Here is a 115,343-nt window from a genome sequence, read left to right as displayed (position 1 = left end):
CTGCACGTGTTCGGGGACGTGGTGGTCTTCCTCGACGACACCGAGGCCGCCGCGAGGGCCCGCCGGGATCGTCTGGATGCGCTGGCCGGGTACGAATACACCAGCGACGCCCGGATCTTCGCCGGTACGCCGGTCCAGCTCGCGGATCTGGTGGAGGAGTGGGTGGCGGCGGGGCTGTCGGGGTTCCGGCTGCGGCCCGCCGTCGTCGGGCACGACCTCCCCGCGATCACCCGGAAACTGGTTCCCGAACTCCAGCGCCGGGGTGTCTTCCGGACGGTGTACGAGGCCGACACCCTGCGCGGGCTGCTGGGCCTGCCCCGCCCCGCCAACCGCTACACCACCACAACCACCCCTGCCTTTGCCTCTGTCTCTGCTGGTTCCGCTGCTGCCGGCGCCTGATCGGGAAGGACCGTACGACCATGAGCAAGCCGCTGAAGCAGATCCATCTGGCCGCGCACTTCCCCGGTGTCAACAACACCACCGTGTGGAGCGACCCGCAGGCCGGCAGCCACATCGAGTTCAGCTCCTTCGCCCACTTCGCCCGCACCGCCGAACGCGCCAGGTTCGACTTCCTCTTCCTCGCCGAGGGCCTGAGGTTGCGTGAACAGGGCGGGAAAATCTATGACCTGGACGTCGTGGGGCGCCCCGACACCTTCACCGTCCTGGCCGCGCTCGCCGCCGTCACCGAGCACCTGGGCCTGACCGGCACCATCAACTCGACCTTCAACGAGCCCTACGAGGTGGCCCGCCAGTTCGCCAGCCTCGACCACCTCTCCGCCGGCCGCGCCGCCTGGAACGTCGTCACCTCCTGGGACGCCTTCACCGGCGAGAACTTCCGCCGCGGCGGCTTCCTCCCCCAGCAGGAGCGCTACTCACGGGCCAGGGAGTTCCTCCAGACCGCGGGCGAACTCTTCGACTCCTGGCAGGGTGACGAGATCCTCGCCGACCAGCCGGGCGGCACCTTCCTGCGCGACGCCAAGGCGGGCGCGTTCGTCCACTCCGGGCAGCACTTCGACATCGAGGGCCAGTTCAACGTGCCCCGCTCCCCACAGGGCCGCCCCGTGATCTTCCAGGCCGGCGACTCCGACGAGGGCCGCGAGTTCGCCGCCTCCACCGCGGATGCCATCTTCAGCCGTCATGCCACCCTCACCGAGGGCCAGGCCTTCTACACCGACGTCAAGAACCGCCTCGCCAAGTACGGCCGCCACCCCGACCAGCTGAAGATCCTGCCCGCCGCGAGCTTCGTCCTGGGCGACACCGACGCCGACGCGGAGGAACTGGCCCACGAGGTACGCCGCCAGCAGGTCAGCGGCGCCACCGCGATCAAACACCTGGAGTTCGTCTGGAACCGGGACCTGTCCGCCTACGACCCCGACGGGCCGCTGCCCGACATCGACCCCGACCCCGGCGAGCACACCATCGCCCGCGGCCGGGCCCAGGTACGGATGTACCGCGACCCGCTGGCCACCGCCCGTGAATGGCGTGAACGCGCCGCCGCCAACAAGTGGTCCATCCGGGACCTCGTCATCGAGACCGGCAACCGGCAGAACTTCGTCGGATCCGCGGCCACCGTCGCCGCCGCCATCAACGACCTCGTCCAGGCAGACGCCGCCGACGGCTTCATCCTGGTCCCCCACATCACCCCCGGCGGCCTCGACACCTTCGCCGACACCGTCGTCCCCCTCCTCCAGGAACGCGGCGTCTACCGCACCGAATACGAAGGCACCACATTCCGCGACCACCTCCGCCTCACCCACCCCGACAAGGCGGCGGGGGAGCGCGCGGCGTCCTGAAGTCGACGTACATGGCGTGGTCGAGGACGTCACCCTCCCCCATGAAGGTGACGTCCTCGACCGCTCCCCCGAGTGCCCGACGGGTGGTCTGATTCGTTCGCGGCGGCCGTCATGCGCTGGTCTCTGCCCCCAGCTTCACCAGCACATGACGGCCGTTTCCCCCGATCCCCATGTGGAGTAAAGGCGTACGCGGACGAAGTAGCGGCGGCCCTTGACGAGCCGGACCCTGACATGGGCGTTGTACGGGGAGCCGCCGTCGTCCTCGGCGGAGAGGTAACGGGGCTCGCCGTCGATCTCCTCGAAGACCGCGACAACCGTGTCGCTCTCCCCGAAGGTCCCCACGGTGTAGTCGCGGGTCTCCGGCGGCGCGATGCCGAAGTCGGCCTGCTCGCCCGCGCCGAGGTGCAGGGGCGCGGACCTGAAAGGCGCGAGTCCGGCCGGTGCGCACGTGCCCGTCGGCGGATACCAGCGGAGCACGAACTCCTTGTCGGCCGGGGAGAGAGTCCCCAAGGGCTTCACCCCGGACCGGAACTGCTCCGGTTCGAGGACCAGCCCCGCCGAGAACGGATACTCCATGATCGACAGCGGGTCCCAGACAGAGCCGTTGACCTCGTCCGGGTCGAGCTTGCGGAGAATGTTGAAGTACGTCTTGTCGCGGCCCCAGAAGTTGGGCGGTCCGGCCAGGTCGTCGTACACGGCCTCGTCGTCCCAGTGGATGCCGGCGAACGGGTTCTGATGCTCGTGGAGCATGCCCAGGGCGTGCCCGATCTCGTGCAGGGCCGTCGCGCGCTCCCCGGGCGCGGTCAGATCCCAGCCGAAGTTCATCGTGCGCCGCCCCAGACCCACCGAGAGTGCGTCCCGCCCGACCGTGGAGTACGAACCGTCACCGGTCTGGAACCCGATGCGCAGTTCGGCCTCCGATCGGTCGCGCACCTCGACGAACGACAGCCCGATCCCCAGGTCGAGCCACTCCCGGAAACAGTCGCGGACAACCTCGCGCTGTGCCTCGGCGCCGACCCATGACTCCCACCGGGTTTCCCCCGTCCCCGGCAGTGGGATGACCGAGCCGTCGCTGTCCCGGTCGAAGAAGTAGTAGTGGAGCACGGTGCCGTTCACCCACATCAGGCGCCCCGACAGGAGCGCACTGAGCCGCTCGGCCGGCAACCCCGGTGCGTAGGTGGGGGCCGGTTGCTGCGGGAGCGAGCAGAACCGTGCGTTCATGAGGAACAGACTGCGACTCACGGGCGCTCGGGCGCCTGAGTCGAGGCCTACTCAAGTCGGCCTGTATCAAAGGTGAGTAGGCCGACTCCTGTTCACGTGACGACTTTCGTACAGGACGCCAAGACCCTGGAACTGCCCTGGCCGTTCACCGGCCGGGACGACGAACTGGACCTGATCCGCCGGTCGTTGACGGCCGAACGGCACGGCGTCGTGGTGACCGGCCCGTCCGGGCGAGGCAAGACCCGTCTCGTCACGGAGGCCGTCCGGGGTGCCGAATGCGTGAAGGTGATCGGCACGCCCGAGGCGCGGGACATCCCCTTCGCCGCGTTCGCCCATCTCCTCCCGGAGCAGGCGTCCTTGCACCACGCGCTCCAACTCCTCTCCGGTGTACGAACGTTGCTGGTCGACGACGCCCATCTGCTGGACGACTCCTCGGCCGCCCTGGTCCACCAGCTCGCGGTGCACGGACGCACCCGGCTGCTCGTGGTGGCGACGGACGGGGTTCCGGCGCCCGGCGCGGTGTCCCGGCTGTGGACCGGCGAGGTGCTGCCGCGTCTCGTCCTGGAGCCGCTGCCCCGCGAGGAAACCGCCCAGCTGGTCGCGGCCGGCGCCGGCGGCCCGGTCGAGCCGCTCACCGCCCGCCGCCTGCACCACCTCTGCCAGGGCGACCTGCGGCTGCTGCGCGACCTGGTCGGCGCGCTGCGCGAACGCGGCGAACTCACTATGGAAGCAGACGAGTTGATGTGGCGGGGCCCGGTTCCTGTGACGGCTGCGGTCCGCGAACGGGCCGGTCAGGACCTGAACCGCGACTGCGCCGAGGAACGGGACGCCCTGGAACGCCTGGCGTTCAGCGAACCGCTCCCGCTGGACCTCGCCGACCTGGACCTGGACGCACTCGAACGCCTCGAAGCCGAGGGCCTGATCCGTGTCGACGCGCCGTCCGAGGTCCGCCTCGCCCACCCCCTGCACGGCCCCGTCCTGCGGGCGGGCGCCGGCCGACTCCGGGCCGGGCGGCTGTCCCGCACCCCGGCCGAGTGCGCGTCGGCCCTGGACGCCGAGCGCGCCGAACTGGCCCACCGTATCGAGCGCACCGACGTCCAGGGACCGGCGGGCCCCGTCGGCGACTGGCTGGCGGCCGAGAGCACGGTCCCGCACCCTGCCGTACCGGCCGACTACGCGACCGTACGGGCCCGTTTCGCCCGACTGCGCGGAGAGCTGCGCGAGGCCCTGTCCTGGGCCAGGGAAGGCCTGCGCGGCACCCCGGACGACCCGTCCTGCCGTACGGAACTGGCACTGGCGGCAACCCAGTTGAGCGAGGTCGCAGCCGCGTCCCCGGGGCGGACGACCCCGTGGCTGCGGGCAGCGCACGGCGACATCGCCGGGGCGCTGGAGTCGGTCACGGACCCCGGGGGCGAGGAGGGGGAGGCGTACGTCCTGTACGACGCCGTACGTCTCGGGGCCCCGCACCTGGTCGCGGACCGGCTCGCCCGACTGCCCGGCGAGGGCGCCGCACCCCTGGCCCGGCACGCCGACGCGCTCGCCCGCCAGGACGGCCCCGCACTGGACCGTGCCGCCGAACTCCTGGAGAGGCGCGGCCTGTTGCTCTTCGCCGCCGAGGCGCACGCCCAGGCCGTCCCGGTGCACCGCGACCCGCGCGCCGCCCGCAGGTCCCGTTCCCGGGCGATGACCCTCGCCCGGCGCTGCCAGGGTGCCCGTACCCCGGCGCTGTCCGGTCTGGTCCTCGGTGAACTCACCGTGCGCCAGCGCCAGATCGTCACCCTGGCGGCGGCCGGCCTGAGCAACCGCCAGATCGCGGACCGGCTCACCCTGTCCATCCGTACGGTCGGGAACCACCTGTACAGCGCCTACACGCGGCTCGGCGCGAGCGACCGGGGCGCCCTGCGGTGGCTGCTCCTGGAGGAGGCACCGACCACGCGGTCGGCGTGACCGGCGGGGGCGTCTCGGTGGACTCCGCCGATCGCGAACGCCCAGGACGCCCAGGACGCCCAGGACGCCCAGAACAGGCAGAACGCCCGCGCCCCGTCCTCCGGTGTGCCGAGCCCCCCGGAATGGCCGCGCGGGGTCTCGGCCGGGGAGAGTCCGCGCGGCCCGCGTGACCGCTGTCGCGGGGCGGGCTCAGGCGGCGCCGAACGCCGAGAAGGCCCACCCGGTCGCCTGGTGGGTCGCGTCCCCCGGCAGGGCGGCGCGGGCGTCGCGCAGGGCCTCGGCGAGGGACAGGCCGACGCTGAGGCCCTTGTGCAGGGCCAGCATCAGCGGCACCACCGCCGCGTCGTTGACCGGCGCGCTGCTCGCCACGACGCCCGCCGTGCCCAGCGGGAGCAACGCCGTGACCAGACCGAGGAGTTCGTCCGCGCCGACGTTCGCGAGGCGGCCGGTGTCGCAGCTGGACAGGATGATCCGGTACGGGCTGCGGTCGAGGCGTTCGAAGTCGTGCACGATCAGCGGGCCGTCGGCCATCCGCAGCGACGAGAACAGCGGACTGTCCGCCCGGAAGGTGCCGTGGGCCGCGATATGGGCCAGCGCGGCCCCGTCCAGCGCGTCCAGCACCGCAGGTACCCGCGCGCCCTCGTGTTCCAGGACCGTCGGTCTGCCGTACCGGTCGGCCAGGTCGGGCACCTCGGCCCCGCCGCTCGCCAGCCCCGGCCCCCGGACGAGGACGTGCCGCCCGCCCGGCGGGGGACCGGTCTCCTGGGCCCGTAGCCAACTGCTCGCCGACGGCGACACACTGAGCACCCGCTCCCGGAGGGAGGGAAGCAGGGCCCAGGGGACCCTGTGCAGCCTCCCCGGCGGCACCACGACCACCGGGCCGGGGCCCAGATGCGGCACGGCCGCGCCCAGCAGCAGCTCCTCCAGCCGGCGGCCCGAGGCCTCCAGCACCGGCAGCCTGCCCTCGGCACCCGGGTGCGCCAGTCGGCGCAGCCCGGCCTGTACGTGCTCTGCCTCCGCCACCGCGTCGGCGAGCAGCCCCGCCTCGAAGCGGCGCACCCGTCCCTCGCCGCACAACAGCACCTGCACCCGGCCGTCGACGACGGCGATCTCGATCAACCGCACACCGTCACCCAGGCGTTCGAGCAGCTGACCGGGGTCGAAGGGGCGTCCGCTGCCGGGCGACTCGCCGCGGATGTGGAGGGTGCGGGAGCGCACCTCCCGTTCCAGGCGCCGCTGTTCGCGCTCCAGCGCCGGTACCGGGCGGCCCTCGGTCCGGGCCTCCTCCGCGCGGGCGGCGATCTCCCGGAAAGCGGTGAGGCTCTGCCCGAGCGCCGGGTCGTCGGGCGGCCGGACGGGCGGCGCCGACAGGACCGTGGCCCGCAACCGCTCGCTCCACACCAGCAGCCGCCGCGGCCCACCGGACCCCAGGGTCGCCCGCTGTGCCAGGGCGGCCAGTTCGGCTCCCTGCGCCGTGGCCCGGGCCCGCAGCTCCGGGGCGCCGAGCGTCATCCGGTGGTCGTCCAGGACGGCGAGCCCGCGTCGGCAGGCCTCCAGCACACCCCGCCCCGACCCGGCCGCCTCAGCGCGCAGCGCCTGCGCGGCCCAGCCCGTCATCCGTGCCAGCGGCGGACCGACGCGCCGGCTGCGGGCGGCGACCTTCAGATGCTTCTCCGCGTCCTCCCGCCAGCCCAGCGCCAGCGCGATCCGGCCCGCGAGCAACGACGCCTCGGGCGCGGACGGCGAACCGAACGCGGCGAGCCGGTCGGCCAGCGCCGCCGCGTCCGCGACGAGCCGGCCCGACGTCCGCCCGGTCGCGACCCGCGCATCGAGCAGCACCAGCCGGGCGTGCGCCTCCCACCAACTGCGCCGCTGCCCGGAGAACAGGCGTACGGCCACGGCCGCGCGGGCGATCGCGGTGTGCGGATCGTCCGCGAGCCGGGCGGCCTTCGCCGCCGTCAGCAGCAGCTCCGCCTTGCGGGTGCTCTGCCCGCCGATGCCGTCGAGCACGCCGAGGGCCGTGTCCGCCTCGTTGACCGCCTCACGGGCGAGCCCGGCGGCCATCAGCACCTCGCAGCGGCGGATGTAGAACATGAAGATCGGCGTGCCCAGCCGGGCGTACCGCTCGGCCGCCTCGTCGAACAGGCGCAGCGCCGCCGGGATGTCGCCCGCCCGGTACGCGGCCAGCGCCCGGCTCTCGACGACGTCGGCCTTGTCGTGCTCCTGGCCGGTGGTGTCCCACAGTTCCTCGGCGGCCGTGAAGTCGGCGTCGGCCCGCTCGGGGCGCCCGAGTGCCAGATGCACGGTCGCCCGCAGGGTCAGCGCCCGCGCCGTCCAGATGGTGTCGTCCGCCTGCCGCAGCACGGGAATGGCCCGCCGTACGTCGTCCAGCGCCTCGCGATGATGCCCCAGCACCCACCACGCGTACGCCCGCCGGTACAGCACGCGCGCGCGTGTATGGCCCGAACCCCGGTCGACGCCCTGCTCGAACGCCTCCAGGCCCTGCCGGGTGCGGCCCGCGTGGACCAGCGCGACGCCGAGCGTGCCGAGGACGTCCGCCTCGCGCTCCGCCGACCCGGCGTCCGCCGCGAGATCGCGGGCACGCCGCAGATGACGCAGGGCGACGCGCATGTCGCCGAAGTCCCGCTGCCACATACCGATCACCTGATGGGCGACCGAGGCGTGCAACGGCGTCGGATCACTGCCGAGGACGTTCTCCGCGCGCGCGAGCGCGTCCTTCGGGCGGGCGAACACCATCGGAAGTAGTTCGAGAACCGTGTCGCTTCCCGCTGTCACCCAACGGATGGTAGTGCTCCGCGCCCCGCGTCACACAGGTTTGGCCATGGAGAACTCGCTGTCCATCTCTGACCGACCCCTGCATCGACGAACGTGCCGAGACCCCTGTATCACGCGGCCGAACGGAGGCTCTCAATAACGGCAACAAGGGTTCGGTTCGAGGGGGAGGACATTCCATGGCACCTCAGCGTTTCCAGGAGCAGTTCGACCAGATCCAGCGCTCCATGCCCGACGTCGAGCTGGCGATGGGCCCGGACGACGCGGCCGAGTTCATCTACGAGAAGGGCGTGGTCCTGGCCCGCGACGGCGAGGAGGCGCGGATCGTCGAGGACGCTGTCCGCGCCCACTTCACCGCGTCCGCCGGCCTGACCGCGGACGACGTGCGCCGCGCGAGCCCGGAGACCAACCGGTCGGGCATCACCCGGATCAGGGTCGGCGACCCGGCCCGGGGCGACCGGCGCGGCGACCACGCGGTGGCGGGCGCGCTGCGCGCGCTCAGGCAGACGGAGGGCAACGCGGGACGCCGCCTGGTCAGCCGCAACCACGTGGTGCACATCGCCCCCGTCAACGCCTGCCCCGGCGACGAGCCCGTGCCCGTCCCGTACACCGCGGGGCCCAACCCGGCACTGGCGGAGAGCGGTTACGACGCGGACAGCGCCGTCGGTGTCCTCGTCGTCGACACCGGCCTCATGCACGACTACGCGTCCTACCCGGCGATGGCCCACGTCCAGGGCGACCCCCAGATCGAGGAGTGCGACGCGAGCGGAGTGCTCCAGCAGTACGCCGGGCACGGCACGTTCATCTCGGGGCTCGTCGCGGCCGTCGCCCCCAACACGGACATCGTCTCCCGCAACACCCTCAACGACGCGGGCGCGATCCTGGAGTCCGAGTTCGGCGACAAGCTCTTCGAGGCCGTCGAGCGCGACGGCTGGCCGGCCATCATCAGCCTCTCCGCCGGCACGTCGAACGGCAGCACGGAAGGCCTGCTCGGCCTCGCCGCGTTCATGGAGGCCCTGCGTGAGCAGCCGCGCACCCTGCTGGTCGCCGCCGCGGGCAACAACGCCAGCGCGACCCCCTTCTGGCCCGCCGCCTACGCCGACAAGCCCGAGTACGCCCAGTCGGTGATCTCCGTCGGCGCCCTGCGCAGCGACGGCGAGTTCGGCGCCTGCTTCAGCAACCACGGCGCGTGGGTGAAGGTCTACGCCCCCGGCGAGCGTCTCACCGGTCCGCTCACCGGCTTCCAGACACCGGTGCCGTACATCTACCAGCACAGCACGTACGACACCTGCCGCCACCACTTCACCTACGCCTGCACCTGCCAGAACCCCCAGCACCTCGGCGTGCTCTCGGGGGACCAGGAGACCACCTCGGGCACCCCGGACCAGGTGGAGTTCCAGGGGTTCGCCCAGTGGAGCGGCACCTCGTTCGCCACCCCGCTGGTCGCCGCGATGATCGCCGCCCACATGACCGCCCACAAGGAGGCCGACCCGCGTGCCGCCCGGCAGCAGCTCCTCGCGGCGAACACCGAGTTCGCGGAGGTCCGGGGCGCGGTCGTACCCGCACTGATCCCGCCCACGTGGAGCGCGGTGCCGGTCATGAGCATCCCGCCCGCCATATGAGGTCAACCGGCCTCCGTACAAGGACAAAACGAGTGAGGACCATGCGCAGGACGAGTGGAGCACCCCCTTCCACGGCGTACGATGACTGGCCGTACACGAGGGGTGGGGACGTGGACCGAGCAGCGGTCGGCGCGTTGGTCCAGTCCGCCGTCGACGGCGACGCGGCGGGCTGGAAGGCGCTGGTGGAGGGGCTGAGCCCACTGGTGTGGTCGGTGGCGCGCGCCCACCGGCTGTCCGACGCGGACGCGCACGAGGTGTATTCGACCGTCTGGTTCCGCTTCGCCCAGCATCTGGGCCGTATCCGTGAACCGGAGAAGGCCGGTTCGTGGCTCGCCAGCACCGCACGGCACGAGTGCCTCAAGGTCATCAAGAGCAGCCACCGGATGACACCGACGGACGACACCCAGCTGCTCGACCGGATCAGCGACGACCGTACGCCCGAGCAGCGCGTGATCGAGTCCGAGGAGGCCTCGGCCGAGGCGGAGCGCATCCGGCAGTTATGGCAGGAGTTCGAGGAACTCGGCGCCCGCTGCCGGCAGTTGCTGCGCATCCTGATGTCCGCGCCGCCACCGAGTTACCAGGAGATCTCCGCCGGCCTGGGAATCGCGGTCGGCAGCATCGGCCCGCTGCGCCAGCGCTGCCTGCGCCGGCTGCGGGTCCGGCTCGCCGCCCGGGGGGTGCTGTGAACAGCGCGCACGGCAACGACGGTTCACCCCACGACTCCGACGACATGGACGGCACCGACGGTATGGACGCGTTCGACCACGCCGATGACGAACTCGACGGTGAATTGGACGACCTGGGGGAGTTCGAGGGCGACGACCCGCTGGACGACGACCTCCTGGAAGAGACGCTGCGCCATGCCGCCGCCATCATGGATCCGGTCCCGGCGCAGCTCCAGCAGACCGCCGTGGAGGCCTACGCCCTGTACTCGCTCGACACCCGGCTGGCCGAGCTGACCTTCGACTCGCTCGTCCACGGCATCCCTGTCAGGGGCGCTGTGGAGGCACCCCGCATGCTGACCTTCCACACGGACGAACTGACGGTCGACGTCGAGGTGTCCGCGCACGGTCTGATGGGGCAGGTGTTACCGCCGCAGGAGGCCAGGATCGAAGTGCTGAGCGGTCCGCAGCTCGCCTCGCCGCCCACCCTCAGCGCCGACGACATGGGCCGCTTCGCCGGCGACCTGCACGTCACCGGCCCCTTCGCGCTCCGGCTGCGGACGGACGCGGAGGTCTTCATGACGGAGTGGCTGCGCGTCTGACGCGACACGCGGCTCCCAGGGGGCGGACCCGCTGCGGGTCCGCCCCCGAACCGTGTCGTCAGTTCACCGCCACCAGCGGGTGGTGACAGGCGACCGCCCGCCCGGACGGCGTGCCGACCAGCCGGGGCCGCTCCACCGCGCACACCTCCCGTGCGTACGGACACCGCGTGTGGAAGGTGCAACCGGCCGGTTTGGCCACCGGGTTGGGCACGTCCCCGGTGAGGACGATCCGCTCCCGGCGCGGCGCGTCCGGGGCGCCGGTCCCGTCGTCGATCTCCGGGACCGCCGACATCAGCGCCTCCGTGTAGGGGTGCGCGGGAGCCCCGTACAGCGTCTCCGTGTCGGCGAGTTCGACGATCTCGCCGAGATACATGACCGCGATCCGGTCCGAGACATGACGGACCACGCCCAGGTCGTGCGCGATGAAGACGTACGTCAGCCCGAACTCGTCCTGGAGGTCGGCGAACAGGTTCAGTACCTGCGCCTGGATCGACACGTCGAGCGCGGACACCGGTTCGTCGGCGACGATCAGCTTCGGGGACGTCGCCAACGCCCGCGCGATACCGATGCGTTGACGCTGGCCGCCGGAGAACTCGTGCGGGTACCGGTCCAGATGGGCCGCCGCCAGCCCCACCACGTCGAACAGCTCGGCCACCCGGCGCCGGACGGCGGCGGCATCCCCGTACCGGTGGATGAGCAGCGGCTCGGCGACGATGTCCCCGGCGCGGCGGCGCGGGTTCAGGGAGGCCTGCGGATCCTGGAAGACGAGCTGCATCCCCGGCCGTACGGGACGCAGCCGGCGTGCGGACAGTGTGGTGATGTCCTGCCCGTCGAACTCGACCCGCCCGCCGGTGATGTCGGTGAGCCGGACCAGACAGCGGCCGAGCGTCGACTTGCCGCAGCCGGACTCGCCGACGATGCCGAGGGTTTCACCCGCGCGCACCTCCAGCGAGACCCCGTCCACGGCCCGCAGCACCTTGCGGCGCCGGGTGAGGGAGTCGCCGCGCAGGCGGTAGTGCTTGGTGACGTCGGTGGCGCGCAGCAGCACGTCGGCGTCGCCGGGTCCGGTCTGGAGGTCCGCTGTCACGGCGCCGCCTTTCTGTCCAGTGTCGAGTGCGCCGTACGGGCCGACGCGCGCTCGTCGCCCGGCAGCCAGCAGGCGTCGAGGTGTCCCGACTCGCCGCTCAGTACCGGGCGTTCGTCGCACCGGTCGTGCCGCGCCGGGCAGCGCGGCGCGAACGCGCACCCCTCCGGCACGCTGTCCGGCGACACGGGCATGCCCGCGATGGTGGGCAGCCGCCGCAGCCGTGGCCCGCCGACCCGGGGCACCGAGTCGAGCAGCCCCCAGGTGTACGGATGCCGGGGACCGTGGAACACGGCCCGGCGCGGCCCCTCCTCGGCCGCCCGCCCCCCGTACATGACCAGGACCCGGTCGGCGATCTCGGACACCACACCCATGTCGTGCGTGATGAGGACGACCGCCGAGCCGCGCCCGTTCAACTCCCGCATCAGGTCGAGGATCTGGGCCTGGATCGTCACATCGAGCGCGGTGGTCGGCTCGTCGGCGATCAGCAGCGCCGGACCGCAGGCGAGGGCCATCGCGATGACCGCCCGCTGCCGCATCCCGCCCGAGAACTCGTGCGGGTAGGCGTCGACGCGCGAGGCGGCGTCCGGGATGCCCACGTCCGACAGCAGCCCGACGGCCCGCGCGTGCGCCTCCTTCCTGGACACCTTCTCGTGCGTCCGGATCTGCTCGGCGATCTGCCGGCCGACCGTGTAGACCGGGGTCAGCGCGGTCATCGGATCCTGGAAGACCATGGCGATCTCCCGGCCGCGCACCGACCGCATCTCCTTGTCGGGGAGAGTCAGCAGGTCTCGCCCCCGGAAGCGGACTTCGCCCGTGACGGTGACGTTCGGGCTGGTCAGCAGCCGCAGTACGGCCAGCATCGAGACGCTCTTGCCGGAGCCCGACTCGCCGACCACGCCCAGGATCTCGCCGGGGGCGACCGAGAAGGACAGCCCGTCGACGGCCGTGACCGTGCCGGTGCGGGTGCGGAAGGAGATCCGCAGATCCCGTACAGCGAGGAGAGGTTCAGGCATGGCGGGCCCTCGGATCGAGTCGCGCGTACAGGATGTCGACCAGCGCGTTGGCGAGAACCACGAAGAACGCCGCGTACATGACCGTCCCCATGATCACGGGCAGGTCCAGGTTCTGCAGCGCGTCGAAGGTGAGCTTGCCGACGCCGGGCAGGCCGAAGACGACCTCGGTGAGCAGGGCGGCACCGCCCACCAGCGCGCCGAAGTCCAGGCCGAACAGCGACACGATCGGGATGAGCGAGCAGCGCAGCGCGTGCCGGATCAGGATCCGCCGCTCGGACAGCCCCTTGGCCCGCGCGGTGCGTACGTAGTCCTCGCCGAGCGCGCTGACGACCTCGCCGCGCAGCAGCCGGGCGTAGATGCCGGCGTACAGCAGCGCCAGGGTCAGCCACGGGAAGAGCAGGTGCAGCGCCCACTGGCCGGGGTCCTTGCCCAACTCGACGTACCCGGGCGGCGGCACCCAGGAGAACAGCGAGTCGTGCAGGCGTTTCTGGGTGAGGAGGTTGACGACCTCGCCGAGCCAGTAGGCGGGCAGCGAGACGCCGACGACTCCCACCAGCATGATCACCGGGTCCGCGGCCGTACCGCGCAGAGCGGCAGCGGCCGTACCCATGACGATGCCGACCGTCATCCAGATGACCGCCGCCCCGATCACCAGCGACAGCGTCACCGGCATGGCCTGCACGATCTGCGGGATGACCTTCGAGCCGCGGTTGACGAACGACTCCAGGTCCCGGTCGATCAGCAGGTGCCGCATCATCAGCAGATAGCGGACGGGCAGCGGCCGGTCGAGGCCGAACGAGTGCCGTACCTGGGCGAGGGTGGCCGGGTCGGCGTTGCGGCCCGCGATACGGGCGGCGGGGTCGACTCCCGGGGTGGCGAAGAAGATCAGGAACACCAGCACACTGATCGCGAACATCACCAGCAGCGCGGAGAGGAAGCGACGGAGCGCGAAGTAGAGCATCGGATCACACCCCTCCGCGCAGGCGGGCGTTCGGGTCGAGGGCGTCCCGCACCCCGTCGCCGAGGACGTTGAGGGCGGCTGTCGTCAGCGCGATGAGCAGTCCGGGCGCGATGGTCACGGTCGGACGCGTGTACAGCAGTCCGAGGCCGTCCTCGATGATCGTGCCCCAACTGGCGTCGGGCGGCTGGACGCCGACCGACAGGAAGGACAGCGCCGACTCCGTGAGCATCGCCAGCGCGGTCATCAGCGGCAGGAACACGATCGCCGTGGGCAGCACGTTGGGCAGCACCTCCCGGCGCATCACCCGCAGCGCGGGCGCGCCCGACCCGATGGACGCCTGGATGAACTCCTTGTTCCGCAGCACCAGCACCTGCCCGCGCATCGGCCGGGCCACGTACGGGACGTAGATCGCCGCGATGATCACGACCGGCAGCCACAGGCTCCCGGCCTCGACGGTGACCGGTCCGAGGCTGAGCCCGTCGGTGAGCAGGACGACGGACAGACAGATGGCCAGCAGATACACCGGGAAGGCCCAGATGACGTCCAGGACACGGGAGATGACCGCGTCGACCACCCCGCCCGCGTACCCGGCCAGGACTCCGACGGCCGTACCGAGGACACAGCACAGCAGCGCCGCCGTGGCCCCGATGAGCAGGCTGGTACGGCCGCCGTACAGCAGCCGCGCCATGACGTCCCGCCCCTGGTTGTCGGAGCCGAGGAAGTAGTGGCCGAAGTCCCAGGTGGGGCCGATGGGCGTGACACCGAGGCCGAGCCCGGTACTGCTGGGGGTCAGTACGGGCACGGTCTTCCCGTCCACGACCGTCGTCCCGGAGACATGGGACTGGAACGGGTCGGTGTGCGCGATGTGGTCGGCGTACAGCGGGGCCAGCAGGGTCACCGTGACGACGGCGAGCAGGACGAGGGCCGCGGCCACCGCCGACCTGTTGCGCAGCAGGTCGGCGGCGGCGGTCCGCCAGGGGCCCGGCGAGCGTCGCCGGGCCTCGGCGGTGGCCAACTGGGCGACTGCGCCGCTCACTTGACCCACAACTGTCCGACGAGCATGTAGAACTGCTTGCTGAACCGGTAGTTGCCGACCCGCTTCGACGTGAAGTCGATGATCTTCGGGTTGATCACCGGGACCACCGGGGACTGCGTCATGATGTCCTGGTCGATGGTCGCCCACTGCTGGTCGGCGGCCTTCTGGTCGGTCTGCCCGGTCTTCAGCGCGGTCTGCATCCGGGCGTCGATGCCCTTGTCGCAGAACCCGGAGATGTTGATGCTGGAGTCGCTGCCCGGGTGGAACGAGGCGCAGGACAGCAGCACGTTGAGGAAGTCGGAGGCGGCCGGATAGTCCTGGTACCAGGACGTCAGCGCCAACTGCACCTTGTTCTTGGTGTTCTGGATGTACGTGAACTGGATGTTCCCGGACAGCGGCTTGAGCGTCGCCCTGTAGCCGAGCTGGGTCAGCAGACTCTGCAGGTACTGCCCGATCGACTTGTTGACCTCGTCGTCCTGCACGACGATGCCGACCTCCTGGCCGGCCGTCCCCGACTGCTTGACCAGCGCCTTCGCCTTGGCGAGGTCGGGCGCCGACCAGGTCTTCCCGCCGCCCTTGGTGTACTGGCACTTGTCGACGTGCCCGGGGAAGCCCGGCGGCAGGATCGTGCACGCGGGAGAGGCGAGGTTCTTGCCGCCGTACAGCCCGACCACCGCGTTCCGGTCGATCGCCCAGTTGATGGCCTGGCGCGCCAACTTGTTGTTGAACGGGGCCGAGTTGACGTTCAGGGTGGCGTACCAGAAGGCGGTCAGCGGATTGACGTGCGCCTGCGAGGCGTACTGCGTGCCGATCTCGTTGAGCCGGTCGGCGGGCGGCGGGTCGTACATCCAGTCCGCCTGCCCGTTCTGCACGGCGGTCACCTCGGACTCCACGGTCTGCCCGAAGGTGTAGTCGACGTTGTCGGCGTAGGCCTGGGGCTGCGCCTCGCGCGACCACTCCTTGAAGTACGGGTTGCGCACCAGCTTCAGCGCCCGGTTCGGGTCGTACGAGGCCGCCATGTACGGGCCGGTCGTCGGGAGCGGCTTGGTCCCCGCGTCCTTCGTCGGCGAGTCCTTCGGCACGATGCTGGCGTGCGGAACGGCCAGCTTGTACGGGAACTCCGGGTCCGGCGCCGTCAGGTTGACGGTGACCGTGCCGGCCGCCGCGTCACCGACGACGCCCTTGGCGAGCGTGCAGGACGCCGGCGTCTTGAGACAGGCGTCCGCGCCGACGATCCCGTTGTAGAAGGTGCCCGCGGTCGGGCTGGACACCTTGAAGATCCGCTGGAAGGACGCCACCACGTCGTCGGTGGTCACCGCCTTGCCGGTGGAGAACCTGATGCCCTTGCGGAGCGTGAAGGTGTACGTCTTCCCGCCGTTGCCGACCACCGGCATGGCCGCCGCGAGATCCGGGACGACGGTGAACGACTCCTGCCCGCCGGTCTTCTTGAACGCCAGCAGACCGTCGTACATCGACTGGTACAACTGCCAGTACTGGAGCGTGTAGTTGACCTGCGGATCGAAGGTTCCGGCGGCGGCGTGGGCGACCAGCTTCAGCGTGCCGCCCTTGTGCGCGGGCTGGAACGCTGCCGACTGGGAGCCGCCGGTGGCGGTGGAGGTCGGGTCGGACGAGCCGCCGTCGTCGGAGGACGAACAGGCGGTCGCGGTGAGGGCGAGGGCGGCGGTCACGGCGGCGAGGGCGGTACGTCTGGTGATCCGGGTCATCGGGGAACTCCCTTCGGTGGAGCGGGTGTTGAAGGTGTCGGATGTGGTGTGGGACGAGGGGGCCGGGCCGGGGACTCAGTCGGTGGAGTCGAGGAAGTCGCCGACGATCCGGAGATAGAGCTCCTCCTCCTCGACGTGCGGCATATGGCTGGAGTGCTCGAACATGTGCCAGCGCACATCGGGGATGAGCTCGGCGAAGGGCCGGAGCGTGTCGGGCGTCGCCTCGTCGTGGCGGCCGGAGACCAGCAGGGTCGGTACGTCGATCAGGTGCAGCCGGTCGACGACCGACCACTCCTTCATGGTCCCGACGACATGGAACTCGTTCGGCCCGTTCATCGTGTGGTAGACGGTCGGGTCGGCCGCGATGTTGTCCCAGGTGGCCTGGACCTCGGCGGGCACCGGGACCGTACGGCACACATGGCGCTCGTAGAAGACCTGCTCGGCGGCGTGGTAGTCGGGGTGGTCGGTGGTCCCGGCCGCCTCGTGGGCGAGCAGGGTCTCGCGCACCTCGGGCGGCAGCGCGGAACGGAGTTCGGCGGCGCCCGCCAGCCAGAGCTCCATGGAGGCGGGGGAGTTGGCGATGACCAGACCGCGCAGTCCGGCCGGGCGGCGCACGGCGTGCTCGGCGGCGAGCATCCCGCCCCACGACTGGCCGAGCAGATGGTAGGCGTCGGCCAGGCCCAACTTCCCGAGCAGGTTGTCGAGTTCGTCGAGGAAGAGCTGGACGGTCCAGAAGTCGGCGCCCTCGTCGGGCAGATGGGTGGACCGTCCGATGCCGAGCTGGTCGTAGTGCACCACCGGGCGGCCCTGCTGGGCGATGCCGGCGATGCGGAGCGTGTAGTCGTGACCGGCGCCGGGGCCGCCGTGCAGGACCACCAGTGGTGTCCTGCCGGGTTCGCCGGTGATGCGGTACCAGGTGGACCAGCCGTTGAAGTCGATGGTCCCGGTGTGGTTCGGTTCGGGAATCGCCACTGCAGAGCCTCCGGGGGCAGGCAGAATCAAGCCAGTCAGCGTCTGAAAAGGATTGGTGTCCGGGGATGGCTGACATACTGTTTGGGTAAATGCTCAGTCCACAAGACCTTTTAGGACCTTTTAGCGGTGGCCCGGCAGAAGTAACTGCGCGTTTACGCGCCCGGAACCCGCGACCGACCGGGGAGGACCGCTGACCGTCGCATCGCAGTCACCAGAACTGCCTGACCCGCCGGAACGATCAGGCGCCGGGGACGAGTTCTCGCGGGTGCTCGACCGCGCCCTGTCCGGCGGCGGCGCCCCCACGCCCGAACTGCGCCCGGTGCGCGTGGCCTCGGCGGTCGACGAGGTCTCCGACCGGCTGCTCACCGCCATCGCCGTCGGCGACTTCCTGCCGGGGGAGCGGCTGCCGGTCGAGCGCGAGCTGATCACGCTGCTGGGGGTGAGCCGTCCCACGGTGCGTGAGGCGGTCGGCCGGCTCCAGGCGGTCGGTGTCATCGAGATCCGCCGGGGCCGCAACGGCGGTGCCTATGTGCGCGACAGCTGGAGCGAGTCCTCCGGTGCCGCCGTCCGGCGCACCCTGGTGCCGCGCTGGGCGGAGTTCGAGCAACTCTTCGACCTGCGCGGGCTGGTGGAGGGGATGGTGGCGGCGACGGCGGCCAGGCGTCGGCGCCCCGAGGACCTCGTACCCATGCGCGACGCCCTGGCCGCCTACCTGTCCGCCCGTGACCCGCGCGAGGAACACGCCGCCGACAGCGCCTTCCACCGCAGCGTCTGCGACGCCACCCACAACCCCCAGATCGCCATGCTCAGCCGCGACCTGCTGGCCCGCGCCAGCCTGGGCTTCCCGGTCGAACCCTGGGGCAAGGGCGAGCGCACCCACTTCCACCGCGGCGGCGAGGACCACAAGGCCCTCTACGAGGCGGTCGCGGCCGGCGAACCGGAGCGGGCGGAAGAGATCGCCCGCGAGCACTTCACCATCAGCGCGGACATGATCCGCGACGTCCTGGCGAGAGTCAGGAACGCGACTCCGTCATGACAAAGACCCCCGGGCCGCAGGTGCGGTCCGGGGGCCGATGGGTGAGCCTGTGAACGAGGAGTGCGACTAAGGGGCGCGGGAACTGCGTGACCAGCCCCCAGCGGCCCGCAGCCGACGAACCGCCTACACGGACCACCCAGGCGCCGCAGGCACTAGCTCAACGTCGCCAACGTCGAATTCCACGTGGCCGACGGACGCATGACCGTCTTCGCCTTCTCGACGTCCGGCTGGTAGTACCCGCCGATGTCGGCCGGCTTGCCCTGAACCGCGATCAGCTCGGCGACGATCGTCTCCGCGTTCGCGGTGAGCGTCTCGGCGAACGGGGCGAACGACTTCGCCAGGTCCGCGTCGTCCGTCTGGGCCGCCAGCTCCTGAGCCCAGTACAGGGACAGGAAGAAGTGGCTGCCCCGGTTGTCGATACCGCCGACACGGCGGGTCGGCGACTTGTCCTCGTTGAGGAAGGTCGCCGTCGCACGGTCGAGGGTGTCGGCGAGGACCTGGGCGCGCGCGTTGCCGGTGGTCGTGGCGAGGTGCTCGAAGCTGGCCGCCAGCGCGAAGAACTCGCCCAGGCTGTCCCAGCGCAGGTAGTTCTCCTTGACGAGCTGCTGGACGTGCTTCGGGGCGGAGCCGCCGGCGCCCGTCTCGAAGAGGCCGCCGCCCGCCATCAGCGGGACGACCGACAGCATCTTGGCGCTGGTGCCCAGCTCCAGGATCGGGAACAGGTCGGTCAGGTAGTCGCGCAGCACGTTGCCGGTCACCGAGATGGTGTCCTCGCCGCGCCGGATCCGCTCGACCGACAGCTTGGTCGCCTCGACCGGGTTCAGGATCCGGATGACCAGGCCCTCGGTGTCGTGCTCGTCCAGGTACGTGTTGACCTTGGCGATCAGGTTGGCGTCGTGCGCGCGGGTCTCGTCCAGCCAGAACACGGCCGGGGAGCCGGTCGCGCGGGCGCGGGTGACGGCCAGCTTCACCCAGTCCCGGATCGGGGCGTCCTTGGTCTGGCAGGCGCGGAAGATGTCACCGGCGGCGACCGGCTGCTCGATCACCACGTTGCCGGCCTGGTCCACGAGACGGACCGTGCCGGCGACCGGGATCTCGAAGGTCTTGTCGTGGCTGCCGTACTCCTCGGCCTTCTGCGCCATCAGACCGACGTTCGGGACCGAGCCCATGGTCGACGGGTCGTAGGCGCCGTTGGCGCGGCAGTCGTCGATCGCGACCTGGTAGACACCGGCGTAGGAGGAGTCCGGCAGCACCGCGAGGGTGTCGGCCTCCTGGCCGTCCGGGCCCCACATGTGGCCCGAGGTGCGGATCATGGCCGGCATCGAGGCGTCGACGATGACGTCGGACGGGACGTGCAGGTTGGTGATGCCCTTGTCGGAGTCGACCATGGCCAGCGCCGGGCCCTCGGCCAGCTCGGCGTCGAAGGACGCCTTGATCGCGGCGCCCTCGGGCAGCGACTCCAGGCCCTTGTAGAGGCCGCCGAGACCGTCGTTCGGGGACAGACCGGCCGCCGCGAGGGTCTCGCCGTACTGCGCGAACGTCTTCGGGAAGAAGGCGCGTACGACGTGGCCGAAGATGATCGGGTCGGAGACCTTCATCATCGTGGCCTTGAGGTGCACGGAGAACAGCACACCCTCGGCCTTGGCGCGGGCGATCTGCGCGGTGAGGAACTCGCGCAGCGCGGCGACGTGCAGTACGGAGGCGTCGACGACCTCGTCCGCGAGTACGGGTACGGACTCGCGCAGGACGGTCGTCGAGCCGTCCTCGCCCACCAGCTCGATGCGCAGCGAACCGGCCTCCGAGATCACCACGGACTTCTCGGTCGAGCGGAAGTCGTTCTCGCCCATCGTCGCCACGTTCGTCCTGGACTCCGAGGTCCAGGCGCCCATGCGGTGCGGGTGGGTCCTGGCGTAGTTCTTCACCGAGGCGGGGGCGCGGCGGTCGGAGTTGCCCTCGCGCAGCACCGGGTTCACGGCGGAACCCTTGATCTTGTCGTAGCGGGCGCGGATGTCGCGCTCCTCGTCCGACTTCGGGTCGTCCGGGTAGTCCGGCAGCGCGTAGCCCTGGCTCTGCAGCTCGGCGACCGCCGCCTTGAGCTGGGGGATCGACGCCGACACGTTCGGCAGCTTGATGATGTTCGCCTCGGGCGTCTTCGCCAGCTCACCGAGCTCGGTGAGGGCGTCCGCGATGCGCTGGCCCTCCTCCAGGAACTCGGGGAAGACGGCGATGATGCGGCCGGCCAGCGAGATGTCCCGGGTCTCGACGTTCACCCCGGCCTGCGAGGCGTACGCCTGGATCACGGGCAGGAACGAGTGGGTCGCCAGTGCGGGCGCCTCGTCAGTGTGCGTGTAGATGATGGTCGAGTCAGTCACCGGGTGCTCCGCTCCACGTCTGCAACATTGCTCGACATCAAGATATCTCCTGCTCGGCTCTCACTCGACAGGGGTCCGCACGGAACCCGGCACGGGCCGGTACCGAACCCGGCACGGGCCGGTACGGAAACCGATCGGATCCGGTACGGAACCCGATCGGAATTCCGTACGGATCCAGGCAACCGACTTCGCCGATCTTGTGGTCTAGGGGGTAGACCCACACCGGATCGGCGGCCGGACCTGACCACCCGGGCGCCCGAGTGAAAGCGGACCATGAGATATCGCACCAGACTGACGGCCCCTGCGGCAGCCCTGCTCGGCACGGCCGCGGCCACCACCCTGGCCCCTGCCGCCTACGCGGCGTCCGGGGGGACGTCCAGGACGGCTTCGGGGAAGGACGCCGCCGCCCCTGGCCCCGAGACCCTCGGTGACCCCGTCTTCCCGAGCCTCGGCAACGACGGCTACCGCGTCGCCGCCTACCACCTCGACCTCGCCTACGACGCCACGACCAAGCTGGTCGAGGGCGAGGCGACCCTGCGCATCCGCACCACCCAGGACCTGAGCCGCCTCTCGCTGGACGCCCTCGGCCTGGACATCCGCTCCGTCCGCGTCGGCGGCCGGGCGGCCACGTACGAGCAGGTCGACGAGAAGCTGCGGATCACGCCCGCCCGGCCGCTGCCGGAGAACACCGCGACGACGATCTGCGTCGAGTACGGCGCCGACCCGCGCCGCGCGCTGACCCACACCGCCTGGGTCCCCACCCCCGACGGCTTCGCGGTGTGCCCGCAGCCCAACTCCGCGCACACCGTCTTCCCGTGCAACGATCACCCGGCCGACAAGGCCGACTTCACGTTCCGGATCACCGTGCCGAGCACCCTGCGCGGTGTCGCGAGCGGCACCCTCGTCCGCACGGAGATCCTGGACGGTGACCGGACCGCGTACTCCTACCGCTCGCGCTCGCCGATCGCGACCGAGCTCGTGCAGATAACCGTCGGCGACTACGTGGTGAAGGACCGGCAGGGGCCGAACGGGCTGCCGCTGCGGGACGTCGTCCCGGTCGCGCGCGCCGAGGCCCTCGAACCGGCGCTGGCCCTCACCCCGGGCCTGGTGGCGTGGCTCGAACAGCGGCTCGGCGCCTACCCGTTCGAGACGTACGGCCTGCTGCCGTGCAACTCCGACGATCCGGCGGCCTTCGACTTCACGGGCCTGGAGACCCAGACCCTCACGCTCTACAAGCCGAACTACCTTCTCCAGGCGGAGAAGTCCATCGGCTCGCACATGATGCACGAGCTGGTCCACTCCTACTTCGGCAACAGCGTCAGCCCCGGCACCTGGGCCGACCTGTGGCTCAACGAGGGCCACGCCGACTTCTACGGACTGCTCTACCGCTACGAGCGCGGCTGGACCGACTCCCTCGGCCTGACCACGATGGAAGCGCGCATGAAGAACACGTACGCGCGCGGCGACCAGTGGCGCCGCACCTCCGGACCGGTCGCGGCACCCAACGAGGCCAACCTGTTCGACAGCCAGCGCTATCTGGGCGGCGTCCTCGTCCTCTACGCGCTGCGCGAGTTCGTCGGCGAGGCCACCTTCGGCGCGATCGAGCGCACCTTCCTCGACCGCTACCGGGGCGCCTCGGCGACGACCGAGAACTACATCTCGGTCGCCTCCGAGATCGCCGGCCAGGACCTCTCCGGCTTCCTGCGGGACTGGCTGTACGGGACGACGACACCGCGGATGCCCAATCACCCGGACTGGACGGTCACCCCGGTGACCACGTCACTGGTCGCGCCGCAGAACCGCACGGCCGGCCACCACGACAACTCGGCGACCCTCTGAGCCGGACTGCCGGGACGTGAGTCTCACCGGTCGAGCTTGTCGAACCGGTCGAGCAGGGTGGACGCCGGTCCGCCCTGCTCGGCGCCGAGGCCCAGGTCGGGTTCCGGGTGGCCGCCCCGCTGCTGCGGAATGACCACCGCGCCCTGCTGCAGGGCGACCGTCCGCGCGGGTGCCGGGATGCTGATGCCCTCCGCCCGGTAGCGCCTGTGCAGGCGCTTGATGAACTCGTGCTTGATCCGGAACTGGTCGCTGAACTCGCCGACCCCCAGGATCACGGTGAAGCCGATCCGCGAGTCGCCGAAGGTGTGGAAGCGCACCAGCGGTTCGTGCTCCGGGACGGCGCCGGTGATCTCCGTCATCACCTCGGCGACGACCTCGCAGGTGACCCGCTCGACCTGCTCCAGGTCGCTGTCGTAGGCGACGCCGACCTGGACCAGGATCGTCAGCATCTGCTCGGGCCGGTTGAAGTTGGTCATGTTCGTCCCGGCGAGCTGCCCGTTCGGGATGATGACCAGGTTGTTGGAGAGCTGGCGGATCGTCGTCTGGCGCCAGTTGATGTCGACGACGTACCCCTCCTCGCCGCTGCTCAGCTTGATGTAGTCACCGGGCTGGACGGTCTTCGAGGCGAGGATGTGGATGCCCGCGAAGAGGTTGGCGAGGGTGTCCTGGAGGGCGAGCGCGACGGCCAGACCGCCGACCCCCAGGGCGGTGAGCATCGGCGCTATGGAGACGCCCAGCGTCTGGAGCACGACCAGGAAGCCCAGGGCCAGGATGACGACCCTGATGATGTTGACGAAGATCGTCGCCGAGCCGGCGACCGCCGACCGGGACTGGGTGACGGCACTCACCAGCCGGCCGACCACTCTGGCCACCGTGAGCGTCGTGACGCCGATCAGGAGCACGGTCAGTGTCTGGTTGACGTTGTGCCCGACGGTCCTCGTCAGCGGCAGCGCCGCGGCGGCGGCCGCCGCGCCCCCGGTGAACGCGGACCACGGCACCACCGTGCGCAGCGCGTCCACGATGACGTCGTCCCCGCTCCAGCGGGTGCGGTCCGCGTGCCTGCCCAGCCAGCGCAGCAGCATGCGCAGCAGGAAGGCCGCCAGCAGGCCCACGGCGAGGGCGATGCCCGCGACGACCAGATCGTCCACGGTGAGTACTCGCGTCACCGCTCACCTCCGAGGAGAGGTTCCGCGGCGCCCCGCGCCACCGACGGCCGGATGTGAAGTCTCGTCACTTGCCACCTGTTCGAATGTGCGAAAAGTTCTGGATGAGCGATCAACTCCCGGACGCCTGTACGACGTCCGGCGACCGCTCATCCTGCCGCATCCGGCCGACCGCTCGTCACCGAGCAGTGGCAAACCCGCCAGCGAGCAGCTCAGACGGGGAGCGCATCGCAGACGTCCGCGGGGTGCACCTCCCACGCGGGGAAGGGGTCCTCGTACGCCGTGTGCGCCAAGTCCGCTGCGTACGCGGCCAGTTCCTCCTCCGTCAACAGGCAGCGCGAGAGCGCCAGTCGCAGCGACTGGCGGCGCAGATCGGTGCCGATGAACACCAACTCCTGCCCCTGTACAGGGGATTCGGTGCCCGTGGCGTCACCCGTGGCGATCGGTTCGAAGCGGGCCACCGAGCCCGCCTGTGACCACAGGCCCGTGGTGCCGGGGCGGGACGCGAGGGTGAAGAAGCCCTTGGAGCGCAGCACTTGGCCGTAGTGCCCCGCGTCGAGCGGGCCGGTGAGCAGGTCCCAGAGGCGGCCCGGATGGAAGGGGCGCGGGTCGCGCAGCACGAGCGAGGAGATGCCGTACTCCTCGGTCTCCGGCACATGGTCGCCGTTCAGCTCGGCCACCCAGCCCGGTGCCTGCTCGGCCTTCTCCAGGTCGAACAGGCCCGTGCCGAGGAGTTCGGCGGGGTCGATCTCGCCGCGGACGGTGCGGTGGACGCGGGCGGCCGGGTTGAGGCGCCGCAGGGTCGCCGCCAGACGGTCGGCGGCCTCCTCGGGGACGAGGTCGGTCTTGTTGAGGAGGATGACGTCGGCGAACTCGATCTGGTCGACGAGCAGATCGCTCACCGTGCGCTCGTCGCCCTCGACCGGGGTGATCCCGCGCTCCAGCAGGTCGTCGCCGCGGTCCAGCTCGGGCAGGAAGTTCACCGCGTCCACGACGGTGACCATGGTGTCCAGGCGGGAGACGTCCAGCAGGCTCGCGCCGTCGTCGCGGGCGAAGGCGAAGGTGGCGGCCACGGGCATGGGTTCCGAGATCCCGGAGCTCTCGATGAGCAGGTAGTCGAAACGGCCCGCGCGGGCCAGCTTCTCGACCTCCTCCAGGAGGTCGTCCCGGAGGGTGCAGCAGATGCAGCCGTTGGTCATCTCGACCAGTCGCTCCTCCGTACGGGAGAGGGCGCCGCCGTCCCGGACGAGGGACGCGTCGATGTTGATCTCACTCATGTCGTTCACGATGACCGCGACCCGCAGGCCCTGACGGTTGCCGAGGACATGGTTGAGCAGCGTCGTCTTCCCGGCGCCGAGAAAGCCGGAGAGCACGGTCACGGGCAGGCGGTGGTCGCCGGAAGTGGTGGGCATGCCTCCGCACGCTAGCTTATTGGAAACCATTTTCACAAACGGCCGCCAAGGAGGCTTCAGATCACCTTCAGCCGCACCAGCGCCCCCAGCGTCAACGCCCCCGGCAGCAGCGGTACCCACACGGTGATGATCCGGAACGCGAGCACCACCGCCGTGGCGACGGCCACCGGCCCGCCCACCGCGACCAGGGCCAGGACCAGCGCCGCCTCGACGGAACCGATACCGCCCGGCGTGGGGATCAGCGCGACGGCGACCGTCGCGGCGAGGTAGGCGAGCGCCATGTGCCAGGCCGGCACCGGCAGCCCCAACGCCGTCCCCACCGCGGCCAGTCCGGCGGCCTGCAACGCCGGGAACGCCAGCGAACCGCCCCACAGCGCCAGCGCCCGGCATGGCCGCATGTGCACGGAACGGGCCTCGCCGAGCGCCGTGCGCAGAAAGGAGAGGGCGGCCGTGCGCAGCCGCCGTACACCCGCCAGCGCGCCGGCCACCGCCGACAGCACCACGCAGATGCCGATGAGCAGCGGACCGAATGCCGTGCCGGGAAAGAGACTTCCGAGCCGCAGGGCATGCGGGAACGCGATCAGCAGCGCGGCCAGCAGACCCAGCCGGCCGACGGCCTCCGCGAGCAGATACAGGGCGAGCGCCGCCGAGGAACGGGCCGGCGGCAGACCGCACACCGTCATGAACCGCAGATTGACCGCGCTCGCGCCGAGCCCCGTCGGCAGCAGATGGTTCGCCGAACCGGCCGCGAACTGCGTGGCGAGCAACCGTCGCCCGGGCAGCCGCTCGACGACGGCTCCCTGCCGGCCGACGGCGGCGGCCACCCAGGTCAGACACGTCGCCCCCGCCGCCGCCAGCAGCCAGGGCAACCTCGCCGACGCCAGCTGGGCGAAGCCCTCGGCGAGCACCTGCCGGTGGCGCACCGCGACCAGGGCGACCAGGAGGAGCGGGAGCAGGCACAGGACCTGCCGCACCGGTACGCGCCGGCGCCCGGCCGGGGGAGGGAGAACCACTGTCACAACCGGAGAGGTTCTCCGTACCGCACCAACACCGGGTTGCGTACGCCCGGCCACCGGCCGAAGCGCCGGGCAACGGCACGGGAGGGCCCGGTGCGCACGCCTTTCGCCGTCCTTGACCTCAAGGTCGCTTGAGGTCGTACGGTCACAGCATGAGTATGGAGACCACAGCCTGGATGCAGTTGCACAGCGTCATGAACTCCCAGCAGGACCGGCGCCCCTTCGCCCGCGCGACCCTGCGCCGCATCGCGGAGTTCGCACGCCCGCACCGCCGCCGCATCATCCGCTTCGTCGTCCTGAGCGTGCTCACGGCGCTGCTCGCCGTCGCCACCCCCGTTCTCGCGGGCCGTGTCGTCGACACGATCGTGTCGGGCGGCGACGAGAGCACGGTCGTCCGGCTCGCACTGCTCATCGCGGTCATCGCGGTCGCCGAGGCGGTCCTCGGGATTCTCGGCCGCTGGCTCTCGTCCACGCTCGGGGAGGGGCTGATCCTCGATCTGCGGACGGCCGTGTTCGATCATGTACAGCGCATGCCGGTCGCGTTCTTCACCCGCACCCGTACGGGAGCGCTGGTGTCCCGGCTCAACAACGACGTCATCGGCGCGCAGCGAGCGTTCAGCAACACCCTGTCCGGTGTGGTGAGCAACCTGGTCACCCTGGTGCTCACGCTCGCCGTGATGCTCACCCTGTCCTGGCAGATCACCCTGCTCGCCCTGGTACTGCTGCCGGTGTTCGTGGTCCCCGCCCGGCGGATGGGCAGCCGCATGGCCCGCCTCCAGCGCGAGGCCGCCGACCTCAACGCCTCGATGGGCACCCGGATGACCGAGCGCTTCTCGGCCCCCGGCGCCACCCTCGTCAAGCTCTTCGGACGGCCCGACGAGGAGTCCGCCCAGTTCGCGGCCCGCGCCCGCCGGGTACGGGACATCGGCGTACGGACCGCTCTCGCGCAGTCGGTCTTCATCACCGCCCTCACCCTGGTGTCGGCCCTGGCGCTCGCCCTGGTGTACGGGCTCGGCGGCTGGTTCGCGCTGCGCGGCACCCTGGAACCGGGCGCGGTCGTCTCGCTCGCCCTGCTCCTCACCCGGATGTACGCGCCGCTCACGTCGCTCGCGGGGGCGCGCGTCGAGGTGATGAGCGCCCTGGTGAGCTTCGAGCGCGTCTTCGAGGTGCTCGACCTGAAACCCCTCATCGAGGAGAAACCGGACGCCCGCGAGGTCCCCGAGGGCCCGGTCGCGGTGGAGTTCGACAACGTCCGCTTCGCCTACCCCGCCGCCGACCGCGTCTCCCTCGCCTCCCTGGAGGAGGTGGCCGCCCTCGACACCAGGGGCGGCACGGAGGTCCTCCACGGAGTCAGCTTCCGCGCCGAACCCGGCCAGACGATCGCCCTCGTGGGCACCTCCGGCGCCGGAAAGTCGACCATCGGACAACTCCTGCCCCGCCTGTACGACACCGACGAGGGCGCCGTACGCATCGGCGGCGTCGACGTCCGTGACCTGAGCGCCGCCTCGCTGCGCGCGACCCTCGGCATGGTCACCCAGGACGGCCACCTCTTCCACGACTCCGTGCGCGCCAACCTGGTGCTGGCCCGCCCCACGGCGACGGACGACGAACTGTGGGCCGCGCTGACCCGGGCCCGCCTCGACGACCTGGTCCGCGAGCTGCCCGACGGCCTCGACACCGTGGTCGGTGAACGCGGCTACCGTCTCTCCGGCGGCGAACGCCAGCGCATGACCATCGCCCGGCTGCTGCTGGCCCGCCAGCGCGTCGTCATCCTCGACGAGGCGACCGCCCACCTGGACAACACCTCGGAGGCGGCGGTCCAGGAGGCCCTGGCCGAGGCCCTCGCCGACCGCACGGCAGTGGTGATCGCCCACCGTCTGTCCACGATCCGGGCGGCGGACCTGATCCTCGTGGTCGAGGCCGGACAGATCCTCGAACGCGGCACGCACGACGAACTGCTGGCCCTGGACGGGCGGTACGCGGAGCTGTACCGCACACAGTTCGCGCAGCCCGGCGAGCGGGCGGAGGTGACGGAGGCCGCGTAGGCACGCGGGCGCGGGGGGAACGGCCCGCGGAGACGGCACCCGGACATACTGCGGATCCTGTAGGTGCTCCTCCCGTTTCGGTAGGGCGGATTGCCATCAGCGGGACGACGCCCCGGAGGCCCTCCCCGGGACAGCCTTGGCAGGTACGTCCGACCCGAGGTGAGGTTCCCTGCCGTGGCTGCATTTCTGTACCGAACGGGCCGTCTGGCCTTCCGAAGGCGCTGGTACGTCGTCCTCCTGTGGGTGGGTGTGCTGGCCTGTGCGGGACTGGGCGCCCTGAAGGCGCCGGGAGCTGCCGAGGAGGAGTTCTCGATGCCGGGCATCGAGTCCCAGAAGGCGTTCGACCTGATGGGAGAGCGTTTCCCCGGCGCCGCCGCCGACGGCGCCACCGCCCGGGTGGTCTTCGTCGCCCCCGACGGGCAGAAGGTCACCGCCACCGAAAACAGGAAGGCCGTCGAGGAGGCCGTGGACGCCCTCGCCGACGGCACCCAGGTCGCCGGCGTGGCCGACCCCTTCGCGACACGGGCGGTCAGCGAGGACGCCTCGACGGCGTACGCCACCGTCACCTACAAGGTGAAGGCCGCCGATGTCACCGACGCCAGCCGCACGGCTCTGGAGAAGGCCGCCGACCGTGCGCGGGACGCGGGTCTGACCGTCGAGGCGGGCGGTGACGCGATGGACAGCGGTGGCGGGCCCGGCGGCGTGGCCGAGATCATCGGCATCGCGCTGGCCGCCGTGGTCCTGCTGATCACCTTCGGATCGCTCGCGGCGGCCGGGCTGCCGCTGCTGACGGCGATCCTCGGCGTCGGCATCACCATGTTCACCATCACGACGCTGGCCCATGCCCTCGGGATGGACACGAACACCGGCACCCTCGCGATGATGCTGGGCCTCGCGGTCGGCATCGACTACGCGCTGTTCGTCGTCTCCCGCTACCGCGAGGAACGCGCCAAGGGACACGACCCGCAGGAGTCGACCGGGCTGGCCGTGGGCACGGCAGGGTCGGCGGTGGTCTTCGCCGGCCTCACCGTGGTCATCGCCCTGGCCGGCCTCGCCGTGGTGGGCATTCCGACGCTCACCAAGATGGGTCTCGCCGCGGCCGGCGCGGTCGTCGTCGCCGTCCTCATCGCCCTGACCGTCGTACCCGCTCTGCTCGGTTTCTGGCCCCGAGCCGTACTGCCGCGCACCGCACGCGAGGGCGCCGCGCAGGGCGGAAAGCCCCGGACCAAGACCAGGACCAAGGCCAAAGCCACGGCCACGGCCACGGCCACCGGGCGGAGCCTGCTCGTACGGAAGGCGGTGGCCGGCAGGCGAGTCGTCGCCGCGAGGCGGCTACCGACCCACAAGGACTCACCGGCAGAGAACGGCGCCGCGAACAGCACCGAGACGAGCACCGAGAAGAGCACCGGGGACAGTCCCGGGGGCAACCTGGGCACCCGTTGGGCCCGGTTCGTGCTGCGTCGCCCCATCCCTGTGCTGATCCTGGGCGTCCTCGGCCTCGGCGCCCTGGCGATACCCATGACGTCCCTGCAACTGGGCATGCCCGGCGACGAGGCCAAGCCGGTCTCCACCACCGAGCGCCGCGCCTACGACGCCCTCGCCGACGGCTTCGGCCCCGGCTTCAACGGTCCGCTGACCATCGTCGTGGACGCCAGGGGCGCCGCCGACCCGAAGACGGCGGTCGCGACCGTCGGCGACCGGATCGGCGCCACGAAGGGCATCGTCTCGGTCGCCACGCCCCACTTCAACGAAGCCGGCGACACCGCCGTGTTCACCGCGACCCCGTCCACCAGCCCCACCGACAAGCGGACCAAGACCCTCGTCACGACCATCCGCGACGCGCGCCCCGCCACCGAGGCGGCGGCGGACGGAGCGACCTTCGAGGTCACCGGCACCACGGCCCTGAACATCGACATCGCCGCGAAGGTCCAGGGGGCACTGGTCCCGTACCTGGTGACCGTCGTGGGCCTGGCGGTCATCCTCCTGCTGGTGGTCTTCCGATCCCTGCTCGTCCCGCTGAAGGCCGCCCTCGGCTTCCTGCTCTCGGTCCTGGCGGCCCTCGGCGCGGTCGTCGTGGTCTTCCAGCAGGGCCATGGAGCGGGCCTGTTCGGGGTGGAGCAGACCGGGCCGATCATGAGCCTGATGCCGATCTTCCTGGTGGGCATCGTCTTCGGCCTCGCCATGGACTACGAGGTCTTCCTCGTCTCCCGGATGCGGGAGGCGTACGTCCACGGCGACACGGCGCAGGAAGCGGTGGTCTCCGGGTTCCGGCACAGCGCCCGGGTGGTCGTCGCCGCCGCGCTGATCATGATCGCGGTGTTCGCCGGATTCGTCGGCGAGGACGAATCCATGATCAAGATGATCGGGTTCGGCCTGGCCACCGCTGTCCTGCTCGACGCCTTCGTCGTACGGATGGCCCTCGTGCCCGCCGTCCTCGCCCTCCTCGGCGACAGGGCGTGGTGGCTGCCCCGCCGGCTGGACCGGCTGCTGCCCCGCGTCGACATCGAGGGCGAGGCCCTCACCCGCGTCCCGGCCGACGCCACGGAACGCCGGCCCGACCCGGACCCGGCCCCTGACGAGCCCGTCGAGGCGCACGTCTGACCCGGCCGGACCCGGGCCGTCCAGGGCTGCCCGTGGCCTCCGCCACGGGCAGCCCGTGCCGCGTCGCGTACCGAATGTCGTTCATCATGGGCCCAGGCCCTTCATCCGGAGACACAGATGCCCTCCAGCCTGGAGCACTACACAGGGCGCCGAACCACCGCCACCGACGTGATCCTGGTCCTGGGACTGCTCGGAACCGTGGCCCTCGGCGCCTCGATCGCCATCCCCGGCGTCACCCAACCGCGCCAGTCATGGCCGGCCGAAGTCCTCGCTGCCGTCTCCTGCCTCGCCCAGCTGAGGGCCCGCACCTACCCGCGCATCACTCTCGCCGTGGCCACGGCCTGCACGGTGAGCACCCTGGCCCTGGGCTTTCTGCTGACACCGCTGCTGCTCTCTCCCCTGATGATCGCCCTGTACCGGCTGGCCGCCGGCACCGACCCCAGGACCACGCGCGTCTACGGCGCCCTGACCATGGCCGTGGTCGTCGTCACCGGCCTGTTCGACCTGCCCTCGACCGGGATGCTCCTGCTGCGCACCATCGGGCCCGTGCTGTGGCTGATGCTGCCCCTGGTCGGCGGCAGCAGGGACCGGCTGCGCCGGGACTACATGGACTCCGTACAGGCGCGCGCCACCTATGCCGAACGCACCCGCGAGGAGGAGGCCCGGCTACGGGTCGCCGAGGAACGGATGCGCATCGCCCGCGAACTCCACGACGTGGTCGCCCATCACATGGCCGTCGCCAACGCCCAGGCCGGCACCGCCCGCCACCTCGCGCCCACCCACCCGGAACAGGCGATGCGGCTGCTCGACGAGCTGACTGCCACAACGTCCTCCGCGCTGCTCGAACTCCGCGCCACCGTAGGGGTGTTGCGCCAGACCGGCGACTCCGAGGCCGATTCACTGGAACCCGCCCCCGGCCTCGACCGCCTCCCCGAGCTGATCGCGACCTGCGAGACCGCAGGCATCGAGGTCACCGTCTCCACCGAGGGAGAACCGCGGAACCTGTCACCGGGCGTCGACCTGACGGCGTACCGGATCATCCAGGAAGCCCTCACCAACGTCACGAAGCACGGCGCGGGCAAGGGTGCGACCATCCGGCTCACGTACTCCGACTCCCGGCTGCTCATCTCGGTCACCAACGACGCGGCCACCGCCCCTCCGTCGGTCCCGGGCGGCGGCTACGGCCTGATGGGCATGCGTGAGCGGGCCCACTCCGTCGGCGGCGACCTGCACGCGGGCCCCCGCCCCGGCGGCGGCTTCGAGGTCGCCACCGCACTCCCGCTGCACCCCCTCGCCGCGGAGGACGATCCGCACCTGCGGGCCCCGCAGGAAGCCCTCGAAGAAGAAGACCGCAAAGAGGAAGACCGGAAACCGGAGGCAGCCCGGCCACCGGAGGCAGCCCGGCAAGAAGACGAGGCAACCGCGTGACCATCCGTGTCTTGCTCGCCGACGACCAGGCCCTGCTGCGGGGCACGTTCCGGCTGCTGATCGACTCCTGCGCCGACATGGAGGTGGTCGGCGAGGCGGTCAACGGCGACGAGGCGGCAGACCTCGCCCGCACCCACCACCCCGACGTCGTCCTCATGGACATCCGGATGCCCGGCTCGGACGGTCTCGCCGCCACCGAAGCCATCTGCGCCGACCCCGCCCTGGCCGGCACCCGCGTCCTCATCCTCACCATGTTCGAGACCGACGAGTACGTGGCCAAGGCACTGCGCGTCGGCGCCAGCGGCTTCCTCGGCAAGTACGTCACCACCGACACCCTCCTCACCGGCATCCGCACGGTCGCCTCCGGCGAGGCACTCCTCTCACCCGGCGCCACCCGCGCCCTCATCACCCGCTTCCTCACCGCCCCGGCCCCCGGCGGCCTCCTCGCACCCCCGGAACGCCTGGCCGACCTCACGCCCCGCGAACGCGAGGTCACCGCCCTCGCGGCCCAGGGCAAGTCGAACGCCGACATCGCCGAGGACCTGGTCCTGAGCGTCCTGACCGTCCGCACCCACATCCAGCGTGCCCTGACCAAACTCGGCGCCCGTGACCGCGCCCAACTCGTCGTCATCGCCTACCAGACCGGCCTCGTACGCCCCGCCGTCCGGGACCTCTGACGCCTTCGGAGACCCAGGAGATCCCGGTCCGTGCCAAGCACCCGTCCTGAAGAAGCGGTTCGCCTCGGCGGGGCCCGTAGTTGATGGTGCGACGGTCGACGATGACCTGGTCGAGCCATGCCTGGAACACCGAGGGCATCGAGCGGTTGTAGAGCGGCACGGTGAAGAGGTGGGCGCTCGCCCCTGAAGGGCGGTCTGTTGCGCTACACCGAACTTCAGCGCGACATCCCCGGCATCTCCCAGCGCATGCTGTCGCGCACCCTCTCCCAGCTCCACCGCGACGGCCTGGTCACCAGGACCGCCTACGCCGAGTTGCCGCCACGCGTGGAGTACGCGCTCACCTCCCTCGGCGCCAGCCTCAACGACATCGTGGCCTCCCTGATCGGCTGGGCGGCCGACCACCACGACGAGATCCGTCAGCACCGGGAGCGCTCGGACGCGGCGGACGCGCGCTGACCGGACCACCGTCCCCGGGGAGGCCGCGCCTACGGAGCCCGGGACGGGTCGTCGGCAGTGGCGAAGGTCACGGAGGCCGGTGAAGGCCGGTGCGTAGGCTGGTCGCCGTCGTTGCGGCGGCACGCCCGGGGAGTGCGACGGACCCGGGGCGCGGCCTGACGATGTGCGAGAAGGTCGGCGTCCGGTCGGTGCGAGTCCTCGGGAACCCCGCGGACGACGACCGGGCCCGCGACTCGTCGTAAGGTAAGGAAACAGCCCTTGACCTGCGAAGACGCAGGCAGGGAGCCTAGGTCCGGGAGTCCTCCATGCTGCGCACCATGTTCAAGTCCAAGATCCACCGAGCCACCGTCACCCAGGCCGACCTGCACTACGTCGGCTCCGTGACCATCGACGCCGACCTCCTCGACGCCGCCGACCTGCTGCCCGGCGAGCTCGTGCACATCGTCGACATCACCAACGGCGCCCGGCTGGAGACGTACGTCATCGAGGGCGAGCGGGGGTCCGGCGTCGTGGGGATCAACGGGGCGGCGGCCCACCTCGTCCATCCCGGAGATCTGGTGATCATCATCAGTTACGCTCAGGTGACCGACGCCGAGGCGCGGGCGTTGCGGCCGGCGGTTGTCCACGTGGACCACGGCAACCGTGTCGTGGCGCTGGGCGCCGACCCGGCTGAGCCGGTGCCGGGTTCGGACCAGGCGCGCAGCCCGCAGGCGGTCACGGCCTGACCGTCCGGTGAGCCGGCGCGCCCGGTCGGCGATCCGAGGACCCGAGGACCCCACGAGGAGTGTGTCCATGAGCGACATCGAGATCCGCGACGACCGGACGGCAGGCCGCCTGGAGGCGGTGGCGGAGGGGGAGGTCGTGGGCCACATCGCGTACTTCGTGCTGGCCGCACGAGGGCGCGCACTGGTCCCGGTCCATACGATCGTCGAGCCGGCGCACGAGGGAAAGGGCATCGCGGGCTCACTGGCCCGCGAGCTCTACCTCATGGCCGCCCGCGAGGGCATCGTCGTGGCCCCCCTCTGCCCGTACGTCGTGAAGTGGGCCGAGCGCCACCCCGACGAGGCCCCGGCGGCGGACCCCCAGTTGATCCGTGCCGCCAAGGAGTGGCTTGTGGCGAACCCCGACCGCTTCTGACGTCCCGACAGTCCCACGACCCGACGACCCGACAGCCTGACAAGGGGACTCTCCGCGCCGTGCTCGCCCTGCTGCACACCTCGCCCCTGCACGTCCCGGTGTTCGACGCCCTGCGCGACGAGGACCACCAGGGTCTGGAACTCGCCCACTTCGTCCACGAGGACCTGCTGACCAGGGCCCGGGCCGAAGGGCCCGACGCGGTGGCGGGTGACGTCCGGGCCGTCCTGGAACGGGCCGTCGCCGACGGCGCGGGCGCCGTGCTCTGCACCTGCTCCTCCATCGGCGGTGTCGCGGAGGCGGTCGCCGTGGAGGTCGGGGTGCCCGTGCTGCGGGTCGACCGTCCGATGGCCGCCGCCGCGGTGGCCATCGGCCCGAGGGTGGTCGTCGTCGCGACCTCGGAGAGCACGTTCGGACCCACGGTGGCCCTCGTCGAGGAGGAGGCGCGCCGCGCCGGACTTCCCGCCGAGGTGCGGAAGCTGTTCGTGGACGGCGCCTGGGCCCTCTTCCGGGCGGGCGACTCGGAGGGCTACGTCCGTTCGGTGACCGACGCGGTGGACTCGATCCCCGGCGACAGCGCCGATGCGATCATCCTCGCCCAGGCCTCCACGACCCCGGCGCAGGCGCTGGCGACGACCACGGTGCCGGTGCTGTCCAGTCCCCGGCCGGGACTGGCGGCGGGCGCGGCGGCTGCACGGGCAGCCACGACCGGCAGAGGGTGACCCACCTGGTCCCGCGCGGGTAGCGCGACGGAGTGAGTGGGGGCGCGTGCGCCGGGTACGCGGGGAGAAGTCCAGAGCCGAAGCCGACGAACCCCCAGGCTGGAGGACACCGTGACGCAACCGGACCCGTATCCCCACCCCGTACCGCCGGGCCCCACCCCCGGCCCCTTCCCGGACCCGACACCGGGTCCCCCGCCGGGCCCCGACCCGGAACCGCCCGTCCCCGGGCCGACTCCGACACCACCGGGCCCCGACCCGTCCCCCATCCCACAGCCCCCGGGCCCCGAGCCGGTCCCCGACCCCGAACCGGGCCCGCCGCTGTCCTGAGCCGAGGCAAGCCGGAAACATCAGGTGGGCGGCCGGAAACCCCGGCCGCCCACCATCACACCAGGTGCGGAACCGCGCCCCTTGAGGGGCGCGGGGAACTGCGCGACCAGCCCCCACGCCTCCGCGGCCAAAGAGCCGCCGATCCAGAGAACCGCCGATCTCGCGGAGCGACCCTCAGCCGGTGACCTCGGACCGGTCGCCGCCCCACAGGGTGTGGAACGCGCCCTCGCGGTCCGTGCGGCGGTAGGTGTGGGCGCCGAAGAAGTCCCGCTGGCCCTGGGTCAGCGCGGCCGGGAGGCGCTCCGCGCGCAGGGCGTCGTAGTACGCGAGGGCCGCTGCGAAGCCCGGCGTCGGGACACCCTGACGGGTTGCCGCGACCAGCACCTCGCGCCAGTCGTCCTGCGCCGCCGCGATCTCCTGCGCGAACGTGTCGTCGGACAGCAGGCTCGGCAGGTCCGCCCGCGTGTCGTACGCGGCGCGGATACGGTCCAGGAAGGCCGCCCGGATGATGCAGCCGCCGCGCCAGAGGGCGGACACGGCACCGAGGTCGATGTCCCAGTCGTACTCGGCGCCGCCCGCCGCGATCTCGTGGAAGCCCTGCGTGTACGACACGATCTTCGACGCGTACAGCGCCTGCTCGACACGGTCGGCGAAGGCCGCCGCCTCCGACTCGCCCAGCGGGGTCGCCTTCGGGCCGGCCAGATCGCGCGAGGCCTCGCGCAGTGCCGCGTGCCCGGAGAGGGAGCGGGCGAACACGGCCTCGGCGATGCCCGACACCGGGACGCCCAGGTCGAGGGCGATCTGCACGGTCCAGCGGCCGGTGCCCTTCTGCTCGGCCTGGTCCACCACCACGTCCACGAACGGCTTGCCGGTCGCCGCGTCCACGTGCGACAGCACCTCGGCGGTGATCTCGATCAGGTAGGAGTCGAGACGGCCCGTGTTCCAGGTGCGGAAGATGTCGGCGATCTGCGCGGGGGAGTACCCGGCGACATCGCGCAGCAGCTGGTACGCCTCGCCGATGAGCTGCATGTCGGCGTACTCGATGCCGTTGTGGACCATCTTCACGAAGTGCCCGGCGCCGTCCGGACCCACGTGCGAGACACAGGGGGTGCCGTCCTCCGCCTTCGCGGAGATCTTCTCCAGCATCGGACCGAGGGAGTCGTACGACTCGACCGGGCCGCCCGGCATGATGCTCGGGCCGAGCAGCGCGCCCTCCTCGCCGCCCGAGACGCCCATGCCGACGAAGTGGATGCCCTGCTCGCGCAGGTCGCGCTCCCGGCGCCGGGTGTCCGCGAAGTGCGCGTTGCCGCCGTCGATGATCATGTCGCCGGGCTCCAGGAGCGGGGCGAACTCCTGGATCACCGCGTCGGTCGGCTCACCGGCCTTCACCATGACGACCAGGCGGCGCGGCCGTTCCAGCGCGGCCACGAACTCCTTGGCGGTGTCGGCCGCGATGAAGTCGCCCTCGGTCCCGAACTCCTCGACCAGAGCGTGCGTACGCGCCGCCGTCCGGTTGTGCAGCGCGACCGTGTAGCCGTTGCGCGCGAAGTTGCGGGCGAGGTTGCGGCCCATCACCGCGAGTCCCGTGACGCCGATCTGGGCTGAGTTGCTCATGCGGATGGCTCCTAGTGGGTCCTGGAAAACGGTGGTGCCGGTAGGTCCTGGAATCGGTGGTGCCGTACCTGCTCGTCAGTATTGCCCTTCGGGCCATCCTGACGTGCCGGTACGCCGACCGCACATCCGGGCTGCCGTTCCTGCGTACGCAGATACGGACCAGAACCCCCACCTGCCTCAGCATTTACGCAATCGACCCGTATTCCTGGCCACTTCGGTTTCGCCGCAGGCGAACTTCGGCCGTACGGAGGCTGGTTTGCGGTCTTGTGTGGCCTGTTCACAGCGTTTACTTTTGCGGCTCCTGGCAACGCTGAGGGGGCTCTTCCATGGCCGTACGCGGCAAGCACCGCCGGTATCAGCCGAACCGGATCAACCGGGCCTCTCTCACCGTCACCGCGGGCAGCGCAGGTATCGCGCTCCCGCTGGTCGGCGCGGGAGCGGCGGACGCGGCGGACGTGGCGACCTGGAACAAGGTCGCCGCATGCGAGTCCACGAACGACTGGAACATCAACACCGGCAACGGCTACTACGGCGGGCTCCAGTTCAGCCAGTCCACCTGGGAGGCGTACGGCGGCATCGCCTACGCCGGGCGCGCGGACCTGGCCACCAAGGACCAGCAGATAGCCGTGGCCGAGAAGGTGCTCAAGGCACAGGGCCCCGGCGCCTGGCCCGTCTGCTCGGTCCGCGCCGGCCTCACGCGCGGCGGCGACACCCCCGACATCAACCCCACCGGCACCGCGGGCGGCACGAGCAGGGCGGGCACGTCGGAACGGAAGTCCCAGCGGACCGTCCGTGACGTGAAGCCGCAGACCACGCCCCAGTCCCGGGCGGGCACCGCCGAGATGTACACCGTCGTGCACGGCGACACCCTCTCCGGCATCGCCGACGACCGTGACGTCCGGGGCGGCTGGCAGCGCCTCTACGCGGGCAACCGCACCACGATCGGCACCGATCCGGACCTGATCGTCCCCGGCCAGCGACTGAACCTCCGTACCAAGGCCGCACCCGGAGCGCCGGCCACCGCCGAGCCCGCCCGTAAGCCGAAACCGGCGAAGGCCCCCGCGCACACCGCCGAGAAGGCCGCCGCCAAGGCTCCCGGCACCACGACCACCACCCTCACCGCGCCCGTGAGCGCCACGACCGGGACGCCGTACCACAAGGCGGGTTCCTCCTGGTCGAAGGGCTACCACACGGGTGTCGACTTCCCGGTGCCCACCGGTACCTCCGTGAAGGCGATCGGCGTGGGCGAGGTCGTCGAGGCCGGCTGGGGCGGGTCCTTCGGTTACCAGGTGGTGATCCGGCACGCCGACGGGCGCTACTCGCAGTACGCGCACCTGTCCGCGATCTCCGTGCGGGCCGGGCAGTCGGTGTCGGCCGGGCAGCGCATCGGGCGCTCGGGTTCCACGGGCAACAGCACGGGCCCGCATCTGCACTTCGAGGTGCGGACGGGACCCGGCTTCGGCAGCGACATCGACCCGGTGGCCTACCTCCGGGCCGGCGGCGTCAGGATTTGACCCGCATGCGGTGGCGGTCGCGGGCGGATATCGGGATCGGCACGTAGGGGATGCCGTAGAAGGCCCCGTAGGGAACGGGCTCCTCGTCGAGCACGTCCTGCGCCGTCACCGGTGCCGGTGTCGCCGCGACGGCCGGCACCGGCAGGGCGGGCTCCTCGCGCACCGTCACCGCCGCGGTCTCCTCGCGCCCGGATCCGGCCTGTTCCGGTACCGAGGGTGCCGAAGCAGCGGAAACAGCAGCAGGGGAAGGAAAGGCGGAGGGCGGCGCGTCGGTGTGCGTGGCGTGCTGGAGCCGCTCCGTGGTGAGCAGGATCAGGCCGCCGGCCGCGACCACACCGCAGCTCAGCGCGAGGATGGTGCCCGTGGTGCCGTACCGGAAGGTCTCGCCGAACATCGTGATGCCGACCGCCGCCGCCACCACCGGGTTCACGACCGTCAGGGTCGCGAGCGGCGCCGTGAGGCCGCCGCCCCGGTAGGCCGCCTGCGAGAGCAGCAGACCGGAGACACCCAGCACCGCGATCAATGCCAGGGAGGGCACGTCCGCGACCGTGAGGCCGCCGGACCAGTCCACGGCGACCACCTTCGTGAACACCGACGACATGCCGAAGGCGATACCCGACGCGATGGCGAGGAGGGTGCTGCGCACCGCCGGGTGCCGGTGCGCGGCGCGCCCCGCCACCATCAGCGCCACCACCGCGGAACCGGTGACCACGGCCAGCAGCACCCGCTCGGTGGTGCCCAGGGACTGCGCCTCGGACGTGCCGACCAGGGACAGCAGGCCCGCGAGCCCCAGCGTCGCCATGATCGCGCCCCGCCAGGCCGCCGCCCCCGCCTTGCGGCGGACGAACAGGGCCGCCATCGGCAGCGCGAACACGATGGTCAGGGCGCCCATCGGCTGGACGACGCTCAGCGGCCCGAACGCCAGCGCGACCACGTGCAGCACTCCGCCGAAGCCGTTCAGCGCCACGGCGGCCCACCAGACAGGCCTGCGCATCGGCGCGTACGCCGGGCCGTGCTCGGAATCCGCGACCCGCTCCTGCACGATCGCCCCGCCCGCGTAGGCGACAGCGGAGACGAGCGACAGCAGGATGGACAACGCGAGGGCGCTCATGAGCAACTCCTCTGCGTGCAGCGGGGGCGCGGGGCCCGGCGCGGCGAACGATCGGCTTCCATGGTGACTACGATCCCCCCTCGCGGGCGTCTTCGCGTCGTACCAGAGCATCCATTGGGTCCTACTGCCGATGGAGTACGCCCGGCCCGACGTCCTCCCCAGGGTGGGTGACGCGGGGGAGGTGCTGCTGCTCTCGGCTACTGCCCGACCTGGTACTACTGCCTCTCGTGGACCTCGACCCCGATCTCGTCGCGCTCCGACCGCTCGGCGCCTTCTTCGTACTACGCACGGCCGGAGCCCCCGCCGATCCGCCGCCGACACTCGCGCAGGCGTACGCGCACCGCGGGGAGGATGTTTACGCGGATTCCATAACTTTTCGTGTCCAAACCGTCGCGGACCGTATCCACGCCTCTGAGCTGCGGGTTTCCGCGTCGATCGCCCAGCAGGCGCTCGCGGCCCGGCTGTGGTCCGTCGCCCTCGGCTGCGCCGTCCTCTACGGCAGCGTTCCCGACCTCGATCCCCGCCTGCTCCGCTGGGACGCCGCCGCGAGCGCCCCCGACGACCTGTGGGCGACGGAGGTGCGCCCCCGCCCGGCCGACCCGGCGACGATCACGGATCTCGTCGTACGAGGGCATCTGGAGCCCCTCACAGCCGCCCTGCATGCCCGCTACGGCGTCGCCGAGGGCCTGCTGTGGGGCAACGCGGGTTCGGCGCTGGCCGGCGCGGCCCGCGAGCTCGACCGCTGGGCGCGCGGGCCGCACGGCGCGGGTGCGGACGCGGGAGCACGCGCCCTGGCCCTCGCCGCCGAACTGTTCACCCACCCCCGCCTCGCCCCGTCCGGCACCCTCACCGGCGGTGCCTTCCGGCGGCGCAGCTGCTGCCTCTACTACAGGGTGCCCGGCGGCGGGATCTGCGGAGACTGCTGCTTCACCAGGGCCCCATGGTCTTCCCCGAACGCCGCATCTGGGTGACCATGTGGGGACCAACCGCCGAGACAGGGAGTTTTGGGTGCGTGTGGGCCTGCTGACCCGGGAGTATCCGCCGGATGTGTACGGCGGCGCGGGCGTCCATGTCGAGTTCCTCGCCCGGGAGCTGGGCGCCCTCACCGACCTGGAGGTGCACTGCTGGGGCGAGGGCCGCGGCGTCGGCGTCGTCCGGCACCGGTCCTGGCCGGCGCTCGACGGGAGCAACGACGCGCTGCGCACCTTCTCCACCGACCTCTCCATCGCCGCCGCCCTCGAAGGCCGCGACCTCGTCCACTCCCACACCTGGTACGCCAACCTCGCCGGGCACTTCGCCAAGCTCCTGTACGGCGTCCCGCACGTGATGACCGCGCACTCCCTGGAGCCCCTGCGCCCGTGGAAGGCCGAGCAGCTCGGTGGCGGATACGCCCTGTCGAGCTGGGCCGAGCGCACCGCCGTCGAGGCCGCCGACGCCGTGATCGCCGTGTCCGGGGCCATGCGCGAGGACATCCTCGCCTGCTACCCGGCCCTCGATCCGGCCACCGTCCATGTCGTCCACAACGGCATCGACACCAGCCTCTACCGCCCCGACCACGGCACGGACGCCCTCACCCGGATCGGCGTCGACCCCGACCGGCCGTACGTCCTGTTCGTCGGCCGCATCACCCGCCAGAAGGGTGTGCCCCACCTGCTGCGCGCGGTGCGGGACATCGACCCGGCGGCCCAGGTGGTGCTGTGCGCGGGCGCCCCGGACACGCCGGAGATCGACCGGGAGTTCCGCGAACTCTTCCAGGAGCTGAGCGCCGTACGCGAGGGCGTCTTCTGGATCCCGCAGATGCTGCCGCGCCCGGACGTCATCCAGCTCCTCACGCACGCCACCGTCTTCGTCTGCCCTTCCGTGTACGAGCCCCTGGGTATCGTCAACCTTGAGGCGATGGCCTGCGGAACCCCCGTGGTTGCCTCGCGGGTCGGCGGCATCCCCGAGGTGGTGGAGGACGGGAGAACCGGGGTACTGGTGTCCCTGAACGACGACTCGGCGATCTTCGAGGCGGACCTCGCGCGAGCCCTGGACTCCGTCATCGGCGATCCGGAGACCGCGCGCCGCATGGGAGACGCCGGACGGGAGCGCGCGGTGGAGGAGTTCGGCTGGGACGCCGTGGCCAGACGGACGGTAGGGCTCTATGAGGAGATCCTCAAACAAGGTCAACAGGCTTAGCCCGTCCGGCGTACGGGAAAGCATCGTGCACAACCACGGTGAGGGGAGCGGCGATGCGTCGTGGTGGGCCTTCTGTGCTCGGGATCGTGCTGGCGGGCGGAGAGGGCAAACGCCTGATGCCCTTGACCGCGGACCGCGCGAAACCAGCGGTGACCTTCGGCGGAACGTATCGCCTGGTCGACTTCGTCCTGTCCAACCTCGTCAACGGTGACATCATGCGCATCTGCGTGCTCACGCAGTACAAGTCGCACTCGCTGGACCGGCACATCACCACCACCTGGCGGATGTCCAGTCTGCTCGGCAACTACGTCACCCCGGTCCCCGCCCAGCAGCGCCTGGGCCCGCGCTGGTACCTGGGCAGTGCCGACGCCATCCTCCAGTCCCTCAACCTCGTGCACGACGAGCAGCCCGACTACGTCGCCGTGTTCGGTGCCGACCACGTCTACCGCATGGACCCCCGCCAGATGCTCAACCAGCACATCGACAGCGGCGCGGGGGTCACCGTCGCGGGCATCCGGGTGCCGCGCGCCGAGTCGTCGTCCTTCGGCGTGATCAGTCCCGGCTCGGACGGCCAGACCGTGCAGGGCTTCCTGGAGAAGCCCGCCGACCCGCCCGGCCTGCCCGGCGACCCCGGGTGCGTGTTCGCCTCGATGGGCAACTACATCTTCACCACCAAGGCCCTCATCGAGGCCCTTCAGCGGGACGCCGAGGACGGCGACTCCGTGCACGACATGGGCGGCTCGATCCTGCCCGCGCTCACCGACCGGGGTGAGGCCCAGCTCTACGACTTCAGCCAGAACCACGTGCCCGGCGAGACCACCCGCGACCAGGGCTACTGGCGGGACGTGGGCACGCTCGACGCGTACTACGACGCCCACATGGACCTGATCGCCGAGCGGCCCGCCTTCAACCTCTACAACCGCAGCTGGCCCGTCTACACCCACTCCGGCCAGTTGTCGCCCGCCCGCTTCAACGCCGGCGGCATCGCCAGCGAGTCGATCATCAGCGCCGGGTGCCTCATCCGGGGCCAGGTCACACGCTCCGTGCTCTCGCCCGGTGTCCGGGTGGACCCGGGTGCCGTCGTGCAGGGGTCGATCCTGCACGACAACGTGCGCATCGGGCGGGGCGCGATCGTGCGCGGGGCCGTCCTGGACAAGAACGTCGAGGTCCCGCCGGGCGCGACGATCGGCGTCAACCCGGAGCGGGACGCCGACCTGTACACCGTCTCCAAGGGCGGCGTGATCGGTCTCGGGAAGGGCCAGCAGGTGTCGTAGGGCAGATGCATCCACGCGGACGGCCTCGGTGAGCCCGTGCTCACCGGGGCCGTCCGCGTGTCCGGGGCCCGGAGAGTGAGCCGAACGGGCTGTTGCGGTACGGCCGCGAGGTGACCGTGCCGGGCGCGGCGCGGATCGGGACGCCCGGCGAGGAACGGATCCGGAACACGGACCCGGGTGCCTCCCGGGGGCCGCCCGACATCTGCCCGAGCCGACGGAGGTCTTCCCTGTGAGATGGACGCTGCGCACAGCGGGGGCGGTGACGGCCGCCGCCCTGTTCGCCGGCGCGCTCGCCGCCCCGGCCGCCCAGGCCCTTGACGAGCGGCTCACCGACCTCGTCAACCCGTTCATCGGTACGGAGAACGAGGGCAACACCTTCCCCGGCGCGACCGTGCCCTTCGGCATGGTGCAGCTGTCGCCCGACACCGGGCACAAGACCGGCTACCGCTACTCCCAGACCCGCATCCGGGGCTTCTCCCTCGTCCACCTCTCCGGCGTCGGCTGCCGGATCGGCGGCGACCTGCCGGTCCTGCCCACGACCGGCGACATCACGAGCACCGACTACGCGTCCTACGCCGCCGAGTTCGGCCACGAGGGCGAAGCGGCGAACCCCGGCTACTACAAGGTCGGCCTGGCATCGGGCATCGCCGCCGAGCTGACGGCGACCGCCCGCACCGGCGTGCAGCGCTACACCTTCCCGGCGACCACGAAGGCCAACGTGCTGCTCAACGCGGGCCAGTCGCTGCACACGAAGGTGGCGAACCGGGTCGAGATCCTCGACGACCGGACCGTCCGCACGACGATCACCGGCTCCGGTTTCTGCCGGGGCACCAAGCAGTACACCGTCCACACGGTCACCCGCTTCGACCGGCCCTTCACGGCGTACGGCACCTGGGACGGCACCACGGTCACCGGCGGCTCCCGGACCGGGGCCGACGGCGCCTACGTCCGCTTCGACACGACGGAGGGGGACCGCACCGTCGAGGCGACCACCGCCCTGTCGTACGTCGACGCGGACGGCGCGGCCGGCAACCTGCGCGCCGAGGGCGGACGTCCGTTCGATGAGGTACGGGAGGCGGCCCGGGAAGCCTGGGAGGCGCGCCTCGACGACGTCGGCACGACGGGCGGCTCGGACACGCTGCGCCGGACCTTCTACTCGTCCCTCTACCGCAGTTTCCTCGCCCCCAACATCGGCAGCGATGCCGACGGCCGCTACACCGGCTGGGACCTGAAGGTCCACCGCGCGCGGGACTTCACGTACTACCAGAACTGGTCCCTGTGGGACACCTACCGCACCCAGGCGCAGCTCCTGTCGCTGCTCGCGCCCCGCGAGGCCCGGGACATGGCGCTGTCGGTGCTGAAGATCGACGAGGAGGGCGGCTGGCTGCCCAAGTGGGGCTACGGCACGGTCGAGACCAACATCATGACCGGCGACCCGGTCACCCCGTTCCTCACCCACGCCTACCAGCAGGGCCTGCTGCACGGGCACGAGGAGCGGGCGTACCGGGCCCTGCGGAAGAACGCCGACGGTGTGCCGCCCGCCGCGCTGCCCATGCTGGGGCGCGAGGCCAACCGGGAGTACATCGAGAACGGCTTCGCGCCCTATCTCAAGGGCCGCCCGCGCACCAAGCTCGGCGATTCGGACTACCACTGGGGCGCGTCCGTCACCCTTGAGTACGCCCTGTCCGACGCGATGCTCGCCCGGATGGCACGTGAGCTGGGCCATGAGGCCGACGCCGACCGTTACGCGGCCAGGTCCCAGAGCTACCGCGAGGTCTTCGATCCATCGACCGGCTTCTTCCGGCCCCGGGACGGCTCGGGCGCCTTCGCGGGCGACCCCGATCCGGCGAAGGGCGAGGGGTTCCACGAGGGCACGGCCTGGCAGTACCAGTGGCTGGTCCCGCAGGATCTGCCGGGTCTGGTGGACCTGCTCGGCGGCAGACAGGCGGCCAATGACCGGCTCGACGCCTTCTTCGCCTACGACCGGATGAAGGCGGACCCGGCCGGGACGGCCCGCGAGGTGTGGGTGAACGGCCCGTACGCCTACTACAACGCGGACAAGTACAACCCGCAGAACGAGGTCGACCTCACCGCCCCCTACACCTATCTCTCCACCGGCCAGCCCTGGAAGACGACCGAGGTCGTGCACGCCGCGCTGACCCTCTACACGGACGGCCCGACCGGGATGACCGGCAACGACGACATGGGCACCATGTCCGCCTGGCACGTCCTGTCCGCGCTCGGGATCTTCCCGGTGCAGCCCGGCTACGACACCTGGGGCCTGTCCACTCCGGTCTTCGACCGGGTCGACCTCACCCTCGACCCCCGCTACTACCCGCTCGGCGCCCTCACGATCACGGCACCGGGTACGTCGGACAGCCGACGGTACGTCCAGTCGGTGGCCGTCGGCGGGTCGTCGTACAGCCGTACGTATGTGACGAGCGGGACGTTGCGGGGTGCCCGCTCGCTCGACTTCACGGTCGGGCCGGAGCCGTCGGACTGGGGGACGGGCCCGGACGCGGCGCCGCCCGCCCTGAAATAGCTCCCTCGCATCCTGACGTAAGCTCATAAATCACTTAAGTCCCACCGCTTCCGCAGCGGTGGGACTTAATCCGATGTTAACTGAGCGTAGCTTGATCGTACTTGACCGTAATCGCGCACTAGCGATTGACTGCTGGTTCACCCGTCGTCGACGCGAGAGCGATCCCTTGACCTCTGAGACCTCGGACCTGCTCGCCCCCCTCGACCTGGCTTTCTGGCACATCGACTCCGACCTGCACCCCATGCACCTGGGCGCCCTCGGTGTCTTCTCGGCCCACTCACCCACCGCCGGAGCCCACGCGGCCGACCTGCTCGCCGCCCGCGCCGTCGCCGTACCCGGACTGCGGATGCGCATCCGGGACGTCTGGCAGCCCCTCCTCCCGCTGGCCTTCGGCGGCGCCACCCGCGAGACCGCACCGGACTTCGACCCGCTCGACCACGTCCGGCTGCACGCCCCGACCGCCGACTTCCACGCCGAGGCCGGACGCCTCATGGAACGCTCGCTGGAGCGCGGCCGGCCGCCCTGGGAGGCACACGTCCTGCCCGGCGAGGACGGCACCTCCTTCGCCGTGCTCTTCAAGTTCCACCACGCCCTGGCCGACGGACTGCGCGCACTGACCCTCGCCGCCGGCGTCATGGACCCCCTCGACCTGCCCAAACCGCGCCCCCGCCCCGAACAGCCGGCCACCGGACTCTTCCCGGACGTCCGCAGGCTGCCCGGGCTGGTACGCGGCGCCCTCTCCGACGTGGGCCGCGCCCTGGACATCGGCGCCTCGGTCGCCCGCTCGGGCCTCGACAACCTCACCAACCGCTCGTCGGCCGCACTCGTCGCGGAACCGACCGGCACCCGCCGCACCGCCGGAGTCGCCGTCGACCTCGACGAGGTGCACCGCGTCCGCAAGACCGTCGGCGGCACCGTGAACGACGTACTCATCGCCGTCGTCGCGGGGGCTCTGCGCCGCTGGCTCGACGAGCGCGGCGACGGGAGCGAGGGAGTCACCCCGCGCGCGCTCATCCCCGTCTCCAAACGACGTCCGCGCACCGCGCATCCGCAGGGCAACCGGCTCTCCGGATACCTGATGCGGCTCCCCGTCGACGACCCGGACCCGCTCCGGCGCCTCGACTCCGTACGCCGGGCCATGGACCGCAACAAGGACGCCGGCCCCGGGCGGGGAGCGGGCGCGGTCGCGCTGCTCGCCGACCATGTGCCGCCGCTCGGGCACCGGTTCGGCGGACCGCTGGTCAAGCAGGCCGCCCGGCTCTGGTTCGACATCCTCGTCACCAGCGTGCCGCTGCCCAGCCTCGGCCTCCGGCTCGGCGGCAACCCGCTCACCGAGGTCTACCCCTTCGCCCCGCTCGCCCAGGGGCAGTCGCTGGCGGTCGCCATCTCGACCTACCGCGGGCAGGTCCACTTCGGGCTCGTCGCGGACGCGGAAGCCGTCCCGGACCTCGACCGGTTCGCCGCCGCGCTGTCGGCGGAGGTGGAGACGCTGGTCGCCGCCTGCGCCCCCTGCGCGGCCCCATGATCGTCACGGGTTTGGTGACTGGGCCCGGGCTTCCGTAAAATCGCCTGTTCGAGAGCGGGCGCGGTCTGAGCGCCGCGAAGGCGACCCAGGGAACGGCAGCGCGATGACGGTGACAGAGGACGGCCCGACGGCCGCGGACGGCCTGGACGACGTGGCAGACGTCTCCTACGGTCCCGGCATCGACCCCGAACGCATGGCCGTCTGCCTCAGCGTGCTCGAAGAGCTCGACAAGCTGGACGTCGACCACCCCGACGCCATCGCCGTGCGCCGCGCCACCGCCGGTGTCTACCGCACGGTCAAACAGCGCCGCAGGCAGGAGCGACGGGCCTCCAAGACCGCCCACGACAAGGCGGTCACCGAGTCCACGGCGACCGGCTCCGCCCAGCGCATCGACGACGAGACCGAGGGCATTCTGCCGTCGTCGGTGACCGAGGAGGGGCAGATCGCGGGGATACTCCAGCGCCCGCGCTCCTGCTACACCTGCAAGGCGCGCTACGTGGAGGTCGACTACTTCTACCACCAGCTCTGCCAGAGCTGCGCCGCCGAGAACCGAGCCCGCCGCGACGCCCGCACCGACCTCACCGGCAAGCGCGCCCTGCTCACCGGTGGCCGGGCCAAGATCGGCATGTACATCGCGCTGCGGCTGCTGCGCGACGGCGCGCACACCACGATCACCACCCGCTTCCCCAAGGACGCCATCCGCCGCTTCAAGGCGATGGACGACTCGGCGGACTGGCTCCACCGCCTGGAGGTCGTCGGCACCGACCTGCGCGACCCGGCACAGGTCGTGGCCCTGGCCGACCGGATCGCCGAGCAGGGCCCGCTCGACATCCTCATCAACAACGCGACCCAGACGGTACGCCGACTGCCCTCCGCGTACGCCGCGCTGGTCGACGCGGAGAGCGCCCCGCTGCCGGCCGGTGAGCTGCCCGCGCACCACGTCATCGGCGCCTTCAACTCCGGCGCGGTCGACGGACTGGCCGCGCTGCCCGTCGGGATCAGCGGCCTCGACGCCCAGAAGGTCGCCGATCTCGCCCTGGTCGCGGGCAACGCCAGCGTCGCCCGGCACCTCGACGGCACCGCCATCGACGCGGGCGGCCTCCTCCCCGACGTCGTCGACACCAACACCTGGGTGCAGACCATCGAGCAGATCTCCCCGGTGGAACTCCTCGAGACCCAGCTGTGCAACTACACGGCGCCGTTCATCCTGATCAGCAAGCTGCGGCCGGCGATGGCCGGGGCGGCGCGCGACGCGGTCAGCAAGCGGGCGTACGTCGTCAACGTCTCGGCGATGGAGGGGGTGTTCGGGCGCGGGTACAAGGGGGCGGGCCACCCGAACACGAACGCCGCGAAGGCCGCGATGAACATGGTGACGCGGACCAGCGCGCAGGAGATGTTCCAGACCGACGGGATCCTCATGACCTCGGTCGACACCGGCTGGATCACCGATGAGCGCCCGCACTACGACAAACTGCGGCTGGCCGACGAGGGGTTCCACGCGCCGCTCGACCTCGTGGACGGTGCGGCTCGGGTGTACGACCCGATCGTGCGGGGCGAGGCGGGGGAGGATCTGTACGGGGTCTTCATGAAGGACTACGCGCCCGGTAAGTGGTAGGCGGGGGTCGGGTCGTGCGCCTGGGGGCTGGTGGGGGCTGGTCGCGCCCACGCGGCGGAGTCGCTATCGACACAGCCCCGCGCCCCTAGGTGGGCCTGTGCTGCCGTAGGTGTTCATGAACCGCGTATGCCGTTGCCGGTTGTGCTGGGCGGACGCGGGTTCCGCCGTCCACCAACAGGTCTGTCCCCGTCACCCATTCCGCCGCGTCCGACGCCAGCCAGAGAACCGCGCGGGCGATGTCCTCGGGCTCGCCGATACGGCCGAGTGGTAGGCCGCCCGCGACCTCGTCCTCGCCGTGCTCCCAGACGAAGCGGGCCAGCTCTGTCCGGACGAGGCCGGGGGAGACCGAGTTGACCCGTACCCTCGGGGCCAGTTCGCCCGCGAGCTGTTGCGTCAGGTGGAGCAGGGCCGCCTTGCTGGTGCCGTACGCGCCGATGTTGGGGCCGACGTGCGTGGCGCCCTCCGTGCAGATGTTGATCACCGTGCCGCCGTGGTCGCGCATCCACGCCCGCCACGCGCACTGCGTCAGTCGCAGCGGAGCCTCGACGTTCATCGTGAACGCCTCGCGCCAGGCGGCCGGGTCGGCGTCCATGAGCGGGCCGTAGGGCTGGTTGGTCGCCGCGTTGTTCACAACGATGTCGAGCCGCCCGAACGCGTCGAGTGTGAACTCGGTCAACGCCGACAGATGTGCCGGATCGGCGACACTGCCCGCCAGTCCGACCCCGCCGAGCGTCTCGGCGGCCTGCCGCACCCCCTCTGGGTCACGAGCCGTCACACACACCCTCGCCCCCGCCCGCACGAGCGCCCCGGCGACGGCCAGCCCGATCCCGCGCGTGCCCCCGGTGACCAGGGCGACCCGCCCGTCGAGTCCGTACGGCGACGTCATCCGCGTACCGTCTCATGACGAACCGTCAGCCAACAGCCCCTGGACGCAAGGGGGTTCAGTCGACGGCGCCCAGCCGGGAGTGCTGCCGCGCGACCAGTTCCAGCAGGGTGCGCCAGTCCTCCAGGACGCCCGCGTCGAAGCCCGGGACCCGGCCGGCCTCGTCCGCCTGACGCAGGGCCGCTGCGTCGACGTCCACGTACGGATCCAGGTCCGTGGCGTAGGGGCTGTCGTGTACGAGGCGGGCGACCCGTTCGCCGAGCAGGTGCCGGACTGCGTCCGCGGCGACCCGGGCGTGCCGGGTGGGGGCGCCGGGTGCCAGGAGCCGACCGACGACGTGGACCAGGCCGGCCACCTGGAGTTCCTTGTCGGCGGGGCGACTTCGGCGCAGCAGGGCCGCCGTCTGGAGGGCGTGCTGGTGAAGATCGACCGGACCGGCCGGGCCGCCGCCGTGCTCGGGGGTGCCCCGGCAGGCGTGCAGCAGATCCATCAGCTCCTCGACGCCGCGCAGCTCCATACGTCAGTCCTCCCGAGTCCTGCCGCGGGACCAGCCGTTGCCGTCGGCCAGCAGACCATGGCCGACTTGCGCGCGGACCAACGGGAGCTGAACTGCCGAACCTGTTCCGGCAAGGGCGTACGCGGGTGCGCCGATTGAGCCGTACGGGTGATGCGCAAACCGCTCTCAACCTCACGAACAACCGCAGATTATGGCTGAATGAACACTGAGCGACTTGAGTTCTTTACTCCTTGTTTTCACCCCATCGAGCGGGCGCCCGCTCATTTGGTTAATACTGGAGCGGACGGGCAGCACGACTGGGTTCCACCCACACCCACGGTCCGTTACCGGCGCCACCGCGTCCTTACTGCTCTTGACCCAGACCCGAGTGGACGTAGAGCGGCCGGCATCAGACTGGTCCCGAATGTCCTGAGGGTGACCCGACACATAAGGAGTGCGCGGTGACACCGGAGAAGACGAATCTCGAACAAGGCCCTGAAGAACGTACGGCGGCCCCGGTCGACCGAAGCGACCGGCTCGGCAGCCTCGACGTGTGGGCCCGGTCGGCCCCGATCCGGCTGGCGGGCTACGAGGACGACCTCGCCGAGCCCCACATCCTGCCCAGCGTCGACTGACGCCCCGACAGGACCTGTCGAGACCGTCGTCGGCACGGGCGTGCCGGACCCACGCCCGTGCCGATGAAGGAACCGCGGCGAGCCGTGACCGGAGACCGGCCGCCGTCAGGCGAGCGGAGCCGTCCGCTGCCAGGGGTGCAGTTCCTCCAACTGCTCCGCCACGTCGAGGAGTACAGCCTCCGAGCCCGGGCGGCCCACCAGCTGTACCGCGCAGGGCGCACCCGAGGGCAGGGTCCCGAACGGCACCGCCATCGCCGGCCAGCCCGTCAGGTTCCACGGGGGAGTCATCGGCGAGTAGTTGGTGTTGGCGAGGACGTTGCGCAGCCAGCCCCGCTCGTGCCAGGCCACGGCGGCGGGTGAGCGCCGGGCGAGTGCCGGAGTGAGCAGCACGTCGTGCTCGGCGAAGAACGGTTCCAGGCGCCGCCGCAGCTGTTCCTTGTGCTGCCCCCGTTCGACGTAGCCGACGAACCGGCGCCCGACGGCCGCGTGGACCCGGGTGCGCCGGGTCAGCCCGCTCCGGTCGAAGCCCTCCGCGTCCCGTGCCGTGCCCGCCGTCCAGTGGGTGAACGAGGTCACGCCGATCGACAGCGGGTACGGCGGATCGGCGGGCCGCACCTCGTGACCGGCGCCGTCCAGCAGCGCGGCGGCCTCGCGCGCGGCGGAGGTGTACGGCCTGCCGATGGTGACGCCGGTGATGGGGCTGCGAACGGAGAGGGCGATCCTGCGGCCGGTGTGCGTGTCCGACCGTGGGAACGGGGTGTCCGCGAGGACCGACAGCATCAGGCGGGCGTCCTCGACCGTCGTCGCCAGCGGACCGTTCTCCGACATGCCGAACCAGTCACCGTTGCCGATGCCCGCCGGGACGACCCCGAGGCCCGGCTTGATGGTGACGACACCGCAGTTGGCGGCGGGGATGCGCAGCGAGCCCATGCCGTCGTTGCCGAGCGCGACGGGCACCATCCCGGCGCCGACGGCCGCGGCGCTGCCACCGGAGGAACCGCCCGCCGTGCGGGTGGTGTCCCACGGGTTGCGGGCCGTGCCGAGAGGGCCCTCCGTGGTGCCCCAGATACAGAGTTCGGGCACATTGGTGACCCCGACGACGATCGCGCCCGCCGCGCGGAGCCGGGCCACGGTGATGTGGTCGTCCTCGGCGGGACTGTCCGGTGTGGCGGTGGAGCCGTGCCGGGTCGACTCGCCGCGCACGGCCAGGTTGTCCTTCACCGCGATGGGCACGCCCGCGAGCGGAAGGTCCGCCAGGTCTGCCCGGCCCGCCACCTCGTCCGCCTCGGCCAGCGCCTCCCGCGCCCTCAGCCGGCGGAACGCCCCGACCCGGGCGTCCAGCAGTTCGATGCGCGCGAGATGCTCGGCCACTACTTCACGCGGGGTGACACGCTTCTCGCGGACGGCGGCGGCGATCTCGACGGCGGTACGGCCGACCCAGCTGGTCACGGCGGCTCCTCGGGGTGGATACGACACATCGTGCAACGCGTGAGGCGATGAGGCTACTCGCGAGTACGGAGGGGCGTCGAGTGTCGTCGAGTGTCGTCGAGCTTGGACATTCGGCCCGTGCCTCTTGGGCTTTTCTGGTGAAGGACCATCCGGTTCCCGCCACAGAGTCGCTGGTCATCCGATCACTGGCCGAACTCGCCTTGATCCGGGCCCCATTGACAGTCTCTGGGGCACGCTCGATCATCACACATCCGATGAATGGGAGCTTCCGGATGAGCAGGTATCCAAGACGACGGCTTCTGGGTGCGCTGGTGACCCTCCTGCTGCTGGCCGCGCCGGTCCCGGCCGTCGCGCGCACAGCGGCGGCGAGCGTCCCCGTCACCGTTCCCGCCCTCACCAACTGGACCCCGGAGCAGGGGAGTTACAAGTTCGTCGGCTCCGCCCGACTGGTCGCCGACTCCGCGCCCGAACGCAGGGTCGCGGACACCCTCGCCGACGATCTGCGCGACGCCGGCCACGGCACCGTCGCCGTGGTGAGCGGTGGCGCGCGGGCCGGTGACATCGTTATCGACGTGGCTCCGGAGCGGGCCGCACTCGGCGCCGAAGGATACGAACTCCGGGCGGGCGCCCGGCTGTCGGTCACCGGCGCCACCGAGTCAGGCGCCTTCTACGGCACCCGCACCCTCCTCCAACTCCTCGCCCAGGGCGACTGGATCCCCGCCGGACGCACGGTCGACGTGCCCCGGTACGCCGAACGGAGCGTCGGCGTGTGCGCCTGCTACATCCACATCTCGACACCGTGGCTGGAGAACCTCGTACGCGAGATGGCGTACCACAAGCTCAATCAGCTGCTCCTGGAACTCAAGGTGAAGAGCGACGTCCACCCCGAGGCCAACACCTGGGGCTACTACACCAAGGACGAGATGCGGCGGCTCGTCTCCCTCGGCGACAAGTACCACGTGGAGATCGTTCCGGAGATCAACTCCCCGGGCCACATGGACCCCTGGATCGAGAACCGCCCGGACCTCCAGCTCACCGACTCCGACGGCAACAAGCAGCCCAGCAGACTCGACATCACCCAGCCGGCCGCCTTCGACTACTACACGAGCCTGATCGACGAGTACGCGCAGGTGTTCACCGGCGGCTCCTGGCACATGGGCGCCGACGAGTACATGCTCGGCTCCGACTTCGCCAGGTACCCGCAGATGCTCCGGTACGCCCAGGAGAAGTACGGGGCGGACGCCACGCCCCAGGACGCCTTCATCGACTTCGTCAACCGGGTCCAGGCCCATCTGGCCGCCAGGGGGAAGAAGCTGCGCATCTGGAACGACGGGCTCACCGGCGCCAACACCGTCCCGGTGACCGCGGGCACGACGGTCGAGCACTGGCTGAACGTGGCCGTGAAACCGAGCCGACTGCGCGCCCAGGGCTACTCGTTGATGAACGCGGCCTATGCGCTGTACCTCATCCGGGGCGGCTTCCACAGCGACACCAAGAGCCTGTACGAACAGAGTTGGGACCCGCGCAGCTTCGAGGGCGAGAAACTCGACTCCGGCCGGGGCATCACCGGCGCGAAGATCAGCCTCTGGCCGGACAACGGGCGCGGAGAGACCGAGAACGAGGTCGCCGTCGACACCGGCCCCGCGCTGCGGCACCTCGCACAGGCGACCTGGGGCGATCCGCATCCCGACGCCACCTACGCCGGGTTCACCGCGCGGGGGACGGCCGTCGGGCGCGCGCCCGGCCTGCGGGATCTGACCCGGGTACCGGTCGCGGACGGGACGTACACCCTGCGGGCGGGCGCCGTCTCCCTCACCGCCGAGGTGCGGCGCACACCCGACGGATACGTCACCCTGCGCACCGCGGACGGGTGCCTGGAGGTGCGCGGCGGGAAGCTCACGCTCAACACCCCGCTCCAGCCGGGCGTCGAGCTCACCGCGCAGACCTGCGATGCCGGAAACACCGTGCAGCGCTGGGAGTTGGCACAGTCCGGGGGCGGTTTCAGGCTCGTCAACGCGATCACCCGGATGGCCGTGGCCGTCACCGGCGACGGTCGCCTCGTCCAGTACCCGCCGGACCAGCGCCCGCCCGCTGACTGGCACTTGACCACCATCCACTGATCCCCACCGAAACCGATCCGCACCGAGACCGATCCGAACCGAGGAGTCCGTTCCCCATGACAGTCTCCAGACGCCTCTTCGTCACGGCAGCCGCCGCGATCGTCGCCTCCAGGGGCACCTCGCTCGCCCTGGCCGCCCCGGGCCGGGCCACTGCTCCGATCGCCGATGAGTCGGCCTTCCGTATCCCTGTCAGCTCCACCGACTCCGCGGAGACGCTGGTCCGCAAGGCCTCCCAAGTCCGGCCCACCGCACGGCAGATCGCCTGGCAGCGGCTGGAGAGGACCGCTTTCCTGCACTTCGGCGTCAACACCTTCACCGGACTCGAATGGGGCACCGGCGACGAGGATCCGGAGGTCTTCCAGCCGGCCGGCCTCGACACCGACCAGTGGGCGCGGGCACTGCGCGACGGCGGCTTCCGGCTCGCCATCCTCACCGTCAAGCACCACGACGGCTTCGTCCTCTACCCCTCCCGCTACACCAGTCACTCGGTGGCATCGAGCAGTTGGCGCGGCGGGCAGGGCGACGTACTGCGTTCCTTCGCCGACTCCATGCGGCGGTACGGGCTGAAGGTCGGCGTGTACATCTCCCCGGCCGACGAGAACCAGTACCTCCACGGCGTCTACGCCAACGGCAGCGCGCGCACCGAGCACACCATCCCGACCCCGGTCGCGAACGACGACCGCCCCGACGGCCCGGCGTTCACTCTCCCCGCCACCGACTACGGTGCCCATATGCTCGACCAGCTCTACGAGGTGCTCACCGAGTACGGCCCCGTCGACGAGGTCTGGTTCGACGGCGCCCAGGGGCGCATCCCGCCGGACAAGGTCGAGAAGTACGACTGGGACAGCTGGTACACCCTGGTCCGCACCCTCGCCCCGGACGCCACGATCGCCGTCTCCGGCCCCGATGTCCGCTGGGTCGGCAACGAGGGCGGGCTGGCGCGCGAGAACGAGTGGAGCGTCGTACCGGTCATCGAGAAGGACTACGGGCGGACCGACTTCGCGCTCTCCTACGACGCGGCGGACATGGGCGGCAGGGAGGCGCTTCTCGCGGCCGGCGGGGTCGCCGACTACGTGCAGTGGTGGCCCGCCGAGTGCGATGTGTCGATCCGGGACGGCTGGTTCTACCACGCGGACCAACAGCCCAAGTCCGTCGACCAGTTGACCGAGATCTACTTCGGCTCGGTCGGCCGCAACGCCGTACTCCTCCTCAATGTCCCGCCGGACACGGACGGTCTCCTCGCCGCCTCCGACGTCACCCGGCTGCGGGAGTTCCGGGAGCGCGTCGACCGGGAGCTGCCGGCCGACCTGGCGACCGGGGCCGCGGTGACCCGGACTCCGGGTGCCGTCACCGTCGACCTCGGCAGGGAGCGCGAGGTGGACCGGGTCCGGCTCGCGGAGGACGTCCGGCTCGGCCAGCAGGTCGAGGCCTTCGTCGTCGAGACGTTCACCGGGGGCCGCTGGACCCGGGTGGCGGGGGCGGGCACGATCGGTGCGAGCCGGATTCTGCTGCTGGCGGCGCCCGTTCGGGCCCGGCGGTGGCGGGTCCGGGTGACCAGGACCCGTGCGGAGGTGCCGATCGCGGAGTTCGGGCTGTACCGGTCGGCGGTGGGCTGACAGGTCAGGGGACGGCGCGTGCGGGCGTGGGCGCGACCCGCCCGCACCGGCCGGCAGTCGAATCGCGGCCCTACCGCGGATCGTCGGGCTGGCCCCGGAGCCACTGTTCCACCTCGCCGACATGGGCCGCGGCTGCCGCCCGGGCCGCCTCCGGGTCGTGGGCGACGAGCGCGCGGTGGATCGCCGCGTGCTCGCGGCGGGTACGGGTGAAGGCGCCCTCCTCCTGGTAGGCGCGCCACACGCGGGCGCGGAAGGTGCGTGAGGAGAGGCCCTCCAGGATCGCCGCCATACTGTCGTTGCCCGCCGCGGCCGTGATCTCGCGATGGAATGCCAGGTCGTGGGAAAGGATCTCCTCGGGATCGTCGGTGGCGTTCATCGCCGTGAGGTGTTTCTCCACCTGCGCGAGCTGGTCCGGGGTGATCCGGGCGGCGGCCAGCGCGGTCGCCGTCGACTCCAGGATGCGCCGGACCTCCAGCAGCTCGGCCAGCTGAGGGCCCCGCGAGAGGTCCGCGACCACACCGAAGGTCTCCAGCAGGTCACCGGCCTCCAGTTGGGTCACGTAGATGCCGGAGCCGTGCCGGGCCTCCAGCACGCCCATCACGGTGAGCGCCCTGATCGCCTCCCGCATCGAGCTGCGCGAGATACCCAGCCGGGCGGCGAGATCGCGCTCGGTGGGCAGCCGCTCACCCGGTTCCAGCCGGCCCTCGCCGATCAGCGCCTTGATCTGCTCGATGGCGCGCTGCGTCACGGTGCCCTTCTGCGGGGCGGCCTCGCCGTTCCTGGCCGGGATCTCGTCCACGCCGTGTCCTCCTGTCGCCGGGTCCGCCGCAGTCTAACCAGAGGGTTGGTCGGACCACTACTGTCCGAATCTAGGTAAATTTGGCTCTGCGGGGTGTTCCAACCCGGAAGTGGTCTGATAAATATTCGCCATCCGCTCGATCACGCTCAACGAGGAGCTATCAGATGCTCGACCGAACAGTGGGGACGCCGAAGAAGCGCTCAAGAGCGCGGAGCCTCGGTGCGGTGGCCCTGGCCGCCTGTACCGGCCTGGTGCTCAGCGCCTGCGGCAGCACCAAGGACACCGTCGCCTCGGGCGGTGACGGCGACGGGACGGGCAAGGTCGGGGTGATCCTGCCGCTGCTGACCTCGCCGTTCTGGCAGGCGTACAACGACTACGTACCGAAGATGGCGAAGTCCGAGGGGGTCGACGCGCTGAAGACCGTCAACTCCAACAGCGACCCCTCGCAGCAGATCACCGACATCAACAACCAGCTCAACCAGGGCGTGAAGGGCCTGGTGGTCGCGCCGCTGGACAGCGCCGCCATCGAGGCCGGCCTCGACCAGGCCGAGCGCAAGGGCGTGCCCGTCGTGGCCGTCGACGTGGCGCCCGAGAAGGGCAAGGTCGCCATGGTCGTACGCGCCAACAACGTCGCGTACGGCGAGAAGGCCTGCCAGTACCTCGGCGAGCACATCACCTCGGGCAAGGTCGTGCAGATCATGGGCGATCTCGCGTCCGTGAACGGGCGTGACCGGTCGGAGGCGTTCCGGGCCTGTGTGAAGGAGAAGTTCCCGAAGCTCAAGGTGCTGGAGATCCCGGCCAAGTGGGAGTCGGACGCCGCGGCCTCCAAGCTCGACACGCTCCTCAACGCCAACCCGGACATCAAGGGCATCTACATGCAGGCCGGCGGCGTCTACCTCGCACCCACGCTCCAGACCCTGAAGTCCAAGGGGATGCTGAAGAAGACCGGCGAGGCCGGTCACATCACGATCGTCTCCAACGACGGCATCTCCCAGGAGTTCGACGCCATCCGCAAGGGCGAGATCGACGCGACCGTCTCGCAGCCCGCCGACCTCTACGCCAAGTACGGGATGTACTACATCAAGGCGGCGATGGCCGGGAAGACGTTCAAGGTGGGGCCCACCGACCACGACTCCGAGATCGTCAAGCTGCCCAGCGGCATCCTCGAGGACCAGCTCCCCGCACCCCTGGTCACCAAGGACAACGTCGACGACGCCGCGCTCTGGGGCAACTCGGCCTGATGAGCAGCCAATCACGGGAGAACCCGGCCGGATCCCTCGTTCCTCTCGTCGAGGCGCGCGGCATCACCAAGCGGTACGGTCCCACCACCGCACTCAAGGACGGTCAACTCACCGTCCTGCCTGGTGAGTCGCACGCCCTCGTCGGCCGCAACGGCGCCGGAAAGTCCACGCTGGTCACCATCCTCACCGGTCTCCAGGCACCCGACGAGGGCTCGGTCCGCTTCGACGGCGAGCCCGCGCCCCCGCTGGCCGACCGCGACGCCTGGCGCTCCAAGGTGGCCTGCGTCTACCAGAAGCCCACCGTCGTCCCCGAGTTGACCGTCGCCGAGAACCTCTTCATCAACCGGCAGCCCACCGGTCGCGGCGGAATGATCAGCTGGCGGCGGCTGCGCACCGAGGCCGCCGAACTCCTCGACACCTGGGACGTGCACGTCGACCCGGAGGCCCGCACCGCCGACCTCAAGGTCGAGGACCGCCAAATGGTGGAGATCGCAAGGGCGTTGAGCTTCGGCGCCCGCTTCATCGTCCTCGACGAACCGACCGCCCAGCTCGACAGCCGGGAGATCGAGCGGCTCTTCACCCGGATGCGGGCACTCCAGGACTCCGGCGTCACCTTCCTGTTCATCTCGCACCACCTCCAGGAGGTGTACGAGGTGTGCCAGACGGTGACCGTCCTGCGCGACGCCCGCTGGATCACCACCGCCCCCGTCGCAGACCTGCCGCGCCAGGCCCTGATCGAGGCCATGGCCGGGGAGTCCATCACCGAACAGGCCGTCACCCCCAGAGGAGTCGAGCCCGGGCAGCCGGTGCTGCTGACGGCCGAGGGGCTCACCTCACCGGCGTACGAGAACATCGACCTGACCGTTCGCCGCGGTGAGGTCGTCGGACTCGCCGGGTCCAGCGGCAGCGGCAAGATCGAGCTGGCCGAGTCCTTCGCCGGACTGCACAGACCGACCGGCGGAACGGCCCGACTCGACGGTGGGCGGCTGCCGTTCGGGGACGTCCAGGCCGCGCTGGCGGCGGGCGTCGCCTGTGTGCCGCGCGACCGGCACGAACAGGGACTGGTCCCCGGCATGACCGTCGGCGACAACGCCACCATGAGCGTCCTGCGCCGGCTGGGGCGGTACGGATTCGTCTCCGGCGACCGCAAGCGAGGCTTCGCCGCCGCGCTCGTCGAACGCCTCGACATCCACACCGAGGGCCCCGAACAACCCGTCTCCGACCTGTCCGGCGGCAACGCCCAGAAGGTCGTCATGGCCCGCGCCCTCGCCTCCGACCCCAGACTGCTCGTCCTCATCAACCCCACCGCGGGTGTCGACGTGAAGTCCAAGGAGTCCCTCCTCGCCCGCATGGACAGCGCCCGCGAGGACGGCACCGCCGTCCTGGTCGTCTCCGACGAACTCGACGACCTGCGCCGCTGCGACCGCGTCCTCGTCCTCTTCCACGGCCGTGTCGTCGCCGAGCATCCGGCGGGCTGGCGCGACCACGAGCTGATCGCCTCCATCGAAGGAGTGGACCATGGCTGATACGAAGGCTCCGCCGGTGCGGCCGGCGAGCGTGCCCAGCACCCGGTCGGCGAAGACCGTGCTGTTGCGCCGGGCCCGCGAACTCGCCCTCGTGCCCGCCCTGTTGGTGGTCGTGGTGATCGGCGCGTTCGTCAACGACTCGTTCCTCACCGAGAACAACATCATCTCGATCCTCGGGTCGTCGGCCGCGCTGGCCATGGTGGTGCTCGCCGAGGCGCTCGTACTGATCACGGGCAAGTTCGACCTGTCCCTGGAGTCGGTGGTCGGCATCGCACCCGCGATCGGCGCGCTGCTCGTTCTCCCGGCGGCGAAGGCGGGCTTCGGAACCGAACTGCCCACGGGCCTGGCCATGGTGGCCATCCTGCTGGTCGGCGCCGCGGTCGGCCTGTTCAACGGGCTGCTCGTGGTGAAGCTGAAGCTCAACGCCTTCATCGTCACGCTCGCGATGCTGATCATTCTGCGCGGTGTCCTGGTCGGCGCGACGAAGGGCAAGACGCTCTTCGACATGCCGGACGCGTTCTTCTCCATGGCCACCACCACCTTCCTGGGCATCCCGGTCTCGGCGTGGGTGGCCGGCCTCTCCTTCGCCGTCGTGGGCGGGTTCCTCCGCTACCACCACCTGGGACGCGCGCTCTACGCGATCGGCGGCAACGCCGACGCGGCGCGCGCGGCCGGCATCCGCGTGGAGCGCGTGATGCTCGGTGTGTTCGTCACCGCGGGTCTGCTCGCGGCGGTCGGCGGCATCATGAAGACCGGCTACGTCGGGGCCATCAACGCCAACCAGGGCCAGAACATGATCTTCACCGTGTTCGCCGCCGCGGTGATCGGCGGCATCAGCCTCGACGGCGGCAAGGGCACCATGTTCGGCGCCCTGACCGGCGTACTGCTGCTCGGCACCGTCGACAACATGCTCACCCTCGCGCAGGTGGAGCCGTACTGGATTCAGGCCATCTATGGCGGAATCATCCTGTTCGCCCTCATGATCGCCCGTCTGACCACGGGCCGCGCCCAGGACTGACCCCACAACCGACCGAAAGGCACTCCGTGTCACCGACCTCCGGCGCCCACCTTCGGGTAATCGCGCTCGACACCTACGACATCCGGTTTCCCACCTCGCGTGAGCTCGACGGCTCCGACGCGATGAATCCCGACCCCGACTACTCGGCGGCCTACGTCGTGCTGCGCACCGACGCGGCCGACGGGCACGAGGGGCACGGATTCACCTTCACCATCGGGCGGGGAAACGAGGTCCAGGTCGCCGCGATCGACGCGCTGCGCGGGCATGTGGTCGGCCGGTCCGTCGACGAGCTGTGCGCGGACCCGGGCACCCTGAACCGCGACCTGATCGGCGACAGCCAGCTGCGCTGGCTCGGACCCGAGAAGGGCGTGATGCACATGGCGATCGGCGCGGTCGTCAACGCCGTATGGGATCTCGCCGCGAAACGAGCCGGTCAGCCCCTGTGGCGGCTGCTCTCGGAAGCCGAGCCCGAGTGGCTCGTCCGGCAGATCGACTTCCGCTACATCAGCGACGCGCTCACCCCCGAGGAGGCCCTCGACCTGCTGCGCCGGGGCCGCGAGGGCGCCGCCGACCGCACGGCCGGCCTGCTCGCGAACGGCTTCCCCGCCTACACCACCTCCGCCGGCTGGCTCGGCTACGACGACGAGAAGCTCGCCCGGCTCGCCGCCGAGGCCGTCGCCGACGGCTTCACGCAGATCAAGCTCAAGGTCGGAGCGGACCTGGAGGACGACATCCGCCGCTGCCGGGTCGCCCGCGGCGTCGTCGGCCCCGACATCCGTATGGCCATCGACGCCAACCAGCGCTGGGACGTCGACGAGGCGATCCGCTGGACCAAGGCGCTCGCCGAGTTCGACCCCTACTGGATCGAGGAGCCCACCAGCCCCGACGACATCCTCGGCCACGCGGCGATCCGCCGTGCCGTGGCCCCCGTCAAGGTCGCCACCGGCGAGCACGTCCAGAACCGTGTCGTCTTCAAGCAGCTCCTGCAGGCCGACGCCATCGACATCGTGCAGATCGACGCGGCCCGTGTCGGCGGCGTCAACGAGAACCTCGCCATCCTGCTGCTCGCGGCCAAGTTCGGCGTCCCCGTCTGCCCGCACGCGGGCGGCGTCGGCCTGTGCGAACTCGTCCAGCACCTGTCGATGTTCGACTACGTCGCCCTGGCCGGCACGACCGAGAACCGGGTCATCGAGTACGTCGATCATCTGCACGGCCACTTCCTCGACCCCGTGGTGATCAGGCAAGGTCATTACCTGGCACCGACCGCGCCGGGCTTCTCCGCGACCATGCGGCCGGAGTCCATCGCGGAGTTCACGTTCCCCGGCGGCAGCTTCTGGGCCGCCGACCTGGCGCAGGAGAAGGGGCAGGCCGCATGACCGACTTCGAGGGTCTCAAGGCGCTGGTCACGGGCGGCGCTTCCGGCATCGGCCGGGCCACCGCGGAACTGCTGGCGGCGCGCGGCGCCCAGGTCGCCGTCCTCGACCTGGACCCGTCGTCGGTCGAGAAACCGCTGCGCGGCTACCGGGCCGACGTCACCGACGACGCGTCCGTACGGGAGGCGGTGGCCGCGGCCGTCGCCGACCTCGGCGGACTCGACATCGTCGTCAACAACGCCGGGATCGGCGCCCAGGGCAGCGTCGAGGACAACGACGACGACGAATGGCGCCGCGTGTTCGACGTCAACGTGCTCGGCATGGTCCGTACGGCCCGCGCCGCCCTGCCGCACCTGCGGAACTCCGAGCACGCCGCGATCGTGAACACCTGCTCGATCGCGGCCACGGCGGGTCTGCCGCAACGCGCCCTGTACAGCGCCACCAAGGGCGCCGTGTACTCGCTGACCCTGGCGATGGCCGCCGACCACATCCGGGAGGGCGTCCGCGTGAACTGCGTCAACCCGGGCACGGCCGACACCCCGTGGGTCGGCCGCCTCCTCGACTCGGCCGCCGACCCGGCCGCAGAACGCGCCGCGCTGGAGGCCCGCCAGCCCACCGGCCGCCTGGTCTCGGCAGCCGAGGTCGCGGGCGCCATCGCCTACTTGGCGAGCCCCCTGTCCGGCGCCACCACCGGCACCTCACTCGCCGTCGACGGCGGAATGCAGGGCCTGCGACTGCGCCCGGCGGCCCGGTGAACACGCCGGACAACACCCCGGGGAGCACTCCCGTCCCCGTGCCCATGCCGGTGCACGCGCTCGGCCGCAGCGGAGTCGAGATCACCGGCCTGGGCTTCGGCGCCGCCGCCATCGGCAACCTCTTCACCGAGGTCACCGAGGAGCAGGCGCACGAAGCCGTGTCCGCCGCCTGGGACGCGGGCATCCGGTACTTCGACACCGCGCCGCACTACGGCATCGGCCTCTCCGAACGCCGCCTCGGCGCGGCCCTGCGCGAGCACCCGCGCTCGGCGTACACGATCTCCACGAAGGTCGGCCGCCGCCTGGAACCGTCCGAGGTCCCGGACGGCGACGACCTCGCCGACGGCTTCGCGGTCCCCGCCACCCACCACCGTGTCTGGGACTTCAGCGCGGACGGCGTACGCCGCACCCTGGAGGCGAGCCTGGAGCGGCTCGGCGTCGACCACGTCGACGTCGTCTACCTCCACGACCCCGACGACCACGCCGAGGCGGCCTTCCGCGAGGCCTACCCGGCGCTGGAGAAGCTCCGTTCGGAAGGAGTCGTGCGGGCGATCGGCGCGGGCATGAACCAGGCGGAGATGCTGACCCGCTTCGTCCGGGACACGGACGTCGACGTGGTCCTGTGCGCAGGCCGCTACACACTCCTCGACCAGAGCGCGCTCACCGGTCTCCTGCCCGCCGCCGTCGAACGCGGTACGTCCGTCGTGATCGGCGGCGCCTTCAACTCCGGTCTGCTGGCGGACCCGAGGCCCGGGGCGACGTACGACTACGCCACTGCATCGGGCGAGTTGCTGGACCGCGCCCTGCGCATGAAGGCTGTCGCCGACCGACACGGCATCACCCTGCGGGCCGCCGCGCTCGCCTTCTGCGCGGCCCACCCGGCTGTCGCGGGAGTCCTCGTCGGCACCCGTTCGCCCGCCGAAGTCCGTGACTGCGCCGAGCAGTTCGCCACCCCCGTGCCCGAGGCCCTCTGGCAGGAGCTGAGGGACACCGGTCTGCTGTCCCCCCAGAGGCCGGCGGAGGAGCCGTCATGAGAGTGGCCCTGCACACCAAGGTCCGCGCCGACCGCGTCGCCGAGTACGACGCGGCCCACCGGGAGGTTCCCGTCGAGCTGACCGACGCGATCCGCGCCGCCGGAGCCACCTCCTGGACGATCTGGCGCAGCGGCACCGACCTCTTCCACGTCCTGGAGTGCGAGGACTATGCCCGTCTCCTCGCCGAACTGGAGAAACTGCCGGTCAACGTGGCCTGGCAGGCCCGGATGGCCGAACTCCTCGACGTGGTGCACGACTACTCCGACGAAGGCGCGGACGCGGGCCTGCCGGTCGTCTGGGAGCTGCCGTGACGATCGTGGACGCCCACCACCACGTGTGGGACCTGTCGGTCCGGGACCAGGACTGGATCGCCGAGGACAGTCCACTGCGCCGGGACTTCACCTTGGAGGACCTCCGGCCCGAGGCCCGCGCGGCGGGAGTCGACCGCACGATCCTCGTCCAGACGATCACCGTGCCGGAGGAGACCCCGGAGTTCCTGGCGCTCGCGGCGGAGCAGGAACTGATCGCGGGCGTCGTCGGCTGGACCGACCTGACCCGCACCGACATCGCCGACGAGCTCGCCGGACTGCGTGAGCTCCCCGGCGGGCAGTACCTGAAGGGCATCCGCCACCAGGTCCAGGGCGAGCCGGACCCCGAGTGGCTGCTGCGCCCCGACGTACGCCGTGGCCTTGCCGCCGTGGCCGAAGCGGACCTGGTGTACGACCTGGTCGTCCTCCCGCACCAACTGCCCGCGTGCGTCAGGGCGGCCGAGGCGCTGCCGCACCTCACCTTCGCCCTGGACCACCTGGGCAAGCCGCCGGTCGCCGGCGCCCGCCTCGAACCCTGGGCGACCGCCGTGCGTACGCTCGCCGCGTTCCCCAACACGGTCTGCAAGCTCTCCGGCCTGGTCACCGAGGCCGACCCCGCGAGCTGGACCCTGGATGACCTGCGCCCGTACGCCGACACGGTCCTGGACGCCTTCGGCCCCGGCCGCCTGATGTTCGGCTCGGACTGGCCGGTGTGCACGCTCGCCGCGTCCTACGGCCAAGTGGTGTCTCTGGCCGAGGAGTTGACCGCCTCCCTGGACAAGAGCGAACGCGAACAGGTCTTCACGGGCACCGCGACCCGCGTCTACGGCCTCTGACCCGGCCCGGCGAGCCGGGTCGGCGGCATGAACTCCCGTACGTACACCCGCTCCCAGTACGCACCCGTCGCCCGCAGCTCCCGCCGGGTCGTGCAGCGGTAGCGGAAGAGGCGGGCGCGGACATGGCGTGGGGGTGTGTCCGGCGGGAAGGGGGAGTGGCGCAGCAGCCGGAGTGTGTCGCGGTCGTTCTCCAGGAGCCGTTCGACCAGCGCGCCGAACCACGATCCGGCGTACGCGGGCGACAGCGCGGCGAACCACATCATCCAGTCGAGCCGCAGATGGTAGGGCGCGAACTGGCGTGGCCGGCGCCGGGGATCACCCGGCTTGCCCTTGAAGTCGTACTCCCGCCAGTCGGACCCCTCGCGGGGCACGTCGTCGGCGGTGCCCTCGACGATCACCTCGTACCGGACGCGGCTGACGCCGCCGAACGCGCCGTAGCTGTTGACCAGATGGAGCGGGTCGTAGGAGCGGTTCATGACCTGGCGGCGCGAGAGCAGGTTGTGGACGGGGCGACGGCTGAGGGCGACCAGTGCCGTGGCGACGGCAAGGACCACGATCTCGTACCAGAGAGGGGCGGCCGGGGCGGGCGTCGGAGCCGTGTCCGGGAGGCGGACCGCCGACAGTGCCAGCACGATCGTGAGCCAGTTCAGCCAGGCGAAGTTGCCGGACAGGACCAGCCACAGCTGGGTGACGATCATCAGGGACGCGGCGGCCGTCGCCACCGGCTGGGGGGTGAACAGCAGTACGGGGACGGCGAGTTGGGTGAGGTGGTTGGCGGCCGTCTCGATCCGGTGCACCGGCTTCGGGAGATGGTGGAAGTACCGGCTCAGCGGGCCCGGCATCGGCTGGGTCTCGTGGTGGAAGTCGAGGCAGGTCAGCTTCCGCCAGCACGCGTCACCGCGCATCTTGATCAGGCCGGCGCCGAACTCGACACGGAACAGGGTCCAGCGCAGCAGGAACAGCACCAGGACCGGCGGTGCGACCTCGTCGTTGCCCAGGAACACGGCGAGGAAGCCGACCTCCAGGAGCAGCGACTCCCAGCCGAAGCCGTACCAGGTCTGCCCGACGTTGACGATCGACAGGTACATCGCCCACGGCAGCAGCCACACCAGCATCCCGACCCAGAGGGGGAGTCGCGAGTCCAGGCCCGCCAGCAGAGCCGCCGACACCGCGCAGCCGGACCAGGACCAGACGGCGAAGAAGCGGTCGGAGTAGTGGAGTTGGAACACGCTCGGTGCCTGTCCGAAAGACACACGGGCGACCAGACGGGGTACCGGAAGCATGCCCCGCTCGCCGATGAGCGCCCGGAACTGGAGGGCCGCGCCCAGAAACGCGACGAGGTAGACGCAGGCCAGACCCCGCTGGAGGAGCAGACGGCTCAGCCAGTACTCGGGTGCGGTGAACCACGCCACGCCGCCCGCTCCTCTCTGCCTACCCTTCTCTTCCCGCCCTTTCCCTCCCGCCGCCTTTCCCTCCATTGTGACCGTGGGTGACCGTTCTCGGCTTGCGTACGCCGAGCGGGCGACGCAGACAATGGGGAATGCACCGAACCCTTGTCACGGCCTGCGCACTCTGTGCGACTCTGCTCGTCGGCGGCTGGGACGGCGACCCGCCGGGCGAGGACGCCGTGTCCCCGGACGACGTCGGACCGGGCACGGCCCAGGACCTCTGCAGCGACATCGGCCCCGACAGGGTCCCGGAGATCCCCGACCTCCCCGACGGTGGCGGCCTGATTCCCGACGAGAACACCACCGCGTACGGCTCCTATGTCCCGTACGACCCCTGCGAGGGCTTCGGCGAGTGAGAGTGGTGCGGCGAAAGGTGTCGGACAAGTCGAAGAATCAGCCAAAAACTGGCAGGGTGGGCCCATGGCTGATCGGGCAGCGAGCGCCCTGTCACTTCCGAACGAATGGCCCGCCCACCCGGACCCGGTTCTGGCGCTCAACCGCATGGGGACGTTCGACTGGGATCTGGACGCAGGTCTGTTCCACATGGACGCCCTGGCACACGAGATCTTCGATCTGCGCCCCGACGAGTACGACGGCCACCCCGAGAGCCTGGGCGTGCGGGTGCCCCGGATGGAAGGGCTGAGGCTCGACTCCGTCGTCGCCGAGGCCATGAAGGACGGCAGCGAGAACTACGGCGCCTACTTCCGCCTCCGCCGCCGCGACGGCGTCCTGCAATGGACCCATACGCAGGGCTACATCCGCCGCGACGGGACGGGCCGCCCGCGCCGGGTCATCGGCATCGTCCGCGACGCCACGCAGGAGCTGCGGGACAGCCAGGCCCGTACCGAACAGGCCGCCCAGGACGAGGTCCGGCGCCGGCAGACCAACGTCGTACAGGTCATCACGGCGGCCCTCGCACACGCCCGCACCGTGGAGGACGTCATCGACGTCCTCACCGAATCCCACGGCGTCCCCCACCTCGGGGCGGCCAGCCTGGTCATGGGCCTGGTGGAGGCCGGCCGCATCCGGCTGGTCGCCGAGGGCCCGGCGGGCGCCTCCGTGCCCGGCACCCGCATCACCCGTATCGACGAGCCCTACCCGATGGGCGACGTCGTACGGACCCTCAGCCCGCGTTTCATCGAGTCGCCCGAGGAGTTCGCGGACGGGTACCCGATCCTGTGGCCGCACCTCACCGACCTGAAGATCACCTCGGCCGCCTATCTGCCGCTCATCGCGCAGGCCCGGCCGATCGGCGCGATGGGCCTGCTCTACAACGACCGGTACGGCTTCTCGGCGGAGGACCGGGCCGTGCTCGTCGCGCTCGGCACCAGCATCGCGCAGAGCCTCCAGCGGGCCATGCTCTACGAGCAGGAGAAGGACCTCGCCCAGAGCCTCCAGCAGGCCATGCTGCCCCGCAGCATTCCCTCCGTGCCCGGCGCCGACATCGCCGTCCGCTACCGCGCCGCCTCCTCCGGCGGCCAGCTCGGCCGGGACATCGGCGGCGACTGGTACGACGTGATCCCGCTGCCGGGCGGCCGGGTCGGCGCGGTCATCGGGGACGTACAGGGCCACGACACGCACGCGGCGGCCGTCATGGGCCAGCTGCGGATCGTCCTGAAGGCCTACGCGGCCGAGGGACACCCGCCCGCCACGGTGATGGCCCGCGCCTCCGTCTTCCTGCACGAACTCGACACCGACCGCTTCGCGACCTGTCTGTACGCGGAGGCCGACCTGTCCACCGGGGTGGTCCAGGTGGTCCGCGCCGGCCACCTCGACCCACTGGTACGGCGCGCCGACGGCACCTGCCGCCGCGTCCCCGCCGACGGCGGCCTGCCGCTCGGCCTCTCCGCCGAGTTCGGGCGCCTCACCTACCCGGTGGCCACCCTCGAACTCGACCCCGGCGAGACCCTGGTGCTGTGCACCGACGGGCTCATCGAGCAGCCCGGTGCCGACCTCGACGACGGGCTGCGGACCCTGCGGGCGCTCATCACCGCCGGCCCGGAGAGCGTCTGGGAACTCGCCGACTGCCTCATCGAGGTGGCCGACGAGCGAAGCGGGGACGACGACGTGGCCCTTCTGCTCCTGCGCCGCCGGGGCCTGGCCGCCGTACGGTCCGGCGGCCGGCTCCAGCAGCATGTCGCGCAGGCCGACCCCGACGCGCTGAGCGAGGCCCGGCACATGATCGGCGCGGCGGTCCGGGCCTGGGGCGCCCACGAGCGCGCCGACGAGGTCGAACTGGTGGCCGACGAGCTGATCACCAACGCGCTGATGCACACCGAGGGAGCGGCGGTCGTCACCCTGCGGGTGCTGAGCGGCGCCGAACGCCGGCTGCGTGTCGAGGTCGAGGACTCCTCCAGCGCGCTGCCGCGCCGCCGGGAGGCGGGGGAGTCCGGGGTCTCCGGGCGCGGCCTGCTCCTGGTCGACCTCCTCACGGACGACTGGGGCGTCGAGGCGCGCGGCGGCGGCAAGGCCGTGTGGTGCGAGTTCGTGGTGCCGCCCACGAGCTGAGCGCCGGGGCGCGCGGTGGCACTCTGGACGTATGCCGGAACTTCCCGAGGTCGAAGCGCTCAGGGACTTCCTGACCGACCGGCTCGTGGGCCACGAGATGGTCCGCGTGCTGCCCGTCGCGATCAGCGTCCTGAAGACGTACGACCCACCCGTCACCGCTCTTGAGGGCCGCGAGGTCACCGCCGTGCACCGGCACGGCAAGTTCCTCGACCTTGCGGCGGACGGCGGCCTGCACTTCGTGACCCACCTGGCCCGCGCGGGCTGGCTGCACTGGCGCGACCGCCTCCCCGACGGTCCGCCGAGACCCGGGAAGAGCCCGCTCGCGCTGCGTGTCGCCCTGGAGACGGGCGAGGGTTTCGACCTCACCGAGGCCGGCACCCAGAAGCGGCTCGCGGTGTACGTCGTACACGATCCGCAGGAGGTGCCCGGCGTGGCCCGCCTCGGTCCGGACCCGCTCGCCGACGACTTCGACGAGGCGCGCCTCGCCGGTCTGCTGGCGGGGGAGCGGCGACAGCTGAAGGGGGCGCTGCGTGACCAGAGCCTGATCGCGGGAGTGGGCAACGCCTACAGCGACGAGATCCTGCACGCCGCGCGGATGTCCCCGTTCAAGCTCGCCGCCTCGCTCACGCCGGAGGAGAACCGGCGGCTGTACGAGGCACTGCGCGCGACGCTCACCGAGGCGGTCGAGCGCTCCCGGGGCCTCGCGGCCGGACGCCTGAAGGCGGAGAAGAAGAGCGGCCTGAGGGTGCACGGCCGGACCGGCGAACCCTGCCCGGTCTGCGGCGACACTGTCCGCGAGGTCTCCTTCAGCGACTCCTCGCTCCAGTACTGCCCCACCTGCCAGACGGGCGGCAGACCGCTCGCCGACCGCCGTATGTCACGCCTGCTGAAGTAGCCGAACGGGCGGCCCCTGAAGGCCGGTTCGGGTCAGGGGGCGTCCAGCGTGACCAGGTGCAGGCCGTCGGTGGTGCGCAGTTCGTACTTGTCGATCTGGTCCGGGTGGAAGGTCGAGGCGCCCATCATCGTGCTCTCGCGGGCGTCGTGCTCGGGCACGTTCCAGTTGGTCAGCGTCTCCTCCGTGCCGTCGTCCGCGACGGCGACGAGATGGCACGCGCGGGGGCCGGCGCCGTCCTTGACCTTCAGTTCGATCTGGCTGCCCCAGACCGTGTTCTCACTGGTGACCTGTGCCCAGACGCCCGACCGCTCGTCGGTCGCGGTGACCTGCTGCGTCCGGTCCGTGTCGCCGCTCGCCATGATGGCGATGCCGGGCCCGGCCACGGCGAAGACCACCGAGGCGGCCACGGCGTACAGCCAGCGCCGACGGTCGGCCCGCTGCCGGTTCGCGACTTCGCCGAGCAGCCGGTCCAGAAGCCGGGGGCCGGGTTGGGCCATGGGGTGCACGGAGCGCGGCGTGGCTCGCCGGTACAGCAGCAACTGCCGTGTGGCGGGACCGAATTCGGTCACATGGACCGCGCACTCGGGGCACTCCATGAGGTGGTCCTCGAAGCGGAAAGCGTCCGCCTCGTCGAGCACGCCGAGCGCGTATGCGCCGACGTCGCGATGCCGTTCCAGGGACCTCATGCCGAATCCTCGTGCCGATGGTACGGGTGGGGTGGTGTTGCTACCACCGGTACGCACCGGACCGCGGAATCACTCAAGCCCCATACCGAATCGAGACCAAAGGTGTTCGGAGCGGAGGGGACCGCGGATTGGTCGGATTCTAAAAAAGATGGATCGCCAGATGCCCGAGAGGCAGTCCCAGCCGCCAGGCCGGGGTCCACACCTTCGGTCCGTCGTCCTCACCGGGCACGGGCCCGCCACCCGGTACGGCGTCCAGGTCCGGGGCGAGCAGCTCGGTCTCCTCCAGCCAGCGCCAGGCGGCGGCGGCCAGGTCCAAGTCCGGCGCCGGCGCCCTCGATTCGAGTGCGTCGGCCGCCAACCTTGAAATACGTGTCCGGACCCAGTCCTGCCAGGGCTGGTCGTACGCCGTCAGCGAAAGCCACTTCTCCAGTTGGGTGATGACGCGGATGCCCGAGAGTTCGCCGCTGGTGTCGGACAGGAAGATGGTGAGGGCCAGCGCGTCCCGGCCCGCGCGGAACTCGAAGGACGTGGGCGGCATCAGGTCGCCCGTCCGCAGCAGTTCGTCGGCGATGTACTCGGCGTACAACCAGGCCATGGGGACGGTGAGTTCGCCCCCGCCGGTGCCGTCCGTGCTCTCTTGACCTCTGTGCAGCATCCCTTCCTGCCTTCCTCCGGTGCGTGCGCGTCGCCCGAGCCCGGGCCTCCGGGATTTCGCCCGGTTCGGACACCGATGAAGACAGCTGATTGCCCAACCATGGTCCTCAGCAAGGCACTTTACCGAGGTTTGACCCGACCATTGGTTTCACCGCAGGTCGGCCGCATAACCCGGAAGGACCCGGCGCAGGGCGCGCAGCGCGTAGTACGCGCGAGATTTCACCGTACCGGGCGGGATACCCAGTGCCGCGGCGGCCTCCGCCACACTCGCCCCCTGGAAATACACCAGCACCAGGACTTCACGGTGCTCGGGAGTGAGTGTCTTCACAGCCTCCCGCACATCGAGTGTCGCCGCGGACCGTTCCGCGTGATCGGCGCACACCCGCGCGTTCTCCAGGACCGCGTCCCCGACCTCGGCGGGCCGCGCCTGACGGGCCCGGCGCGCGTCGATGGCGAGCCGCCGTCCGACGGTCAGCAGCCACGGCCGTACGGAGTCGAAGTCGTCGGCGCGCAGCGCCTCGGGGTGCTGCCAGGCGCGTACGAGGGTCTCCTGCGCCAGATCCTCGGCGCGCTGCCGGTCGCCGTCGCACAGGCGCAGCAGCAGGGCGAAGAGCGGTCGGCCGTGCTCGCGCTGAAGCGCGGCCAGCTCGTGCTCGGCGGTCGTCGTCCCGTGGGTGATGGTGGTTCCGGCCGTCATGGCCGTATGGCATCGCAGGGTCCCGATTCGGGACAGACCGTGGACCGGAGTGTGCGGCGGACGGTCGGACCCGTCGACGAACGGTGCGACGAACGGTCCGAACGGCGGGTTCCTCGTCTGAACGGCCGCTTCCCCGTTTGAGTCGGTGTGCGGATTCGTACAGATGAACATGTGGATACGACCGCAACGGGGTGAGTCGATGATCATGCGCAGCCGACCGGCGACCAGGGGACTGGCGGCGGCCCTGCTCGTCGCGGCCACCGCCGCCTGCCAGGGCGGACAGCCACCGGGCGCGACCGGACGCCCCGCGGCGCCCCCGCCCGCCCGCGGCTTCACGCTCGTCGCGTCCGGCGACGTCCTGCCGCACGACTCGGTCATCGCCCGCGCGAACGCCGACGCGGGCGGCACCGGCCACGACTTCCGCCCGATGCTGGCCGGCGTCGCCCCGGTCGTCTCCCGCGCCGACCTCGCGCTCTGCCACATGGAGACCGTGTACGGGGCCGACGGCGACTACAGCGGCTACCCGGCCTTCAAGTCCCCGCCCCAGATCGCCCAGGCCCTCGCGGACACCGGCTACGACGGCTGCTCCACCGCCTCCAACCACACCCTGGACGACGGCGCGGGCGGCATCCACCGCACCCTGGACGCCCTCGACCGGGCCGGCGTACGGCACGCGGGATCGGCGCGCACGGCGGACGAGGCGGGCGCGGTCACGCTGCTGCGCGCGGGCGGCGCCCAGGTCGCCCACCTCTCCTACACCTATGACACCAACGGCTACCCGATGCCCGCCGGGCAGCCCTGGGCGGTCGACCTCATCGACGAGAACCGGATCGTCGCCGACGCCCGGGCCGCCCGCCGGGCCGGCGCCGACGTCGTGGCCGTGTCCCTGCACTGGGGCACCGAATGGCAGGACGAGCCCGACGAGACCCAACTCGGCCTGGCCGACCGGCTCACCGCCTCCCGCGCCGACGACGGCCGTCCCGACGTCGATCTGATCCTCGGCACCCACGCCCACGTCCCGCAGGCCTACGAGAAGGTCAACGGCACCTGGGTGATCTACGGCATGGGCGACCAGATCGCGGGCACGATGACCAACCACGAGGGCCTGAGCGACCCGCGCGGCAACCAGGGCACCCTCGGCCGCTTCACCTTCGCCCCGCCGGCCCGTGAGGGCGACCGCTGGGAGGTGACCCGCGCCGAGTTCGTGCCCCAGGGGTACGACGTGGACGCGGGCCGGGTGGTGCTGCGTTCGCCCGGGGCGGGACCCGCGGACCCCCGGCGGAACAGCCTGCCGGTTGCCGTGCGCGACCGGATCCGGGATGTGGTCCTGAGCCGGGGCGCGGGCCAGGACGGCCTGACGATGGGCCGGTAGGAGCCGCTACGGCACGACCGTGACCGGCCAGCGGCCCGCCTTCACCAGCCGGACCGCGACCGAACCGATGATCCGGTGGCCCGCCTGCTCGGACGTGCCGACGACCACCGCGTCCGCCTTGAGGTCGTCGGCGGCCTTCACCAGGCCCGTGTACGGGTCCCCGCGGAGGGTGTGGAACTCCCAGCGGACATCGAATATCCCCTTGACCTGCTCGGCCGACTCCCGGATCTGCGCGATGAGGTCCTTCGCGATGCCGTCCGTCGCCTCCGCCACGGGCGCCCCGAACGCGGCGCCCGCCGTCAGCACCGGCTGTACGTACACCAGGGCGAGCAGCGCGTGCTGGCGCCGGGCCAGCCCTGCGGCGTAGGCGGCGGCACGGAGCGAGGAGTCGGAGCCGTCGACGCCGACCACGATGACCCTCGGACCGTCCGTGCCCCGCTCGAACCGATGCTCGTCCCGGGGTGAGTGCTGGTGTTCCGTCACACTCCGAGGCTATCGGGAGCAGGAGGTCCGCACGGCACGCGGGGCGGGCGTGACCAGCACCCGGGCGCCGGGAACCAGCCGCCGCCGGCCACTGGGAGGCATGGGCGCGTACTGGTCCCAACGGGTGCTTTCCTGCCGCCGCACCGGTGTCGATGCGGGGCGTCCGGACCGGACGGGGCGACTGATGAGTCATGACGAAGGATCAGTTGCTCACACGGCGCCGGGCGTTGATGATCGGCGGAGCCGCCGCCGTGGGAGCGGCCGGTACGGCCGCGCTGCTCACCGCCGGCCAGGACACGACCCCGGCCGCCCGGCCCGCCGCCCCCGCCGCGGGCCCTCCGGCGCACCGCGCGCTCAAGCCCTCCGCGTACCGCCTCGAACCCCTCACCGGCTACGGCCCGCCGCGCGCGGCTGCCCACGGTCGCACCCTGGTCCGCCGGGAGCCGCTGCTGCGCGTGTCCGGACGGGGCCGCACCATGGTGCTGACCTTCGACGACGGCCCGGACCCCCGCTACACCCCCGACATCCTGCGGACCCTGCGCGAGCACGACGTCCGCGCGATGTTCTTCGTGTGCGGGGAGATGGCGGTCGACAACAAGGACCTGCTCGCCGAGATGACCGAGGACGGACACGTCGTCGGCAACCACACCTGGTCCCACCCGCTGCTCACCCGCCTCACGCGCTCCGAGATCCGCTCCCAGATGGAACGCACCAGCGAGGTCGTCGAGGACGCCTGCGGCGAGCCGCCCGTCTGGTTCCGCGCTCCCTACGGCGCCTGGAACCGTGCCGCCTTCCAGCTCGGCGCCGACCTCGGCATGGAGCCCCTCGCCTGGACCGTCGACACCCTCGACTGGATGACCCCCGGTGTCCGCACCATCGCCGACCGGGTCGAGCGCGGCGCCGCCCCGGGTGTCGTGGTGCTCTCCCACGACGCGGGCGGCGACCGCTCGCAGAGTGTGCGGGCACTGCGCGAGTATCTGCCGGAACTGCTGGACTCCGGCTACCGCATCACCGTGCCGACCCGGCATTACACGTAACCGAATCGTCTGCCACGGGCTTTCGCCCGCCCGGTCGGGGAACGTTCAGCGAACCTCGATCAGGCGGGCGAACACCACCACGTTTCCGTTGTAGCCGTTCTGCTTGGAGAAACCGCCCCCGCAGGTGATGACCCGCAATTCGGGAGTGTTCCTGCTGCCGTAGACGCGGTCTCCGGGAAAGTTGTCCTTCGCGAAGACCTCGATGCCGTAGATCTCGAAAACGGCGGTCTTTCCGTCCTGGCGCCCGACCTCGACGCGATATCCCTTCTTGAGGGCCCCGAGTCCGTAGAACACGGCGGGGCCCTGTTTGTTGTCGACGTGGCCGACGATCACCGCGGTGCCCTTCTCGCCGGGCGACACGGCACCGGTGAACCAGCCGGCCAGGTTCGGGTCCTCCGGCGGCGGGGCGTCCACCCACCCGGCCGCGTCCAGGCCCACCGGCAGCACCGGCGCGTCCACCTGGATCGCCGGGATCCGCACCCGGTCGACCACGGAGTACGGCAGCGCGGCCGGGGCGCTGGAGAACGTGCCCCCCGGGAGGCGGCTGTCCGCCGCCGCCGCCGAAGCGGGCTGTGGCGGACCCACGTCGAACTCTCCGGAACCGTTCCGAATGAGAGCGAGGCCGGTCAGCAGAACAAGCGCTATCACGCCCCACGGAGCGCGCTTCTTCCGCCGCTCCTCTTCTTCCGCCAGCTCGGACGCAGACATTCGTCATCCCCTCTCGACCCGGCCGTCGCCGGGTCAATCGCGCATACGAGAACGCTAAGTGCCCGGCGTGAAAGCGGCGACGGGGCAGCGGCGAACGGGTGGTGGTCATTTCGTTTCTGAGCCATCCGAGTCGGCGCCGAAAGTATTTTTCTGACGGTCCGTGACCTGCGGCAATATCTGATTGTGCGGTCTTCCGTCGGCGTGTCCTCTCACCAGGACGGACCATTCCCGAAATGCGGCTGCGCGCAAGGCATCTGAGGGTTCGTCTGGGAGGCGTTTTCTCGCCGATCGACCGGGGACGGGTCCCGGGGCGCCTTCCGCGGAGGTTCACATGCGTACTACTCGTGCCCTGGTGGTGTCTGCCGCCACGGCTGCCGCGGTGGGGCTCGCCGCCCCGGCGGCCTCGGCCTGGGACCAGCCGTCCAGCGTCACCGCCGCCCCCAGCGTCATCGCGCCGGGCGGACAGCTGGTGCTCACGGCCAACGGCTCGGCCTGCACGGTGAGCGGCAGCACCGTCAGTTCCAACGCCTTCCCGACGACCAAGTTCAAGTCGATGGGCGGCAGCACGGCGACGGCGACGGTGACCGTCAACTCGAACGCCACGGCGGGTTCGTACAGCGTCACCACCAACTGTGAGAACCACACCAGGTCCTTCACCAGCGTGTTCACGGTGATCGGCGGTGTCAGGGGCGGTCTCGGCGGCAGCAGTTCCACCGGGGCCACCCCGACCGACATGGCGATCGGGGGCGGGCTGGTGGCCGCCGCGCTCGTCGGCGGCGGTGTGTTCTGGATGCGCCGCCGGTCCGAGAGCCGGATCTGACGCCCACCCCTTCGGAGCGCGGACCGCACGTGTACAGCCCTTCGCCCCGGAACCCGTCAGGGTCCGGGGCGAAGGGCTGTGCGGGTCCTGCCGGGTCAGGCGTTGTCGTCGCCCGGGCGACGACGCGAATAGTGGTACGCCACCGCCAGTGACCCCGCGATGAGCGCGGCTCCGAGGCCGATCTCCTTGAGGTCGAAGCCGGCGACGCTGCCGCCCTCGCCCGCGTGCACACCCCGCTGGACGGGGAGGGGGTAGTGCGTCGGGTCGCTGGGGTGTCCGCCGGCGATAGTGAGGTCGGTGTGACCGCTCTCGCCGCCGCACGTGAACGTCACCCGGTAGGCGGCCCCCGGCTTGGCGTCCCAGTCGACCTTCGCCGTCGCCGACGAGTGCCCCTTGGGAATGGTGACCGGATCGAAGACACCGGAGGACACCCGGGTGTCGTCGTTGCAGCTGTCCACGTGCAGGCTTACCTGTCCGCCCGCCGCGATGGTCGAGGGCACCACACTGAAGCCGAACGACGTGACGCTGTTCTCCGTGACGGCCGCTCCGGCGGCGGGCGCGGTGAAGGTGAGGGCGGTGACGCCCAGCAGAGCGGCCGAGGCGACGCGTATCGCGTGCATATGAGTCCTCCGGGTCCCCGAGGAGCAGCTGCGGACCTTTTCCGCTCGCGCCGTACCGGTCGCGCCAGAAATGCACCTCGATGACCGAAACGCTAGGAACACACGTGCGTACGCGCGATCGGTGTCGTGCGAATGGGGCACGGGTGTGGGCCGCTCAGGGGATCTCGTTGAGCGAGCCGGGGGACACGCGCGCGTGGCGCGGGTGTCCCCCGGCGGACGCGTCCGGTGAGGAACCGTCAGCCGGTTCCCGCCGGACCGTGCGCCGTCAGCGGCCCACGCCCGGAAAGAGCGTCAGGAACGGATCCGCCGTGGCCGTGATGCCACGGCTGTAGGGCGCGTCGAAGTCCCAGATCAGGAAGAGCAGGAAGGCGATCAGGGTCGAGAAGAGCCCGGCCAGGATCAGTTCGCGGGGCGTGCGGCGGATCTGGAGGGCGAAGATCATGCCGACCGTGATCATGGCCCCCGCGATCAGGCCGAACCACACGACGCCGGGCATGGTCGGCCCGGTCGAGTCGGCGCGGGCCGTGCGTGCCTGGTCCGCCGCGGTGACCTGGTCGAGGAGCGGCTGGTAGGCCTGCGCCTGGAAGTCCGTGGTCGGCTCGTAGTCGGTGACGTCGACGCGGATGCGTTGCAGCAGCTGGTCGCCGCGCTTGGTGACCCGGCCGTTGTCCGCCATCTCGTGCCATTCGGTGTTGACGACGTGTCCGACATAGGCGTTGACGTCGTCCCGAATCCGGTCACGGACGTCCGGCGGATAGACCCGGACCCGCTCCGAGATCTCGTGCAGCGCGTGGGCCTCGGTCCCGACATGGTCCTGGGCGACACCGCGCGCCTCCCAGACGCCCGCGATGGCCAGACCCAGCACGATGGCGTACACCACGCCGATCCACATCGTCATGTACTCGATCACGTCCGGGGTGTCGGACGGATCCTCGTCCTCCGGGGCCCTTCGGTCCCGTACGAAGGTGATGAGGATGACGACCGCGCACGCGGCCGCGATCGCGACGGCGAGAACAAGCCATTCCGACAAGGGGATGCCTCCAAGGGGTCAGCGCGGACGCAGTGCGGCGACGGCGATCACGGCGGGCAGGGTGACGAGCAGGGTGAACGAGACCAGCGAAGGGCCGCTGCGGACGGTCCGTTTGCGGGCGGACACGTGGTACGGCGGATAACTCACCGGAGCCGGAAGAGGTGACGCGGTCGGGCTCGGGCTCGGCTTCGTGGCGCGCGTCGGTGTGTGCACGGGTGCGGGTGCGGGCGCAGGAGGCGGCGGCGGACTCGGGGTCGGGGCGGGCGGAGCGGCCGGTGGCTTCGGCTCCGGTGCCGGGGTCGGCTTCTGCGGGGGAGTGGGCTCAGGGGTCGGGGTGGGCCTCGGCTTCGGTGGCGGCTCCGGTGTGGGTGTGGGTGTGGGTGTCGGGGTCGGCGTGGGAGTCGGAGCAGGTGTGGGCGTCGGGGTGGGGCAGGGGGGCGGTGGTGTCGGGCTCGGGCACCAGGAGCCGGTGCCGACGACGACCGCCGTGCCGTTTCCGGCGACGGCGGTTCCATCGTTGCCCGTGCCGACCGACCAGCCGTCTCCGGTGGCGACCGGGAGACCGGTGCCGACCGTGACCGTGGCGCCGGGCCCGGTGACCGTCACCGAGGTGCCGTTGCCCGAGCCGGTGGAGACGGAGACGCAGGTCGTCGCGTCGGCCGTGCCGACCGGTGCGCCGACGAGCAGCCAGGTCAGGGCCAGCAGCGCCAACAACCTTGTGGCGAGGGCGAATCGGGTCCGTGTGGGTCCATGCACGACGAAGATCATGTGTGGTGGCCGCTCCCGCGCGCGCGGGAGCGCGAGGAGATTGCCCCGAACGAGTGACATATGTCGTGCAGCGGTTTGGATCACCTGTTCCAGGAGTGGCTGGTGATCGTCTTCGTGTGCGAGATGGGATGCGTGGGACGGGTGTGGCCACAGGGTTCGGAAAGAATTTTGTGCGGTGGTTGAACACAGTGACCATCCCCGCCCGTACCTAGGACCGTGCGGCGGCCCAGCAGGGCGTCGCAACACCCTAATGATTACGGGGAGTACGTAATGAAGACCTCCTGGCGGAGCGCCTCACTCGTAGCGTCAGCTGCGGCCGTGCTGGCGCTGACGACGGCGTGCGGTCAGGACAAGGCGGCCGACGCGAGCAGCCAGAACGTCGGCGCGGCGGCACCGGCCGCCGGTGGATACGGATCCGTGGCCGGCACGGGCACGGCGGGCACTGGTACGGGTACGGACACGGGTACCGACACCGGTACGGAGGCCAACGGAGAGCAGGCCGCCGCGGGCAACTCGGCCGCCGCGGGCCAGTTGAACGTGGTCACCAATGCTTCGATCGGCAAGGTGCTGGCCAGCAACAGCGGTCGTACGCTCTACCGGTTCGACCAGGACACGGCCGAACCGCCGAAGTCCAACTGTGACGGCGACTGCGCCACCGCCTGGCCGCCGGTTCCGGCGGACGATGTCACGGCCGGTGCCGGTATCGATGCCGCGCTGCTCGGCGAGGTGACCCGTTCCGACGGCACCAAGCAGCTCACCGTCGGCGGCTGGGCCGCCTACTACTACGCCAAGGACACCTCGCCCGGCGACATCAAGGGCCAGGGTGTGGGCGGTAAGTGGTACGGCCTCGCGCCCGACGGCAAGAAGGCCACGCTGGCCTCGCTGCCCGGTCTGTCCACCCGCAACGACCCGAAGCTCGGGACGATCGTCGTCGACAAGAACGGCATGACGGTCTACCGCTTCCTGAAGGACGAGGCCTGGCCGAAGCCGGTGTCCGCCTGCGTCGGTGCCTGCCTGGACAAGTGGCCGGTCGTCGAGCCGGTCGCCTTCAAGGACACGAAGGGCATCAAGGAGAAGGGCTACATGAACTTCACCCGGCCCGACGGTGCCGAGCAGCAGACGCTCAACTGCTCGCCCATCTACACCTTCATCAACGACAAGAAGGCCGGCGACACCAACGGCCAGGGCGTCGGCGGCACCTGGTACGCCGTGGCACCCGACGGCAAGCTGGTCGGCGCGCCGAACCAGTAACAGCCGAACGGGCGACAGGGGAAAGCGACTTCTCCGGGCCTGCTCGCTCCGTCCCGCACAGTCCGTGCGGGACGGAGCGAGCAGGCCGCTTCGGCATGTCCGGAACTCGTCGGTGGGCAGGGCGATTTGCCGGTGAATCGTCCCTGACCCGCCGTATTCCGACCAGGAGTCCGTGGCGGTACTTCGTAACCCTTGAGAACTCTTTGGAATGCTCCGGATACTTTTCGGATGAAGTTCGCGATACGTCAATTCGGCACGTGCCGCAGGCAGTGACCGGGAACGGATGGTCAATTTCCGTTTAGGCTCGCCCCTTTGGCAGGCGATCAGTAACCTCAGCTCGAACACTGGAGCGCCACGCCTGCCAACTCCTGGGAGAGAGATAGATGGAGCGTCCTGCCTGGGCCCCCCGGGGCATCGACATCTCGGTGCCGAGCGTTTCCCGGATCTATGACTTCTACCTGGGCGGTTCGCACAACTTCGAGGTCGACCGGGAAGCGGCCCGCAGGGCCCTGGAGTTCATGCCGGGACTTCCGAAGATCATGCAGGCGAACCGCGCGTTCATGCGCCGGGCCGTCCGCTTCGCCGCCGACGAGGGCATCACCCAGTTCCTCGACATCGGCTCCGGCATCCCCACCTTCGGCAGCGTCCACGAAGTGGCCCGGGCGGTCCGCCCCGAGGCGCGGGTGATGTACGTCGACCACGACCCGGTTGCCGTCGCACACAGCCAGGCGGTCCTGGCCGGCGACGAGCACGCGGACGTCCTCGCCGCCGATCTGCGCAAGCCCCGGGAGATCCTGGACAGCCCCCAGGTGCGGGCCCTGATCGATCAGAACCGGCCAGTGGCCCTGCTTCTCGTTGCCATACTGCATTTCGTGGAAGACATGGACGACCCGTACACGGCGGTCGCCGAGCTGCGCGACGCGCTCGCTCCCGGCAGCCTGCTCGTCCTGACGCATGCCTCGTACGAGGGAATCCCGCTGCCGTCGGAGCGGGCCGAGGGTGCGGTCGACGTATACAAGGGCATTCGCAATCCGCTGGTCATGCGCTCGCGCGAGGCGATCGCGCGGTTCTTCGAGGGGTACGACATGGTGGAACCGGGACTGGTGCCCATGCCGCAGTGGCGGCCGGAGACTGCACCGGAGGACGAGGACGCGTACTCCTTCTCCGGATTCGCCGGCGTGGGGCGCAAGGCGTGACGGCCGAGCCGGACGGCCCTCAGGACAGACTCCGCAGGTTCGCGACCATCTGGAGCCGGGCGGTCTACCAGGTGACCTCCACGTCACTCACCCGGGTGGAGTTCGAGGAGCAACTCCTGCCGCTCGCCGAGCGGTTGAGCCAGGCTCTGCTGGCCAGGACCTTCGACGCCGAGGAAGGCAGGGCCGTCGGCGCCGCGCTGGTCACCGCGCACTGCACCGACCCCGAGGCGCTCAGCCGCTCGCTCGACTGCGTGGACGCCTATCTGGTGCTGTACTGCGGCGCGGACGGCCCGCAGGAGGACCTGCGCGCCCGTTCGTCGCGACTCCAGCACGCCATGGCCGCCGGATACGCCACCGCGCTGCGGGACCGGACACTGGCCGAGCAGGAGGCGATCGCGTGGGCCGCGCAGAGCGCGCGCAGCGCGGTCGCCGAGGCGCTGCACGACAGCGAGGCCCGCTTCCGGGCGGTCTTCGAGGGCGCGGCCATAGGGATCGGCATCGCCGACCTCGACGGGAACATCCTCCAGATCAACGGCGCGCTGCAACGCATGTTCGGCGGTTCGGAGCAGACCGTACGAGGCCGCAGGGTCACGGACTGGACCCACCCGGACGACGCCCCGCAGGTCTGGCGGCTGTACGACGAACTCGTCCGCGGGGACCGGGAGCACTACCACGTCGAGAAGGCGTTCTACCGCCCCGACGGAACGGTCCTGTGGACCAACCTCACGGTCTCCCTGCTGCGCGACGCCGACGGCCGGCCGCAGTACCAGCTGGCGCTGATGGAGGACACCACCGAGCGCAGGCTCCTCAACCTGCGGCTACGGTACGAGGCCACGCACGACGCGCTCACCGGGCTGCCCAACCGCACCCTGTTCTTCGAACGACTGGAGAAGGCGGTGTCGGCGGGCGAGGGCCAGCGCTTCGGCCTGTGCTATCTCGACCTCGACGGCTTCAAGACCATCAACGACAGCCTCGGCCACGCGGCCGGCGACCGGCTGCTCGTCGAGGTCGCCGACCGGCTGCAGTCCTGCGCGACCGCGCCGGGCGAGATGGTGGCCCGGCTGGGCGGCGACGAGTTCGTGGCGCTGACCACCGGCCCCGACACCGAACGCGAGGTCGACGAACTCGCCGCCCGCATCATGAACGCCATGATCGCGCCGGTCAGTGTCGACGGCCGTGAGCTGACCGTGCGCGGGAGCATCGGCATCGTCGAGGGCCCGGCGGGGGAGCGCGGCCCCGCGGAAGTGCTGCGCAGCGCCGACATCACCATGTACCGGGCGAAGTCGGCGGGCGGCAATCGCTTCGAACTGGCCGATCCCGAGGCCGACTTGAGGGCGATCACCCGCCATGGGCTGACCACCGCGCTGCCGGCCGCCCTGGACCGGAACGAGTTCTTCATCGAGTACCAGCCGCTGGTCCACCTCGGTGACGGCAGCGTCCGCGGCGCCGAGGCCCTGGTGCGCTGGCTGCATCCGCAGCACGGTGTCCTCGGCCCCGACCGCTTCATCCCGCTCGCCGAACACACCGGCCTGATCGTCCCGCTGGGCCGCTGGGTCCTGGAACAGTCGGTGCGCCAGGCCCGGGACTGGCAGGAACAGTACGGGGGACACCCGGCCGGGGGCCCGCTGCGCATCAACGTCAACCTGTCCCCGTGCCAGCTCACCCACCCCGGCCTGGTGCAGGACACCGTCGACATCCTGGAACGCGCGGGCCTGGAACCCGAGGCCCTGTGCCTGGAGGTGACGGAGTCGGCGTTGATCGGCGCCGACGACGACCTCCTCAAACCGCTGCGCCGCCTCGCCGAGATGGGCGTCGACATCGCCCTGGACGACTTCGGCACCGGCTACTCGAACCTCGCCAACCTGCGCCGCCTCCCGGTGAGCATCCTCAAGCTCGACCGCTCCTTCACCCAGGGGATGCAGCAGTTCCCGGCGGACCCCGTCGACCTCAAGATCGTCGAGGGGATCGTCTCCCTCGCCCACAGCCTGAACCTCACGGTCACGGTCGAGGGCGTGGAGACGGGCGCCCAGGCCGAGCAGCTCCGCATACTCGGCTGCGACACGGCCCAGGGCTGGTACTACGCCCGCCCCGGCCCTCCGGACCGCCTGCACGACCTGGTTCTGGCGGACGCGACGGGGTGAGACCTGGCTCGTGCTCCGGCGGAGGCGCCCTGAAGGGGCGCGGGGAACCGCGCGACCAGCCGCACACCACCCGCGCTGTGTCCCCGACCCCGCCCTCACGGCTCACCGCTCAAGCAGCATCCGCTGCAACTCGCGAGCCGCCCGGGGCGGAGCCACATCGCTGCGGTGGGCCAGCGCGATCGCCCGGAACAGCCCCGGCCGGGCCAGGGGCGTCACCCGCAGGTCGTGGCCCGACCGGCTCGCCACCATGCGCGGTACGACGGCCACGCCCAGCCCTGCCCGCACGAAGCCCAGCACCGCGTCCATCTCCCCGCCCTCCACCGCGAACTCCGGCTCGAACCCGGCGGAGCGGCACGCGGCCACGGTCAGCTCGCGCAGGTCGTAGCCGTGCCGGAACATCACCAGGCGCTCGCCCTCCAGGTCGGCGACGCGGACGGTCCGCCGGCCCCGGCCGGGTGCGGGTGCCTCCGGGGACGACACCACCACCAGGTCCTCGCGCAGGACCTCCACCGTGGTCAGCGCCGGGGACGGGGTCGGCAGCGGGAGGACGACCAGGGCCAGGTCCAGGGCGCCGCGCGCCAGCTCGCGTACGAGGTCGTGCGAGCCGCCCTCCTCGATCAGCAGCCGGATGCCGGGATAGCGGTCGTGGAAGGCGCGCAGCACGTCCGGCAGCAGGCCCGTGCACAGGCTCGGCGTCGCGCCCAGCCGGATCCGCCCCGACCGCAGCTGGACCAGTTCCTGCACCTCGTGCCGGGCGGTGTCCGCGTCGGCCAGGATGCGCCGGGCCAGCGGGAGGAGCGCCTCGCCGGCGTCCGTGAGGGTGATGTTGCCGCGTGCCCGCAGGAACAGTTCGGCCCCCAACTCCCTTTCCAGCGACTTGATCTGCTGGGAGAGCGACGGCTGTGCGACATGGACGAGATCGGCGGCGCGGGTGAAGTGCCGGGTCTCGGCGACCGCCACGAAGTACTGGAGCTGCTGGAACTGCATGCGTCCAGGATAGGTCGTGCATAGGCACTGACTATGGAAACGAGCCGGACCATGTCTTGGACCGATCGGGTTTCCCCGCCTTAGCGTCTTGTCCCATGGCTCTGGCAACACGGACGGACCGACGGCCGTCCATGGCACGCACGGTGTGGGACAGCTCCGTCGGCAAGAAGACCGTGATGGCCGTGAGCGGCCTGATCATGCTGCTGTATCTCGTCGTCCACATGATCGGCAACCTGAAGATCTTCTTCGGGCCCGGCGAGTTCAACCACTACGCCCACTGGCTGCGCACGGTCGGCGAGCCCTTCATGCACTACGAGTGGACGCTCTGGCTCATCCGGATCGTCCTCGTGGTCGCCGTCTTCGGCCACGCCACCTCCGCCTACCAGCTCAGCCGCCGCGACATCCGGGCCCGGCCGGGCAAGTACGTGCACAGGAAGGCGCGGACGAGCTACGCGACACGCACCATGCGCTGGGGCGGGATCATCCTCGGCCTCTTCATCGTCTGGCACGTCCTCGACCTGACCACCGGCACGGTCCACTCGGGCGGCTTCCAGCCGGGCCACCCCTACCAGAACGTCGTCGACACCTTCTCCACCTGGTACGGCAACGTCGTCTACATCGTCGCGATGCTCGCCCTCGGCCTGCACGTCCGGCACGGCTTCTGGAGCGCCGCCCAGACCCTCGGCGTCGGCAGCCGCACCCGCGACCGCGCCCTCAAGACCGTCGCGAACGTCCTCGCGCTGCTGCTCACGGCCGGTTTCCTCGCCGTCCCCGTGGGCGTCATGACCGGAGTGGTGAGCTGAAATGACCGCTGAATACACCGAGTTCACGACCGGCGAGCCCCTCGTCGACCACAAGGCGCCCGCCGGCCCCGTCAACGAGCGCTGGGACAGGCGCCGTTTCGAGGCCAGGCTGGTCAACCCCGCCAACCGGCGGGGGCACACCGTCATCGTCGTCGGCACCGGGCTGGCCGGGGGCGCCGCCGGGGCCACGCTCGCCGAACAGGGCTACCACGTCGTCCAGTTCTGCTACCAGGACTCCCCGCGCCGGGCCCACTCGATCGCCGCCCAGGGCGGCATCAACGCGGCGAAGAACTACCGCAACGACGGCGACTCCGTGCACCGGCTGTTCTACGACACCGTCAAGGGCGGCGACTTCAGGGCGCGCGAGTCCAACGTGCACCGGCTCGCCCAGATCTCCGTCGAGATCATCGACCAGTGCGTCGCCCAGGGCGTCCCCTTCGCCCGCGAGTACGGCGGACTGCTCGACACCCGCTCCTTCGGCGGCGTCCAGGTCTCCCGGACCTTCTACGCCCGCGGCCAGACCGGACAGCAACTGCTGCTCGGCGCCTACCAGGCACTCAGCCGGCAGATCGCCGCCGGGAACGTCGAGATGCACGCCCGTACCGAGATGCTCGACCTGATCGTCGTCGACGGGCGGGCCCGGGGGATCGTCGCCCGCGACCTGATCACCGGGGAGATCTCCAGCCACTTCGCGGACGCCGTCGTCCTCGCCACCGGCGGCTACGGCAATGTCTTCTATCTTTCCACCAACGCCATGAACTCCAACGCCACCGCCGTCTGGCGGGCACACCGGCGCGGTGCCCTCTTCGCCAACCCCTGCTTCACGCAGATCCATCCGACCTGCATCCCGCGCACCGGCGACCACCAGTCCAAACTCACCCTGATGAGCGAGTCGCTGCGCAACGACGGCCGGATCTGGGTGCCGAAGGCCAAGGGAGACGCACGGCCCGCGAACGAGATCCCCGAGGACGAGCGCGACTACTACCTGGAGCGCGTCTACCCGTCCTTCGGCAACCTGGTGCCCCGCGACATCGCCTCCCGCGCCGCCAAGAACGTCTGCGACGAAGGGAGGGGTGTCGGACCCGGCGGCCAGGGCGTCTACCTCGACTTCGCCGACGCCGTCCGGCGGATGGGACGGGGGGCCGTCGAGGAGAAGTACGGCAACCTCTTCGACATGTACGCGCGGATCACCGCCGAGGACCCGTACACGGTCCCCATGCGGATCTATCCCGCCGTGCACTACACGATGGGCGGACTCTGGGTCGACTACGACCTCCAGACCACCGTCCCCGGCCTGTTCGCGATCGGCGAGGCCAACTTCTCCGACCACGGCGCCAACCGGCTCGGCGCCTCCGCCCTCATGCAGGGCCTCGCCGACGGCTACTTCGTCCTCCCGGCCACCATCAACGACTACCTGGCCCGCCACCCCGGCCACGATCCCGTGGACGCTCAACACCCCGTCGTTCAGGAGGTGCTGGCGGAGACCGAGGACCGGCTGAACCTCCTCCTCTCCGTCGACGGCGACCGCACCCCCGACTCCTTCCACCGTGAACTCGGCGAACTGATGTGGGAGTTCTGCGGCATGGCCCGCAGCGACAGCGGGCTGCGCAAGGCCCTGGGCCGCATCCCGCAGATCCGCGCGGAGTTCTGGCGGCGGATCAAGGTCCCGGGCACCGGCGAGGAGTTCAACCAGTCGCTGGAGAAGGCGAACCGCATCGTCGACTACCTCGAACTCGCCGAGCTGATGTGTCTCGACGCGCTGCACCGCGCCGAGTCCTGCGGCGGCCACTTCCGCGAGGAGTCCCAGACCCCCGACGGCGAGGCGGAGCGCAGGGACGACGAGTTCTCGTACGCCGCCGCCTGGGAGTTCACCGGAACGGGCGCGGCTCCCGTCCTCCACAAGGAGGACCTCGTCTTCGAGTACGTCCACCCCACCCAGCGGAGCTACGCATGAAGCTCACCCTGCGCGTCTGGCGGCAGCGCAACGCCGACACCGAGGGCGCCATGTCCACGTACGAGGTGGACGGCATCTCGGCCGACATGTCCTTCCTGGAGATGCTCGACACCCTCAACGAGGAGCTCATCCTCAAGGGCGACGACCCGGTCGCCTTCGACCACGACTGCCGCGAGGGCATCTGCGGCGCGTGCTCGCTCGTCATCAACGGCGACGCGCACGGACCCGAGCGCACCACCACCTGCCAGCTCCACATGCGGTCCTTCGCCGACGGCGACACGATCGACGTCGAGCCGTGGCGTGCCGCCGCCTTCCCGGTGGTGAAGGATCTCGTCGTCGACCGGTCCGCCTTCGACCGGATCATCCAGGCCGGCGGCTACGTCACCGCCCCCACCGGCGCCGCCCCCGAGGCGCACGCCACCCCCGTACCGAAACCGGACGCCGACTTCGCCTTCGAGCACGCCGAGTGCATCGGCTGCGGGGCCTGCGTGGCCGCCTGCCCGAACGGGGCGGCGATGCTCTTCACCTCCGCCAAGGTCAACCACCTGAACGTGCTGCCGCAGGGCGCGCCCGAGCGGGAGACCCGCGTCCTCGACATGGTCGCGCAGATGGACGAGGAGGGCTTCGGCGGCTGCACCCTCGCCGGGGAGTGCGCCACCGCCTGCCCGAAGGGCATCCCCCTCGTCTCCATCACGGGGATGAACAAGGAGTGGCTGCGAGCTGCTCGGGGAGTGGCGAAGCGATAGGACCGATGCCGGGTGCGCGACCGTTGTGGCTGGTCGCGCCCACCCGGCGGAGCCGTGAATGTCACAGCCCCGCGCCCCTTCGGGGCGCCTCAGTGACCGTTCGCCGGCAAGGTGCGGACGGGCGGGACCGGGAGTGGTGCTCATTGCCGGTCCCGCCAGGCACCCCTGGCATTCAACAAGCCCACACCCCACCTCTCTGCGAGAGTCACACGCCGGACAGCCGCGGTCGGAAGAACTGATGCGGCCGGACGTAACGGGACCGGCCAGCTCACCCCTAGCCGTCCCCGGCCCGTGACCAGGAGAGAGCCATGACCGGCGTTTCCACCATCGAACGTCCCCCGCTCCCCGCCGCACCCACCCGCTACACCGTCACGCTCGCCCGCGACGAGGACGACGTACGAGCCGCGCAGCGCCTGCGGCACGACGTCTTCGCCGGAGAGCTCGGCGCCCTGCTGTCCTCCCCGCAGCCCGGCCTCGACATCGACCCCTTCGACTCGTACTGCGACCACCTGCTGGTCCGCGACACGCTCACCGGCCAGGTCGTCGGCACCTACCGGCTGCTGCCCCCCGAGCGGGCCGCGATCGCCGGACGCCTCTACTCCGAGGGCGAGTTCGACATCTCGCCGCTCGACACGATCCGCCCCGGCCTCGTCGAGGTCGGCCGCTCCTGCGTCCACCCCGACCACCGGGACGGCGCCGTCATCGGCCTCATCTGGGCCGGGATCGCCCGCTACATGGTCGACCGCGGCCACGACTGGCTCGCCGGCTGCTGCTCCATCCCGCTCTCCGACGGAGGCACCCTCGCCGCCGGTACCTGGGACCGCGTCCGGGACAGGCACCTGGCGCCGGAGGAGTTCCGGGTACGCCCGCTGCTGCCCTGGTCCGCCGAGGGCGTGGCCCGGCCCGCCGGCCGCACCGAACTGCCCCCGCTGCTGCGCGGCTACGTCCGCCTCGGCGCCTGGGTCTGCGGGGAGCCCGCCCACGACCCGGACTTCGGGGTCGCCGACCTGTACGTGCTGCTGTCGATGCGCCGGATCAACCAGCGCTATCTGCGGCACTTCCTCTCCCTCGTCCCCGCCTGATGAGCGTCTGGCTGCCCAGCGCGCCCTGCACCCCGAGGACGTGCGTGGAGACGACGGGTTCCACGACGGCCGCACCCCTGGCCGTGCTGCGACTGGTGACCGTCCTGGTCGTCCTGCTCGCGGGGATCATGCTGTGCCCGCTCCGCAGGAGGATCCCCGCCGGGTGGGTACGGCGCTGGGCCCGCACCATCGTGCGGGCCGCGGGGGTCGGGCTCCGGGTGAGCGGCCCCACCGCGCCCACCGGGGGTGTGCTGCTGGTCGCCAACCACATCTCGTGGCTGGACATCCCGCTGCTGGCCGCCGTACGGCCGGCGAGGATGCTGGCCAAGGCCGAGATCCGGGGATGGCCGGTGGCGGGCGCGCTGACCGCGAGCAGCGGAGCGCTGTTCATCGAGCGCGACCGGCTGCGGGCACTGCCGCAGACCGTCGCCAGGATCGCCGACGCGCTGCGCGAGGGTACGGCGGTCGTCGCCTTCCCCGAGGGCAGCACCTGGTGCGGCAAGGCCCAGGGCCGCTTCCGCCGGGCGGTGTTCCAGGCCGCGCTGGACGCCGGCGTCCCCGTCCAGCCGGTGCACCTGCACTACCGGATCGCCGGGGGCGCGGCCAGCACGGCGCCCGCCTTCGTCGGCGAGGACTCCCTGCTCAGGTCGGTGTGGCGCGTGGTGTCGGCCCGTGGGCTGGTGGCCGAGGTCGAGGTACGGGACGCCATAGCGCCGGGAAGCCACCCGGACCGGAGAGCACTGGCCCGGGCGGCCCAGCCGCCGCAGCCGGGGCCGCACCAGCCGTGGCGAAGTGCTCCGCCGACGCCGCGGTGGCCCGCGCCGCGCTCCTCGGCGCCGAGACGGCAGAGTCGTGGAGCCGGCCTTCCGGCCGATTTTCACATCGGCCGGATTTGATGCTGTGTGGACGTGACTCAGCCGGGATTCTGTGGATCCGGTGCCGAGCAGCGTCGCGGAGAACCGCCTGCGCACGTCACGGCACGTTCTCGGGGGAGGACGTCGGGTGGGAACTTCCACGCAGCAACGGCGAGAACGCTATTTCCAAGCCATCTCGCTCCGCGCGGGCGCCGCACCGGCCGCGGCGGCCACACCGGTAACGGAGTCCGATGCGCCCAGAGCCGAACCGGTGGCGAAGAAGGCACAGCGCACTCCGCCCACCGAGGCGACCAGGCGACTGTGTGCCGCCGCGCACAGTCGTCCCGATCGGCTGGAGCCGGTCAGAGCGGCATCGCGGCACATCGCGACTCATGGGTGGGGTCTCGCCTCGGTGCGTGCGCTCCTGGCCGCCCGACGTCCCCGATGGGAGCCGGAGGACACGACCTGCCCTCCGCTGGGCGAGCCGCTCGCCAGGTGGGCGATCGGGCAGATTCTCCTGTCGCGACTACGCGTGGTGCCCTCCTACGGCTTCGATCTCGGCCCTGTCCTCGCGCACTGCCTCGCCGCACGCCGGCAGTGGCGGGTGCGCCGCGTGGTGCTCGCGGTCGTCCTGGGCTGGATCGCGTACCGCTTCCCGCTCGGTGTGGCTCTGTGGGCTTCCACGGCCGCGCTCGCGATGCTGGTCGCCCGCCCCCCTCGGCGCACGCTGTGGCGTACCGGACCAAGGCGACGCAGGTTCAGCCCGGCATGGGCCGGCGCCCTCGTCGTGGTCCTGCTTCCCGTGCTGGTGATGACGCTCCGTCCCATGAGCCGGGTGGCCGGGGAGGCCCTGGCGGCGGTTGAACTGTCCGCGCTGGCCTACCTGGGTGTGCGGGTCATGGACCGGCTCGTCGCGGTCGTCTACGCCCTGGTCTGCGACCGGGGTGGCCGCGATCCGTGGACGGGACCGAGGCTGCGCGGCCGGATCGCCGCGATCGGACGCGCGCAGTCCGGCGACGCCCTTCCCTACGAACTCCACGCGGGCTACTGGCGTTTCATCGGAGCCGGCAACGCCCTCTGGCACCGGTCCACGATCAGTATCAAGCTGCAGGGCGAGAAGGACGACGAGGACGAGGAGATCCGCAAGGACTTCGTTGCCTTCGACACCGACGAGCTGCTCTCGGCCGTGAGCGAGGACCTGGAGGATCTGCGGATCGCCGAGCCGCCCTTCCGCCCGCTCGAATGCGATGTCCGGTACGTCCGGGGCGGGCCGTCCCGGCACTGGGCCCGCCTGCCGAGGAATCACTCCGGTGCCGACGCCGACGAGCACGCCCTGTGGGGGCGGGCACCGGACGAGAGTGATTCCGGGACCGTCGTCCGCGAGTACCTGTCCGCGCAAGTCCGCACGTGGTCCGGTCAGTTGGTCATCACTGTGCTGGCGTCGGCGGTGATCGAGGGGCAGGAACTGCACTTCGTCGTGCGTCCCCATGTCCTGCCGCCGCTCTTCGACGATGTCGAGGAGGCCGTGGATCCCGAGGTACTGCGCAGAATCAGCACCTTCGCGCAGATCCCCGTTCAGGCCGTGGGCGATCTCGCCGTCCTGGTGCTCGGCTGGTGGCACTTCCTCAGGTGGTGGGCACGCGAGAGGGAGGGGACGGGGCCGGGCGAGCAGCTGGCGGAAGTCCCGAAGCGGCCGATGCCCACAAGCCTGAGAGAGCGCTACTCGCCCGTCTACACAGGAGACATGCACGTAGCCGAGGACGCCGTGAGGCATGTGACGATCGTTCAGTCGTCCATGTTCTCCACGGTCGAGGAATTCCTCGACCACAAGGGAGTCGACATCACGGAGTTCAAGAGCCAGGTGCAGAAGATCATGACGGTGATCCACGCCGGCGACAACAACATCATCCAGGCGGTGACGGCGGGCCGGGACGCACACGGCACGAGTCAGGGCCCGGACACTTCGCAGGACCGGCAGCCGAGCCGCCCCGCGGACCGGGACCAGAGCGGCAGGGCGACAGAGAAGGGGGACGAGAAATGAACCGATTTCGGCGCGAGGGCGGCTGGAGGAGCGGCGAAGGCCGGCGACAGGTCGAGTCGAACGTGAAGGCGGGCAACAACAACACCATCCAGTCGACAGTCGCGGGAGGAGACGTGAGCGGGGTCAGCCAAACGGTGTCACTCCCGGGGGACGACCGGGCGGTCGCGGAGGTCCGGGCGAGCCTCAGGGAGTTCCGGGACGCCCTGTCCCGGCTCGGCGCCGGCGAGGACCGGGATGCCGGGCTGCGCGCGGCCGCCCGCATCGAGGGCGCTCTCGACAACCCCGCGGACCGGCGCGACACCCTTGAGGGCGCGGCCGACACGATCGGTCTCATGGGCCGGTCCGTGGCGGCTCTGGCGGGTGCGGCGACCGCCGTGCAGCAGGCCGTGACGGCGCTGTTCTGAGACCGCCCCCGCCGGCGGGCCACGTGGAGCGGGGCGCCACCAGGCCGGTGATCCGGGCGAGCCGCCGGTACGAGTCCAGCAGCGCCGCCCGGTCGTAGGTGCTGGTGGTGACCAGCAGTTCCTGTGCCCCCGTCTCCTTCAGCACGGTCTCCAGCTCGTGGGCGACCTGCTCCTCGGTGCCGGCGATGTGCCCGCCGAGCCCGGACTCGTAGAAGCCGCGCTCCTTGGCGGTCATCGTCCGGGACCCGACCCGCTCGGCGGGCGGCAGCGGCGGGAACGTGCCGTGCGTGCGGGAGTACGCCATCGACCAGGCCTCGGGGATCAGAAGCCGCCGGGCCTCCTCCGCGGTGGCGGCCACCGCGACCGTCCCCGAGACGACGACGTACGGCTCGCCCGCCCAGGCCGAGGGCCGGAAAGCGGCACGGTAGGTGTCGATGCCGCGCAGCATCCGCTCGCGGGAGCGCAGGTCGCCGATCACCATGGGCAGGCCCGCCCGGGCGGCGATCTCGGCGCCCTCGCCCATGGCGAGCACGAAGGGAGGCACGGAGATCCCCCCGGAGGCACGGGTGGCGGGGCGGGCGCGCACCCCCGTCGGGGAGGTGCCGTCGAACCAGCCGAGCAGTTCGTCGAGCTGGGCCGCGAAGTCCCCGGCCACGTCCTTGTCGCGGCCCAGCGCCCGGCGTACCCCGTCGGTGAAGCCGACCGAACGGCCGAGGCCCATGTCGATCCGGCCCGGGAACAGGGACTCCAGGACACCGAACTGCTCGGCCACCACCAGGGGCTGGTGATTCGGCAGCATGACGCCGCCGGTGCCGACCCGGATCGTACGGGTCGCTGCTGCCACGGCCGCGGCCAGCACGGTGGGCGCGGAACCGGCGACCCCGGGCACTCCGTGGTGCTCGGAGACCCAGAACCGGTGGAAGCCGAGCCGTTCCGCCTCCCGGGCCAGCGCGACGGTGTCCCGCAGGGCCTCGGCATCCGGGTGGCCCTCCCGGGTACGGGACCGGTCGAGCACGGAGAACCGGATCGCGGACAGCCCCGGTCCCGGTCCGGGCCGCTGCCGCTCCGATCGGTCTGCTGGGTTCGGCATGACGGCTCCGGAGGTCCTCGGGTGTGTCCGTGTCAGCGATCTTCCGGCCGCACGTATTCCTCGCGGCCCTCCGGGCACCTGTGCGAGGGTGCAGTACATGTCGACTACACCGGACGGCCGCCCCATCCCTCCCGCGAACGCCGACGAACGCGCCATGCTGAGCGCCTGGCTCGACTTCCACCGCGCCACCCTCGCCCTCAAGTGCGAGGGACTCGACGACAGGCAGGTGAGGCTCGCCTCTGCGGCGCCCTCGGAGATGACGCTGCTCGGGCTCGTCCAGCACCTGGCCGAGGTCGAACGGAACTGGTTCCAGCGGGTGTTCGCGGGCCTCGACGTGCCCGTCGTCCACCCGGAGGGCAAGGGTGACGGTTTCACCCTGGTCCCCGGGCGCGGGCTCGACGAGGCGCTGGCCGTCTGGCGGGCGGAGATCGCGCGGAGCCGGGAGCTGGTCGCCGCCGCTGCCTCACTGGACGAGTCCGGACGCCTGTCCGAGGCGGAAGCGGCTCTGGCCGGTACCCAGGGGCTCTCGCTGCGCTGGATCATGGTGCACATGATCGAGGAGTACGCACGCCACAACGGCCACGCCGACCTCCTGCGCGAACTCGTCGACGGTGCCACGGGGGCCTGAGCTCCGGCAACGGTCCAAGTCAACCAATCAGTAAGGGGATCCAACGTGTCTGCGCCACGCCTGCGGGCCACTCCGCTGCCGGGTATAGGAGTTCAGTACGACCTCGTCACGCGTGAGCAACGGCATCTGTCGGTGATCGCCCACCGCGACGGCGGCCGTACCGTCAGCCTGTACCGGGACGACGATCCGGACTCGTGCGCCCAGTCGCTGCGGCTCACCGCGCCCGAGGCCGCCTCGCTGATCGACGCGCTGAGCCCCTCGCACCACAGCTCCAGTCTGCTGTCCACGACGCCGCTGGGGCTGGTGGCGGAGCGGATCGAGGTGGCCGCGGGCTCGCGCTGGAACGGGCGGGTGCTCGGGGAGACGCGGATGCGGACGGAGACCGGTGCGTCCGTGGTCGCCGTGCTGCGCCGGGCCGAGGCGATCCCCTCCCCGACGCCCGCCTTCCGGCTGGCCGGCGGGGACGTCATCATCGTGATCGGCACCCGCGAGGGCGTCGACGCCGCCGCGGCGATACTCGGACGGGAGTGACAGCGCCATGCACTCCCAGGTTCTGCTGATCGAGTTCGGCTCCATCATCCTCGCGCTCGGGCTGCTCGGCCGGATGGCCGCCCGGCTGAGCTTCTCCCCGATACCCCTCTACCTGCTCGCCGGTCTCGCCTTCGGCAAAGGCGGACTGCTGCCACTCGGCGCGAGCGAGGAGTTCATCGCCACCGGTGCCGAGATCGGCGTCATCCTGCTGCTGTTGATGCTCGGGCTCGAATACACGGCCAGCGATCTCGTCTCCAACCTCAAGTCCCACTACCCCTCGGGCCTGGTGGACTTCACCCTGAACGCGCTCCCGGGGGCCGCCGCCGCCCTGCTGCTCGGCTGGGGCCCGGTCGCCGCCGTCGTGCTCGCCGGGGTCACCTGGATCTCGTCGTCCGGTGTCATCGCCAAGGTGCTGGGCGACCTGGGCCGGGTCGGCAACCGCGAAACCCCCGTGATCCTCAGCATCCTGGTGCTGGAGGACCTGGCGATGGCGGTCTACCTGCCGATCGTCACCGCGCTGGTGGCCGGGGTCTCGCTCGCCGCCGGCAGCGTGACGCTGGCGATCGCGCTCGGGGCCGCCGGCCTGGTGCTGTTCGTGGCGGTCCGCTTCGGCCGGGTCATCTCCCGGTTCGTCTCCAGCGACGACCCCGAGAAACTGCTGCTGGTCGTCCTCGGTCTGACCATCCTCGTCGCGGGCATCGCCCAGGAGCTCCAGGTCTCCGCCGCCGTGGGGGCGTTCCTCGTCGGGATCGCGCTGTCGGGTGAGGTCGCGGAGGGTGCGCACACGCTGCTCAGCCCGCTCAGGGACCTGTTCGCGGCCATCTTCTTCGTCTTCTTCGGGCTGCACACCGACCCGGCCAGCATCCCGCCCGTGCTGCTGCCGGCCCTCGCCCTGGCCGTCGTCACGGCGGGCACGAAGATCGCCACCGGCCACTGGGCGGCCCGCCGCGCCGGAATCTCGGTCAAGGGCCGCTGGCGGGCGGGCGGCGCGCTCGTCGCCCGCGGCGAGTTCTCCATCGTCATCGCGGGCCTCGCGGTCACCGCCGGCATCGAGCCCGACCTCGGCCCGCTGGCCACCGCCTACGTCCTGATCCTGGTCGTCGCCGGCCCGCTCACCGCCCGCTGGACCGAGCCCCTGGCCGCCCGGGTCGGCGCGTGGCGAGCCCGGCGCGCCCGCCCGCAGACCCCGGCCACGGCACCGACGGACGAGCCGGTACAGCCCACGGCCGTCGGCGACTGACGCATCCTGACGAGGCCACCCACCCTGCGAACACGGCAGGGGGCACCACCACGGGCGGCACCGGCACCACCGGCGGCGGCCTCGCCTCCACCGGTGTCGGCGCCCTCGGGACGGCCACGGACGCAGCGGCGCTCACCGCGGCCGGTGCATGGCTCCTGTACCGCCGTCGCCGGGCGAGGACGACCGGCGGGCCCGGCCGCTCCGGTGGTACGGGCCGACGGTCGTCCCGTGTCTCACGACCCCTGCGGCGGCAGGGCCCGCACCAGCCCCGACTGGTAGGCGACGACGACCAGTTGGGCCCGGTCGCGGGCACCCAGCTTGGTCATCGCGCGGTGCACATGGGTACGCACGGTCAGCGGGCTGACGTACAGCTTCTCCGCGATCTCGTCGTTGGATCTGCCCTCGGCCGCCAGGCACATCACCTCCCGCTCACGGGTGGTGAGCGCCGCGAGCGTCTCCGGGGTCGCCAACTGGGTGCCCGGCGCGGGGGAGTTGAGGAAGCGGGTGATGAGGGTGCGGGTGGCGTTGGGGGACAGGAGGGACTCGCCGGAGAACACCGTGCGGATACCGGCGAGCAGCGTCTCGGCGGTGACGTCCTTGCCGAGGAAGCCGCTGGCGCCGGCCCGCAGCGCCTGCGCCACGTACTCGTCCGTCTCGAACGTCGTCAGGATCAGCACCCGCGTCGCGGACAGTTCCGGATCGGCGCAGATCGCGGCGGTTGCGGCCAGTCCGTCGGTGCCGGGCATACGGATGTCCATGAGGACCACGTCGGGAAGGTGGGTGCGGGTCAGCTCGACCGCCTCCCGGCCGTCGGTGGCCTCACCGATCACCGTCATGTCGGCCTCGGAGTCGACCAGGATCCGGAACGTCGCCCGGAGGAGTGCCTGGTCGTCGGCGAGCAGGACGCGAATCGTCATGAGGTGCGCTCTTCTTCTTCCGTGGGCTGGGGGTAGAGGGGCAGCGCGGTGGAGACCTCGAAGCCGCCCTCCGGGCGGTGCCCTGCCTCCAGGTTGCCGCCTACGGAGTGGGCGCGCTCCCGCATACCGATGAGACCGAAACCGCGTGCCGGCACGGCTGCGACGCGACCGACGGGGAACGTGGCGGTGGCGTTGTTGGTGACCGTGATGGCCAGCCGGTCCGCCGAGTACGCGAGCCGCACGCAGGCCGCCGCTCCGGCCGCGTGCTTGGTGATGTTGGTGAGCGCCTCCTGCACGATCCGGTACGCCGTCAGGTCCACCCCCGGGGACAGCGGGCGTTCCCTGCCCACCGTCGTGAGGGTGACCCCGAGCCCGCCGGACCGGACCGTGTCGATCAGTTCGGGGAGCCGGGAGAGCCCGGGGGCCGGTTCGAGGGGGGCTTCGACGTCGTCGGCGTGGCGCAGCAGACCGACGGTGGCCTTGAGTTCGCGCAGTGCCGAGGAGGTGGTGCCGGTGAGGTCGTTGAGCATCCGGCGGGTCTGCTCGGGGTCGCTGCGCGCCAGATGCGCGGCGGTGGTCGCCTGGGCGTTGGCCAGGGCCAGATGGTGGGCGACGACGTCGTGCAGCTCCCGGGCGATGCGCATGCGTTCCTCGGTCACCCGGTGGCGGGCCTCCTCCTCGCGGGTCCGCTCGGCGTGGTCGGCGCGGGCGTGCACGGCGTCCAGATAGGCACGGCGCATGCGTCGCGCGCTGCCGGTGACGACGGCGACCAGTACGTAGGCGATGGGGGCGACCGTCTTGAGGACGAGCGGGTGGTCGACAGGGTCGAGGAGCGTGGCCGTGGCCACCAGCATGACGATCACGCCGAAGCAGTGGCGGCGGGTCGTGCGCCGGTCGGTGAGGACCGCCAGCCAGTAGATCGCCACCATGGCGGGGGCCAGCATCAGCACGGTGAGCAGATAGCCCAGCGCGCTCGCCGTCATCGCGCAGACCGTGGTCACGGTGACAGCCGTACGGGGATGGCTGCGGCTCAGCAGCACGCCCGCGCACGCGTTGACGGCGATGACCACGGCGGGCCACAGGGCCTCGCGCTGGGTGGTTCCGGGCAGGCTGATCCGGGCGCCGACCAGGAAGAGGACGAACAGCGTCACGACCGTCACCGTGTCGACGACACGGGGATGGCCCGCGATGTAACGCTCGATGCTGCTACTCATCGGCTCTCTCCGCTCGAAGGGCGTGGACCCATGGTCCACGACAGCCCGTCATGACGTCCGACGAGGGCCGCCCGTGTGTCCAGCACGGGCGGCCCTCAGGGCGTACGGCCGAAAGTCAGACCTGGACCGCCTCCCGGTCTGTCGTTCCGTCCGCCCCGTACTGGGGTGTGGCCGCCTGGTGCGCGAGGGCCTCGCCCTCCACGTCGACCCGCGGCAGTACCTTGTCCAGCCAGCCGGGCATCCACCAGGCGGCCTTGCCGAGCAGGGCCAGCACGGCGGGGACGAGCGCCATGCGGACGACGAAGGCGTCGAACAGGACGGCCACGGCCAGTCCGAAGCCGATCATCTTGATGATGGACTCGCCGGCCCCGATGAACCCGGAGAAGACGGCCATCATGATCAGTGCGGCGGCGACCACGACCCGCGCGCTGTACCGGAACCCGGTCACGACCGCCTGCTTGGGTCCGTCGCCGTGGACGTAGGCCTCCCGCATCCGGGCGACGAGGAACACCTCGTAGTCCATGGCCAGTCCGAAGACGATGCCCACCAGGAAGATCGGCATCATGCTCATGATCGGGCCGGTGGTCTCGACGCCGAGGAGCGAGGCGCCCCAGCCCCACTGGAAGACCGCGATGACGGAGCCGAGCGCGGCCAGCACCGACAGGAGGAAGCCGAGGGCCGCCTTGAGGGGTACGAGGACCGACCGGAAGACCAGCAGGAGCAGCACGATGGCCAGACCCACGACCACGATCAGGTACGGGACCAGCGCGTCCTGCATCTTCTGGGCGACGTCGATGTTGGCCGCCGTGGTGCCGGTGACGCTGAACTCCGCGTCCGTGCCGGCCACCGTGGCCGGCCGGTCGGACCGGATGGTCTTCACGAGGTCCTGCGTCTTCGTGCTGGTCGGCGCGTCGGCCGGGACCGCGGAGAAGATCGCGGTGTCGCCTGCGGGGTTGAAGCGGGCCTGGGACACCGACACGACGCCCTTCGTGGCGGCGATCTTCTCGGAGATCGTCACCACCGCGCGCTTGGCGTCGGCAGCGCCCCTGGCGTCCACGACGATCGTCAGGGGACCGTTGAAGCCCGGGCCGAAGGCCGTCGCGAGGTCGTCGTAGGCGCGGCGCTCGGTGGTGGACGTCGGCTTGGCCTCGTCACCGGACGTGCCCAGCTGGAGGTCCGTCACGGGTATCGCGAGGGCGCCGAGACCGGCCACCGAGGCGATCAGCACCGGGATCGGGCGGCGCAGCACGAACCGGGCCCAGCGGGTGCCGCCGTTGTGCTCGGCGGCCTGCTTGATCTGCCCGGTCTTCCGGGCGGAGCGCGAGAGCAGCGCGTTCGGCCAGAACCCGACCAGGGCCGGGACCAGCGTCAGCGCGACGAGCACGCCCACGCCGACCGCGCCGGCGGCGGCCAGCCCCATCTTCGTCAGCATCGGCACGCCGACGACCATGAGTCCGGCCAGCGCGATGACGACGGTGAGCCCGGCGAAGACGACCGCCGACCCGGCGGTGCCGGTCGCGAGCGCCGCCGCCTCCTGCGGGCCGTGGCCCTTGCCGCGTTCCTCCCGGTACCGGGAGACGATGAACACCGCGTAGTCGATACCGCAGGCCAGCCCCAGCATGCTGGCCAGCGTCCCGGTCGTCGAGGACAGACCGAGCGCGCTGCTCAGCGCCAGGATCGACGCCATGCTGACGCCCACACCGATGACCGCGGTCAGCAGCGGGAGCCCGGCGGCGGCCAGCGAACCGAAGGTGACGATCAGGACGAGGGCCGCGATGGCGATACCGATCGCCTCGGCCGTGGCGCCCGCCGCGGGTGTCGTCGCCAGCGCGGTACCGCCGACCTCGACGGTCAGCCCCGAGCCCTGCGCCTCCTTGATGGCGTTCCGGAGGTGGTTCTTGGTGGCGTCGGTGAGATCGTCGGGCTTCGCCTTGTAGCTGACGGTGGCGTAGGCGGTGGTCGCGTCCTCGCTGACCGCCTGTGCCTGGAAGGGGTTCGCGGCGGACGCGACCTGTGAGCCGTCGGCCACCTCGCCCACGAACTTCGTGATCGCCGCCCTGTTCTCGGTGGCGGTGACCTTCTCGCCGCCCGGCGCCACGAACACCACCCGGGCGTTCGCGCCGTGCGCGTTGGAGCCGGGGAACCGCTGGTCCATCAGGTCGAAGGCCTTCTGGGACTCGATTCCCGGCATCGTGTTGTCGGCGTCGGGAGCGGCGGGCGCCGTGGCGGCACCGGCACCGACGGCGGCGAGCACCGCCAGCCACATCAGGGCGACGTACCAGCGCCGCCGGAAGGCCAGTCGGCCCAGCTTGTACAGGAAGGTGGCCACGAGGGGGAGGTCTCCACATCATCGGATCTCGGGTACCGGACAAGGTTCCCGGGACCGGCCCCCTCCCGTCGTCGTGCACCTGTCGACAATCACCACTACTGAGAACGCAGTACAGGCGGCCCCGTGGGTCGTCCGCACGCAGGACGGGCGGTACCCCTCCGGTAGGGGTACCGCCCGCGCGGATCAGCAGGTGTACGACGGTCAGGACACGTACGACGCCGCCTGCGCCGTGCTCACCACCGTGTCGGCCGCGGCCTGTGTGAGCAGCCCCGCCGTCACCCAGGCCGCCGTCGTCGACCGCACCCGGGTGACCAGCGCTGCCTTGTTCGCGAAGGGCGCCCCCGCCCAGATCTCGTCGAGCAGCGTGGTGCCGTCGGTCTTCGCCGGGTTGGCGATGCCGGAGGAGACGGTCCCGAACACGACCGTCGGTTCGGCGCGCCGGACGTAGGCGTGCGTCGGGTCCTCGGTCCCCTCGGAGAAGGGGGCGAACTCGGTGCCGTTCAGCGTGTAGTGCAGCGGCTTGCCGCTCACCGGGGTGAGGGAGGGCAGCAGGTCGCCGGAGAGAGCGGCGTTGCGGTACAGGCCCACGGACAGGTAACTGGTGCTCGAACTCCGCGCGACCAGGTTCACCGGCCCGTAGAACAGGGCCTGGAGCGACGGGTCGTCGAGCGCCTTCTCGACCCGCAGCCGGAACGGCACGCTGATCCGTACGACGTCTCCGCTCTGCCAGGTCCGCGACACCGCGAAGTAGCTCCCGGCGACCGGAGTGCCGCTCACCGCCTGCCCGTTGACGGTCACCTGGAAGCCGGCCGTCGCCCAGACCGGCACCCGCAGCCGCAGTGCGAAGGCCGCGCTGCCGCCCCCGAAGGTGAGCGTGGTGCCCTGCTCCTTCGGGTACTCGGTGGTCTGGGTGACCGTGACGCCCTTCTCGGCCCAGGTCAGGGTGGAGGGGCTGTACAGGTTGACGTAGAGGGAGGCGCCGTCGGACGACTTGAAGTACACCGAGTCCTGGTACTTCGTGGCGCTCTCCATGCCGGTGCCCTCGCAGCAGGTGGTGCCCTGCTTGGGCGTGTAGTCGCGCACATGCCCGGGCGTGAGCCCGATGAAGTACGTGACGAGCGGCTTCTCTGCGTCGGCCTTGTCCTGCTTGGAGCCGAGCACCTGGTTGAGGAGCGCCCGCTCGTAGTAGTCCATGTACTTCGGGTCCTGCTCGTGGAAGAACAGCGTCCGGCTCAGCTTGAGCAGGTTGTACGCACAGCAGGTCTCGGCGTTGGTGTCGCTGAGCGTCCCCGCGATCACCCCGCGCGCCTTCCAGAACTCGCCCGTGCTGGTGCCGCCGATCCCGTACATGCGCTGCGGGATCACCATGCCCCAGAAGTTCTTCGCGGCGGTCAGATAGCGCGTCTCGCCCGTCGCGTCGTACAGCCGTACGTATCCGGTGAAGATCGGGATGTGCTGGTTGGCGTGCAGGCCGTTGAGGGTGTCGGTGTTGGCCGCGCACGCGTCGATGAGCGTGTCGAGGTCGAACAGCTTGGCCAGGGCGAGGTGGTCGGCCTTGCCGGTGATCGCGTACAGGTCGACGATGGTCTCGACGATGCCGCCGAACTCACCGCTGGAGAAGATCCCCCACATCCGCTGCAGGGTGGCGTCGGGCAGCTTGGACAGCCGGGAGTACATCCAGTCGCACATGCCGGACGCGAGGTCCAGCGCCCGGGCGTCGTCCGTCGCGAGGTAGGCGTCCAGCAGCCCCTTGAGGATCTTGTGGGCCGTGTAGTAGGGCGCCCACACCTTCGTGTAGTCGCCGCTCGTCATCGACTCCAGTGCGATGAACTGCGTCTCCGGGTAGGCGGCGAGGAAGCCCGGGTGGCTCGGGCCGCCCCAGGTGCGGCGCAGGGTGGCGGTCAGTCCGCGCCCGGAGGCGTCGCCGAAGGTACCGCCGGTGGTGGCGGAGAAGTAGTACGAGGCGAGGTTGCCGAGCCCCGCGGTGGACTTCTTCGCCTCGTTGCTCTGGAGCGAGGTGATCTCGGCCGCGGTCAGGGCACGCGAGTAGACGTTGAACTCGTCGAAGGCGCCCGCGTAGACCGGGTCGCCGGAGTAGTTCGAGCGGCCCAGCCAGTTGTTCGTCAGGGTGCCCAGGACGGACGGGTTGAGCGTCATCGCGGTGTTCGTGGCGACGGCGGTGCCGTTGACGTAGAGCGTGCCCGTGGTGCCGGAGATGGTCACCGCGAGGTGGCTCCACTGGTTCAGCGGCAGCGCGGCGGTGCCGTTGAGGCCCTGTTCGCCGCCGGCGCCGCTGGTGGTGATGGCGAAGCGCGGCACCCCACCGGCGTTGCGGGAGGCCAGGTACATGTACCGGGTGGTGTCGTTGCCGAAGTCGAAGACACGCTGCCAGTTGGCGTCGTGCGTGGGCTTGACCCAGATCGACAGGGTGATGGCCGCGGCGCCGCCCGGTACGGCGGCCGGGAGGTCCACGTACTGGTAGGAGCCCCGGACGTTCTCGTGGGCGCCGCCCCACTTCCCGGTGACGGTGAGCATGCGCGGGTCGGTGCGCAGCGCCGCGCGCACGTCGGTCAGGGCACCGACCATCGTCGAGATCTTGTCGGCGTAGGTCTGCTCCCCGGTGCTCGCGTAAGCCTGCGACAGCATGGTCAGGAAGTGGCCCGTGTAGTGGCCGCGCAGGTTGCCGTTGGCCTCGCCGTCCAGGCCCTCCCAGCCGCCCGGGGCGACCGCCCCGCCCGTGGAGAGGCCCGCGTTGGCGCGGAACACCTGGAGCAGCCGGTTCACGTCGTAGCCGCGCCCGTGGTCCAGCATCAGCTGCCGCTTGCTCGCGAAGACGCCCTGGCCGAGCGAGACGTCCTTCAGCTCGAAGGGGCGGAGCGTCCAGGCGGACGGCGCGGGCAGGGCAGCGGCGGCGGCCCGGCCGGAGGCCGCGTAGGCGAACGCGGGTGCGGCGGCGGCCAGGACCGCGCTCTGCAGCAGGAACCGTCTCGACAGCGGGGGAGTCACATGTGCCTCGTCTCTGAGGTGACTTGATGTGGGTGAGCTCTGAAGTCTCTGGATCTGAAGCCGCTCGTCCGCCGGACGGGCTACTCGGTGTAGTACGTCGCGTCCTGCTGGTCCAGGGAGGTGCTCAGCGGCTGGAGCTGGATCAGGTTGTTGTAGTGCCGGATGAAACGGCCCGGGAAGTTGTACGACTCGAAGGACACCCCGGCGGAGTCGGCGAGGCCTGCCCGCCGGACGAAGGACGCGTCGGCCAGGAAGGTGGCCGTGCCGGTGTTCTTCTCCACCCACAGCTCGTAGTTCTTGTGCCGGAGGTAGTAGCCGGGGAAGTTCGCCGATTCCAGCGAGACGGTCCCGGAGCCGGTCAGCCCGGTGACGATCCGGAACTGCGAGTCGGCGAGGTTGGTGACGTTCGCCTCCAGCTTCGCCCGGTACTCCCAGTGCCGGATGTACCGGTCCGGGTAGTTGAACGACGAGAGGCGGACCGGGGTGAGCCCGTCGGAGACCGGGATGCCGAAGTTCGGGGTGCCGTCGGCGTTCCAGTACAGCTTCTGGTAACGGGTGCGCCGGTTGGGGTCGTTGAGCGGGTCGCCGCTGATGTCCTTGTAGTTGCGGTCGTGGTAGACGAGGACGTCGGACTTGCCGTCCTCGGAGACCGTGAAGGTGTTGTGGCCCGGCCCGTACTGCCCGGTCGAGGCGTTGCTCGTGAACACCGGCTGCGGACTCTTCGTCCAGGAGGCCGGGTTGAGCAGATCGGCGGACGTCGACGCGGTCAGCAGTCCCAGGCAGTAGTTGGCGTCGGTGGCGCTCGCCGAGAAGGCCATGAAGAGCTTCCCGTTGCGCTGGATGACCGAGGGACCCTCGTTCACCGTGTGCCCGATGATCTCCCAGGACAGCGTGGGCCGGGAGATCATCGCCGGAGTGCCGCTGATGGTCCAGGGGTTGGACATCTTCGCGAGGTAGATGTTGGTTCCGTCGCCGACGGCCGGGTCGTTCTGTGCCCAGCTCAGATAGCGGGTGCCGTTCACCACGAAGGTCGTCGCGTCGAGCGAGAAGGTGTCCAGCGGCAGCGCGATACGGCCCTTCTCGGTCCAGGTCCCGGTGACCGGGTTGGCGGAGGAGGACTCCAGGACGTACGGGCGGATCTTCCAGATGTCGTCGGAGGCGCCGGCCGCGAAGTACACGTACCACTTGCCGTCGATGAAGTGGATCTCCGGAGCCCAGATGTGGGCCCCCATGTCACCGCTGGCGTGTTTGGTCCAGATGGTCGTCTCGGCGGCGGTCGCCAGGCCCTGGAGCGTGGTGGCACGGCGCAGCACGATCCGGTCGTACGCGGGGACCGTGGCGGTGAAGTAGTAGTAGCCGTCGGTGTGCTTGTAGATGTGCGGGTCGGCGCGCTGCTCGGCGATCGGGTTGGTGAAGGTGACGGCCGGGGAGGCGGGGACGGCGGCGAACGCCGGGGTGCCGACGACGGCGGGCACGGTCACGGCGACGACCAGGGCCGTGCAGGCCTTGAGGAGCGTGCGTCGGCTCGTCGAGCTGCTGCGGGTGCGGTCCACGGCGAGTCTCCTTCAGCGGCCTGTTCCCGGGCCGACATTGTTCGATATATGGAACGGTGTACGGAGGTTCGACCGAAAGATAGGTAGGGGGCGTGAGTGAGTCAATGTTTCCGACAGATTGAATTCCGGTTGATCGCTCACGCCCCCCGATGCGCCTGTGCCACGCCCCTCGGAGATCGCCTAGAAGCGGGCTCCGATGTTCGTTCCGGCGCGCGGCACGAGGAAGTTGGGCGCCGCGGGCAGCGAACCGTCCGCGCGACGCGCGCCGGTGACGGCCGCAGGGTCGGTGCTCAGTACCGAAGCGGCGTTCCAAGTTCCGCCCAGATCCCAGGAGTTGCCGGTGGAGACGGTGGCGGAGCCGAGAGCGGCGGCCCGCCCGTCGGAGACCGACAGGTTGGCGGTGAGGGCGGCACGTCCCCCGGAGACGTCGAAGTCGAAGCCGGTGCCCGCGTTCCCGTACGCGGTACTGCGGTTGACGCCGACGGCACCCGGATTGCCGTTGTCCGTGAAGCCGTGGGCCGCGTTCTTGAACGCGGCGGTGTTGCGCAGGACGTGCCCCGTGGCGGGCGCCGGGGTGCCGCCGCCGAGCTTGAAGCCGTTGCCGTCACCCGCGAAGTCGGGGAAGTTCCAGCGGTTGAAGCCGTTGCCGTACGAGACGGTGTTCTCGATCGTGACCGGCGAGGTGAACTTCCAGGCGTCGAAGCCGTCGTCGACGTTGTTCCACAGCCGCGCGCCCCGCACGACGTTGCCGGTCCCGCCACCCTCCTTGATGGCCAGTCCGTCCGCGCTCTCGCCGTTCTTGCGCGGATCGCGGTTGCCGTAACTGTCCAGGTCCAGGATCTGGTTGTCGGCGGAGGCGCCCTGGAGCTGGAAACCGGACTCGTAGTTGTCGTGCGTGACGAGGCGGGCGAAGACGTTGTTGTTGCAGCCGTCGCAGTAGACGCCGTACGGCCCGTTCACGATCTCCAGCCCCGAGATCCGCCAGTACGAGGCCTCCTGGTGGATCGCACCGCGCTCGCCGCGCGGAATGCTGCCGCCGACCGGCGTGTGACTGGCGGGCAGCTGCTCCCCGTCGACGACGACCCGCTCACCCGGATGGGCACCCAGGGTGATGGGCTGGGACGCGGTGCCGGAGGTGGCGATGGTGATGTTGTCGGTGAGCGCGTAGGTGCCCCCGCGCACGGTGATCGTGTCGCCCGGTTTCGCCAGGTCGACGGCCTTCTGGATGGTCCTCAGGGGGCGTGCGGTGGTGCCCGGCGCCGAGTCGTCGCCGCCCGTCGCCACGACGAGCGTCGTCGCGGCACTGGCCCCCTCGGCCGCTCCCACGAGCATCCCCGCTGTCATTAACGCGGTGCCCAGGACCGCCGTTCCCGTCCGGATCGCTGCGTTGCGCATGTACGGCTCCCGCCTCTGCCTCGGCTCTGTCGCCAAGGAGTGGCCGCCGGGGCCGTGGAGGTTGCCGGGTCCGGTTGACTAGGGTCAGGAGCCGTGACGCAGAACCACAGCTCGCAGAACAACAGCTCGCAGAGCGGCGGCCCGAAGAGCGGCAGACCGCTCGCCGTGTTCGACCTCGACAACACGCTCGCCGACACCGCGCACCGCCAGCGCTTCCTGGAGCGCAAGCCGCGTGACTGGGCGGCCTTCTTCGCCGCCGCGCCGCACGACCCGCCGCTCACCGAGGGCGTGACGCTGGCCCTGGAGAGCGCGCGGGAGTGCGAGGTCGTCTACCTCACCGGCCGGCCCGAGCGCTGCCGCCGGGACACGCTCGCCTGGCTCGCCGCGCACGGACTGCCCGAGGGCCGCGTCTGGATGCGGCGCAACGACGACCGCAGGCCCGCCCGCGGCACCAAACTGGAGGTCCTGCGCCGGCTGGCCCGCGACCGTGAGATCCGCGTCCTGGTGGACGACGACGAACTCGTCTGCCAGGACGCGGAACGCGCGGGCTTCAGCGTCGTACGGGCCCGCTGGGCCGCCGAGTCCGGCGCGCTGAAGGAGGCGCAGGAGGGCGAGGGCCGGACCTGAGCGGGCTGCCCACGGCTGTCACTCGCCGTCGTCCAGCCGGAAGCCGACCTTCAGACCGACCTGGTAGTGCTCGACCTGCCCGTCCACGATCTGGCCCCTGACCTGCGTGATCTCGAACCAGTCCAGGTTGCGCAGGGTCTGCGAGGCCCGGCTGATGCCGTTGCGGACGGCCTGGTCGACGCCTTCGTGCGAGGTGCCGACGATCTCGGTGACCCGATAGGTGTGGTTCGACATGCGGGTGCTCCTCTTCGCGGTACTGGGTGTACTGGACGTGGTGGACGTGGTGGATCTTCCGGGCGGCATTCCACGTTCCACCGTGCCCCATGTGACGGTGGTTCGCGAGGTGTCGCTACCGGGCGACGCTCAACGACAGGGCGAAAAGGCCCCGCTCGTCCGTCCACCAGCGGGTCGGCTCCAGCCCGGCGGCGGCCAGTTCGGCGCCCACGCCCTCCTTCCGGAACTTCGCCGACACCTCCGTACGCATCTCCTCGCCCGCCGCGAAGTCGACGGCGAGATCGAGTGCGGGAACCTTCACCGTCTGCTCGGCGAGCGAGCGCAGCCGCATCTCGATCCACTCGTTGTCCGAGTCCCACAGCGCCACGTGCTCGAACGCGCCGGGGTCGAAATCGGCGCCGAGTTCGCGGTTGACGACGGTCAGCACGTTCTTGTTGAACTCGGCCGTCACGCCCGCCGCGTCGTCGTAGGCGGGGACCAGCACCGACTCGTCCTTGACCAGGTCCGTGCCGAGCAGCAGCGCGTCCCCGGGTGACAGCAGGGAACGCACCGACGACAGGAACGCGGCCCGCTCTACGGGCAGCAGATTGCCGATCGTGCCGCCGAGGAACGCCAGCAGCCGGGGACCGGGTGTGCCCGGCAGCGCCAGACCGCCGGTGAAGTCGGCGATCAGAGCGTGCACGCCGAGGCCCGGCCGCTCGGCGATCAGCGCCTCGCCCGCCTGCCGCAGCGCGCTCTCGCTGACGTCGACCGGGACATACGTCTCCAGGTCCGACAGCGCGTCCAGCAGGTGCCGCGTCTTGTCCGACGAGCCGGAGCCGAGCTCGACCAGGGTGCGCGCACCGGTCGCGGCGGCGATCTCCCCGGCCCGGGCGAGCAGGATCTCGCGCTCGGCCCGGGTCGGGTAGTACTCCGGCAACTCGGTTATCTCGTCGAAGAGTTCACTGCCGTGCGCGTCGTAGAACCACTTCGGCGGGAGGGTCTTGGGCGTGCGGGTGAGCCCGTGGAGGACATCGGAGCGCAGGGCGGCCTCCGTGGCGTCCTCGGGCAGGGTGCGGGTGACCAGGAACGGACTCACGTACGAAGCTCCTCGGGTGGTACGGATGCCAGGTCGTCGCTCATGTCGCCGAGCGGGGTGAGCCGTACCTCGGTGCGGCTCGCGATGACGAGGGTGCGGTCGGGTACCTCCTGCCAGCGGGGATCGTCGTCGTACGGTTCGGACGCCACCACCGTGCGGGGGCCGGGGCCGGTCAGGTGGAAGAGGCTGTCGCCCCAGGTGGTCGCGGCGATCGTCGTGCCGTCGGTGAGCAGCAGGTTGAGGCGGGAGCCGGGGGCCGCCGCGTCGGTCTCCAGGACGGTGCGGGCCAGCGCCCGTCCGACGTCGTCACCGGCGTGCAGCCGGTGCAGCACCAGCGCCCACAGGAACGCCGAGTCGGAGCGTGCCTCCAGCGACAGCAACTCCTCGCCGGGCAGGGCCTCTACGAGGGGTGCGAGGGATCCCGGCCAGCCCTTGACCGCCCCGTTGTGCCCGAACAGCCAGGCACCGGCGGCGAAGGGCGCCGCGGCGGCCTCCCCGTCGGCGCCGGCCAGAGTCGCGTCCCGTACGGCGGCGAGCAGCGCGGTGGTCCGTACGACCCGGGCGAGGTCGGCGAAGGACCCGTCCGCCCAGATGGGCCCCGCGCGCCGGTAGCGGGCCGGCACCGGATCGTCCTGTGCGTACCAACCGACTCCGAAACCATCGGCGTTGACGGTCCCGTGCCGCTGCTGCCGGGGTGCCCACGACTGCCGGTACAGCCCGTGCGGAGGCTCCGTCACCACACTGCCGATCGCCTCCGGGGGCCCCAGGAAGGCCAGTTGACGGCACATCAGACAGCCTCCGGGTTACGGGCGGTGCGGAACCCGGAGAAGATCTGCCGCCGGATCGGATAGTCCCAGTTGCGGAACGTGCCCCGGCAGGCCACCGCGTCCACGGCGAACGAACCACCCCGCAGCACCTTGTACTCGGGCCCGAAGAACACCTCCGAGTACTCCTTGTACGGGAACATGCTGAACCCCGGGTACGGCAGGAAGTCGCTCGACGTCCACTCCCACACGTCGCCGATCAACTGCCTCACCCCGAGCGGCGATTCCCCGGCCGGATAGCTTCCGGCGGGCGCCGGACGCAGATGCCGCTGACCGAGGTTGGCGTGCTCGGGGGCGGGGTCGGCGTCGCCCCACGGGTAGCGCGTCGAGCGGCCGGACGCCGGGTCGTGCCGGGCGGCCTTCTCCCACTCCGCCTCCGTGGGCAGCCGGCGCCCGGCCCAGCGGGCGTACGCGTCCGCCTCGTACCAGCAGACGTGCACGACGGGCTCCTCGGGCGGCACCACCTCGGTGACCCCGAACCGCCGACGCAGCCACTGCCCGCCGTCCCGGAACCAGAACAGCGGCGCGTACAGGGCGTGCCGGCGGACATGCGCCCAGCCGTCCGGCGTCCACCAGCGCGGGTCGTCGTAGCCGCCGTCCGCGATGAACGCCTGGTAGGCGGCGTTCGTCACCGGGGTCGTGTCGATGAGGAAGGGCGCCACCTCGCGCCGGTGCGCGGGCCGTTCGTTGTCCAGGGACCACGGCTCGGTGGAGGTGCCCATCGTGAACGGGCCACCGGGGACCAGTACTTCGGCCGGACCGGTGAACGGGGGAGCGGGCTCCGGGTCGGGGGCGTGGAGAACCGCCGGCCCCTTCCGCAGCTGATGGGTGATCAGCATCGTCTCGTCGTGCTGCTGTTCGTGCTGGGCGATCATCCCGAAGGCGAACCCGGCCTCGGTCAGCCGCGCGCCCGTGCCTTCGAACGCGGCGCTCTCCAGCACGTCAAGGGCCCGGCCGCGCACCTCCGCCGCGTACTGGCGGGCCTCGGCGGGCGGCAGCAGCGGCAGCGAGGGCCGCTCGGCCCGGGAGTGCTCGAAGGCGTCGTACAGGCCGTCGATCTCGGGCCGCATCGCCTCCCGCCCGGCGACCGCGCGCAGCAGCCACAGCTCCTCCTGGTTGCCGATGTGCGCGAGGTCCCACACCAGCGGCGACATCAACGGCGAGTGCTGGGCGGTGAGTTCGGGATCGTCCACGGAGGTGAGGAGCGAGGTCCGCTCCCGCGCGGTGGTGAGCGCGGCGAGAGCGCGCCCCCGGAGTGTCTCCGGATCCAGGGCGGGGTCGGTCATGTGCGGAGATCCTTTCCGTACGGGGTCCCGTGCGCACTCCGGTCCGTGCCGCGCAGGCTGTCGAGCAGGTCGTCGGCGGGACAACGGCCCCGTACGACATAGCGGTCGAGGTACGCGGCGACGGCGTCGACGACGTCCCGGCTCGCGCCGAGCCGGGGCAGGGCGTCCAGGGCGGCCGAGAAGCAGACGAGGGCCACCTCCTGCAGCTCGGGGTCGGCCAGGCCGTGGCGGGCCGCGTCGGACCACAGCGGATTGTGCGGGGCGGGCAGCGACCCGGCGCGCTCGGCGAGCGGCTTGACCGCCCGGTAGGCCAGCTCGGCGGCCTCGGGGTCGTCGAAGAGCGCGGCCGTGACGGCGAGCGGGACGATCCAGCCGTCGTCACCGGGCTGGGCGTCGATCATGCGCAGTTCGAGATGGCCGCGCGGCCGGACGGGCGGGAACAGGGTCGTCAGGTGGTAGTCGAGATCCTCCCGCGTCGGCGGCCGGGGCGCCCCGGACCGGATCCACTCCCGGAACGTCAGCCCGTCCTCCGGCACGTCCCACGGTCCGCTGTCCCGCCGTACGCACATCACCGGGGCGTCGAGCACACGCTCGGCCCAGGCCTGCCGGGGCTCGGCGTCCAGCGGCTGTGCCCCCGCCCGCCCGGCGCCGATCTCCATCCACAGCACCTGCCGGGTGGAACGCCAGCCGGTGGGGCTGCCCACGGCGAGCGGGGAGTTGGCGAAGGCGGCCACGAGGACCGCGCCGAGCTGGTGTGCGAGCCACCAGCGCCGTCCGTGTCCGAGGGGGCCCGGCTCCTCCTGGCCCGCGTCGAGGCACACCTGGACGGAGGCCGAGGTGCACATCATGGCCCGGCCGGCCGGGCCCGACAGGTCGAGGGACCGCTCCAGGGCGTCGTAGCGCGGCTCGTGCAGGAAACGACGGGGCGGGTGCCAGGGATCCTGGCCGATGCCGACGATACCGAGACCGTGTTCGCGCAGTACCGCGCGGACGGCGTCCAGGTCGGCGGAGACGGATCCGACGCACTCCATCAGGGAGCCGGCGGGAGCGGAGCTGAGCTCCAGCTGACCGCCGGGTTCGACGGTGAGGGCCGACCTGAGAGGCAGGGTCCGCAGTGCGGCGTAGGCCGCTTCGAGCCGTTCGGGTGTCACGGGGAGCCGCGGCTGCCGCAGCTCGTGGACGAGCCATTCCACCTCGACACCGAGGGTGCGGGGCGGTCCGGTCTTGAAACAGATCCCCCGGACCAGGGCTTCGACCTCGGCCTCGGCGAGGGCGGTGCGGCGCTTCGTACAGCCACTTGCCGAAGCGGCAATAGATGTATCGGACATGTCGGGATCCTCCTGAGATTCCACCATGCCGCCGGCCCGGCTTCGGGTGGGCCGGACAGGCAACGCTCGTCCCACCCAAACCCCTCGTGCCGAATCGCACAAGGGTGCACATGGGCACTTTCAGGACGATGGATCTCCGTTTCCTTGGCGTTTGTGAGCCGTTCGCATACCCGGGAAACTCTGTTGCACCGCGTGTCCAGCATCACCCACGATGCCTGTATGAGCACGGCGGGGGAGCGAGCACCGGGCACGGCCATGGCGCACACGGGGGTGGTGCCATGAGCGCGCGCCTGCGCGACCTCGCACGTGGTACGGAGGAGATCGTCGCGGCCGGTTCCTACCGCGCGTCCGACGGGCGCGAGGTGCGACTCGCCGCGGCGATCAAGGCCGCCCGGGCGGGCACACGCCTGCACGGCCCGGGCCCGCTGGACGCCCTTCCGGCGGCCCCACCGCTGGACACGTCCTTCGAGGTCACCGGCGAGAGCAGCCTGGAGGCCGCCCGTCGCCTCCCCGGCCCGGTGGCGGTCCTGAACTTCTCCTCGGCCCGCAACCCGGGCGGCGGTTATCTGAACGGCGCCCAGGCCCAGGAAGAGGCCCTGTGCCGGGCCTCCGCGCTGTACACCTGCCTGACGGAGGTGCGCGAGTTCTACGACCACCACCGCACCCACCGCGACCCGTTCTACACGGACCGCGTCATCCACTCACCCGGGGTACCGGTCTTCCGCGACGACCGGGGCCGCCTCCTGGACACCCCGTACACCGCGGGCTTCCTCACCTCGGCGGCCCCGAACGCGGGGGTCGTAAGGCGCACGGCACCCGAGCGGGCGGCGGACATCCCCCGGGCCCTGGCGTCCCGCGCGGAGCGGGTCCTGGAAGTGGCGGCGGCAGAAGGCTACCGCCGCCTGGTCCTGGGCGCCTGGGGCTGCGGAGTCTTCCGGAACGACCCGGCGACGGTGGCGACCGCGTTCAGAGACCTCCTGATGGGCGGCCGTTTCGAGGGCACATTCGAGAGGGTCGTGTTCGCGATCCTGGACCGCACGACGGGCGCAACAACAAGGGCGGCTTTCGAGCGTACGTTCAGGTTCTAGGGGCACGGGGCGGTGACATCTGCGGCTCCGCCGCGTGGGCGCGAGACGCCCCACGGACCTGCACGGTCGGAACAACCTCAGCGCCACCCGTACAGCTCCTGCAACCGCCGCACCACGGAGTTGAACCGCATCCGGTCCAGCGCGCAGGCCTCCCGCCGCATCCCGTCCTCGAACAACCGCAGCACCCGATCCACATCCACCCACGAGTCCCGCCCGGTCCGGTCCCACGGCCCGCTCCCGATCGGCACCCACTCGCGGTCCCCGTCATGCCGCTTGCTGGACAACTGCACGGCCAGGAACGTCCCGGCGGCCTCGCGGGCGACCACGAGCACGGGCCGGTCCTTCCCCCGTCCGTCGTTCTCCTCGAAAGGCACCCAGGTCCACACGATCTCGCCCGGATCGGGATCTCCGTCGTGGGCGGGCGAGTACTCCGTACGCACCCGCCCGACGTCGCGAGGATCGGCCTCGGTGGTGGCGGAAGGGCCGTATCGGCCCGGGACTTCGGCATGGGGAGAGGCAGTCACGGGGCTCACGTTAGAGCCTGGGCCCCGTGACCGCCCGCATCACCCCTGGTCCTTCTCCACCGGCACCTTCTGAACCGTCGGTGCCGCCATCCCGTTCAGGGCCGAAGTCCCGTTCGGGGTCTGCCCGTTCTGGTTCATGGACGTGAGCAGCTGCCGGGCCAGCCCCAGCCCCGTACCGCCCATGGCGAGCGCCTTGGCGAGCATCTCCGCCATGCCGTCCGCACCGTTGAGCACCACCATGTTGTCCACGCTGCCGAACGCGGACGCACCGGCCTTCACGATCTCCGGCCAGTTCTCGGCGAGCTGCTGGGCGACCACCGCCTCCTGGTTCTCCGCGAGCGCGGCGGCCCGCGCCTTGATGGTCTCCGCCTCCGCGAGCCCCTTCGCGCGCGTCGCCTCGGCGGCGGCGAGCCCCTTGGCCTGGAACGCGGCGGCCTCGGCCTCACCGGTGGCCCTGGTCGCCATGGCGGCGGCCGTACCCCGTGCCTTGGTCGCCTCGGCCTCGGCGTTCGCTGCCGTCTTGATGCGGTTCGCCTCGGCCGTGGCCGCGAGCTCGGTCTCCTTGGCCTTGGCCTGCGCCGCCGAGATACGGGCGTCACGCTCGGCCTCGGCCCGCGCCCGCGTCTCGTAGGCCTGCGCGTCGGCCGGCTTGCGGACGTCCGCCTGGAGCTGCTGCTCCCGGCGCAGGGCGTCGAGTTCGGCGATGCGCGTCTCCTGGACGACGACGTCCTGCCGGGCGGCGGCGTCGGCGAGCGGTCCGGCCTGCCGGGCCTTCGCCGCCGCCTTGTCGCGCTCCGCCTGGTACCCGGCCTGCAGGATCTCGCTGTCCCGGGTGGCCTCCGACATCCGCGCCGCGGCCTTCTGCTCGGCCTCGGTGGCGAGCCGGTTCGCCTCCGCCTGCGCGATGCGCGCGTCCCGCTGCACTGCGGCGGCGTGCGGCATGGCGAGGTTCTTGATGTACCCGGTCGGGTCCTCGATCTCGTGGATCTGGAGGGAGTCGACGATCAGGCCGAGCTTCTCCATCTCCGTGCCGCACGCGGCCCGGGTCTGCCCGGTGAGCTTCTCGCGGTCGCGGATCATCTCCTCGACGGTCAACCCGCCGACGATGGACCGCAGATGACCGGCGAACACGTTGTGCACGCGCTCCGCCATCATCTTCTGCTGGTCGAGGAAACGGCGGCCCGCGTTGGCGATCGACACGAAGTCGTCGCCCACCTTGAAGATGACCACACCCCGCACCTTGAGCGGAATGCCCTGGGTGGTCACACAGTCCACGTGCAGTTCGGTCTCGTTCAGGTCGAGCGAGATCTTGCGCACCGCCTGGACCCCGGGCAGCACGAGGGTGCCCCGCCCGGTGACGATACGGAACCCCATGCCTGCCTCAAGGCCTTCGGTCCGATGCTTGGAACCGGAGATGATGAGTGCCTCGTTGGGTTCAGCGACCCGCCACATCATCTTGAAAATACCGATGAGTGCGAGGACCGCTACTACCGCGACCCCCGCAACGACGCCGACGAACATCGGCATACGCCCCCTTTGCCTGGTGCCCTTTCGGCACCGAACGACGCAAGGGTGCTCCTGTGCGACGCCCGGGTACAGCGGCTGAGGAATCCTTGTTGCAAGCTTGACGCACACGTGATCGTCCGCAGACGTACGGACCCCGCGACGGCCCGTCCGCCGCGCTCAGCCGTCGTACGCGGAGGTGACGTACACGGTGCGTGGTGGCAGGTACTCGACGACCATGACCACCGTCCCCCGCTCGATTCGCTCCTGGGCCGCGGAGGCGTATGCCAGGAAGTGCTCGGCGCCGCCGCGCACCCGGACGATCACCTCACCGACCAGACCCGGCCCGATCGTGCCCGTCACCCGCCCCATCAAGCCGACCATCGCCGCGTCGTCCATGGTCACAGACTACGGGCCCAAGGGCCCCTGTGCCGCCGCCGAGTCGGCGACCGGTTCGAACGGCGGCCACCGCTCGTGCCAGCGCAGGTCGGCCTCCAACTGCGCGGCCAGGGAGACGAGCAGCGGCTCACTGTTCGCCGGGCCGAGCAACTGGGCACCCACCGGCAGCCCTTCACCCACGAACCCGGCCGGCACGTTCACCCCGGGCCAGCCCAGCACGTTCCACGGCCAGGCGTACGGG

Annotated in this window: 99 protein-coding genes and 1 pseudogene (2 of these 100 cut by a window edge); 55 read left to right on the top strand and 45 right to left on the bottom strand. The window is 71.1% G+C overall.

Annotated features, from left to right (window positions below; genetic code table 11):
- Both OG595_RS04820 and OG595_RS04815 read left to right on the top strand, forming a co-directional pair.
- Nucleotides 1-399, top strand: the end of a protein-coding gene (locus OG595_RS04820) for an LLM class flavin-dependent oxidoreductase (protein WP_329268147.1). Its footprint begins 852 nt before the window's first position; 399 of the gene's 1,251 nt are visible here — the last part of the coding sequence; its start codon lies beyond the left edge, outside the window; it ends in the stop codon at nt 397-399.
- A gap of 20 nt (nt 400-419) precedes the next feature.
- Nucleotides 420-1,793 carry an NtaA/DmoA family FMN-dependent monooxygenase gene (locus tag OG595_RS04815; protein ID WP_329268145.1) on the top strand — a complete coding sequence of 458 codons (1,374 nt, stop codon included), beginning with the start codon at nt 420-422 and terminating at the stop codon, nt 1,791-1,793.
- Nucleotides 1,794-1,928: 135 nt separating this feature from the next.
- Here OG595_RS04815 and absR1 read toward each other — a convergent pair whose 3' ends face one another.
- The gene (absR1, locus tag OG595_RS04810; protein WP_329268143.1) at nt 1,929-3,014 is read right to left on the bottom strand and encodes a beta-glucuronidase AbsR1; all 1,086 of its coding nucleotides are present in this window, start codon (nt 3,012-3,014) and stop codon (nt 1,929-1,931) included.
- Between the two features lie 96 nt (nt 3,015-3,110).
- Between absR1 and OG595_RS04805 the strand changes: the two genes are divergently transcribed.
- The gene (locus tag OG595_RS04805; RefSeq protein ID WP_329268141.1) at nt 3,111-4,961 is read left to right on the top strand and encodes a LuxR family transcriptional regulator AbsR2; all 1,851 of its coding nucleotides are present in this window, start codon (nt 3,111-3,113) and stop codon (nt 4,959-4,961) included.
- Between the two features lie 189 nt (nt 4,962-5,150).
- On the opposite strand, the gene OG595_RS04800 is transcribed toward OG595_RS04805, so the two are convergent.
- The gene (locus OG595_RS04800; protein WP_329282640.1) at nt 5,151-7,718 is read right to left on the bottom strand and encodes a CHAT domain-containing protein; all 2,568 of its coding nucleotides are present in this window, start codon (nt 7,716-7,718) and stop codon (nt 5,151-5,153) included.
- Between the two features lie 215 nt (nt 7,719-7,933).
- Here OG595_RS04800 and OG595_RS04795 point away from each other — a divergent pair, with 215 nt between their 5' ends.
- The 3 genes from OG595_RS04795 to OG595_RS04785 all read left to right on the top strand — a co-directional run bounded on the left by OG595_RS04795 (nt 7,934) and on the right by OG595_RS04785 (nt 10,640).
- Nucleotides 7,934-9,376: a S8/S53 family peptidase gene (locus OG595_RS04795; protein WP_329268139.1), complete on the top strand. Its 1,443-nt coding sequence runs from the start codon at nt 7,934-7,936 to the stop codon at nt 9,374-9,376.
- 110 nt (nt 9,377-9,486) lie between these two features.
- On the top strand, nt 9,487-10,062 hold the full coding sequence (locus OG595_RS04790; protein ID WP_329268138.1) for an RNA polymerase sigma factor: 576 nt from the start codon (nt 9,487-9,489) through the stop codon (nt 10,060-10,062).
- A gap of 44 nt (nt 10,063-10,106) precedes the next feature.
- Entirely contained in the window at nt 10,107-10,640 is a 534-nt protein-coding gene (locus tag OG595_RS04785) for a hypothetical protein (RefSeq protein ID WP_443073319.1), read from the top strand.
- A gap of 58 nt (nt 10,641-10,698) precedes the next feature.
- Here the strand turns inward: OG595_RS04785 and OG595_RS04780 are convergent, their stop codons facing one another.
- From OG595_RS04780 to OG595_RS04755, 6 genes are all read right to left on the bottom strand, one after another.
- Nucleotides 10,699-11,727: an ABC transporter ATP-binding protein gene (locus OG595_RS04780; RefSeq protein ID WP_329268136.1), complete on the bottom strand. Its 1,029-nt coding sequence runs from the start codon at nt 11,725-11,727 to the stop codon at nt 10,699-10,701.
- Nucleotides 11,724-12,740 (bottom strand): ABC transporter ATP-binding protein, encoded by a 1,017-nt coding sequence (locus OG595_RS04775; protein ID WP_329268133.1) that lies wholly within the window; start codon nt 12,738-12,740, stop codon nt 11,724-11,726. The genes OG595_RS04780 and OG595_RS04775 overlap by 4 nt, the downstream gene beginning before the upstream one ends.
- Nucleotides 12,733-13,701, bottom strand: coding sequence for an ABC transporter permease (locus OG595_RS04770; RefSeq protein WP_329268131.1), 969 nt, complete (start codon nt 13,699-13,701; stop codon nt 12,733-12,735). Before OG595_RS04770 ends, OG595_RS04775 begins: the two co-directional genes overlap by 8 nt.
- A 4-nt stretch (nt 13,702-13,705) precedes the next feature.
- Entirely contained in the window at nt 13,706-14,737 is a 1,032-nt protein-coding gene (locus OG595_RS04765) for an ABC transporter permease (protein ID WP_329268128.1), read from the bottom strand.
- Nucleotides 14,734-16,461: an ABC transporter substrate-binding protein gene (locus OG595_RS04760; protein ID WP_329268126.1), complete on the bottom strand. Its 1,728-nt coding sequence runs from the start codon at nt 16,459-16,461 to the stop codon at nt 14,734-14,736. Before OG595_RS04760 ends, OG595_RS04765 begins: the two co-directional genes overlap by 4 nt.
- A gap of 75 nt (nt 16,462-16,536) precedes the next feature.
- Complete coding sequence (locus OG595_RS04755; protein WP_329268124.1) at nt 16,537-17,433, bottom strand: proline iminopeptidase-family hydrolase; 897 nt, start codon at nt 17,431-17,433, stop codon at nt 16,537-16,539.
- Between the two features lie 265 nt (nt 17,434-17,698).
- Here OG595_RS04755 and OG595_RS04750 point away from each other — a divergent pair, with 265 nt between their 5' ends.
- Complete coding sequence (locus OG595_RS04750) at nt 17,699-18,469, top strand: FadR/GntR family transcriptional regulator (RefSeq protein ID WP_329268122.1); 771 nt, start codon at nt 17,699-17,701, stop codon at nt 18,467-18,469.
- Between the two features lie 152 nt (nt 18,470-18,621).
- On the opposite strand, the gene OG595_RS04745 is transcribed toward OG595_RS04750, so the two are convergent.
- Nucleotides 18,622-20,841, bottom strand: a complete 2,220-nt coding sequence (locus tag OG595_RS04745) for an NADP-dependent isocitrate dehydrogenase (RefSeq protein WP_329268120.1) — start codon at nt 20,839-20,841, stop codon at nt 18,622-18,624.
- A gap of 273 nt (nt 20,842-21,114) precedes the next feature.
- Here OG595_RS04745 and OG595_RS04740 point away from each other — a divergent pair, with 273 nt between their 5' ends.
- The gene (locus tag OG595_RS04740; RefSeq protein WP_329268117.1) at nt 21,115-22,680 is read left to right on the top strand and encodes a M1 family metallopeptidase; all 1,566 of its coding nucleotides are present in this window, start codon (nt 21,115-21,117) and stop codon (nt 22,678-22,680) included.
- A 23-nt stretch (nt 22,681-22,703) separates the two neighbouring features.
- Here OG595_RS04740 and OG595_RS04735 read toward each other — a convergent pair whose 3' ends face one another.
- The 3 genes from OG595_RS04735 to OG595_RS04725 form a co-directional block, all read right to left on the bottom strand.
- Nucleotides 22,704-23,846 carry a mechanosensitive ion channel family protein gene (locus OG595_RS04735; RefSeq protein ID WP_329268115.1) on the bottom strand — a complete coding sequence of 381 codons (1,143 nt, stop codon included), beginning with the start codon at nt 23,844-23,846 and terminating at the stop codon, nt 22,704-22,706.
- A gap of 209 nt (nt 23,847-24,055) precedes the next feature.
- Nucleotides 24,056-25,255, bottom strand: coding sequence for a GTP-binding protein (locus OG595_RS04730; protein WP_329268113.1), 1,200 nt, complete (start codon nt 25,253-25,255; stop codon nt 24,056-24,058).
- Nucleotides 25,256-25,311: 56 nt separating this feature from the next.
- Nucleotides 25,312-26,274, bottom strand: a complete 963-nt coding sequence (locus tag OG595_RS04725) for a lysylphosphatidylglycerol synthase transmembrane domain-containing protein (protein WP_329268111.1) — start codon at nt 26,272-26,274, stop codon at nt 25,312-25,314.
- Nucleotides 26,275-26,429: 155 nt separating this feature from the next.
- Here OG595_RS04725 and OG595_RS04720 point away from each other — a divergent pair, with 155 nt between their 5' ends.
- The 4 genes from OG595_RS04720 to OG595_RS04705 all read left to right on the top strand — a co-directional run bounded on the left by OG595_RS04720 (nt 26,430) and on the right by OG595_RS04705 (nt 33,022).
- Entirely contained in the window at nt 26,430-28,316 is a 1,887-nt protein-coding gene (locus OG595_RS04720) for an ABC transporter ATP-binding protein (RefSeq protein ID WP_329282636.1), read from the top strand.
- Nucleotides 28,317-28,490: 174 nt separating this feature from the next.
- Nucleotides 28,491-30,917: an MMPL family transporter gene (locus OG595_RS04715; protein WP_329268109.1), complete on the top strand. Its 2,427-nt coding sequence runs from the start codon at nt 28,491-28,493 to the stop codon at nt 30,915-30,917.
- Nucleotides 30,918-31,034: 117 nt separating this feature from the next.
- Nucleotides 31,035-32,345: a sensor histidine kinase gene (locus OG595_RS04710; protein ID WP_329268108.1), complete on the top strand. Its 1,311-nt coding sequence runs from the start codon at nt 31,035-31,037 to the stop codon at nt 32,343-32,345.
- Entirely contained in the window at nt 32,342-33,022 is a 681-nt protein-coding gene (locus tag OG595_RS04705) for a response regulator transcription factor (RefSeq protein WP_329268107.1), read from the top strand. Before OG595_RS04710 ends, OG595_RS04705 begins: the two co-directional genes overlap by 4 nt.
- On the opposite strand, the pseudogene OG595_RS04700 reads toward OG595_RS04705, so the two are convergent.
- Nucleotides 32,973-33,191, bottom strand: a pseudogene (locus OG595_RS04700) (NAD(P)H-dependent oxidoreductase); the annotation flags it as partial. The gene OG595_RS04705 and the pseudogene OG595_RS04700 sit on opposite strands and share 50 nt — an antisense overlap.
- 29 nt (nt 33,192-33,220) lie before the next feature.
- Here OG595_RS04700 and OG595_RS04695 point away from each other — a divergent pair.
- The 4 genes from OG595_RS04695 to OG595_RS04680 all read left to right on the top strand — a co-directional run bounded on the left by OG595_RS04695 (nt 33,221) and on the right by OG595_RS04680 (nt 35,334).
- Complete coding sequence (locus OG595_RS04695; protein ID WP_329268104.1) at nt 33,221-33,478, top strand: winged helix-turn-helix transcriptional regulator; 258 nt, start codon at nt 33,221-33,223, stop codon at nt 33,476-33,478.
- Between the two features lie 305 nt (nt 33,479-33,783).
- The gene (gene panD / locus OG595_RS04690; RefSeq protein WP_329268101.1) at nt 33,784-34,203 is read left to right on the top strand and encodes an aspartate 1-decarboxylase; all 420 of its coding nucleotides are present in this window, start codon (nt 33,784-33,786) and stop codon (nt 34,201-34,203) included.
- Between the two features lie 67 nt (nt 34,204-34,270).
- Nucleotides 34,271-34,615: a GNAT family N-acetyltransferase gene (locus OG595_RS04685; RefSeq protein WP_329268099.1), complete on the top strand. Its 345-nt coding sequence runs from the start codon at nt 34,271-34,273 to the stop codon at nt 34,613-34,615.
- 59 nt (nt 34,616-34,674) lie between these two features.
- Nucleotides 34,675-35,334, top strand: coding sequence for an aspartate/glutamate racemase family protein (locus OG595_RS04680; RefSeq protein WP_329268098.1), 660 nt, complete (start codon nt 34,675-34,677; stop codon nt 35,332-35,334).
- A 501-nt stretch (nt 35,335-35,835) separates the two neighbouring features.
- Here the strand turns inward: OG595_RS04680 and gndA are convergent.
- Nucleotides 35,836-37,275 carry an NADP-dependent phosphogluconate dehydrogenase gene (gene gndA / locus OG595_RS04675; protein WP_329268097.1) on the bottom strand — a complete coding sequence of 480 codons (1,440 nt, stop codon included), beginning with the start codon at nt 37,273-37,275 and terminating at the stop codon, nt 35,836-35,838.
- Nucleotides 37,276-37,601: 326 nt separating this feature from the next.
- On the opposite strand from gndA, the gene OG595_RS04670 reads away from it, so the two are divergent.
- Nucleotides 37,602-38,789: a transglycosylase family protein gene (locus OG595_RS04670; protein ID WP_329268094.1), complete on the top strand. Its 1,188-nt coding sequence runs from the start codon at nt 37,602-37,604 to the stop codon at nt 38,787-38,789.
- On the opposite strand, the gene OG595_RS04665 is transcribed toward OG595_RS04670, so the two are convergent.
- A complete protein-coding gene (locus tag OG595_RS04665; RefSeq protein WP_329268091.1) occupies nt 38,779-39,900 on the bottom strand; it encodes a DMT family transporter in 1,122 nt (373 codons plus the stop codon). The genes OG595_RS04670 and OG595_RS04665 overlap by 11 nt on opposite strands.
- A gap of 227 nt (nt 39,901-40,127) precedes the next feature.
- On the opposite strand from OG595_RS04665, the gene OG595_RS04660 reads away from it, so the two are divergent.
- The 6 genes from OG595_RS04660 (at nt 40,128) to OG595_RS04635 (ending at nt 49,034) form a co-directional block, all read left to right on the top strand.
- Nucleotides 40,128-40,871, top strand: a complete 744-nt coding sequence (locus OG595_RS04660) for an IucA/IucC family C-terminal-domain containing protein (RefSeq protein WP_329268088.1) — start codon at nt 40,128-40,130, stop codon at nt 40,869-40,871.
- A gap of 37 nt (nt 40,872-40,908) precedes the next feature.
- A complete protein-coding gene (glgA, locus tag OG595_RS04655; RefSeq protein ID WP_329268086.1) occupies nt 40,909-42,078 on the top strand; it encodes a glycogen synthase in 1,170 nt (389 codons plus the stop codon).
- A 53-nt stretch (nt 42,079-42,131) separates the two neighbouring features.
- Entirely contained in the window at nt 42,132-43,352 is a 1,221-nt protein-coding gene (glgC, locus tag OG595_RS04650; RefSeq protein ID WP_329268083.1) for a glucose-1-phosphate adenylyltransferase, read from the top strand.
- A gap of 229 nt (nt 43,353-43,581) precedes the next feature.
- Complete coding sequence (locus OG595_RS04645; protein WP_329268081.1) at nt 43,582-45,894, top strand: GH92 family glycosyl hydrolase; 2,313 nt, start codon at nt 43,582-43,584, stop codon at nt 45,892-45,894.
- A 166-nt stretch (nt 45,895-46,060) separates the two neighbouring features.
- A complete protein-coding gene (locus OG595_RS04640; protein ID WP_329268080.1) occupies nt 46,061-47,419 on the top strand; it encodes a wax ester/triacylglycerol synthase family O-acyltransferase in 1,359 nt (452 codons plus the stop codon).
- A 103-nt stretch (nt 47,420-47,522) separates the two neighbouring features.
- Nucleotides 47,523-49,034: an SDR family NAD(P)-dependent oxidoreductase gene (locus OG595_RS04635; RefSeq protein WP_329268078.1), complete on the top strand. Its 1,512-nt coding sequence runs from the start codon at nt 47,523-47,525 to the stop codon at nt 49,032-49,034.
- Between the two features lie 85 nt (nt 49,035-49,119).
- On the opposite strand, the gene OG595_RS04630 is transcribed toward OG595_RS04635, so the two are convergent.
- Both OG595_RS04630 and OG595_RS04625 read right to left on the bottom strand, forming a co-directional pair.
- Nucleotides 49,120-49,920: an SDR family oxidoreductase gene (locus tag OG595_RS04630; RefSeq protein WP_329268075.1), complete on the bottom strand. Its 801-nt coding sequence runs from the start codon at nt 49,918-49,920 to the stop codon at nt 49,120-49,122.
- Between the two features lie 55 nt (nt 49,921-49,975).
- Nucleotides 49,976-50,434, bottom strand: coding sequence for a hypothetical protein (locus OG595_RS04625; RefSeq protein WP_329268072.1), 459 nt, complete (start codon nt 50,432-50,434; stop codon nt 49,976-49,978).
- Between the two features lie 440 nt (nt 50,435-50,874).
- Here OG595_RS04625 and OG595_RS04620 point away from each other — a divergent pair, with 440 nt between their 5' ends.
- The gene (locus OG595_RS04620; RefSeq protein ID WP_329268070.1) at nt 50,875-51,048 is read left to right on the top strand and encodes a hypothetical protein; all 174 of its coding nucleotides are present in this window, start codon (nt 50,875-50,877) and stop codon (nt 51,046-51,048) included.
- Nucleotides 51,049-51,153: 105 nt separating this feature from the next.
- Here the strand turns inward: OG595_RS04620 and OG595_RS04615 are convergent, their stop codons facing one another.
- The gene (locus OG595_RS04615; protein ID WP_329268068.1) at nt 51,154-52,497 is read right to left on the bottom strand and encodes an amidase; all 1,344 of its coding nucleotides are present in this window, start codon (nt 52,495-52,497) and stop codon (nt 51,154-51,156) included.
- 272 nt (nt 52,498-52,769) lie between these two features.
- On the opposite strand from OG595_RS04615, the gene OG595_RS04610 reads away from it, so the two are divergent.
- Both OG595_RS04610 and OG595_RS04605 read left to right on the top strand, forming a co-directional pair.
- A complete protein-coding gene (locus OG595_RS04610) occupies nt 52,770-54,617 on the top strand; it encodes a family 20 glycosylhydrolase (protein ID WP_329268066.1) in 1,848 nt (615 codons plus the stop codon).
- A 56-nt stretch (nt 54,618-54,673) separates the two neighbouring features.
- Nucleotides 54,674-56,233, top strand: coding sequence for an alpha-L-fucosidase (locus OG595_RS04605; protein WP_329268064.1), 1,560 nt, complete (start codon nt 54,674-54,676; stop codon nt 56,231-56,233).
- A gap of 70 nt (nt 56,234-56,303) precedes the next feature.
- Here the strand turns inward: OG595_RS04605 and OG595_RS04600 are convergent, their stop codons facing one another.
- Complete coding sequence (locus OG595_RS04600) at nt 56,304-57,032, bottom strand: FadR/GntR family transcriptional regulator (protein ID WP_329268061.1); 729 nt, start codon at nt 57,030-57,032, stop codon at nt 56,304-56,306.
- Nucleotides 57,033-57,196: 164 nt separating this feature from the next.
- On the opposite strand from OG595_RS04600, the gene OG595_RS04595 reads away from it, so the two are divergent.
- The 8 genes from OG595_RS04595 to OG595_RS04560 are packed head-to-tail and all read left to right on the top strand — an operon-like array spanning nt 57,197 to nt 65,123.
- Entirely contained in the window at nt 57,197-58,273 is a 1,077-nt protein-coding gene (locus OG595_RS04595) for a sugar ABC transporter substrate-binding protein (RefSeq protein ID WP_329268058.1), read from the top strand.
- Complete coding sequence (locus tag OG595_RS04590; RefSeq protein ID WP_329268055.1) at nt 58,273-59,799, top strand: sugar ABC transporter ATP-binding protein; 1,527 nt, start codon at nt 58,273-58,275, stop codon at nt 59,797-59,799. The genes OG595_RS04595 and OG595_RS04590 overlap by 1 nt, the downstream gene beginning before the upstream one ends.
- The gene (locus OG595_RS04585; protein ID WP_329268053.1) at nt 59,792-60,817 is read left to right on the top strand and encodes an ABC transporter permease; all 1,026 of its coding nucleotides are present in this window, start codon (nt 59,792-59,794) and stop codon (nt 60,815-60,817) included. Before OG595_RS04590 ends, OG595_RS04585 begins: the two co-directional genes overlap by 8 nt.
- 26 nt (nt 60,818-60,843) lie before the next feature.
- Nucleotides 60,844-62,193, top strand: a complete 1,350-nt coding sequence (locus tag OG595_RS04580; protein ID WP_329268050.1) for an L-fuconate dehydratase — start codon at nt 60,844-60,846, stop codon at nt 62,191-62,193.
- Entirely contained in the window at nt 62,190-62,945 is a 756-nt protein-coding gene (locus tag OG595_RS04575) for an SDR family NAD(P)-dependent oxidoreductase (protein WP_329268049.1), read from the top strand. The genes OG595_RS04580 and OG595_RS04575 overlap by 4 nt, the downstream gene beginning before the upstream one ends.
- 50 nt (nt 62,946-62,995) lie before the next feature.
- Complete coding sequence (locus OG595_RS04570; protein WP_329282632.1) at nt 62,996-63,979, top strand: aldo/keto reductase; 984 nt, start codon at nt 62,996-62,998, stop codon at nt 63,977-63,979.
- A complete protein-coding gene (locus tag OG595_RS04565) occupies nt 63,976-64,290 on the top strand; it encodes an L-rhamnose mutarotase (protein WP_329268048.1) in 315 nt (104 codons plus the stop codon). Before OG595_RS04570 ends, OG595_RS04565 begins: the two co-directional genes overlap by 4 nt.
- The gene (locus OG595_RS04560; RefSeq protein ID WP_329268046.1) at nt 64,287-65,123 is read left to right on the top strand and encodes an amidohydrolase family protein; all 837 of its coding nucleotides are present in this window, start codon (nt 64,287-64,289) and stop codon (nt 65,121-65,123) included. Before OG595_RS04565 ends, OG595_RS04560 begins: the two co-directional genes overlap by 4 nt.
- Here the strand turns inward: OG595_RS04560 and OG595_RS04555 are convergent.
- Complete coding sequence (locus OG595_RS04555; RefSeq protein WP_329268045.1) at nt 65,111-66,535, bottom strand: lipase maturation factor family protein; 1,425 nt, start codon at nt 66,533-66,535, stop codon at nt 65,111-65,113. The two genes, OG595_RS04560 and OG595_RS04555, sit on opposite strands and share 13 nt — an antisense overlap.
- Nucleotides 66,536-66,663: 128 nt before the next feature.
- Between OG595_RS04555 and OG595_RS04550 the strand changes: the two genes are divergently transcribed.
- The 3 genes from OG595_RS04550 to OG595_RS04540 all read left to right on the top strand — a co-directional run bounded on the left by OG595_RS04550 (nt 66,664) and on the right by OG595_RS04540 (nt 69,974).
- Nucleotides 66,664-66,927 carry a hypothetical protein gene (locus OG595_RS04550; RefSeq protein WP_329268043.1) on the top strand — a complete coding sequence of 88 codons (264 nt, stop codon included), beginning with the start codon at nt 66,664-66,666 and terminating at the stop codon, nt 66,925-66,927.
- A gap of 64 nt (nt 66,928-66,991) precedes the next feature.
- Nucleotides 66,992-69,079: a SpoIIE family protein phosphatase gene (locus tag OG595_RS04545; protein ID WP_329268042.1), complete on the top strand. Its 2,088-nt coding sequence runs from the start codon at nt 66,992-66,994 to the stop codon at nt 69,077-69,079.
- 31 nt (nt 69,080-69,110) lie between these two features.
- Nucleotides 69,111-69,974, top strand: a complete 864-nt coding sequence (locus tag OG595_RS04540) for an Fpg/Nei family DNA glycosylase (protein WP_329268039.1) — start codon at nt 69,111-69,113, stop codon at nt 69,972-69,974.
- 32 nt (nt 69,975-70,006) lie between these two features.
- Here OG595_RS04540 and OG595_RS04535 read toward each other — a convergent pair whose 3' ends face one another.
- The 3 genes from OG595_RS04535 to OG595_RS04525 form a co-directional block, all read right to left on the bottom strand.
- Nucleotides 70,007-70,660 carry a zf-HC2 domain-containing protein gene (locus OG595_RS04535; RefSeq protein ID WP_329268037.1) on the bottom strand — a complete coding sequence of 218 codons (654 nt, stop codon included), beginning with the start codon at nt 70,658-70,660 and terminating at the stop codon, nt 70,007-70,009.
- 139 nt (nt 70,661-70,799) lie between these two features.
- Entirely contained in the window at nt 70,800-71,315 is a 516-nt protein-coding gene (locus OG595_RS04530) for a hypothetical protein (protein ID WP_006377621.1), read from the bottom strand.
- A 147-nt stretch (nt 71,316-71,462) separates the two neighbouring features.
- Nucleotides 71,463-72,011, bottom strand: coding sequence for a sigma-70 family RNA polymerase sigma factor (locus OG595_RS04525; RefSeq protein ID WP_329268034.1), 549 nt, complete (start codon nt 72,009-72,011; stop codon nt 71,463-71,465).
- A gap of 205 nt (nt 72,012-72,216) precedes the next feature.
- Between OG595_RS04525 and OG595_RS04520 the strand changes: the two genes are divergently transcribed.
- Nucleotides 72,217-73,383: a CapA family protein gene (locus OG595_RS04520; protein ID WP_443072959.1), complete on the top strand. Its 1,167-nt coding sequence runs from the start codon at nt 72,217-72,219 to the stop codon at nt 73,381-73,383.
- Nucleotides 73,384-73,389: 6 nt separating this feature from the next.
- Here OG595_RS04520 and OG595_RS04515 read toward each other — a convergent pair whose 3' ends face one another.
- Nucleotides 73,390-73,866: a universal stress protein gene (locus tag OG595_RS04515; RefSeq protein WP_329268030.1), complete on the bottom strand. Its 477-nt coding sequence runs from the start codon at nt 73,864-73,866 to the stop codon at nt 73,390-73,392.
- Nucleotides 73,867-74,057: 191 nt separating this feature from the next.
- On the opposite strand from OG595_RS04515, the gene OG595_RS04510 reads away from it, so the two are divergent.
- Nucleotides 74,058-74,903, top strand: coding sequence for a polysaccharide deacetylase family protein (locus tag OG595_RS04510; protein WP_329268028.1), 846 nt, complete (start codon nt 74,058-74,060; stop codon nt 74,901-74,903).
- A gap of 45 nt (nt 74,904-74,948) precedes the next feature.
- Here the strand turns inward: OG595_RS04510 and OG595_RS04505 are convergent, their stop codons facing one another.
- Entirely contained in the window at nt 74,949-75,611 is a 663-nt protein-coding gene (locus OG595_RS04505; RefSeq protein ID WP_329268027.1) for a class F sortase, read from the bottom strand.
- A 331-nt stretch (nt 75,612-75,942) separates the two neighbouring features.
- Here OG595_RS04505 and OG595_RS04500 point away from each other — a divergent pair, with 331 nt between their 5' ends.
- Nucleotides 75,943-76,431, top strand: coding sequence for a hypothetical protein (locus tag OG595_RS04500; RefSeq protein ID WP_329268024.1), 489 nt, complete (start codon nt 75,943-75,945; stop codon nt 76,429-76,431).
- A gap of 95 nt (nt 76,432-76,526) precedes the next feature.
- Here OG595_RS04500 and OG595_RS04495 read toward each other — a convergent pair whose 3' ends face one another.
- From OG595_RS04495 to OG595_RS04485, 3 genes are all read right to left on the bottom strand, one after another.
- The gene (locus OG595_RS04495) at nt 76,527-77,051 is read right to left on the bottom strand and encodes a hypothetical protein (RefSeq protein ID WP_329268021.1); all 525 of its coding nucleotides are present in this window, start codon (nt 77,049-77,051) and stop codon (nt 76,527-76,529) included.
- Nucleotides 77,052-77,316: 265 nt separating this feature from the next.
- A complete protein-coding gene (locus OG595_RS04490) occupies nt 77,317-78,081 on the bottom strand; it encodes a bestrophin-like domain (protein WP_329268019.1) in 765 nt (254 codons plus the stop codon).
- Nucleotides 78,082-78,099: 18 nt separating this feature from the next.
- Complete coding sequence (locus tag OG595_RS04485; protein ID WP_329268016.1) at nt 78,100-78,837, bottom strand: hypothetical protein; 738 nt, start codon at nt 78,835-78,837, stop codon at nt 78,100-78,102.
- A gap of 282 nt (nt 78,838-79,119) precedes the next feature.
- Here OG595_RS04485 and OG595_RS04480 point away from each other — a divergent pair, with 282 nt between their 5' ends.
- The 3 genes from OG595_RS04480 (at nt 79,120) to OG595_RS04470 (ending at nt 83,437) form a co-directional block, all read left to right on the top strand.
- The gene (locus tag OG595_RS04480; RefSeq protein WP_329268013.1) at nt 79,120-80,100 is read left to right on the top strand and encodes an SCO0930 family lipoprotein; all 981 of its coding nucleotides are present in this window, start codon (nt 79,120-79,122) and stop codon (nt 80,098-80,100) included.
- 383 nt (nt 80,101-80,483) lie between these two features.
- Nucleotides 80,484-81,296: an SAM-dependent methyltransferase gene (locus OG595_RS04475; protein WP_329268010.1), complete on the top strand. Its 813-nt coding sequence runs from the start codon at nt 80,484-80,486 to the stop codon at nt 81,294-81,296.
- Nucleotides 81,293-83,437: a putative bifunctional diguanylate cyclase/phosphodiesterase gene (locus tag OG595_RS04470; protein ID WP_329268009.1), complete on the top strand. Its 2,145-nt coding sequence runs from the start codon at nt 81,293-81,295 to the stop codon at nt 83,435-83,437. Before OG595_RS04475 ends, OG595_RS04470 begins: the two co-directional genes overlap by 4 nt.
- Nucleotides 83,438-83,539: 102 nt before the next feature.
- Here OG595_RS04470 and OG595_RS04465 read toward each other — a convergent pair whose 3' ends face one another.
- Nucleotides 83,540-84,424 carry a LysR family transcriptional regulator gene (locus OG595_RS04465; RefSeq protein WP_329268007.1) on the bottom strand — a complete coding sequence of 295 codons (885 nt, stop codon included), beginning with the start codon at nt 84,422-84,424 and terminating at the stop codon, nt 83,540-83,542.
- 131 nt (nt 84,425-84,555) lie between these two features.
- Between OG595_RS04465 and OG595_RS04460 the strand changes: the two genes are divergently transcribed.
- The 7 genes from OG595_RS04460 (at nt 84,556) to OG595_RS04430 (ending at nt 92,308) form a co-directional block, all read left to right on the top strand.
- Nucleotides 84,556-85,227: a succinate dehydrogenase gene (locus OG595_RS04460; RefSeq protein WP_329268004.1), complete on the top strand. Its 672-nt coding sequence runs from the start codon at nt 84,556-84,558 to the stop codon at nt 85,225-85,227.
- Between the two features lies 1 nt (nt 85,228).
- A complete protein-coding gene (locus tag OG595_RS04455) occupies nt 85,229-87,181 on the top strand; it encodes a fumarate reductase/succinate dehydrogenase flavoprotein subunit (RefSeq protein ID WP_329268002.1) in 1,953 nt (650 codons plus the stop codon).
- Nucleotides 87,178-87,927 (top strand): succinate dehydrogenase/fumarate reductase iron-sulfur subunit, encoded by a 750-nt coding sequence (locus OG595_RS04450; RefSeq protein WP_329268000.1) that lies wholly within the window; start codon nt 87,178-87,180, stop codon nt 87,925-87,927. The genes OG595_RS04455 and OG595_RS04450 overlap by 4 nt, the downstream gene beginning before the upstream one ends.
- 308 nt (nt 87,928-88,235) lie before the next feature.
- Nucleotides 88,236-89,009: a GNAT family N-acetyltransferase gene (locus tag OG595_RS04445; protein ID WP_329267998.1), complete on the top strand. Its 774-nt coding sequence runs from the start codon at nt 88,236-88,238 to the stop codon at nt 89,007-89,009.
- Entirely contained in the window at nt 89,009-89,905 is an 897-nt protein-coding gene (locus OG595_RS04440; RefSeq protein ID WP_329267997.1) for a lysophospholipid acyltransferase family protein, read from the top strand. Before OG595_RS04445 ends, OG595_RS04440 begins: the two co-directional genes overlap by 1 nt.
- A 370-nt stretch (nt 89,906-90,275) precedes the next feature.
- Nucleotides 90,276-91,904, top strand: coding sequence for a hypothetical protein (locus OG595_RS04435; RefSeq protein WP_329267994.1), 1,629 nt, complete (start codon nt 90,276-90,278; stop codon nt 91,902-91,904).
- On the top strand, nt 91,901-92,308 hold the full coding sequence (locus tag OG595_RS04430; RefSeq protein WP_329267991.1) for a hypothetical protein: 408 nt from the start codon (nt 91,901-91,903) through the stop codon (nt 92,306-92,308). Before OG595_RS04435 ends, OG595_RS04430 begins: the two co-directional genes overlap by 4 nt.
- Here OG595_RS04430 and OG595_RS04425 read toward each other — a convergent pair.
- Complete coding sequence (locus OG595_RS04425; protein ID WP_329267988.1) at nt 92,235-93,398, bottom strand: MsnO8 family LLM class oxidoreductase; 1,164 nt, start codon at nt 93,396-93,398, stop codon at nt 92,235-92,237. The two genes, OG595_RS04430 and OG595_RS04425, sit on opposite strands and share 74 nt — an antisense overlap.
- A gap of 97 nt (nt 93,399-93,495) precedes the next feature.
- Here OG595_RS04425 and OG595_RS04420 point away from each other — a divergent pair, with 97 nt between their 5' ends.
- Genes OG595_RS04420 through OG595_RS04410 form a run of 3 tightly spaced genes read left to right on the top strand, consistent with a single transcriptional unit; the run spans nt 93,496 to nt 95,797 of the window.
- Nucleotides 93,496-94,026 (top strand): DinB family protein, encoded by a 531-nt coding sequence (locus OG595_RS04420; protein ID WP_329267985.1) that lies wholly within the window; start codon nt 93,496-93,498, stop codon nt 94,024-94,026.
- A 45-nt stretch (nt 94,027-94,071) separates the two neighbouring features.
- Nucleotides 94,072-94,557 carry a cation:proton antiporter regulatory subunit gene (locus OG595_RS04415; RefSeq protein WP_329267983.1) on the top strand — a complete coding sequence of 162 codons (486 nt, stop codon included), beginning with the start codon at nt 94,072-94,074 and terminating at the stop codon, nt 94,555-94,557.
- Nucleotides 94,558-94,564: 7 nt separating this feature from the next.
- On the top strand, nt 94,565-95,797 hold the full coding sequence (locus tag OG595_RS04410) for a cation:proton antiporter (RefSeq protein WP_329267980.1): 1,233 nt from the start codon (nt 94,565-94,567) through the stop codon (nt 95,795-95,797).
- 233 nt (nt 95,798-96,030) lie between these two features.
- Here OG595_RS04410 and OG595_RS04405 read toward each other — a convergent pair whose 3' ends face one another.
- The 6 genes from OG595_RS04405 to OG595_RS04380 form a co-directional block, all read right to left on the bottom strand.
- Nucleotides 96,031-96,714: a response regulator transcription factor gene (locus OG595_RS04405; RefSeq protein WP_329267978.1), complete on the bottom strand. Its 684-nt coding sequence runs from the start codon at nt 96,712-96,714 to the stop codon at nt 96,031-96,033.
- Nucleotides 96,711-97,928 (bottom strand): sensor histidine kinase, encoded by a 1,218-nt coding sequence (locus OG595_RS04400; RefSeq protein WP_329267976.1) that lies wholly within the window; start codon nt 97,926-97,928, stop codon nt 96,711-96,713. The genes OG595_RS04405 and OG595_RS04400 overlap by 4 nt, the downstream gene beginning before the upstream one ends.
- A gap of 115 nt (nt 97,929-98,043) precedes the next feature.
- The gene (locus OG595_RS04395; RefSeq protein ID WP_329267974.1) at nt 98,044-100,257 is read right to left on the bottom strand and encodes an MMPL family transporter; all 2,214 of its coding nucleotides are present in this window, start codon (nt 100,255-100,257) and stop codon (nt 98,044-98,046) included.
- 201 nt (nt 100,258-100,458) lie between these two features.
- Entirely contained in the window at nt 100,459-103,263 is a 2,805-nt protein-coding gene (locus tag OG595_RS04390; protein WP_329267972.1) for a beta-L-arabinofuranosidase domain-containing protein, read from the bottom strand.
- Between the two features lie 80 nt (nt 103,264-103,343).
- Nucleotides 103,344-104,756, bottom strand: a complete 1,413-nt coding sequence (locus OG595_RS04385) for a family 43 glycosylhydrolase (protein ID WP_329282629.1) — start codon at nt 104,754-104,756, stop codon at nt 103,344-103,346.
- Nucleotides 104,757-104,996: 240 nt separating this feature from the next.
- Nucleotides 104,997-106,211, bottom strand: coding sequence for a right-handed parallel beta-helix repeat-containing protein (locus tag OG595_RS04380; protein WP_329267970.1), 1,215 nt, complete (start codon nt 106,209-106,211; stop codon nt 104,997-104,999).
- Nucleotides 106,212-106,376: 165 nt separating this feature from the next.
- Here OG595_RS04380 and OG595_RS04375 point away from each other — a divergent pair, with 165 nt between their 5' ends.
- Nucleotides 106,377-106,838, top strand: a complete 462-nt coding sequence (locus OG595_RS04375; RefSeq protein ID WP_443073318.1) for a phosphatase domain-containing protein — start codon at nt 106,377-106,379, stop codon at nt 106,836-106,838.
- 18 nt (nt 106,839-106,856) lie between these two features.
- Here OG595_RS04375 and OG595_RS04370 read toward each other — a convergent pair whose 3' ends face one another.
- The 5 genes from OG595_RS04370 to egtA form a co-directional block, all read right to left on the bottom strand.
- Nucleotides 106,857-107,072, bottom strand: coding sequence for a dodecin (locus tag OG595_RS04370; protein WP_164416283.1), 216 nt, complete (start codon nt 107,070-107,072; stop codon nt 106,857-106,859).
- Between the two features lie 115 nt (nt 107,073-107,187).
- Nucleotides 107,188-108,150 (bottom strand): L-histidine N(alpha)-methyltransferase, encoded by a 963-nt coding sequence (egtD, locus tag OG595_RS04365; protein WP_329267965.1) that lies wholly within the window; start codon nt 108,148-108,150, stop codon nt 107,188-107,190.
- The gene (gene egtC / locus OG595_RS04360) at nt 108,147-108,938 is read right to left on the bottom strand and encodes an ergothioneine biosynthesis protein EgtC (RefSeq protein ID WP_329267963.1); all 792 of its coding nucleotides are present in this window, start codon (nt 108,936-108,938) and stop codon (nt 108,147-108,149) included. Before egtC ends, egtD begins: the two co-directional genes overlap by 4 nt.
- Nucleotides 108,938-110,260, bottom strand: a complete 1,323-nt coding sequence (gene egtB, locus OG595_RS04355) for an ergothioneine biosynthesis protein EgtB (RefSeq protein WP_329267962.1) — start codon at nt 110,258-110,260, stop codon at nt 108,938-108,940. The genes egtC and egtB overlap by 1 nt, the downstream gene beginning before the upstream one ends.
- Complete coding sequence (egtA, locus tag OG595_RS04350) at nt 110,257-111,588, bottom strand: ergothioneine biosynthesis glutamate--cysteine ligase EgtA (protein WP_329267960.1); 1,332 nt, start codon at nt 111,586-111,588, stop codon at nt 110,257-110,259. The genes egtB and egtA overlap by 4 nt, the downstream gene beginning before the upstream one ends.
- Nucleotides 111,589-111,866: 278 nt before the next feature.
- Between egtA and OG595_RS04345 the strand changes: the two genes are divergently transcribed.
- Complete coding sequence (locus tag OG595_RS04345; RefSeq protein WP_329267958.1) at nt 111,867-112,676, top strand: TIGR02452 family protein; 810 nt, start codon at nt 111,867-111,869, stop codon at nt 112,674-112,676.
- Between the two features lie 77 nt (nt 112,677-112,753).
- Here the strand turns inward: OG595_RS04345 and OG595_RS04340 are convergent, their stop codons facing one another.
- The 4 genes from OG595_RS04340 to OG595_RS04325 all read right to left on the bottom strand — a co-directional run.
- The gene (locus OG595_RS04340) at nt 112,754-113,200 is read right to left on the bottom strand and encodes a type II toxin-antitoxin system PemK/MazF family toxin (RefSeq protein WP_329267956.1); all 447 of its coding nucleotides are present in this window, start codon (nt 113,198-113,200) and stop codon (nt 112,754-112,756) included.
- 39 nt (nt 113,201-113,239) lie between these two features.
- Nucleotides 113,240-114,727: a flotillin family protein gene (locus OG595_RS04335; RefSeq protein ID WP_329267953.1), complete on the bottom strand. Its 1,488-nt coding sequence runs from the start codon at nt 114,725-114,727 to the stop codon at nt 113,240-113,242.
- A gap of 156 nt (nt 114,728-114,883) precedes the next feature.
- Nucleotides 114,884-115,102 carry a hypothetical protein gene (locus OG595_RS04330; RefSeq protein ID WP_329267952.1) on the bottom strand — a complete coding sequence of 73 codons (219 nt, stop codon included), beginning with the start codon at nt 115,100-115,102 and terminating at the stop codon, nt 114,884-114,886.
- A 9-nt stretch (nt 115,103-115,111) separates the two neighbouring features.
- Nucleotides 115,112-115,343 carry the 3' portion of an amidase gene (locus tag OG595_RS04325; protein WP_329267950.1) on the bottom strand. 1,211 nt of this gene lie beyond the right edge of the window, so the window shows 232 of its 1,443 coding nt (coding positions 1,212-1,443); its start codon lies off the right edge, out of view; the stop codon is at nt 115,112-115,114.

The organism is Streptomyces sp. NBC_01451 (assembly GCF_036227485.1).
Lineage (GTDB): Bacteria > Actinomycetota > Actinomycetes > Streptomycetales > Streptomycetaceae > Streptomyces.
This window is presented reverse-complemented; position numbering and strand designations above follow the sequence as displayed.

Bases quoted from the DNA above. Each gene is read 5' to 3' on its own strand.
- OG595_RS04815 (WP_329268145.1), top strand. From the start codon at position 420: ATGAGCAAGCCGCTGAAGCAGATCCATCTGGCCGCGCACTTCCCCGGT.
- absR1 (WP_329268143.1), bottom strand. From the start codon at position 3,014: ATGAACGCACGGTTCTGCTCGCTCCCGCAGCAACCGGCCCCCACCTAC.
- OG595_RS04800 (WP_329282640.1), bottom strand. From the start codon at position 7,718: ATGGTGTTCGCCCGCCCGAAGGACGCGCTCGCGCGCGCGGAGAACGTC.
- OG595_RS04795 (WP_329268139.1), top strand. From the start codon at position 7,934: ATGGCACCTCAGCGTTTCCAGGAGCAGTTCGACCAGATCCAGCGCTCC.
- OG595_RS04785 (WP_443073319.1), top strand. From the start codon at position 10,107: ATGGACGGCACCGACGGTATGGACGCGTTCGACCACGCCGATGACGAA.
- OG595_RS04775 (WP_329268133.1), bottom strand. From the start codon at position 12,740: ATGCCTGAACCTCTCCTCGCTGTACGGGATCTGCGGATCTCCTTCCGC.
- OG595_RS04770 (WP_329268131.1), bottom strand. From the start codon at position 13,701: ATGCTCTACTTCGCGCTCCGTCGCTTCCTCTCCGCGCTGCTGGTGATG.
- OG595_RS04760 (WP_329268126.1), bottom strand. From the start codon at position 16,461: ATGACCCGGATCACCAGACGTACCGCCCTCGCCGCCGTGACCGCCGCC.
- OG595_RS04740 (WP_329268117.1), top strand. From the start codon at position 21,115: ATGAGATATCGCACCAGACTGACGGCCCCTGCGGCAGCCCTGCTCGGC.
- OG595_RS04730 (WP_329268113.1), bottom strand. From the start codon at position 25,255: ATGCCCACCACTTCCGGCGACCACCGCCTGCCCGTGACCGTGCTCTCC.
- OG595_RS04720 (WP_329282636.1), top strand. From the start codon at position 26,430: ATGGAGACCACAGCCTGGATGCAGTTGCACAGCGTCATGAACTCCCAG.
- OG595_RS04710 (WP_329268108.1), top strand. From the start codon at position 31,035: ATGCCCTCCAGCCTGGAGCACTACACAGGGCGCCGAACCACCGCCACC.
- panD (WP_329268101.1), top strand. From the start codon at position 33,784: ATGCTGCGCACCATGTTCAAGTCCAAGATCCACCGAGCCACCGTCACC.
- OG595_RS04685 (WP_329268099.1), top strand. From the start codon at position 34,271: ATGAGCGACATCGAGATCCGCGACGACCGGACGGCAGGCCGCCTGGAG.
- gndA (WP_329268097.1), bottom strand. From the start codon at position 37,275: ATGAGCAACTCAGCCCAGATCGGCGTCACGGGACTCGCGGTGATGGGC.
- OG595_RS04670 (WP_329268094.1), top strand. From the start codon at position 37,602: ATGGCCGTACGCGGCAAGCACCGCCGGTATCAGCCGAACCGGATCAAC.
- OG595_RS04665 (WP_329268091.1), bottom strand. From the start codon at position 39,900: ATGAGCGCCCTCGCGTTGTCCATCCTGCTGTCGCTCGTCTCCGCTGTC.
- glgC (WP_329268083.1), top strand. From the start codon at position 42,132: ATGCGTCGTGGTGGGCCTTCTGTGCTCGGGATCGTGCTGGCGGGCGGA.
- OG595_RS04635 (WP_329268078.1), top strand. From the start codon at position 47,523: ATGACGGTGACAGAGGACGGCCCGACGGCCGCGGACGGCCTGGACGAC.
- OG595_RS04630 (WP_329268075.1), bottom strand. From the start codon at position 49,920: ATGACGTCGCCGTACGGACTCGACGGGCGGGTCGCCCTGGTCACCGGG.
- OG595_RS04625 (WP_329268072.1), bottom strand. From the start codon at position 50,434: ATGGAGCTGCGCGGCGTCGAGGAGCTGATGGATCTGCTGCACGCCTGC.
- OG595_RS04610 (WP_329268066.1), top strand. From the start codon at position 52,770: ATGAGCAGGTATCCAAGACGACGGCTTCTGGGTGCGCTGGTGACCCTC.
- OG595_RS04605 (WP_329268064.1), top strand. From the start codon at position 54,674: ATGACAGTCTCCAGACGCCTCTTCGTCACGGCAGCCGCCGCGATCGTC.
- OG595_RS04595 (WP_329268058.1), top strand. From the start codon at position 57,197: ATGCTCGACCGAACAGTGGGGACGCCGAAGAAGCGCTCAAGAGCGCGG.
- OG595_RS04590 (WP_329268055.1), top strand. From the start codon at position 58,273: ATGAGCAGCCAATCACGGGAGAACCCGGCCGGATCCCTCGTTCCTCTC.
- OG595_RS04585 (WP_329268053.1), top strand. From the start codon at position 59,792: ATGGCTGATACGAAGGCTCCGCCGGTGCGGCCGGCGAGCGTGCCCAGC.
- OG595_RS04575 (WP_329268049.1), top strand. From the start codon at position 62,190: ATGACCGACTTCGAGGGTCTCAAGGCGCTGGTCACGGGCGGCGCTTCC.
- OG595_RS04565 (WP_329268048.1), top strand. From the start codon at position 63,976: ATGAGAGTGGCCCTGCACACCAAGGTCCGCGCCGACCGCGTCGCCGAG.
- OG595_RS04550 (WP_329268043.1), top strand. From the start codon at position 66,664: ATGCACCGAACCCTTGTCACGGCCTGCGCACTCTGTGCGACTCTGCTC.
- OG595_RS04545 (WP_329268042.1), top strand. From the start codon at position 66,992: ATGGCTGATCGGGCAGCGAGCGCCCTGTCACTTCCGAACGAATGGCCC.
- OG595_RS04540 (WP_329268039.1), top strand. From the start codon at position 69,111: ATGCCGGAACTTCCCGAGGTCGAAGCGCTCAGGGACTTCCTGACCGAC.
- OG595_RS04535 (WP_329268037.1), bottom strand. From the start codon at position 70,660: ATGAGGTCCCTGGAACGGCATCGCGACGTCGGCGCATACGCGCTCGGC.
- OG595_RS04530 (WP_006377621.1), bottom strand. From the start codon at position 71,315: ATGCTGCACAGAGGTCAAGAGAGCACGGACGGCACCGGCGGGGGCGAA.
- OG595_RS04525 (WP_329268034.1), bottom strand. From the start codon at position 72,011: ATGACGGCCGGAACCACCATCACCCACGGGACGACGACCGCCGAGCAC.
- OG595_RS04520 (WP_443072959.1), top strand. From the start codon at position 72,217: ATGCGCAGCCGACCGGCGACCAGGGGACTGGCGGCGGCCCTGCTCGTC.
- OG595_RS04510 (WP_329268028.1), top strand. From the start codon at position 74,058: ATGACGAAGGATCAGTTGCTCACACGGCGCCGGGCGTTGATGATCGGC.
- OG595_RS04505 (WP_329268027.1), bottom strand. From the start codon at position 75,611: ATGTCTGCGTCCGAGCTGGCGGAAGAAGAGGAGCGGCGGAAGAAGCGC.
- OG595_RS04500 (WP_329268024.1), top strand. From the start codon at position 75,943: ATGCGTACTACTCGTGCCCTGGTGGTGTCTGCCGCCACGGCTGCCGCG.
- OG595_RS04495 (WP_329268021.1), bottom strand. From the start codon at position 77,051: ATGCACGCGATACGCGTCGCCTCGGCCGCTCTGCTGGGCGTCACCGCC.
- OG595_RS04480 (WP_329268013.1), top strand. From the start codon at position 79,120: ATGAAGACCTCCTGGCGGAGCGCCTCACTCGTAGCGTCAGCTGCGGCC.
- OG595_RS04475 (WP_329268010.1), top strand. From the start codon at position 80,484: ATGGAGCGTCCTGCCTGGGCCCCCCGGGGCATCGACATCTCGGTGCCG.
- OG595_RS04465 (WP_329268007.1), bottom strand. From the start codon at position 84,424: ATGCAGTTCCAGCAGCTCCAGTACTTCGTGGCGGTCGCCGAGACCCGG.
- OG595_RS04460 (WP_329268004.1), top strand. From the start codon at position 84,556: ATGGCACGCACGGTGTGGGACAGCTCCGTCGGCAAGAAGACCGTGATG.
- OG595_RS04455 (WP_329268002.1), top strand. From the start codon at position 85,229: ATGACCGCTGAATACACCGAGTTCACGACCGGCGAGCCCCTCGTCGAC.
- OG595_RS04450 (WP_329268000.1), top strand. From the start codon at position 87,178: ATGAAGCTCACCCTGCGCGTCTGGCGGCAGCGCAACGCCGACACCGAG.
- OG595_RS04445 (WP_329267998.1), top strand. From the start codon at position 88,236: ATGACCGGCGTTTCCACCATCGAACGTCCCCCGCTCCCCGCCGCACCC.
- OG595_RS04440 (WP_329267997.1), top strand. From the start codon at position 89,009: ATGAGCGTCTGGCTGCCCAGCGCGCCCTGCACCCCGAGGACGTGCGTG.
- OG595_RS04430 (WP_329267991.1), top strand. From the start codon at position 91,901: ATGAACCGATTTCGGCGCGAGGGCGGCTGGAGGAGCGGCGAAGGCCGG.
- OG595_RS04425 (WP_329267988.1), bottom strand. From the start codon at position 93,398: ATGCCGAACCCAGCAGACCGATCGGAGCGGCAGCGGCCCGGACCGGGA.
- OG595_RS04420 (WP_329267985.1), top strand. From the start codon at position 93,496: ATGTCGACTACACCGGACGGCCGCCCCATCCCTCCCGCGAACGCCGAC.
- OG595_RS04410 (WP_329267980.1), top strand. From the start codon at position 94,565: ATGCACTCCCAGGTTCTGCTGATCGAGTTCGGCTCCATCATCCTCGCG.
- OG595_RS04405 (WP_329267978.1), bottom strand. From the start codon at position 96,714: ATGACGATTCGCGTCCTGCTCGCCGACGACCAGGCACTCCTCCGGGCG.
- OG595_RS04400 (WP_329267976.1), bottom strand. From the start codon at position 97,928: ATGAGTAGCAGCATCGAGCGTTACATCGCGGGCCATCCCCGTGTCGTC.
- OG595_RS04380 (WP_329267970.1), bottom strand. From the start codon at position 106,211: ATGCGCAACGCAGCGATCCGGACGGGAACGGCGGTCCTGGGCACCGCG.
- OG595_RS04370 (WP_164416283.1), bottom strand. From the start codon at position 107,072: ATGTCGAACCACACCTATCGGGTCACCGAGATCGTCGGCACCTCGCAC.
- egtC (WP_329267963.1), bottom strand. From the start codon at position 108,938: ATGTGCCGTCAACTGGCCTTCCTGGGGCCCCCGGAGGCGATCGGCAGT.
- egtB (WP_329267962.1), bottom strand. From the start codon at position 110,260: ATGACCGACCCCGCCCTGGATCCGGAGACACTCCGGGGGCGCGCTCTC.
- egtA (WP_329267960.1), bottom strand. From the start codon at position 111,588: ATGTCCGATACATCTATTGCCGCTTCGGCAAGTGGCTGTACGAAGCGC.
- OG595_RS04345 (WP_329267958.1), top strand. From the start codon at position 111,867: ATGAGCGCGCGCCTGCGCGACCTCGCACGTGGTACGGAGGAGATCGTC.
- OG595_RS04335 (WP_329267953.1), bottom strand. From the start codon at position 114,727: ATGCCGATGTTCGTCGGCGTCGTTGCGGGGGTCGCGGTAGTAGCGGTC.
- OG595_RS04330 (WP_329267952.1), bottom strand. From the start codon at position 115,102: ATGGACGACGCGGCGATGGTCGGCTTGATGGGGCGGGTGACGGGCACG.